This is a genomic window from Streptomyces sp. NPDC014727 (assembly GCF_043083485.1).
Lineage (GTDB): Bacteria > Actinomycetota > Actinomycetes > Streptomycetales > Streptomycetaceae > Streptomyces.
This window is the reverse complement of the sequence record NZ_JBIBYR010000006.1, coordinates 1-115343: the sequence shown is the minus strand read 5'-3', so window position 1 is coordinate 115343 and position 115343 is coordinate 1. Positions and strand designations below refer to the sequence as shown.

At 69.3% G+C, this 115343-nt stretch carries 92 protein-coding genes and 7 pseudogenes; 54 read left to right on the top strand and 45 right to left on the bottom strand.

Annotation, left to right across the window (positions count from 1 at the left end):
• Window positions 1-133: 133 nt before the first annotated feature.
• Window positions 134-889 (bottom strand): SDR family NAD(P)-dependent oxidoreductase, encoded by a 756-nt coding sequence (locus tag ACF1B9_RS12440; protein WP_391744342.1) that lies wholly within the window; start codon window positions 887-889, stop codon window positions 134-136.
• Window positions 890-1509: 620 nt separating this feature from the next.
• On the opposite strand from ACF1B9_RS12440, the gene ACF1B9_RS12435 reads away from it, so the two are divergent.
• Window positions 1510-2490, top strand: coding sequence for a GlxA family transcriptional regulator (locus ACF1B9_RS12435; RefSeq protein WP_391744343.1), 981 nt, complete (start codon window positions 1510-1512; stop codon window positions 2488-2490).
• Between the two features lie 144 nt (window positions 2491-2634).
• Window positions 2635-4014: a DJ-1/PfpI family protein gene (locus ACF1B9_RS12430; RefSeq protein WP_391744345.1), complete on the top strand. Its 1380-nt coding sequence runs from the start codon at window positions 2635-2637 to the stop codon at window positions 4012-4014.
• Between the two features lie 319 nt (window positions 4015-4333).
• On the opposite strand, the gene ACF1B9_RS12425 is transcribed toward ACF1B9_RS12430, so the two are convergent.
• Window positions 4334-5140, bottom strand: coding sequence for a GPP34 family phosphoprotein (locus tag ACF1B9_RS12425; RefSeq protein ID WP_391744464.1), 807 nt, complete (start codon window positions 5138-5140; stop codon window positions 4334-4336).
• 248 nt (window positions 5141-5388) lie between these two features.
• Between ACF1B9_RS12425 and ACF1B9_RS12420 the strand changes: the two genes are divergently transcribed.
• The 3 genes from ACF1B9_RS12420 to ACF1B9_RS12410 are packed head-to-tail and all read left to right on the top strand — an operon-like array spanning window position 5389 to window position 5929.
• Window positions 5389-5517, top strand: a complete 129-nt coding sequence (locus tag ACF1B9_RS12420; protein WP_391795909.1) for a hypothetical protein — start codon at window positions 5389-5391, stop codon at window positions 5515-5517.
• On the top strand, window positions 5510-5641 hold the full coding sequence (locus ACF1B9_RS12415; RefSeq protein WP_391744346.1) for a MerR family DNA-binding transcriptional regulator: 132 nt from the start codon (window positions 5510-5512) through the stop codon (window positions 5639-5641). Before ACF1B9_RS12420 ends, ACF1B9_RS12415 begins: the two co-directional genes overlap by 8 nt.
• A gap of 21 nt (window positions 5642-5662) precedes the next feature.
• Window positions 5663-5929: a MerR family DNA-binding protein gene (locus ACF1B9_RS12410; RefSeq protein WP_391744348.1), complete on the top strand. Its 267-nt coding sequence runs from the start codon at window positions 5663-5665 to the stop codon at window positions 5927-5929.
• Between the two features lie 467 nt (window positions 5930-6396).
• Here the strand turns inward: ACF1B9_RS12410 and ACF1B9_RS12405 are convergent, their stop codons facing one another.
• Window positions 6397-7416: a translation initiation factor 2 gene (locus ACF1B9_RS12405; protein ID WP_391744349.1), complete on the bottom strand. Its 1020-nt coding sequence runs from the start codon at window positions 7414-7416 to the stop codon at window positions 6397-6399.
• Between the two features lie 137 nt (window positions 7417-7553).
• Between ACF1B9_RS12405 and ACF1B9_RS12400 the strand changes: the two genes are divergently transcribed.
• From ACF1B9_RS12400 to ACF1B9_RS12390, 3 genes are all read left to right on the top strand, one after another.
• Window positions 7554-11861 (top strand): WD40 repeat domain-containing protein, encoded by a 4308-nt coding sequence (locus ACF1B9_RS12400; RefSeq protein ID WP_391744350.1) that lies wholly within the window; start codon window positions 7554-7556, stop codon window positions 11859-11861.
• 45 nt (window positions 11862-11906) lie between these two features.
• A complete protein-coding gene (locus ACF1B9_RS12395; RefSeq protein WP_391744351.1) occupies window positions 11907-13322 on the top strand; it encodes an esterase/lipase family protein in 1416 nt (471 codons plus the stop codon).
• A gap of 249 nt (window positions 13323-13571) precedes the next feature.
• Window positions 13572-14501 (top strand): hypothetical protein, encoded by a 930-nt coding sequence (locus tag ACF1B9_RS12390; RefSeq protein ID WP_391744352.1) that lies wholly within the window; start codon window positions 13572-13574, stop codon window positions 14499-14501.
• A gap of 79 nt (window positions 14502-14580) precedes the next feature.
• Here ACF1B9_RS12390 and ACF1B9_RS12385 read toward each other — a convergent pair whose 3' ends face one another.
• A complete protein-coding gene (locus ACF1B9_RS12385) occupies window positions 14581-15216 on the bottom strand; it encodes an isochorismatase family cysteine hydrolase (protein ID WP_391744354.1) in 636 nt (211 codons plus the stop codon).
• Between the two features lie 415 nt (window positions 15217-15631).
• Between ACF1B9_RS12385 and ACF1B9_RS12380 the strand changes: the two are divergent.
• A pseudogene (locus tag ACF1B9_RS12380) lies at window positions 15632-15921 on the top strand (nucleotidyltransferase domain-containing protein); the annotation flags it as partial.
• Between the two features lie 527 nt (window positions 15922-16448).
• Here the strand turns inward: ACF1B9_RS12380 and ACF1B9_RS12375 are convergent.
• From ACF1B9_RS12375 to ACF1B9_RS12355, 5 genes are all read right to left on the bottom strand, one after another.
• Window positions 16449-17021, bottom strand: coding sequence for a hypothetical protein (locus ACF1B9_RS12375; RefSeq protein WP_391744356.1), 573 nt, complete (start codon window positions 17019-17021; stop codon window positions 16449-16451).
• A gap of 932 nt (window positions 17022-17953) precedes the next feature.
• Window positions 17954-19126, bottom strand: a complete 1173-nt coding sequence (locus tag ACF1B9_RS12370; RefSeq protein WP_391744357.1) for a S1 family peptidase — start codon at window positions 19124-19126, stop codon at window positions 17954-17956.
• A gap of 316 nt (window positions 19127-19442) precedes the next feature.
• Window positions 19443-19907: a MarR family winged helix-turn-helix transcriptional regulator gene (locus tag ACF1B9_RS12365; RefSeq protein ID WP_391744359.1), complete on the bottom strand. Its 465-nt coding sequence runs from the start codon at window positions 19905-19907 to the stop codon at window positions 19443-19445.
• A 271-nt stretch (window positions 19908-20178) separates the two neighbouring features.
• Window positions 20179-21192: an alcohol dehydrogenase AdhP gene (gene adhP, locus ACF1B9_RS12360; protein ID WP_391744361.1), complete on the bottom strand. Its 1014-nt coding sequence runs from the start codon at window positions 21190-21192 to the stop codon at window positions 20179-20181.
• A gap of 235 nt (window positions 21193-21427) precedes the next feature.
• A complete protein-coding gene (locus ACF1B9_RS12355) occupies window positions 21428-21979 on the bottom strand; it encodes a glycoside hydrolase family 25 protein (RefSeq protein ID WP_391744363.1) in 552 nt (183 codons plus the stop codon).
• 135 nt (window positions 21980-22114) lie between these two features.
• On the opposite strand from ACF1B9_RS12355, the gene ACF1B9_RS12350 reads away from it, so the two are divergent.
• Window positions 22115-22828 (top strand): NADPH-dependent F420 reductase, encoded by a 714-nt coding sequence (locus ACF1B9_RS12350; protein WP_391744364.1) that lies wholly within the window; start codon window positions 22115-22117, stop codon window positions 22826-22828.
• Window positions 22829-22948: 120 nt separating this feature from the next.
• Here ACF1B9_RS12350 and ACF1B9_RS12345 read toward each other — a convergent pair whose 3' ends face one another.
• Together ACF1B9_RS12345 and ACF1B9_RS12340 are read right to left on the bottom strand one after the other, a co-directional pair.
• Window positions 22949-24313 carry a radical SAM protein gene (locus tag ACF1B9_RS12345; RefSeq protein ID WP_376221532.1) on the bottom strand — a complete coding sequence of 455 codons (1365 nt, stop codon included), beginning with the start codon at window positions 24311-24313 and terminating at the stop codon, window positions 22949-22951.
• A 157-nt stretch (window positions 24314-24470) separates the two neighbouring features.
• Window positions 24471-25316, bottom strand: a complete 846-nt coding sequence (locus tag ACF1B9_RS12340) for a pentapeptide repeat-containing protein (protein ID WP_391744365.1) — start codon at window positions 25314-25316, stop codon at window positions 24471-24473.
• A gap of 618 nt (window positions 25317-25934) precedes the next feature.
• Here ACF1B9_RS12340 and ACF1B9_RS12335 point away from each other — a divergent pair.
• The 7 genes and pseudogenes from ACF1B9_RS12335 to ACF1B9_RS12305 form a co-directional block, all read left to right on the top strand.
• Window positions 25935-26102, top strand: a pseudogene (locus ACF1B9_RS12335) (FAD-linked oxidase C-terminal domain-containing protein); the annotation flags it as partial.
• Between the two features lie 172 nt (window positions 26103-26274).
• The gene (locus tag ACF1B9_RS12330; protein ID WP_391744366.1) at window positions 26275-26766 is read left to right on the top strand and encodes a hypothetical protein; all 492 of its coding nucleotides are present in this window, start codon (window positions 26275-26277) and stop codon (window positions 26764-26766) included.
• A gap of 120 nt (window positions 26767-26886) precedes the next feature.
• Window positions 26887-27114, top strand: a complete 228-nt coding sequence (locus ACF1B9_RS12325) for a hypothetical protein (protein ID WP_391744367.1) — start codon at window positions 26887-26889, stop codon at window positions 27112-27114.
• Window positions 27115-27603: 489 nt separating this feature from the next.
• Entirely contained in the window at window positions 27604-28770 is a 1167-nt protein-coding gene (gene rhaI / locus ACF1B9_RS12320; RefSeq protein WP_391744368.1) for an L-rhamnose isomerase, read from the top strand.
• Window positions 28771-28837: 67 nt separating this feature from the next.
• On the top strand, window positions 28838-30883 hold the full coding sequence (locus ACF1B9_RS12315; protein WP_391744369.1) for a bifunctional aldolase/short-chain dehydrogenase: 2046 nt from the start codon (window positions 28838-28840) through the stop codon (window positions 30881-30883).
• Window positions 30884-30917: 34 nt separating this feature from the next.
• On the top strand, window positions 30918-32480 hold the full coding sequence (locus ACF1B9_RS12310) for a rhamnulokinase family protein (RefSeq protein WP_391744370.1): 1563 nt from the start codon (window positions 30918-30920) through the stop codon (window positions 32478-32480).
• 310 nt (window positions 32481-32790) lie between these two features.
• Entirely contained in the window at window positions 32791-34254 is a 1464-nt protein-coding gene (locus tag ACF1B9_RS12305) for an arabinose isomerase (RefSeq protein WP_391744371.1), read from the top strand.
• An 89-nt stretch (window positions 34255-34343) separates the two neighbouring features.
• Here ACF1B9_RS12305 and ACF1B9_RS12300 read toward each other — a convergent pair whose 3' ends face one another.
• From ACF1B9_RS12300 to ACF1B9_RS12280, 5 genes are all read right to left on the bottom strand, one after another.
• A complete protein-coding gene (locus tag ACF1B9_RS12300) occupies window positions 34344-35417 on the bottom strand; it encodes an enoyl-CoA hydratase/isomerase family protein (protein ID WP_391744372.1) in 1074 nt (357 codons plus the stop codon).
• A gap of 276 nt (window positions 35418-35693) precedes the next feature.
• Window positions 35694-36326: an LAETG motif-containing sortase-dependent surface protein gene (locus ACF1B9_RS12295; protein ID WP_391744374.1), complete on the bottom strand. Its 633-nt coding sequence runs from the start codon at window positions 36324-36326 to the stop codon at window positions 35694-35696.
• A 288-nt stretch (window positions 36327-36614) separates the two neighbouring features.
• On the bottom strand, window positions 36615-37103 hold the full coding sequence (locus ACF1B9_RS12290; protein WP_391744375.1) for a GNAT family N-acetyltransferase: 489 nt from the start codon (window positions 37101-37103) through the stop codon (window positions 36615-36617).
• Window positions 37104-37144: 41 nt separating this feature from the next.
• The gene (locus ACF1B9_RS12285) at window positions 37145-38308 is read right to left on the bottom strand and encodes a DUF6397 family protein (RefSeq protein WP_391744376.1); all 1164 of its coding nucleotides are present in this window, start codon (window positions 38306-38308) and stop codon (window positions 37145-37147) included.
• Window positions 38309-38402: 94 nt separating this feature from the next.
• Window positions 38403-38816 (bottom strand): roadblock/LC7 domain-containing protein, encoded by a 414-nt coding sequence (locus ACF1B9_RS12280; protein ID WP_391744378.1) that lies wholly within the window; start codon window positions 38814-38816, stop codon window positions 38403-38405.
• A 274-nt stretch (window positions 38817-39090) separates the two neighbouring features.
• On the opposite strand from ACF1B9_RS12280, the gene ACF1B9_RS12275 reads away from it, so the two are divergent.
• The 6 genes from ACF1B9_RS12275 (at window position 39091) to ACF1B9_RS12250 (ending at window position 44718) form a co-directional block, all read left to right on the top strand.
• Window positions 39091-39456: an ArsR/SmtB family transcription factor gene (locus ACF1B9_RS12275; RefSeq protein ID WP_391744379.1), complete on the top strand. Its 366-nt coding sequence runs from the start codon at window positions 39091-39093 to the stop codon at window positions 39454-39456.
• The gene (gene mgtA, locus ACF1B9_RS12270; RefSeq protein WP_391744381.1) at window positions 39440-42160 is read left to right on the top strand and encodes a magnesium-translocating P-type ATPase; all 2721 of its coding nucleotides are present in this window, start codon (window positions 39440-39442) and stop codon (window positions 42158-42160) included. The genes ACF1B9_RS12275 and mgtA overlap by 17 nt, the downstream gene beginning before the upstream one ends.
• Window positions 42157-42705, top strand: a complete 549-nt coding sequence (locus tag ACF1B9_RS12265) for a GNAT family N-acetyltransferase (RefSeq protein WP_391744383.1) — start codon at window positions 42157-42159, stop codon at window positions 42703-42705. Before mgtA ends, ACF1B9_RS12265 begins: the two co-directional genes overlap by 4 nt.
• Window positions 42706-42964: 259 nt before the next feature.
• Window positions 42965-43150 (top strand): Sec-independent protein translocase subunit TatA, encoded by a 186-nt coding sequence (gene tatA, locus ACF1B9_RS12260; RefSeq protein ID WP_391744385.1) that lies wholly within the window; start codon window positions 42965-42967, stop codon window positions 43148-43150.
• A 168-nt stretch (window positions 43151-43318) separates the two neighbouring features.
• Window positions 43319-43894 carry a TerD family protein gene (locus ACF1B9_RS12255; RefSeq protein ID WP_391744386.1) on the top strand — a complete coding sequence of 192 codons (576 nt, stop codon included), beginning with the start codon at window positions 43319-43321 and terminating at the stop codon, window positions 43892-43894.
• 224 nt (window positions 43895-44118) lie between these two features.
• On the top strand, window positions 44119-44718 hold the full coding sequence (locus ACF1B9_RS12250) for a class I SAM-dependent methyltransferase (RefSeq protein WP_391744387.1): 600 nt from the start codon (window positions 44119-44121) through the stop codon (window positions 44716-44718).
• Window positions 44719-44742: 24 nt separating this feature from the next.
• On the opposite strand, the gene ACF1B9_RS12245 is transcribed toward ACF1B9_RS12250, so the two are convergent.
• The gene (locus tag ACF1B9_RS12245) at window positions 44743-45645 is read right to left on the bottom strand and encodes an oxygenase MpaB family protein (protein WP_391744389.1); all 903 of its coding nucleotides are present in this window, start codon (window positions 45643-45645) and stop codon (window positions 44743-44745) included.
• 104 nt (window positions 45646-45749) lie between these two features.
• Here ACF1B9_RS12245 and ACF1B9_RS12240 point away from each other — a divergent pair, with 104 nt between their 5' ends.
• Window positions 45750-46058, top strand: coding sequence for a hypothetical protein (locus ACF1B9_RS12240; protein ID WP_391744390.1), 309 nt, complete (start codon window positions 45750-45752; stop codon window positions 46056-46058).
• Window positions 46059-46171: 113 nt separating this feature from the next.
• Window positions 46172-47326, top strand: a complete 1155-nt coding sequence (locus ACF1B9_RS12235) for a hypothetical protein (RefSeq protein WP_391744391.1) — start codon at window positions 46172-46174, stop codon at window positions 47324-47326.
• A 150-nt stretch (window positions 47327-47476) separates the two neighbouring features.
• Here the strand turns inward: ACF1B9_RS12235 and ACF1B9_RS12230 are convergent, their stop codons facing one another.
• From ACF1B9_RS12230 to ACF1B9_RS12220, 3 genes are all read right to left on the bottom strand, one after another.
• Window positions 47477-48019, bottom strand: coding sequence for an MOSC domain-containing protein (locus ACF1B9_RS12230; RefSeq protein WP_391744392.1), 543 nt, complete (start codon window positions 48017-48019; stop codon window positions 47477-47479).
• Window positions 48020-48039: 20 nt separating this feature from the next.
• Entirely contained in the window at window positions 48040-48222 is a 183-nt protein-coding gene (locus tag ACF1B9_RS12225) for a hypothetical protein (protein ID WP_351082883.1), read from the bottom strand.
• A gap of 85 nt (window positions 48223-48307) precedes the next feature.
• Window positions 48308-49387: a fatty acid desaturase family protein gene (locus tag ACF1B9_RS12220; protein WP_391744393.1), complete on the bottom strand. Its 1080-nt coding sequence runs from the start codon at window positions 49385-49387 to the stop codon at window positions 48308-48310.
• A gap of 295 nt (window positions 49388-49682) precedes the next feature.
• Between ACF1B9_RS12220 and ACF1B9_RS12215 the strand changes: the two genes are divergently transcribed.
• From ACF1B9_RS12215 to ACF1B9_RS12180, 8 genes are all read left to right on the top strand, one after another.
• Window positions 49683-52565 carry a DEAD/DEAH box helicase gene (locus tag ACF1B9_RS12215; protein WP_391744394.1) on the top strand — a complete coding sequence of 961 codons (2883 nt, stop codon included), beginning with the start codon at window positions 49683-49685 and terminating at the stop codon, window positions 52563-52565.
• Window positions 52562-53998: an SWF or SNF family helicase gene (locus ACF1B9_RS12210; RefSeq protein ID WP_391744395.1), complete on the top strand. Its 1437-nt coding sequence runs from the start codon at window positions 52562-52564 to the stop codon at window positions 53996-53998. The genes ACF1B9_RS12215 and ACF1B9_RS12210 overlap by 4 nt, the downstream gene beginning before the upstream one ends.
• A gap of 180 nt (window positions 53999-54178) precedes the next feature.
• A complete protein-coding gene (locus tag ACF1B9_RS12205; RefSeq protein ID WP_391744397.1) occupies window positions 54179-55528 on the top strand; it encodes an esterase-like activity of phytase family protein in 1350 nt (449 codons plus the stop codon).
• Window positions 55529-55733: 205 nt separating this feature from the next.
• Window positions 55734-57221: an APC family permease gene (locus tag ACF1B9_RS12200; protein WP_391744399.1), complete on the top strand. Its 1488-nt coding sequence runs from the start codon at window positions 55734-55736 to the stop codon at window positions 57219-57221.
• Entirely contained in the window at window positions 57218-58234 is a 1017-nt protein-coding gene (locus ACF1B9_RS12195) for an acetamidase/formamidase family protein (protein ID WP_391744400.1), read from the top strand. Before ACF1B9_RS12200 ends, ACF1B9_RS12195 begins: the two co-directional genes overlap by 4 nt.
• Before the next feature lie 46 nt (window positions 58235-58280).
• Complete coding sequence (locus ACF1B9_RS12190; protein WP_391744402.1) at window positions 58281-58874, top strand: N-acetylmuramoyl-L-alanine amidase; 594 nt, start codon at window positions 58281-58283, stop codon at window positions 58872-58874.
• 105 nt (window positions 58875-58979) lie between these two features.
• A complete protein-coding gene (locus ACF1B9_RS12185; protein WP_391744404.1) occupies window positions 58980-60230 on the top strand; it encodes a GAF domain-containing protein in 1251 nt (416 codons plus the stop codon).
• Window positions 60231-60327: 97 nt separating this feature from the next.
• Entirely contained in the window at window positions 60328-61851 is a 1524-nt protein-coding gene (locus ACF1B9_RS12180) for an aldehyde dehydrogenase family protein (RefSeq protein WP_391744405.1), read from the top strand.
• Window positions 61852-62010: 159 nt separating this feature from the next.
• Here ACF1B9_RS12180 and ACF1B9_RS12175 read toward each other — a convergent pair whose 3' ends face one another.
• From ACF1B9_RS12175 to ACF1B9_RS12105, 15 genes are all read right to left on the bottom strand, one after another.
• Window positions 62011-62157 (bottom strand): integrase, encoded by a 147-nt coding sequence (locus ACF1B9_RS12175; RefSeq protein WP_391744407.1) that lies wholly within the window; start codon window positions 62155-62157, stop codon window positions 62011-62013.
• A gap of 90 nt (window positions 62158-62247) precedes the next feature.
• Entirely contained in the window at window positions 62248-62829 is a 582-nt protein-coding gene (locus ACF1B9_RS12170; protein WP_391744408.1) for a hypothetical protein, read from the bottom strand.
• 158 nt (window positions 62830-62987) lie between these two features.
• On the bottom strand, window positions 62988-63173 hold the full coding sequence (locus ACF1B9_RS12165; protein ID WP_391744410.1) for a hypothetical protein: 186 nt from the start codon (window positions 63171-63173) through the stop codon (window positions 62988-62990).
• Between the two features lie 115 nt (window positions 63174-63288).
• The gene (locus tag ACF1B9_RS12160; protein ID WP_391744412.1) at window positions 63289-63717 is read right to left on the bottom strand and encodes a TetR family transcriptional regulator C-terminal domain-containing protein; all 429 of its coding nucleotides are present in this window, start codon (window positions 63715-63717) and stop codon (window positions 63289-63291) included.
• A gap of 183 nt (window positions 63718-63900) precedes the next feature.
• Window positions 63901-64056 (bottom strand): hypothetical protein, encoded by a 156-nt coding sequence (locus tag ACF1B9_RS12155; protein ID WP_391744414.1) that lies wholly within the window; start codon window positions 64054-64056, stop codon window positions 63901-63903.
• A gap of 57 nt (window positions 64057-64113) precedes the next feature.
• Entirely contained in the window at window positions 64114-65223 is a 1110-nt protein-coding gene (menC, locus tag ACF1B9_RS12150; protein ID WP_391744415.1) for an o-succinylbenzoate synthase, read from the bottom strand.
• A complete protein-coding gene (locus ACF1B9_RS12145; RefSeq protein ID WP_391744416.1) occupies window positions 65220-66086 on the bottom strand; it encodes a GNAT family N-acetyltransferase in 867 nt (288 codons plus the stop codon). The genes menC and ACF1B9_RS12145 overlap by 4 nt, the downstream gene beginning before the upstream one ends.
• A complete protein-coding gene (locus tag ACF1B9_RS12140; protein ID WP_391744418.1) occupies window positions 66083-67648 on the bottom strand; it encodes a PucR family transcriptional regulator in 1566 nt (521 codons plus the stop codon). Before ACF1B9_RS12140 ends, ACF1B9_RS12145 begins: the two co-directional genes overlap by 4 nt.
• Before the next feature lie 29 nt (window positions 67649-67677).
• Window positions 67678-69228: an amidohydrolase family protein gene (locus ACF1B9_RS12135; protein ID WP_391744419.1), complete on the bottom strand. Its 1551-nt coding sequence runs from the start codon at window positions 69226-69228 to the stop codon at window positions 67678-67680.
• Window positions 69221-70984, bottom strand: coding sequence for a dipeptide ABC transporter ATP-binding protein (locus tag ACF1B9_RS12130; protein WP_391744420.1), 1764 nt, complete (start codon window positions 70982-70984; stop codon window positions 69221-69223). Before ACF1B9_RS12130 ends, ACF1B9_RS12135 begins: the two co-directional genes overlap by 8 nt.
• A complete protein-coding gene (locus tag ACF1B9_RS12125; protein ID WP_391744421.1) occupies window positions 70981-71856 on the bottom strand; it encodes an ABC transporter permease in 876 nt (291 codons plus the stop codon). Before ACF1B9_RS12125 ends, ACF1B9_RS12130 begins: the two co-directional genes overlap by 4 nt.
• Window positions 71853-72791 (bottom strand): ABC transporter permease, encoded by a 939-nt coding sequence (locus ACF1B9_RS12120; protein ID WP_391744423.1) that lies wholly within the window; start codon window positions 72789-72791, stop codon window positions 71853-71855. Before ACF1B9_RS12120 ends, ACF1B9_RS12125 begins: the two co-directional genes overlap by 4 nt.
• Window positions 72792-74384 (bottom strand): ABC transporter substrate-binding protein, encoded by a 1593-nt coding sequence (locus ACF1B9_RS12115; protein WP_391744425.1) that lies wholly within the window; start codon window positions 74382-74384, stop codon window positions 72792-72794. It abuts the gene before it with no gap.
• A gap of 96 nt (window positions 74385-74480) precedes the next feature.
• Complete coding sequence (locus ACF1B9_RS12110) at window positions 74481-76061, bottom strand: serine hydrolase domain-containing protein (RefSeq protein ID WP_391744426.1); 1581 nt, start codon at window positions 76059-76061, stop codon at window positions 74481-74483.
• A gap of 346 nt (window positions 76062-76407) precedes the next feature.
• Window positions 76408-77001, bottom strand: a complete 594-nt coding sequence (locus tag ACF1B9_RS12105) for a cupin domain-containing protein (protein ID WP_391744428.1) — start codon at window positions 76999-77001, stop codon at window positions 76408-76410.
• Window positions 77002-77132: 131 nt separating this feature from the next.
• Here ACF1B9_RS12105 and ACF1B9_RS12100 point away from each other — a divergent pair, with 131 nt between their 5' ends.
• Together ACF1B9_RS12100 and dapE are read left to right on the top strand one after the other, a co-directional pair.
• The gene (locus tag ACF1B9_RS12100) at window positions 77133-78290 is read left to right on the top strand and encodes an alanine racemase (protein ID WP_391744430.1); all 1158 of its coding nucleotides are present in this window, start codon (window positions 77133-77135) and stop codon (window positions 78288-78290) included.
• A 196-nt stretch (window positions 78291-78486) separates the two neighbouring features.
• Window positions 78487-79569: a succinyl-diaminopimelate desuccinylase gene (gene dapE / locus ACF1B9_RS12095; protein WP_391744431.1), complete on the top strand. Its 1083-nt coding sequence runs from the start codon at window positions 78487-78489 to the stop codon at window positions 79567-79569.
• Window positions 79570-79578: 9 nt separating this feature from the next.
• Here the strand turns inward: dapE and ACF1B9_RS12090 are convergent, their stop codons facing one another.
• Window positions 79579-80388 (bottom strand): hypothetical protein, encoded by an 810-nt coding sequence (locus tag ACF1B9_RS12090; RefSeq protein WP_391744432.1) that lies wholly within the window; start codon window positions 80386-80388, stop codon window positions 79579-79581.
• 512 nt (window positions 80389-80900) lie between these two features.
• Here ACF1B9_RS12090 and ACF1B9_RS12085 point away from each other — a divergent pair.
• Both ACF1B9_RS12085 and ACF1B9_RS12080 read left to right on the top strand, forming a co-directional pair.
• Window positions 80901-81914, top strand: a complete 1014-nt coding sequence (locus ACF1B9_RS12085) for a S1 family peptidase (protein ID WP_391744434.1) — start codon at window positions 80901-80903, stop codon at window positions 81912-81914.
• A gap of 161 nt (window positions 81915-82075) precedes the next feature.
• Window positions 82076-83434: pseudogene (locus ACF1B9_RS12080) on the top strand (IS4 family transposase); the annotation flags it as partial.
• Here ACF1B9_RS12080 and ACF1B9_RS12075 read toward each other — a convergent pair.
• Window positions 83326-83988 (bottom strand): annotated as a pseudogene (locus tag ACF1B9_RS12075) (transposase); the annotation flags it as partial. The pseudogenes ACF1B9_RS12080 and ACF1B9_RS12075 overlap by 109 nt on opposite strands.
• Here ACF1B9_RS12075 and ACF1B9_RS12070 point away from each other — a divergent pair.
• Both ACF1B9_RS12070 and ACF1B9_RS12065 read left to right on the top strand, forming a co-directional pair.
• A pseudogene (locus tag ACF1B9_RS12070) lies at window positions 83959-84151 on the top strand (hypothetical protein); the annotation flags it as partial. The pseudogenes ACF1B9_RS12075 and ACF1B9_RS12070 sit on opposite strands and share 30 nt — an antisense overlap.
• Window positions 84134-84477: pseudogene (locus tag ACF1B9_RS12065) on the top strand (hypothetical protein); the annotation flags it as partial. The pseudogenes ACF1B9_RS12070 and ACF1B9_RS12065, both read left to right, overlap by 18 nt.
• A gap of 186 nt (window positions 84478-84663) precedes the next feature.
• Here the strand turns inward: ACF1B9_RS12065 and ACF1B9_RS12060 are convergent.
• From ACF1B9_RS12060 to nthB, 4 genes are all read right to left on the bottom strand, one after another.
• Window positions 84664-85584, bottom strand: coding sequence for an NADP-dependent oxidoreductase (locus ACF1B9_RS12060; protein WP_391744435.1), 921 nt, complete (start codon window positions 85582-85584; stop codon window positions 84664-84666).
• A gap of 261 nt (window positions 85585-85845) precedes the next feature.
• On the bottom strand, window positions 85846-86208 hold the full coding sequence (locus tag ACF1B9_RS12055) for a nitrile hydratase accessory protein (protein ID WP_391744437.1): 363 nt from the start codon (window positions 86206-86208) through the stop codon (window positions 85846-85848).
• Window positions 86205-86804, bottom strand: coding sequence for a nitrile hydratase subunit alpha (gene nthA / locus ACF1B9_RS12050; protein WP_391744439.1), 600 nt, complete (start codon window positions 86802-86804; stop codon window positions 86205-86207). The genes ACF1B9_RS12055 and nthA overlap by 4 nt, the downstream gene beginning before the upstream one ends.
• Window positions 86801-87472: a nitrile hydratase subunit beta gene (nthB, locus tag ACF1B9_RS12045; protein ID WP_391795904.1), complete on the bottom strand. Its 672-nt coding sequence runs from the start codon at window positions 87470-87472 to the stop codon at window positions 86801-86803. Before nthB ends, nthA begins: the two co-directional genes overlap by 4 nt.
• Window positions 87473-88062: 590 nt before the next feature.
• Between nthB and ACF1B9_RS12040 the strand changes: the two genes are divergently transcribed.
• Entirely contained in the window at window positions 88063-88455 is a 393-nt protein-coding gene (locus ACF1B9_RS12040; RefSeq protein ID WP_391744442.1) for an SDR family oxidoreductase, read from the top strand.
• A 112-nt stretch (window positions 88456-88567) separates the two neighbouring features.
• Entirely contained in the window at window positions 88568-88801 is a 234-nt protein-coding gene (locus ACF1B9_RS12035; RefSeq protein ID WP_391744444.1) for a hypothetical protein, read from the top strand.
• Between the two features lie 102 nt (window positions 88802-88903).
• On the opposite strand, the gene ACF1B9_RS12030 is transcribed toward ACF1B9_RS12035, so the two are convergent.
• Window positions 88904-89560 (bottom strand): HAD family hydrolase, encoded by a 657-nt coding sequence (locus ACF1B9_RS12030; RefSeq protein ID WP_391744446.1) that lies wholly within the window; start codon window positions 89558-89560, stop codon window positions 88904-88906.
• A gap of 338 nt (window positions 89561-89898) precedes the next feature.
• On the opposite strand from ACF1B9_RS12030, the gene ACF1B9_RS12025 reads away from it, so the two are divergent.
• From ACF1B9_RS12025 to zwf, 4 genes are all read left to right on the top strand, one after another.
• The gene (locus ACF1B9_RS12025; protein WP_391744447.1) at window positions 89899-90570 is read left to right on the top strand and encodes an FAD-dependent oxidoreductase; all 672 of its coding nucleotides are present in this window, start codon (window positions 89899-89901) and stop codon (window positions 90568-90570) included.
• 142 nt (window positions 90571-90712) lie between these two features.
• Entirely contained in the window at window positions 90713-92968 is a 2256-nt protein-coding gene (locus ACF1B9_RS12020) for an FUSC family protein (protein ID WP_391744448.1), read from the top strand.
• 100 nt (window positions 92969-93068) lie between these two features.
• Complete coding sequence (locus tag ACF1B9_RS12015) at window positions 93069-93323, top strand: hypothetical protein (protein ID WP_391744449.1); 255 nt, start codon at window positions 93069-93071, stop codon at window positions 93321-93323.
• Complete coding sequence (gene zwf / locus ACF1B9_RS12010) at window positions 93320-94801, top strand: glucose-6-phosphate dehydrogenase (RefSeq protein WP_391744450.1); 1482 nt, start codon at window positions 93320-93322, stop codon at window positions 94799-94801. The genes ACF1B9_RS12015 and zwf overlap by 4 nt, the downstream gene beginning before the upstream one ends.
• 413 nt (window positions 94802-95214) lie before the next feature.
• Here the strand turns inward: zwf and ACF1B9_RS12005 are convergent, their stop codons facing one another.
• Both ACF1B9_RS12005 and ACF1B9_RS12000 read right to left on the bottom strand, forming a co-directional pair.
• The gene (locus ACF1B9_RS12005) at window positions 95215-95892 is read right to left on the bottom strand and encodes an HdeD family acid-resistance protein (RefSeq protein WP_391744452.1); all 678 of its coding nucleotides are present in this window, start codon (window positions 95890-95892) and stop codon (window positions 95215-95217) included.
• A 110-nt stretch (window positions 95893-96002) separates the two neighbouring features.
• Window positions 96003-97001 (bottom strand): helix-turn-helix domain-containing protein, encoded by a 999-nt coding sequence (locus ACF1B9_RS12000; RefSeq protein ID WP_391744453.1) that lies wholly within the window; start codon window positions 96999-97001, stop codon window positions 96003-96005.
• Window positions 97002-97230: 229 nt separating this feature from the next.
• Here ACF1B9_RS12000 and ACF1B9_RS11995 point away from each other — a divergent pair, with 229 nt between their 5' ends.
• From ACF1B9_RS11995 to ACF1B9_RS11980, 4 genes are all read left to right on the top strand, one after another.
• Window positions 97231-98568, top strand: coding sequence for an alpha/beta fold hydrolase (locus ACF1B9_RS11995; protein ID WP_391744454.1), 1338 nt, complete (start codon window positions 97231-97233; stop codon window positions 98566-98568).
• A gap of 725 nt (window positions 98569-99293) precedes the next feature.
• Window positions 99294-103346 (top strand): Pls/PosA family non-ribosomal peptide synthetase, encoded by a 4053-nt coding sequence (locus tag ACF1B9_RS11990; protein WP_391744455.1) that lies wholly within the window; start codon window positions 99294-99296, stop codon window positions 103344-103346.
• Between the two features lie 7 nt (window positions 103347-103353).
• Complete coding sequence (locus ACF1B9_RS11985) at window positions 103354-104037, top strand: BPL-N domain-containing protein (protein WP_391744456.1); 684 nt, start codon at window positions 103354-103356, stop codon at window positions 104035-104037.
• Window positions 104034-104657: a 4'-phosphopantetheinyl transferase family protein gene (locus tag ACF1B9_RS11980; protein ID WP_391744457.1), complete on the top strand. Its 624-nt coding sequence runs from the start codon at window positions 104034-104036 to the stop codon at window positions 104655-104657. Before ACF1B9_RS11985 ends, ACF1B9_RS11980 begins: the two co-directional genes overlap by 4 nt.
• 92 nt (window positions 104658-104749) lie before the next feature.
• On the opposite strand, the gene ACF1B9_RS11975 is transcribed toward ACF1B9_RS11980, so the two are convergent.
• Complete coding sequence (locus ACF1B9_RS11975; RefSeq protein WP_391744459.1) at window positions 104750-104944, bottom strand: hypothetical protein; 195 nt, start codon at window positions 104942-104944, stop codon at window positions 104750-104752.
• Between the two features lie 149 nt (window positions 104945-105093).
• Here ACF1B9_RS11975 and ACF1B9_RS11970 point away from each other — a divergent pair, with 149 nt between their 5' ends.
• The 5 genes and pseudogenes from ACF1B9_RS11970 to ACF1B9_RS11950 form a co-directional block, all read left to right on the top strand.
• Window positions 105094-105771, top strand: a complete 678-nt coding sequence (locus ACF1B9_RS11970) for a response regulator transcription factor (RefSeq protein WP_361458729.1) — start codon at window positions 105094-105096, stop codon at window positions 105769-105771.
• Window positions 105772-105774: 3 nt separating this feature from the next.
• Complete coding sequence (locus tag ACF1B9_RS11965; protein ID WP_391744460.1) at window positions 105775-107151, top strand: ATP-binding protein; 1377 nt, start codon at window positions 105775-105777, stop codon at window positions 107149-107151.
• Between the two features lie 470 nt (window positions 107152-107621).
• Window positions 107622-109805, top strand: a complete 2184-nt coding sequence (locus tag ACF1B9_RS11960) for a BTAD domain-containing putative transcriptional regulator (RefSeq protein WP_391744461.1) — start codon at window positions 107622-107624, stop codon at window positions 109803-109805.
• A 502-nt stretch (window positions 109806-110307) separates the two neighbouring features.
• A pseudogene (locus ACF1B9_RS11955) lies at window positions 110308-113598 on the top strand (amino acid adenylation domain-containing protein); the annotation flags it as partial.
• A gap of 53 nt (window positions 113599-113651) precedes the next feature.
• Window positions 113652-115343 (top strand): condensation domain-containing protein (locus ACF1B9_RS11950; RefSeq protein ID WP_391795908.1); only part of this gene is annotated, 1692 nt, incomplete at its 3' end.

The window sequence follows — 115343 nt, the reverse complement described above, 5'->3', positions numbered from 1 at the left end:
CCGCCCTGCGCCCGCGTGTGCCGCAGGCCCGGCTGCTGCGGCCTGTGGTGCAGAGGTGACGGCGTGCCAAATGCGGTCCGGTCACCGGCCTGACCGGGACGGTACGACCCCTTGTGTGGGGCGGCGGCGGGCGTCAGTACATGGACATCCCGCCGTTGACCGCGGCCGTGGTGCCGGTCATGAAGGCGTTGTCCTCGCTGGTGTAGAAGGCGACCGCTTGGGCGACGTCGCCCGGGTGCGCCAGGCGACCCAGGGGGGTGGCGGCCACCTGCCGCTGCTTGAGTTCCTCGTCGACCACATCCGCCATGCGGGTGCCCTCCACCGGGCCGGGCTCGACGACGTTGACCGTGATGCCACGCGGGCCCAGTTCCTGGGCGAGGTACCGGGCGAACTGCGCCAGTGCGGCCTTGGCCGTGCCCAACGCGATCATGCCCTCCCGAGGCCGGCCGCTGAGGCCGGTACCGAGATAGATGATGCGTCCCCAGCCCTGCTCGGTCATGGCGGGCAGAACGGCTTTGGTGACCGTGAACGCCGCACGCATCTCGTCGTCGAGCTTGCCGCCCAGTTCTACCCACGTCATGTCCTGGAACGGCTTGATCACATACGGGGTGAGCGCGTTGTGCACGAGCACGTCGATGCCACCCCATGCCGCCTGGACCTGCTCGGTCAGGCTCTCGACCGCCCCTGCCTCGCGCACGTCGGCCTGCGCTGCCATGGCCTGGCCGCCTGCGGCCTGGATGCCGACCACGACCTCCTCGGCCGCCGTGCCGCTGCGGAGGTAGTTGACCACCACGCGCATCCCTCGCGCGGCCAGAAGGCGCGCGGTGGCCGCACCGATACCGCTGCTGGCCCCTGTCACCAACGCCACCCTGCCGGTTGCCACAGTCACGGGCCCACCTCCTGCTCTCTTCGTGGGCCGTCGGCATGACCGCCCGGAGCTGTTCATCGTCGACGCCGGGGCGTGCCGAGCGGATCGCCCCGCAGAGCACGGCATCGACCGGTCGCCGACAGCAACCCGGCCGGGGACCCTTCGAGTTCGCGCCGCAACTGCGAGACGCGCAGCCGCTCCAACTCGCCGCGATGATCTCTCAGCAGTGCCGGCAGCAGTCCCCGCCGGTGCGCCCCGACGGACCAGCAGGTCCGCCCGGCCGCCGTCCACCGCACCCTCACTCTGCGTTTCCGGTCTGCTCGGTGATGAAGTCCGGCAGCATGTCGTGCATGACCAGCAAGTCGTGGTCCACGTCAGGCATCGAGACCGGATCCATGGCGGCAAGCGTAGGCGTACGACGCAGTCGTGGCTGGTTGCCGGCCTCGGATCGCGAGACGTGTCGGTCAGGCGCGGCCCCCCTCAGCCCCATGTGGTCGACCGCGACCAGCGGCAAGCCGGTGCACCTGGCCGCGCTCGCCGACCGGCGCATCGACCGCATCTACCCGGCAGTGCCTGATCTGTCCGCTCCACTGCGCTGAGAGCCCTCGTGGACGCCATCGGCTCCTGCTTACTGTGTCCGGGTGAATGATGTGACGAGCGGGTGCACCGGACGTGTGATCGTGCTGGTCCTGCCCGAGGTGAACCTGCTGGACCTCGGTGGCCCGGTGCAGGTCTTCGATGCCGCTGCCCATTTGGGGGGCGGCTACTGGCTGGAGTATGCCGCCGAGACCGGCGGGGTGCGCTCGGCGCAAGGCCTGCAGCTGACCGGTCTGTCGCACCTGGCAGCGACGCAGGCCGGGCCGGGCGATCTGGTATTGGTTCCCGGGCCGAGACTGTCCGGATCCGGCCGACTGGCACCGGAGGCCGCAGTTCGCTGGGTACGGGAAGCGTATGACGCCGGGGCCCGGGTGGCGTCGGTGTGCAGCGGTGCCGCCGTCCTCGGAGAGGCGGGACTGCTGGACGGCCGGGCATGCACGACGCACTGGTCGCTCACCACGGCGATGCGCGAGCGTTACCCCTCGGCCCGGGTGCGCGAAGCCGCGCTGTACGTCCACGACGGACGGGTCAGCACCAGTGCGGGCATCTCGGCCGGGATCGACCTCTCGCTGTCTCTCGTCGAACAGCACCACGGCCCGGAGCTGACCGCCGCGGTCGCCCGTGAACTGGTGCTGTATCTGCGACGGGACGGCGACACCACACAGATCAGCCCGTTCCTGCGCCACCGCGACCATGTGCAGCCCGCAGTGCACCGGGTGCAGGACTACCTGGCCCAGAATCTGCACGCCCCTCACACCCTGGACGAGCTCGCGGCCATCGCCCACCTGTCTCCGCGCGGCCTGACCCGGGCCTTCACCAAGGCCACCGGCATCACCCCGCTCACCTACCAGCGGCAGCTGCGCCTGGAGCGGGCCCGCACCCTGCTGGTCGGCACCGGTCTGACGGTGGAGGCCGTCGCGGCCCGTTGCGGCTTCCGCGACGCACGACAGCTGCGACGCCTGATCACCGAAACCTACGGCGCCTCGCCGTCCCGGTTGCGGACACAGTTGCGGTTGGCCGGCTGACCATCCCGTTCTTCGGGCGGTGGCTGTTCCTCGGCCTTGCCCGTACTCCCTCTTCCGTTTCCCCTGCTTTGAGCCACGGGTGCACAGCACTGGCACCACGTGTCCGAACTATGGAGGTATGTCTTGTCCGAGGTAAGTTCCGAGATGAGTAAGGGCCGTAAGGCGGTCCGCCGTACCGGCTGGGTCCTGACAGGCGCGGCGCTGTCGGTGGCGTCGTTCGCCGGGGTCGCCCTCGCCGGGGTGAGTGCGTCCATGGCGGACAGCTTCGCGCCCGCTCCTGCCGCATCCGACACGCGGTCGTGGCCTGCCGCCCGGCCGGTGCCGAAGGACCGCATCACGGTGGCAGTGGTGGTCAGCAACGAGGGCTCCGTGGCAACCGACGTCCTGGCGCCCTATCAGGTGTTCGCCGAGTCGGAGAAGTTCTTCGTCTACACCGTGGCGGCCGAGCGCCGTGTCTCCCCGTTGTCCGGCGGAGCGCACCTGCTTCCCGATCACACGCTGACGGAAGTGAAGCGCGGCACACTGCCGGAACCCGATGTGGTGATCGTGCCCGCGGTGACCGACCCGGCCGACGCCAAGGAAGCCCGAACACGCCAGTGGATCGCCCAACGCCATCACAATGGCGCGCGCGTCCTCGGTGTGTGCGCGGGCTCGGAACTCCTGGCCGCCTCCGGCCTGCTGGACGGCCACGAGGCGACCTCGTTCTGGTCCAGCATCAGCTCCCTGAAGCGCCATTACCCGCAGGTGCACTGGAAGCGCGGTCAGCGGTACGTCGAGGACGGGCGGGTGACCACCACTGCCGGCATCACCTCCGGCACCGTCGGCGCCTTGCGGGTGGTGGAGGAACTGGCGGGCAAGGACGAGGCCGCCCGCATCGGGAAGAGGCTGTCATATCCGGGCTGGACCCTGGACGGGCCAACCGCGATCCCGGCCAACCAACTCGCCATCGGCGACGTGCCGTACGCACTGAACGCCGCATTCCCCTGGCTGCGGCCCACCGTGGGCATCGGTCTGGTCGAGGGTGTCGGCGAGATCGACGCGGCTGCGGCCTTCGAAGCCTACGCCGGGGTGTCCTTCACCGCGCGAACGGTGGTGCTCGGGGCACGCGACAGCATCACCACCCGTCACGGCCTGGTCCTGATCGCCGAGACAGCGCGCGGTGGCTCCCACGGGGTGGACCGCTTCGTGGTGCCCGGCGTCGCAGACACCTCGGCCGTGGACACGCCGCTGCACACGTGGGCGCGCCGCAACGGCCTGGCCGTGGAGTTGCCAAGTGGAGGACGGCGTGAGGGGGAGTTCGGTTTCGACCCGGTCCTGCGCGACCTCGCCGAGCACAGCGACGTCCGTACGGCCCTGGTCACGGCGAAGTTCTCCGAATACCCCTCGTCCCATCTGGAACTGACCGGCGCGCCCTGGCCCAAGCGGCCGACTCTGCTGGCCGCAGGAGCAGTCGTGATCAGCGTTGGAGTGGGGTTCGTCCCCACGGTGATCCAGCGGGCGGTGCGGCGCCGGCGCACGGCGTAGCCGGTACGTGGATCCCCGGACATCCGTGGAACGCGGCCAGTCACCGAGGATGACCACCACTCGGGCGAAGGATCGCTCGGCGGACGCCGCAGACGACAACGGCGGGCTCGGCGGCTGCCCCGGTCGGGCGAACGGCGCCGTTCCACCGTCAACGCCGGTGCAAGGGAGCGCCGTTCCGCGCAGCAATCGCGAGCTGCTCGACAGGAGAGACCGTCATGGGGACCCGGCCCGTCGAGCAGATCTTCGGCAGTTTCCGTGGATTCGAACGCCCGACGAACCACCGGGCTCCGACATGAGTTGTGCGCCTCTCGGTTGTCGGTCACCAACTGCCGTGGCCGCCGTCCCCGTGCCCGCCGCCGTGATGACCGCTGCCGGCTCCTCCCCCGGACCAACCGCCCGGGTCCAGGTCGTGGGCGAGGCCGTGGCCGCCGGTGGTGAAGTCGGCGTAGAGGTCGCTCAGCTCGCCGAGGAGTCGGCGGGTGAGGGCGCCGGCGCCAGTGGTCAGTGCTGCTGCGAGTTCCTCGTCGGCAACTGCGGCCGTTCCCGCGGTGGTGGGCGTGAGGTGGTCGGGCGCGGCAAGGGCTGCCAAACGGCGGCGATCGGTGATGCCCTGCAGGCCTGGGTAGGCGGCAGGGGCGAGGCCCGCAGCCTGGACGAGCACGGCGAGGGATACGTCGCGGGTGGCCTTCGGCATGGTGGAGCCGTGGCGGACCACGCTGTCGAGACGGGCCAGCAACGCCCGGCGGCGCGGCAGGTCGACGGAGAGAATGTCGTGGCGGGTACGGCCGCCGGGCTCGCGCCACCGGCGGACCCGGACCGCCTTCTGGTCCTCAAGCCGGGAGAGGTACTCGGTGGTGAGGGAGCGCGGTGTCCGGCGCAGCCAGTCCTTGAGGGTCGGTGGTGGAGCAGCCGCCCCCAGACTGCGCAGAACATTGTTGAGACGACGGTCCTCAACGCGCCGGGAGTCCGTCACCTCGATCCGCCGGGGGCCGACCATGATCCGTCCGGCCAGGCCCAGATCCGCCAACTCCGATGCCCGCAGAGCGAACCGGAGCCGGTCATCGGCCCGTATCCGTATACGTCGCCTGCCCGGGACTGTCGCGAGCAGGAGCAGTTCGTCCCCCATGGTCACACATGCAGGTTAGGCGCGGCTGGCGGAGGAGGGGAGTCCTCCGCGGACCCTCGCCTCGGCTTCGCAACTCGCCGCACCGGGCGCTGTCGAAAGCGAAGTACGGTAATACCTCGCTGCCGCCGCATCCGTGAGTCGCTGGTCGTTTCTGCGGTATGGGCGCAACACTGCGAACTCGCTCTACGGAGCCACGAAGGTGGCTCTGGACTTCTTGACCCGCCGCGGGAAAGGAGCTTTGGGCCCGGATCCCGCTCGGGCGTATCGCCCAGCCGAAGGAGATCGCCTGGTGGATCGTGAACGCGGTGCGCCCTGAAGCCGGCTACCCCACGGGTACGGTCGTTCGTGTCGACGGCGGGCTGAGCGCGGGTGGGTGAAGGCAGGGCGATACCGATCGGAGAACTGGTGAACGAGGCCGGCACCACCATTCGGGCGTTGCGGTACTACGAACTGCAGGGCCTGCTCCACCCCCGCCGAGCACCGAACGGCTACCGGGAGTAGGACGAGTCGACGATCGCTCTGGTGGGCAACATCAGGCTGCTGCTCTCACTCGGCCTCACCGCCAATGACGTCCGTGGCTTCCTCCCCTGCCTCGATCGAGACATCGCCGACACTCCCGTCTGTCCCGCCAGCGCGCGAGTCATCGCCCGCAAGCTCACCGATGTGGAGGAGAAGATCGCCGCGCTGAATGTCGTCCGCAAACGTCTCATCGACGTACTGGCCCGATCCGGCGGCCAGGACCTTTCGTTCGGATCAGGCCGGATGAGCGAGCGGCGCCCCGTGCCGTAGATCGCAGGGCGGAGGAGGGAGTCGGACGGGTCTCCCCGCTCGAACGGAGCCGAGGCCTCGGGGAAGGAGGGCGAGCGACGACAACGCGGCAAGGCGCGGCACCGGGCCCCGAGCCCGGCAAGATCCAAACGATGCCGCGCCGGTCTGTCACGGCCACGCGTCGCAGCTACGGAGACACTCCTGCCGCAGGGCGCTCCCCCGGACTGTGCGCGGTGCCCGTCCTGGTGGATCTCCCTGGCGGACGCGAGTACTGCCCTTGGCCGCCTTCGAGCGGGCTCAGGCGACCGGATTGCGTGGGTGGGTGCACGTGCGCGCCACGACGTTCCAAGGCGCGTACGTCACCACCGACGTCATCGCCCCCGACGGCCGTAGGGAGCACCCACGCCCCGAACCACCGGGACCGGCGGTGCTTCGAACAACCGCCCGGACACACGCCTGGAAGACAGAACAGGATCACGAACGCGGCGCTATATGCCGCTCGGTCCCTTGGCCGCGGCCCGCGCCACGGCCGGCGCGATCGCGCGCTCGACCGCGGAGCGGCCCGCTCCGGGACTTCCCGTCCGCTCCACCATCGTGCGGACCATCGCGTGGTAGAAGAAACTGGGCGAGGCCGCCGACCACAGATCGATCCGCTCCGGGTCGAGCAGGAAGTCGAGCACGGGCTCCGGCTCGGCCGGCACGAACGCGTACTCGCTGTGCTCCCACTTGTCCTCCACACCATGGCTCCATCGGTCCCGCAGCTCGTCCTCACCCAGATCCGCCAGCACCACCCGGAAACAACCGGCCCACTGGTGCCGCCGGGTGTCCATCCCGAAGGACAGCAGCTCCACACCGGAGATGTCCTCCTCCTGTACGGCCAGTTCCTCACGCAACGCCCGGCGGGCCGCGCCGAACAGGTCCGGGACCCCGTCTTTGAGATCATGCTTTCCGGACAGTCCCTCATTGGCGGAGGAGTTCCACCGGCCGGCATTGCCGCCCACGGTCGCGCTGCGCCGGGAGAACAACATCTTGTTGTCCTTCCCCGTGATCACGATGACGTTCACCCCGAAACTGCTGGACAGGAAGCCGTTCACCGTGACCGGGTCGGCCCCGTCGAGGTAGTGCTCGCGCAGAGTCAGCCCGGCCCCCTCGCCCTCCTCAAGGCTGCGGTCCAACTGCTGCGAGGCGAGGAAAGTGAAGTAGTCCGTGGGAGAGAAGCGCAGCTCGACGATCGGGTCCTCGTACTCGTCGCTACGGGTGACCGCGATGGTCTCCAGTGCGAAACGCGGGTGGTTCCAGCGCCGAACGGCACCGGAGACTGCCTGTGTGCGCTGCTCGTCCTCGATCTCCTGGCGCCAGCGCAGCACCTCCTCCGGCACATGCACGAAGGTGTCCGGATCGAAGTAGACGCGGACGTTGTCCTCCTGGATGGGCCGCGTCCCATCGCCCTCGTAGACGTGGTACGGCGTCCTGAGCGGGCCGATACGGAACAGGTCGCGGTCGGACACGGGAACCCTCACTCCCTGGGTGACAAAGGGGAGTTGACAGTTGCACACCGCCCCTGGCTCGGGCAACATCAGAAATCTTCAGGGGGGAGCCGTCGGTGGGGCGCATACCGGATCGCGGTGCGGCGTACGTCGTGTGCGTGGACGTGTATGACCATCCCGAGCAAATCCAGGGCTCCCCCGCCCTGCCCGAACTCGGCGGCATCGTCGACCGGTTCTGGCAACTGGCCGACACTCTGGGCTTCACACCCGGCGGTCCGGTCATCACCGGCAGCAAGGCCGACATCGAGAAGGGCCTGGCCGCGATCCGCACCGGGACCGCCGACCGCAAACTCATCTACTGGATCGGCCACGGCCACCAGAGCGGCCGCACCCTGCTGCTCTGCCGGGACTGGGGCAACCCGGACGGTACCAGCGGCGCCCTGACCGGCGACGATCTCGGCTGGCACGTCGTCGCGATGAAGGGCGACATCCTCGTGATCGTCGACGCCTGCTTCGCCCAGGACATTGCGCAGCGGGCGGACGACGCCGTGCGGCAAGCCGAACGCACCCTGGGCACCCCGCCGGTGCCCGGTGGCGCCCCCGCGTCGACCCGCAGCATCGGCTGCGTGGGCACGGCGGCCGGCGCCGCGCTGCCCGGTACCTCCGCGCGGGCGAGTCGGGCCCAGGTCGGCGTCTGGCTGGATGGCTGGGCCGAGGTGTGCGGGAATCCGGCCCACGCCTTCCGCCGGGGCCGGCCCCTGTGGAGTCCGTACTCGGACGCCGTGGACGCACCCGCCGTCGTGGAAGCCGTCTCCGAACACCTCACCGCCACCGGCAAGATGCAGACAGCCCGGCTCTACGGGGGAGAACGCCTCGCGAAGTTCTTCACCAACCCCCATTTCGTCGCCGACGCCCCGCCCCGGTCGGCGGCCAGCGCGGCGCCGACGCCCCACAGGCGCCTCGGCGGCCTGAGACTGGAGGCCGACGACGAACGGTTCATCGGCCGCCGCGATCCGCTCGACCGGGTGGCCCGCTGGCTCGGATCCGCCCACCACAACGGAGTCATGGTCGTCAAAGGTGGCCCCGGCAGCGGAAAATCGGCATTCCTCGGCCAAGTAGCGCTCATGACCCTTGAGGACTCCCCCCGCCACAACCACCTGCCCGCCCGGCTGCGGACCGACCTGGTCGGCGCGATCGACGCCGTCATCGGCTGCCGGGGCCGCAGCAGTCTGAGCTGCGCCCGCGAGATCGGCACACAGCTCGGCCTGGACACCACCGGATGGACCGACACCCGCCAGGCCGTCGGAACGCTGGCGACCGAATGTGCGCAACGCCCCCGGACCGGCCTGATCGTCGACGGCCTCGACGAAGCGGACGACACCGATCTGGACTCGATCATCACGGATGTCCTCACTCCGCTCCTCGAACACAGCAGGATCAAAATCCTCATCGGGACCCGCGAGGACACCCGCAGCAGCCAACACCCCCTCATCCACGACGCAGCCGGCCTGCTCCAGCTCGACCAGGACCCGGACCGTGACAGGGACGTGGCCGCCTACGTGAACCGGCGGCTGACCGAGCCCTCCTCCCCCTACGCCGACGGCACCGTCCCGCTGGACCTGCTGCGGTCCGTCACCGAGGCCGTCGTCGACCGCAGCCAGGGTGTGTTCCTCGCCGCCCGCTTCTACTGCAGCGCCCTCACCCGCCTCGATACCCCACATCCACCCGAGCACCCCGCCTTCCGGGCCCTCCTGGTCTCCGGTCTCGGCGAGGTCTTCGCCATGGAACTGCGCTACATGGGCGCGGCCCTCGGCGAATCGGGCGAGAATTCCGACACCCTGCCCGGCCGGCCCGACGGGCTGCTGCTTCCGCTCGCTCTCGCCCAGGGCGCGGGCCTGCCGGACGAGGACGGCATCTGGCTGGACACGGCCAACGCCCTCGCCGAGCGCTGCGGAACCGGCCACCACTACACCCGCGACGACATCCCCCGCATCCTGCGGGTCGCCGGTGCGCACATCGATGTCGACGGCGATGACGGCCAGCAGGTGTACCGGCTCTATCACAAGGCCCTGATCCAGCACCTCATCGACGGCGTCCGCGCCACCGCGACTCCGGCCGACCTGCACTCCACCATGACCGACGTCCTGCTGCGGGTGCATGAGACGCTCTACCACGAGCGGCCCGACACCAACAGCTACATCGCCCGCAACGCTGCCTCTCACGCGGCGGCCGCGGGGCGGCTCGACGAACTCGTCGAGAACGCCGACTTCATGATCCGTGCCGACCCCGCCCGGCTCATCCCTCTGCTCGATCAGACCACGTTCCCGCCCACTCCGTACACCATCCTCTACCGCCGCGTCGCGGAGGAGCTGCTCGGCAGGACCCCGTTCCAGCGGGCCGCGCTGCTGCGTGCCGCCGCCGTGCGCCATGACCCGCGACTGCTGCCCTGGGCCTCACGCTCCATGTCCCTGCCGTGGCAGGACCTGTGGACCACCGCCGACCCCGAGGCCTCGTACAGGGAACTGCGCGCCCCCTACGGCGACGTCCGCGCTCTCGCCTGTACACCGGCGCCCGGGGACACCGTCCTCGGGTCCGGCGACCAGGTATGGCAATGGCCCTTGGCGAGCGGGCGCCCCGAACTGCTCCGCCGGTTCACCCCGGTCGCTGCCGGACACCGTGTCAACCGCTTGCACGCCCTGACCGTTCCGGCCAGGGCGGACAGCGCGATCGCCGCCGTCGCGGCCGACACCGAGCGGGTACTGATCTGGCCCGCGGACCCCGCCGAGGCGGTCCGCCCACTCGGGTGGGGAGCACGGGTCGGCGGAGTCGCGGTGGGAGCGGACCAGGACCGGGAGATCGTCGTGGCCGCCGTCGGCACCCAGGTCGGAATCTGGGAGTGGACGGAGAACAAGCCCCGACACCTCGGCTTCCTGACCTGGCCACAACAGCACACCACCCAGCGCGACACGGCGCTCGCCGTGGCGGTCGCCGAGATCGGCGCCGAGGCCGACCCGGAACTGATGGTGATCGCGGGCGGTGACGGCGGCTGCGTGGTGTGGGGGGTACGGACACACCGGAAGCTGCTGACCTTCGGCGCGGACGGCGGCCGGTGCGAAGCCCTTGCCGTGGCGCCGGACGCGGCGGGCGTTCTGGTCGTCGGGCTGTGCACCGGACCGCCCGACCTGCGGGTGTGGCGGATCACGGCGGCCGATGGGGACTTCACGGCACGTCAGGTGTTCACCGCCGCGCTGCGGCATCGCTCGGGGCTCGCCGTCGCGCTCGGCCGGGGCGGCGGGCGGACGCTGGTAGCGGCCCTGGACGGCGGAGCCGCCCGGGTCTGGAGCCTGGCCGACGGCCGTGAACTCCCACCGCTGACCGGCCATCGGACCCGACCGACCTCGCTCGTGTTCCGCTCCGACGACAGCGGTCAGGTCGCCGTGGCCGACGGCGTCCGGGTCAGGGTCTGGGATCCGCCCGCGCAGACGGCCGTTCCGCACCCGCGAACCGGGCTGCCGGTCCCCGGCCGACGGCACGTAGGCGCTGTGGCGGCGCGGCCCGACGGCTCCGGCGCCGTCGTCCTCGCCTCCGGGACGGCAACCCGCGTCTGGGACCTCGACGGCGGGCACCTGCACGACGAGCCGGCTCTCGGCCGCGTCGCCGGCGTCGCCCTGCACGCGGAGCCCGCAGCCGGCCTCTGGCTCGCCGTCAGCGGCCGGGACGACACCCTGGGGCCCTGCGTCCGGGTCCGGGAGCTGGATCCCGCCCGGACCGCGAGCAATCGGTCGGGCCGTACGTACTCCCTGGCCGTTCCGGATCGCGAACGCGATACGAGTCTCGGCTCCGTCGCCCTGCACCGGGACAGCGCGGCTCTGTCGGTTTTCGCCGCCGACGACCGGCGTATCCGCCGATGGGACGTCCTGGAGCGGCAGTCGCTGCCCGACCACTACGTCACCACGGGCCTGGTGGAACACCTCGTCGTCGTCACGGCCCCGGGCGCCCTCCCCCACCTGGCCGCCACGGCGGGCGACTCGCTCTGGATCTGGCCGGAACTGCGGCCCGGACTGCCCGGTCGGCGTTTCCGGTTCACCGGCGGGGCCGCCCACGCCCTCGCAGGGAGCTACGACGCCGACAAGCGGCCCTGGTTCGCGGTGGCCACCTCAACGGGAGTCTTCCTGTTCACGCCTGACATCCAGAGCGCCCACCCCGCGCTGCCCGACGCACCTTCGAACGTCCACTCCCTCGCCTTCGAGACGACAGCCTCGGGCCGGACCGTCCTGGTGGCCGCCTCCCGCACCCGCGAGATCCATACCTGGTCCACCGACAGCCCCGGCAAGCCCGCGCGCCGCATCACGGACCGCGGCTACGCGGTACACGGAGTCTTTGCCGCGCCCGCGCGCTCCGGGCTCCACGTCGCCGCCGTCGGCCTCGACCGCATGGACCTCCTCCGCCTCACCGACCCCGACTGATCCTCGGTCGGCATCGGCCTGTCTCACTGGAAGGAACGCACGTCTATGGCGCACGACCTGGTGATCTTCGTGCCGGGAATCCTCGGCAGCATCCTGCGGACCCCGGACGGGGACACGGGAGGGAACGGGGGCGAGGACGTCTGGAGGCTCACCTTCGGCGTGGCGGGCAGCGTGCTGCTCGGTACCGAACGGTACTTCGACCGGATCGCCCTGCCGGACGGGCTCGGCAGCGCCGAACCCGACGGCGAGCACGCCCTGCGGCCTGCCGGGCTGCTGGTGGAACCGCGCACCTGGCCCGGACTCATGCCGCACGTCGCCTACAAGCGTCTGGCCCGCTACTTCGCCGCCCAGCACGACCAGCGCATCGTCACCTTCCCCTATGACTGGCGGCTGTCCAACCGGGTCTCCGCACAACGCCTGGCGGAGTTCACCGAGCGCGAGCTGGGCCGATGGCGCGAGGAGCGCAGGGCCGCGGGCGCCGTCGAGGAGCCCAAGGCGGTGTTCGTCTGCCACTCCATGGGCGGCCTGGTGGCCCGGTACTACCTGGAGGTCCTCGGCGGCCGGGAGATCGCCCGCTCGATGGTGACGATCGGCACCCCGTACGCCGGTGCGGTCAAGGCGGTCCAGGCGCTGACCGGCACCCTGCCGCGCCGCAAGGTGCTGAACCTGCCCGGGCGGCTGCGCGAGGGACTCCTGCGCGCCGCCCGCAGCATGCCGTCCGTCCACGAACTCCTGCCCACCTACCAGTGCGTGACCGGCCACCCCGACGGAACCCGCCTGGACACCGTCGACGTCCCCGGCCTGGACACCGAGATGGTCCGCCGTGCCTTCGCCTTCCGGAGCACGCTCGACGAGCACGTCCGCAAGAACGCCGCCGCCGACCGCGCCGCCGGCACCGGGCCGGCCTACCGCGTCTTCGCGGCCGGCGGCCGCGGGATGCCGACCGACGTCTCGCTGAGCCTGTCCGGCGGTGAGACCCGCTATCGCGACCGGTTCGAGGGCGACGACCGCTGGCAGGGGGACGGGACCGTGTGGTGCCTGTCGGCCGCTCCGCCCGAGTGGCCCGACACGGCGCACATGGACTGGTACCCCCGCGGCCACACGGCTCTGGCCAACGACGAACTCCTGCACGGCCAATTGCGCGACCGGTTCGATGCTCTCGACGTGCGCCCGTACCAGTCCTCCGGAGTCTCCTTCGGCATCGAGGTGCCCGAGGTGGTACGGGCCGGTGAACCCTTCACCATCGAGGCAGTATCCGAACACGACGGGCTGCTGCTGGAAGCGGCTCTGATCGCCCCCGACGGAACTCCCACCGACGAAGCCTGGCGTCTGCTGCCCACGGCGGAGGGCGTCTTCCGCGCCACCGCCGTCGTACCCCCCGGCCTGTGGACCCTGGAGATCAGTGCGCCGAGGGTGCCTGCCGCACCCGTACAGGAGGAGACGCTGCTGGCGCTGGAATAGGTCCGGGGCGGGCGTCACCAAGCCCGGTATCGGAGTCTTCCGGGACCTTTGCGCGAGGAAGGGGCCGAGCTCGGCCGTCCAAGACGACGACCGCCGCGCGGGCGGCAGGAACAACTGCTGCACGCGGCGGTGGCGCTGATCTCGCGAACGACACCTGGCTGGTTTCGTGTCCGCCCTGTTCCCCTCAAGCGGAGTGGGGCGTTGACTGGTTCAGGAACACGGGTTCTGACCGGGAAGAAGGGACATGTGATGCCCCCTGCGCAGCCGAAGGACTCGCCACCGCTTGTGGTCGGCGACCCCCCGGACGAGGCCCACTCCACCGCCGGGAGCATGACCCCGTTCGACGACACCTACGACCAGCCGGACCCTCGTGCGTACTTCCGTGCGCTGGGGCCTTGGGAGTACCAGACCCCTCACCATGCGCAGGGCGTGTTCCGGCACATGCTCGACACATGCGGATCCTCGAAGGACGCGGCAGGCCCGGACACGGTGCTGGACATCTGCTGCTCGTACGGCTTCAACGCCGCCCTGCTCAACCATCACCTCACCTGGAACGACCTGTACGCCCACTACACGTCCCCGCAGGCCACCACGATGACCACCGCCGAGTTGATCGAGTGGGACAAGGCGTTCTACGCGGCTCATCGGCGCTCGGACGCGGTTCGCGTCGTCGGGCTCGACGCCGCGCCCCGTGCCGTCTCCTACGCTCGTGCCGTGGGCCTGCTGGACGACGGGTTTGCCGAGAACCTGGAGGTCGCACCGGCCGGCCCTGCCCTGCGTCAGGCCGTACGGCGCACCTGTCTGATCACCATCACGGGCGGAACCAGCTTTCTGTCGCAACGCACCTTCCGACCTCTCCTGGAGAACGTCCAGGGGCCCGTGCGGGTCGCTGCGTTCGTACTACGTACCGGCTCCTACCAGCCCATTGTCGACTGTCTGAAGGCGTACGGCCTCATCACGGAGAAAGCCTGCGGGCGCACCTTCCCGCAGCGCCGCTTCACCAGCCCGCAGGAGCAGCAGTACGCGGTCACCGCGGTCATCGCAGCCGGTGAGGATCCGCGCGGCAAGGAGAGTGACGGTTACTTCCACACCACGCTGTACGTGTCACGCCCCGCGACGGACGCGGCACAATCCCCGTCGGGCGCCCCGCTCGCCCAGGGTCCGAACGAAAGTCGCTAGACCGTGACCCGTGCGACGGGCCGGTCGGCGGCGGACAGGAGACGCCCGACGCTCTCGCCGCTGACCTGCCGGATCCTCCTCACGGGTCGTTTCGCTCCGGCGCCAGGCGCCGGGTGAGGTCGGCTGTGGTGACGATGGCGTGGGCGAAGGTGGGGCCGTTGAGTTCGTGTGCGGCGTGCATCATCTCGGTACTGAAGGCGGCCGTGGCGTCGCGTACGAGGGTGACGTGGTAGCCGAGCTCCATCGCGTATCGGGCCGTGGACTCGATGCAGGTGTTGGCGAGCAGGCCGATGAGTACGACATGGGTGATGCCGTGCTGTCTGAGCTGAAGGTCCAGGTCGGTGTTGGCGAAGCCGCTCTGGGCCCAGTGTTCGTGGACGACGATGTCGTCGTCGGTGGGCTGGAGATCGGGGTGGAACTCACCGCCCCGGGTGCCCAGGGCAAAGGTGTGACGCTGCTGGAGAGCGCGCTGGGTGGGATTGGGGTTGGCCCAGGTGACGTAGTCGTCTTCGCGCCAGCGGCGATGGGGTACGAAGAACACCCTGCCGCCCGCGGCGCGCGCGGTGGCGGTGACGGTTCGCAGGTTGTCCAGCAGGCCGACCTCGATGGCTACCTTCCTCACGGCAGGCCAGACCTTGCCGCCTTCCGACAGGAAGTCGTTGTAGGGGTCGACCAGCAGGATCGCCGTTCGACCGGAGTCGTAGTGGTGGTTCATGCCGACGCTCTCCTGACCTCGCGGTGGCTCGGTGGGGTGTCGTGCGACATCGACGGGTTCGCCGCCCGTTAACGACACCCCGGGCACTGCGGTCACGCCCGCCCGGGAAGACACCCGCACCGGCGCCGCCGCGACGGCGCCGCGTCATCCGGCGGTGAGCGTGCGCCAGTCGCGTGAACCCATGTCAGCGGGTGTGCCGTCGAGGATCCTGGCGGTGCGCGCCGAGGGTTCGAGGGTGACGGTCGCGAGGCTTGCCCAGCGGTGGGACCCGCCGGATACCCCATGAGGTCGAGGGGCACCGAATCCGGTCGTGCGGAGCCCACGCATGGCCGGATCCGACGACCGACGGCGTGATCGGCCGGCCCGACGCATGGCCGGCTGCGAGAATCGCTCCATGCGGATGATTGTCGAGGACATGGCCTACCGCCTGACCGAGGTGCCCGGTGTGATCGGAGTACTGCTCGGTGGAAGCCGGGCGCGCGGAGAGCACAGGCCGGAATCGGACTGGGATCTCGGCGTCTACTACCGGGGCGGGCTCGACCTCGGCGCGTTGCGCGGGCTGGCCGGTCCCGATGTGGGGGTAGCCGGCCCGGAGGCTGGGGCCCTTGGGCGAACGGGGGTGCGTGGCTGCGGGTCGACGGTGTGGCGGTGGACTGGATTCCGCGGGACCTGGACCGGGTCGAACAGGTGTGGGCGGACTGCCGTTTGCTGCCGACCACGCGAGTCCCTCTGTTCCTGACGACCTCACGGTTCGCCGACGCCGGTCCGTGGTCCGGGATACCGACGCTGTGCGTGCGGGGTTTCTGAGCGGCGGTGCCTGATTCCGGGTACTGATCGCCGGGGCGTGGACCGCCGGATGGCAGCTTGGCGTGCCGGGGGTGCGAGTTCGCGCTCCGGCTCGGGAGGGCCCGCGGGGTGACCGGTCGTGAGGTGACCGGATTCCGGGGCGGCAGGGACGTGGACGGCGTCTGCCGCGCCGGTGCCACGTCGTGCCGCCCGGGTCGCCGGGCCCTGCCGAGGGGGCCTGTCCAGTTCCGAGAGCCGGAGGCCGGTGGCCGGTCCGGCTGCTGCGGCCTGGCGGGCGACGCCTCGCCGTCCGGCTTCCGGTTCGGCGTGGCAGGTGTGGTGCGTCATCGGGTGCTGGTCGGTTGTGGGGCCGAACAGAGGTGTCCGGGCGGGAACCCCGGCCCGATTCCGGCGGGCCGGGGTTCCGTGTCAGGCGAGTGACTCGGTTACCACTTGCCCTCGTGGCGGTGGTCGATCACCCGGAAGCTGCCCACGACACCGTCGCGGACCCACACGCCGCCCCGGACGTGGCCCGGGAAGACGCCGTCGCTGGAGCTGTGAGGTCCGACGGTGGCGATGGGGGCACCGTTGTCGCAGGTGGCCCCGCGGAAGACCTCGACGGTCCGGCGGCTGTCGTTGCGGATGTTGAGGCTCTTGGAGCCGAGGCCGCTGACCACGGTGATGCAGCCACCGCGCTCGTCGGAGTAGGTGCGCTCGTTGATGTGGATCCGGCCCTCGAAGCGCTCCTCCTCGTGGCCACGGCGCTCGAAGCCACGGCCCTCCTCGCCCCTGCCTTCATTGCCCCTGCCTTCATTGCCCCTGCCTTCGTTGCCCTTGCCCTCGTTGCCCTTGCCGGCGTCGCCGCCGGTGAGGGCCGAAACGGGGGCGGCGGCCTGCTGGACGACGGGGGCGGCCTGAGCCGGCTCGGAAGTGGCGGCCGACGCGTAGGTGATGCCGGTGGCGGCCAGGGCCGCGGCTGCCGCTACCGCGGCAGTAACAACGGTGGAACGGGTAACCATGTCACTTCTCCTGTCTCAGAGAGGCCGACTGAGCAGTCGACCCGTGATTGAACGTACTGACGGTCCACATACCTGTCATATCGGATGCATTGGTGAAGGGGGGTGGATCCCCCATTGGGGGACAAGGAGTACGCCAAATGCTATTTCCGGATAATATTATTAATGTCCAACCTGACTGAAAAATCAGCGAGTTGATGATTGGTTGGTCTGTCCGGGCGACTTCCTGATTCCGGGTCACCCTGGCGCCAGCGTGTCTGTCTTTGACACCTGCCGAAACCGCGTCACGCCAACACTCCGAACGCCCACCGCTCACGCCCCGACCTGCAACAACCGCCTGGACAACCACTGCGAAACCCCGGGCGCGCAGCGCAGGGACACCACGGACGTTCCACAGGAGGGCAGGAGCGGTCACAGATCCGCACCGCGTCCACCACGGGCTTGCCGGTCACCTTCCAGGACGGCGATTGCGCCGAGAACCGGCTGTGCGGACGTGGTGACTTCCCCACGTCCGACGCACTTCACTTGCCGTCCGACGCCGTCGAACCGGTCACGCACAGCGCAGGGCCCATCCGGAAGGCTATGCACGACAGCGCGTCAGGGGCCCTTTCGTTTGCATCAGGCCGGATCAGCGAGCGGGGCCCGGTGCCGTGGATCGCAACGGGCCGTCTCCGCTCCCGCACCCGGGCCGGTGGCCCCGATTCGCCCAAGTCCCGGCAGGCCGTCGTCGCCCCCATGCCATTGCGGCACCCGTCCCGGCAAGGACACCCCCTCGTTCCGACTGCGGCGTCGTGTGACGCCCCGCGCCGCTCGCTTCACATACCCGGGACCCTCGACCGCGGGCAGGCCTGTCGCCCCGGAACGATGAATCCCCGGTCGCTACAGGTCCTGCACGAAGGGCCGGCCGGCACACCGTCCGGCCGGCCCGCGTGCGGTCAGGCGGTGTGCAGTGTCAGCCCGTACCGGTTCAATATCTCGTTGATCGGCTGGTGCCAGGTCTCTCCACCGCCGCCGCAATTGCCCCAGCCGCCCGAAGTGACTCCTTGTGCCTGGTCTCCGCTGATGAAGGATCCGCCGGAGTCACCCGGCTCGGCGCAGACGCTCGTCTTCGTCATCTGGTAGACCGCACCTTGGCTGTAGTTCACGGTCTCGTTCGTGGCCAGTACGTTTCCGCAGTGCCAATGGGACGTGGAACCGGAGCGGCAGACGGAGGCACCTATGGGTGCCTCCGCGGAGCCCCGGACCAGCTGGTCGGAGACGGTGCCCCAGCCAAGGACCACAGGTACGGTCCACCAGCCGTTGCCGACACTGACCCAGGCGTAGTCGTCACCGGGGAAGGACGATCCCTGGAAGTTGCCGATGGCCGAGCCGTCCCAACCGCTGACCGCGGCGCCCGCTCGGCCGCAGTGTCCTGCGGTGACGAAGCCGCCATGGACGGAGAAGCCGATGGAGCACCGGACGTTGCCCGTGTAGTACGGATCCCCGCCCACGGTCCCCGCGGAGAAGGTCCTGGGCGCCTCAGAGGTCTGCTTCACCAGGACCGGGCCGGCCTCGCGGGCCCGTTCGACAAACTTTCGGACATCGTTGTCATCCTGTGCGGACGAGACGACGTTCACGACGACCCGATTGGCTTTCGGGTCGACGTGCCAGCTGCTGACGCCGTCCGGTGCGGACAGTGCGTCGAGCCGCTCCTTGGTCGCGTCGAGCTGCCGCGCGCTGTGACTCACCAGCCGGACGTCTGCGCCCGCCGCACCCACCGCGTCGGCCCTCCCGGCGTCGGTGACGGCTACAGTGAGCCTCCCCTTGTCCGGGTCGAACCAGGAACCGGCGTACGCCGTTCCGGCGGCCCTTCGCGCTGTGCGCTGTACGGCAGTTGCCGTCTTCTCGGCGGCCAGACGCGCCTTGGCCTGGCCTTCCGTCAGACCGAGGTCCCTGCCCATGGCAGAAATCAACCCGTCGGACGCCGGCGCCTCGGCGGCATCGGAACGGGAAAGAGTGGACGGAGAGTTTGTGGACGGAGAGTTCACAGCGGAGGCGAAGGCGAGACCTGCAGTCGCCCAGGCTCCGACGACCAGAGTGGCGGCAAGACTCGCACGTAAGGCTGTCATGCGTCTCAACGGAATGACCCTTCTGTTGTTCCGACATCGTGGGGAGGAACAGCAGGCGCCCGAGACGTCTCAGCTGAGAGCGCTCTCAGACTGTGCCGCAAGGGACTGTAGCCCAGCAGCATCATCAGGTCCATGCCAATGCACCCTCCGGGCCGGGACGCTCCGCATGGCCGTCAGTGCGACTGCCGCCTGTTCGGCAGGAGGTCGCGGCGACGGCCTGCTGAAGGAGTCGATCCCGCGCCCGAGCGCACGGCCACGAGGCGGCTGAGCCGCGGCTGCGGTCACCTGGCACGTGCCGCACCGGCCCGGGAATCGCTCAACGACCAGACCGCGCCTCTTCGGAGAGTTCATGGGCATGGGCGTGGACTCGCCTCAGCAGCCCCGCCAGCTGGGCCTGTTCCTTGCCGGTCAGGGGAGCGAGCAGGTCCCGCTGGACGGCCATGGCCTCACCCTGCAGCTCCGCGAGCGCCTTCCGACCGGCCGGGGTGGAGGTGACGGTGACACGACGACGGTCGGTGGTGTCACGAGCCCGGTCCACGAGTCCGACGAGTGCGAGATCGTCCACGATCTTCACCATGTCGCTCCGGTCGATCCCCAGCCGTGCCGCCAGTTCCCGCTGGACATGGGGGCCGAAATCGACCAGCGCCGACAGCACCGCCATGTGCCAGAGCTTCAGATCACGCTCGGCCAGCCGCGACGCCAGCCGGCTCCGCGCGGCCTTGCCGGTCTTGGACAACAAATATGTCGTGAGTCCCAGGAGGCTGGGCGGGGTCTCGCTCATCGACGACATCTTAGGCCTCGACCAATGATAGGTACTCACCCACTGATCCGAGTACGTCATGGGCGCCTCGCGTTCGCGCCTGCCGGTCGACGAGTCCACCAGGCGCTTCCGCTTCCACGATGCGGTGCCGCCCGCTCCCGCGTGGGGGCGGCACCGGACGGTTGCAGCCGTACCGAGCGATGCGAACCCGGGTGGCAGCTGTCCACACCCTGCCGGAACACCGCAGCCGGGACGCAGGTGCGCCGCCGCGCTCCGCCCGCGTGCGGCCGGGTCAGCGCATGTCGAAGACGAGACGCCCCGGAACCTTGCCTGCCAGCACGTCGTCGATCGACGTGTTGATGTCCTCGAGCGCTCGGCTCTCGCGGACCACACGTGTACGACCGAGCCGGTGCAGCTGGAACACCTCGGCAAGATCCTCACGGGTTCCGACGATCGAACCGATGACCTTCTTACCGTTCAGCACCGTGTCGAAGACGGGCAGTTCCAGCTTGCCTTCGGCGGGCAGTGCCACCAGTACGAGCGTGCCTCCCCTGCGCAGAGCACCGTACGCGGCAACGAACGACTCATTGCTCACCGCCAGCGAGATGGCCGCGTCCGCCCCACCCAGCCACTGCGTCTCCTCCGTAACGTCCTGAACCCGGGCATCGATGACGTGGTCGGCGCCCAGTTCACGGGCAAGCGCCAGCTTCTCATCGGTGACGTCGACAGCGATCGTCTCGGCGCCGAAGATGCGCGCGTACTGCAGGGCAAGATGCCCCAGGCCGCCGATGCCCGAGATGAGCGCGCGTGTCCCCGGGCGCGCGCCGGACAGTTTCACGGCCTTGTACGTGGTGACGCCCGCACAGGTCAGCGCCGCCGCGTCCAACGGGTCGACGCCGTCGGGGACCGGCACCACATATGTTCCGTGCGCCAGCGCGTACTCGGCATGGCTGCCGTCCACGGAGTAGCCGCTGTTCCGCTGCTTCAGACAGAGCGTCTCCCAGCCGGTGACACAGTGGTCACAGCGTCCGCACGCCTCTCCGAGCCAAGGGATGGCCACCCTGTCCCCCACCACGAGATGGGAGACCTGCGCACCGATCGCCTCGACGACACCGATACCCTCGTGCCCCGGTACGAACGGCGGATCAGGCTTGACCGGCCAGTCGCCCCGCGCCGCGTGGATGTCGGTGTGACACAACCCGGAGGCCTCCATCCGCACCAGCACCTGATGGGCGGCGGGCGACGGCACGGGCCTCTCCTCGACCACCAGCGGCTCTGCGAAACTGCGGACAACGGCGGCTTTCATGGACACTCCTCCGCTTCGTTCGGGCAGATCGGGCACGTCCGGCGGATCAGCCACCGCCCGAGGCCGCGGAGGTGACAGAAGCCTCGGAACAGGCTATTCGGGATGGCTGGTTTTCGCTTCTCCGATCCGCTCTCGCCCCACTCCCCCGCCCCCGCCCTTCTTCGGGGCCTGGTGCCCAGCGCCGTGCGTCCGATCGCCGATGCCCGAGCGCGGGCCTCGCAGCCCGCGCGTGCCGCTACCCGCGAGCCCAGTCACGCATGGCGGCCCGTGAGGAGAAGGCGGCAACATCCTTGTCGAGCGGCTGGTCGGTGTACTGGTGAATGCGCCAGGACGCCTTGATCCTGGGCTTGCCCGCAGCCGCGTAATCGGCTATCCACAGGCCGTCCCCGGCATACGAAGTCGTATCGTGATTCAGCCAGAAGTAGCGATTGCAGTACAGCAGAACCTTGTGGTGAGGACGCAGTCGCTTGACCTCTCGGATGAAGCGGTCCTTTTCGGCATTGCTCGCCCGTGTGCCCTCGCCGTTCTCCTCCCAGTCGACGGCGAGCAGGTCCCCTTCCTTCTCCGGGGCCTTGCTCAGGAAGTACTCCGCCTGAGCCGTGATGTTGCCCGGCCAGAGAAAGTGGTAGAAGCCGACCACGCACTCCGCGTCCCTGGCACGTTTGACCTGTGAGTTCAGTTGCGGATTGATGTACGAACGGCCCTCGGTGGCTTTGATGAGGACGAAGTCCAGTCCGTCCGTGTCGAAGGACGACTGATACGAGCTGACATCGATGCCATGCAGCATGGGCACCCCTCCACATGGGCACGGTGATTCCGGTTGTCTTCCTGTAGGTGCCCGCAGCCACCCCGTCCCATCCTTCCGGTGAACGAGCGAATCGTTTTGCCAATACCCGGAATAGGGACATGCGGAGGATGGTTGGTGAAGCGGCGAGAGCTCACCACGTACCGCACGCACCATCGGAAGGTCGGATCCATGAAGATCGGCATCATCGGAGCGGGCAACATCGGCGGCAACCTCACCCGGCGCCTGACCGCGCTCGGCCATGACGTCTCCGTCGCCAACTCGCGCGGTCCGCAGACGCTGGCCGCGCTCGCCGAAGAAACCGGAGCCACACCGGTCACCGCCGCGGAGGCTGCTCGGGGAGCGCAGGTCGTCGTCGTCACCGTCCCCCTCAAGGCCGTCCCCCTTCTGCCCTCAGGGTTCCTGGCCGAGGCTGCGGAGGGGGCCGTGGTCATCGACACCGGCAACTACTACCCGCAGCAACGTGACGGCCGCATCGGCGCGATCGAGGACGGTCTGCCGGAAAGCCGTTGGACCGAGCAGCAGATCGGCCACCCGGTGATCAAGGCATTCAACGGGACGTACGCACAGGACATCCTGGACAACGGCCGCCCGAAGGGCAGCCCGGGTCGTCAGGCGCTGCCGGTGGCCGGCGACGACGCGGCGGCCAAGCAGGTCGTGCGCGACCTCATCGACGAACTGGGCTTCGACACCGTGGACGCGGGCAGCCTCGACGAGTCCTGGCACCAGCAGCCCGGCACGCCCGTCTACGGGCACCAGGGCGACGCCGAGGCCGTGACCAAGGCACTCGCCGCAGCTTCCGCGGAGCGCACGGCGGAATGGCGCGCCTGATGTGACGGGGCGTCGCCGGTCGACGGGGTCGCCCCGTGCCCACCCGGCACCCTTGGGGGACGCGATGCGACAGCCCGGCCCGTCTCCGAAGCCGAGACGGCTCCGGAGACGGGCCCGTTGCTACTGGTCGTCGCCCGGACGGGGCGGAAGACTGTCCATGAAGGAGCTCACGGAGAAGACCGCGCGCCCGGCCCCCGGCGGCCCGTAGCCAGGAGGCGAACTGAGCCCGTACTCCTCCATGGTCGCGCGGTAGGCGTCGAGCAGGCGGATGTGGTACTCCAGCGGCGCCCCGTCCGGATTGGTCCTGCCGAGCGGGGTGGTGGGTTCCGGGCACCAGGTAGTGAAGCGCGGGGTGATGCCGTGCGACATGAAGAACCGCAGGCCTTCAGTGGTCGATTCGATGGCTTCCTTCACCGTCGTGAAGCCGAAGGGTTCTGCCATCTCCACACCCGCGACGAAGTTGGGGATGACATTGCGGGGACCGAAGACCTCTGCGGAGTCCAGGATTCGGCGGTGCCACTCGTCGCGCCCCACGTAACGCTCCTTGCCGGGGCAGTAGAGCTCGAAGAGCCGACGGTCCCACACCTCGTAGTTGGGGTGGTAGATCTGGACGCCGTAGTCGTGGAAGCGCTGCACGTCGGCCTTGGGCAGAGCCTGGGCGACGACCTTGCCGATCCAGCGGCCGGGGAAACGCTCCTCGATGGCCTTGGCGTACTGCCCGTAGAAATCAGCCTCGTCACGGCCCCCGATGTGGGAGGTGATCGCACCGCCGGTGAGGGTGTAGGCGGTGGACGTCTTCGCGGTGTCGTACTTGTCGATGATGGCCAGTGCCTCCAGGACCTCCTCCACCGGCTTCACACCGGTGTAGGGGCGTCCCGCCGCCTTGTGCTGGCGCCAGTTGTGGTTGATGTCGCAGTACTGGCACTCCTCCTTCGCGCCGAAGTACTGGCAGACCCGGAATACCGTCAGGTAGACGAGGTAGCCCCACTGGATGGTGGGCGCGACCTCCATCACGGACTTGCCGTTCTCCAGGGTGTGCCGGTAGTAGTCCGGCATCGGCGGCAGGCCGACGTCGGAGATCCGCCGGCCGTCGAGGTAGAGCCCGAGCACGCCGTCGTCATCGGCAGCGACGCGGTACGGGGACGCCGGATTGACCCGTACCGACACCACGGTCCTGCGCAGTTCGTACGGGCCGCCGGTGAGCACGATCTCCTCCGGCGGGCGCCGGAGCGCGGCAGCGCCCAGCTCGGGGAGGGTTCCGTGGTCGAACGAGAAGATGAAGTACGACTTCGGCTTGACCTCGCCACTCTCGTTGTCGCTGAGCGCGGACTCGTCGAACGCGACGCCGCCGCGCAGCAGGTCCTCCTTGATGACGGCTTCCCGGGGCACGTGCGGGAACTGCTCCATCAGCCGCTCGATCAGGTGGGTGCGGCTCCCGTCGGCGCGATTCCGCTCCGTGCGGCTGAGGTCGGTGCTGCTGGACATGTGCGGGACTCCTCGGTCCGGTCGTCGAAGGCGTTCCGGGTACGCCGCAGTGTGCAACGAACCACAAGCTCCGGTGGTGCCCCACGGTCGAGGCCGGTGCACCCGGGTGCGGCGCGGATGGTGTCCGGGTGCCCGATGGCGGCGTCCGGCTGCGGAATCACCGCTTCCAGTGCGTGGGGCGACTCAGCGAGGGCGGGAGCTTCGTCGCCGCGTCACCCCTGGCCGCGTTGAGCTGCGCCTGCGTGAGAAAGAGGCTTCCGGTGAGGTCGGCGCCGGACAGGTCGGCATCCCTGAAGTCGGCCCCGATCAGATCGGCCAGACGCAGATCGGCACCCGTGAGGTCCGCCGCGATGAGATACGCACCACGCAGATCGGCGCCCCGGAGATCGGCACCCTTGAGCCTGGCGCCGATGAGGTCCGCGCCGCGGTAGTCGCGCTTTTTCCTGCGGGGCGCCGTGGCTCGGACGAGTGTGCTGGTACGGAGCAGGAGGGCGGCGACGTCGTCACGGTGGGCTGCCACGTCCACCTCCGTGAACGCGTCCGCCGGGAGGTGGGTGAGGCGCTCCGTCTCGTCGAGGCTGCGACGGATCTCCCCATGGAGGGAGCGTGCTGATTCCAGGGACAGCGCTTCCGTCAGGTACCAGAGGAGCTCGTGGAGCTGTCGCATGACGGGGAACACCTGGAACATCTGCTGAGCGGTCCCGGGGGCCCGGCGCCAGTCCTGCCCGCCGAAGGTCTCTACGGAGACCCTCTGACCGGCTCCGAAGCAGTCGTAGACGGTGCAGCCCTGGAAGCCCTGGGCCCTCAGTTCGGTGTGAATGCCGCAGCGGAAGTCCTCCCGCAGGTTGTGGCAGGGCTTTCCGGCATCCTTGTTGATCGCGAAGTCCGCGGACCGGGTCAGGGTCAGTGCGACGCAGCACAGACCGAAGCAATTCGCACAGTCGGCGCGAAGCGCGTCACGGTCGGCGCGACCGGCGCCGGGGCCTTGGACATGGTCGGGCACGGTGTGTGGATCCTCCGGGCTGGGGAAGGGGTGCGGAACTGCCGGACGGTCAACCCTAGCGGGATTCGTCACCCGTACGCGCCGATTTCATGATCGCTCCCGGGGGCTCCGGCACCCGTAGCGTCCTTCTCGCCCTGTCACTTCGGCGAAGAGAGCGCCTCTTCATGCCCCGGGAGCTCGGCCTGGAGCCGCGTCACTGATGTCCACGACAGTGCTGCAGGACTACGACCGTCATGGCCTCGTGTGGGCGCTGGACCCGGCCTCGGACTGCTCGTCCCGGCCTCCGGCCGCTGTCATGGCTTCGTCCATGTCCTGCCGCACGGCACCGGCACCTTCGCCGCCCTGTACGCCGACGATGCTGCTCTGTGGCTCCAGTTCGGTGAACGCCGGTGGGACGGTGAAGAGACCACATCGCCGGGCCGTTCTGCGCGATCACTATCGGCGGGGCTTCGCCCCCGTGTAGCGCTGTGACCGGAAGGGCATGCCGGGCTCAGAGGGCCCGATCCGGTCCGGAATCCGTGCGCGCGACAATGGTGGGTGTTGCATCTTTCTAGGAGGTGTCCACGGACGTGGCGGACTCACCAGTCGGCGACATCCCTGCCCGGCGGGTACTCACGGCTCCGGCATGCCTGGCCGCTCGGTGGAACCGTGACGGGCGAGCACGGCGTGGGGCTGCTGCAGATGCGCGGCATGAACAAGGAACCGGGCTCCGCGGCGCTGGGCATGCACCACGTGGTGAAAGCTGCGCTCGACCCGCACGGCATCCTCGACCCGGGCAAGGTCCTCGGCGGCGTCGGGTCGTCGCCGTCCGGTGAAGGCGACGCTCCGCGGGTGTCACCGGGGGCCGTCGGGTGCGGTGGTGTCGGCATGATTCGGGTCGACAGACCGGCCGCGTCGGAGCCGGTGTCAGTGGGTCGACGCACACTGGCAGCAGTACGGCACGGGCGGAGGGGCGCTGATGGACAGCGAGAACGGGACCGGTTTCGAACCGGCCACCGGGGACGGGCCGACGGCCCCGGTACCGGACGCGAGGCGGGCCGCTTCGGTTCGTACGGCGTTCGAGGGAATGCTGCAGATCCGGCGGCTGACGAACACCGGGCTCGACAGCCCGGAGAGCGTACCCGCGCGATGGGAGACCCTCCGGCCGATACGTGCCATCGCCCTGACCCTGGAGGCATCGGGTCTGGCCTCCTCGGCCGTTGACGAGTCAGGCCTGCGGATCGCGACGGGCTATCGTCTGGAGCACGGCGAGTCGGCGGGCAGCGTAAGGGTCGAGTGGCTCGGCCCGCCCGGCAGCGGGGCCGCCCACGCGGAGGAGAGCGAGTTGGCCCGGTGCGCCGCTGTGCTGCGGGAGTTGGGCTGGACAGTGTTGCTGTACCGCGGGCCACGCCGAAGAAAGTTTCTGGAGGTCGAGCCACCGGCCGGTGTCGGACCACCGAACGGCGACTAAAGACCTCTCGTTCGGACCATGCCGGGCTCGCGTGCCCCGGCACCGCGCCGCATGGACCGGCATTGTCAGACCCATGGGGGATGCTGGTGGGTCCGACACCTCTGACCGGGAGATGCTGAGATGCGCAATGACGAACTCGCCGCGGCCCAGGCGTATGTCCGACTGCTGCAGGCCACTCGGGCGGCGCTCGCGGAGCCTGACGAAGGTCCCATGTACATGCCTATGCTCGCCTCGCCGATCGCGGAGGCCGACGGCGCGCTGGAGCGTGCGGGGCTCTGCGGCAACGAATCCCGGTTCTTCGATCTGGTGCGCTCACTTCAACCGAGCATGTCCGGCCGCGGTCGCTGAACGCACCCGTCGAACAAGGCCGCTGGACGGCATCGCCGTCGCGGTGCCCTCCGGCGCCGGACGGACGGGCAGGGCCGGCCCCGTCCGGCGGTGCGCGGACGGGGAGAGGGCGGCCCGAGAACGGCCGACGGTCCAACATTCCAGGGGCTGCCGGTCCTGAGTCGTCGCGCCGTCGCTCTTCACCTCGCCCCACCGATGCGCCACCATGCTCTGAATCGAGTCGGCGAACCCTGCACCCTCTGAGCCGTCCCGAGCGCGATCGACAGTGATCGGCCCGGGCCGAACCCGCCGCGCGATCGGCTCCACGCCGGACCTGCTGACCGCGCGCTGAATTGATTCAAGCCGGCGAGAAGCAACCGGGGGCACCCGACTGCTAGCTTGAGGCTTGACCGAAGGCCAACCGCAAACCTAGCGTACGTTCCAGGTGAAACGATTCATGCGCCGTTCGAACGACCACGGTCGCTGGATGACTCCGCTTGCGAGGTGTTCATGTCTGATGTGTCGGCCGTCAAGGCAGCCCTGAAGTCCCAGGTGATCGAGACGCCGTCGTGGGGATACGGAAACTCCGGGACGCGGTTCAAGGTGTTCGCGCAGCCGGGAGTGCCTCGCGACCCGTTCGAGAAGCTGGAGGACGCGGCACAGGTGAACGCGTTCACGGGTGTGGCGCCGAAGGTGTCATTGCACATCCCGTGGGACAAGGTCGAGGACTACTCCGCACTCACCCGACGCGCCGCCGATCTCGGGCTGCGGATCGGCGCGATCAATTCCAACGTCTTCCAGGACGACGACTACAAGCTGGGGTCGGTCACGCATCCCGACCCGAAGGTACGCCGCAAGGCCACGGACCATCTGCTCGAATGCGTCGACATCATGGACGAGACCGGTTCCCCCGATCTCAAACTCTGGTTCTCCGACGGCACGAACTATCCCGGGCAGGATGACATCGTGGCCCGTCAGGACCGGCTCTCCGAGGCATTGGCCGAGGTGTACGGGCGACTGTCCGACGACCAGCGGATGCTCCTGGAGTACAAGCTGTTCGAGCCCGCGTTCTACACGACGGACGTGCCGGACTGGGGCACGGCGTACGCGCACTGCCTCGACCTCGGTCCCAAGGCTCAGGTCGTGGTGGACACCGGACACCACGCGCCGGGCACCAACATCGAGTTCATCGTGGCCTTCCTGCTGCGTGCGGGGAGACTCGGCGCCTTCGACTTCAACTCACGGTTCTACGCCGACGACGATCTGATGGTCGGCGCCGCCGATCCGTTCCAGTTGTTCCGGATCATGCACGAGGTGGTGAAGAACGGCGGCATGAAGTCCGAGACGAACGTCAACTTCATGCTCGACCAGTGCCACAACATCGAGGCGAAGATTCCTGCCGTGATCCGGTCGGTCGCCAATGTACAGGAAGCGACCGCCAAGGCCTTGCTCATCGACATGGACACACTGAGCACCGCTCAGCGATCCGGAGACGTCCTGGCCGCGAACGGCGTCCTGATGGACGCGTACAACACCGACGTCCGTCCGCTGCTCGCCGAGGTACGTGAGGAGCTCGGCCTGGCCAGGGATCCGTTCGCCGCGTATCTCGCCTCGGGCAATCAGGAGCGCATCGCCGCCGCGCGGGTCGGTGGCGTGCAAGCCGGCTGGGGTGCCTGAGCCCCAGCCGACTCCCCCGTACACCCGTCCGCACGGTTCCGCCCGACTGCGACCACGAAGGAATCCCATGACGCCCGCGACGCACCCCGAAGTCGCCGCCCTCTTGGAGCGAGCCCATCGGCTCGGATCCGACGCCCGCAACACCAACTACGCGGGGGGCAACACGTCCGTCAAGGCCACCGGCACCGACCCCGTCACCGGCGGCGAGACCGAGCTGCTGTGGGTCAAGGGATCCGGAGGCGATCTCGGCACGCTCACCGAGGCAGGTCTCGCCGTGCTGCGCCTGGACCGGGTCCGCGCCCTCAAGACCGTGTATGCGGGGGTGGAGCGCGAGGACGAGATGGTGTCCGCGTTCGACTACTGCCTGCACGGCAAGGGCGGTGCCGCGCCCTCCATCGACACGGCGATGCACGCGCTGGTCGATGCCGCGCACGTCGATCATCTGCACCCGGACTCCGGGATCGCGCTGGCGTGTTCGGCCGACGGCGAGAAGCTCACGGCGGAGTGTTTCGGTGACAAGGTGGCCTGGGTGGGCTGGCGCAGGCCCGGGTTCCAGCTCGGCCTGGACATCGCGGCGGTCAGAGCGGCCAACCCGCGGGCCGTCGGTGTGATCCTCGGTGGCCATGGCATCACGGCCTGGGGCGAGACCTCGGACGAGTGTGAGCGCAATGCTCTCTGGATGATCCGCACAGCCGAGACATTCCTTCAGGAGCGGGGCCGGGCAGAGCCGTTCGGGCCCGTGTGGGCGGGCCGGGAGCCCCTCGCCGCGGATCAGCGCCGCGAACGTGCCGCCGCGCTCGCACCGCTGATCCGCTCTCTGGCTTCCACCGACCATCCGCAGGTGGGCCACTTCACCGACGCCGCGCCCGTCCTGGAGTTCCTGTCCCGTACGGAGCACCCACGACTCGCCTCGCTGGGCACGTCGTGCCCGGATCACTTCCTTCGGACGAAGGTGAGCCCGCTCGTCCTCGACCTGCCCGCGGACGCCCCACCGGCCGAGACGGCGACGCGCCTGAAGGAGTTGCACGGCCGGTACCGGGAGGCATATCGCGCGTACTACGAGCGTCATGTCGCTCCCGCCTCCCCCGCGATGCGCGGCGCGGACCCGGCGATCGTGCTGGTGCCCGGGGTCGGCATGTTCTCCTTCGGCAAGGACAAACAGACCGCTCGGGTCGCCGGGGAGTTCTACCTCAATGCCATCAACGTGATGCGTGGCGCCGAGGCCGTGTCGACGTACGCGCCGATCGAGGAGTCCGAGAAGTTCCGGATCGAGTACTGGGAGCTGGAGGAGGCCAAGCTGCGCCGGATGCCCGAGGCCAAGCCGCTGGCCACACGGGTGGCGCTGGTCACGGGGGCGGGGTCCGGTATCGGCAAGGCCATCGCGCACCGGCTGGTCGCGGAAGGGGCGTGTGTCGTCGTCGCCGATGTCGACGCACGGAGCGCCGCCTCGGTGGCGCAGCAGCTCGGCGGGCCGGACAGGGCCGTCGCGGTGACCGTCGACGTGACGCGCGAGGAGCAGATCGCCGAGGCGTTCAAGAGCGCGGTGCTGGCCTTCGGCGGTGTGGATCTGGTCGTGAACAACGCCGGCATCTCGATCTCGAAGCCGCTGCTCGAAACCACGGCCCGGGACTGGGACCTCCAGCACACCATCATGGCGCGCGGATCGTTCCTCGTCTCGCGTGAGGCCGCGCGGGTGATGCGGGAGCAGAACCTCGGCGGCGACATCGTCTACATCACGTCGAAGAATGCGGTGTTCGCCGGCCCGAACAACATCGCCTACTCGGCGACGAAGGCCGATCAGGCTCACCAGGTACGGCTTTTGGCGGCCGAGTTGGGCGAGCACGGGATCCGGGTGAACGGCGTCAACCCCGACGGGGTGGTGCGTGGATCGGGAATCTTCGCGGGTGGCTGGGGTGCCCAGCGTGCTGCCACGTACGGCATCGAGGAGGAGAAACTCGGCGAGTTCTATGCCCGACGGACCATCCTCAAGCGTGAGGTGCTCCCGGAGCACGTCGCGAACGCCGTCTTCGCGCTGACCGGCGGGCACCTCACGCACACGACCGGCCTCCACATCCCCGTGGACGCCGGTGTGGCCGCGGCGTTCCTTCGATGACCTCTCCCGCTCCGACGACCCGGATGAGAGTTCCATGCCTGTGACGTCACGAAGCGGCACGGTCTTCGCGGCCGTGGACCTCGGTGCCACCAGCGGCCGGGTGATCACCGGCCGGGCCGGGCCCGACGAGCTGGTACTGACCGAGGCGCACCGCTTCCGCAATGTCCCCGTCCGGCTGCCGGACGGGCTGCGATGGGACGTGCTCGCCCTGTACCAGGGGATGCTGGACGGTCTGCGGGCGGCGGCGCGTGGCGGACCGCTCACCTCGATCGGCATCGACACCTGGGCGGTCGACTACGGCCTTCTCGATGCCGACGGAGCGCTGCTCGGGTTGCCGTTCCACTACCGCGACAGCCGTAACGGCAAGGCCGTCGAGCAGGTGCTGGCCGAATGCGGGGCGCAGGAGTTGTATGCCGTCAACGGGTTGCAGCATCTGCCGTTCAACACGGTGTTCCAGCTCGCGGCACATCGTGCGACTGCCCAGTGGGGTGCGGCACGGACGATACTGTTGATCCCCGACCTCATGGTGCACTGGCTGACCGGCACGCTGGGCGCGGAACTCACCAACGCCTCGACGACCGGCCTGTTGGACGCGTCCACCGGGACCTGGTCCGATGCGTTGATCGGCCGGCTGGGTCTGGAGCGTTCCTGGTTTCCCGCGTTGCGTGAGCCGGGTGAACCGGCGGGGACACTGTTGCCGCATGTTGCCGAGTACACCGGTCTTCCCGCCGGTACGCCGGTGACGACCGTCGCCTCGCACGACACGGCGTCGGCGGTCGCCTCGGTGCCCGCGACCGAGCCCGGATCCGCCTATGTGTCCTGCGGTACATGGTCGTTGGCCGGCCTGGAGCTGTCGGCTCCGGTTCTGACGGAGGAGTCCCGCGCGGCGAACTTCACCAATGAGCGTGGGGTGGACGGCACCATCCGTCACCTCCGCAACATCATGGGCCTATGGCTGCTCGAGGAGTGCCGCCGCGCCTGGGGCAGGCGGGGGACGGTTCCGGGCCTGGCGGAACTGCTCGCGGAAGCGGCCCGTACCAGGCCGTTCGCCGCGGTGATCGACCCCGACGACGAGATGTTCCTTGCCCCGGGTGACATGCCGTCGCGGATCGACGCCCACCTCGTGCGGAGCGGGCAGGTGCCGCCCGACAGTCCTGGTGGGTATGTGCGATGTGTACTGGAGAGCCTGGCCCTGGCTCATCGCAGGACGCTGCGGCAGGCCGCCGGCCTGGCGGGGCGGGAACTGACCCGGATCCATCTCGTCGGCGGGGGTTCGCGCAATGCGCTGTTGTGTCAGTGGACCGCCGACGCCACCGGGCTGCCCGTTACGGCCGGTCCCGCCGAGGCGACGGCGCTCGGCAACATCCTGCTGCAGGCGCGCGCCCATGGCCTGGTGGGCGACCTCATGGACATGCGACGACTCGTCGCGCGGACCCAGGAATTGCGCCATTACACCCCTCAGGGAGATCAGCGGGCCTGGGACCGGGCTGCCGCAAGGCTGGCACCCGTCCGAGCTCTGGACACCCGGGCAGCGCGCCCGGCCCCCTCCGGAGGTACCTGGGCCCTCGATGGACGACGAAGGAAGAATTCCCAATGATGTTGTCAACCCCGGTCGGTGACGCCTTGTGACTGGGCTTACCCGCGTCCGTCCCCGCCCACAGTTCGGGCACCGGAGCCTCCTTCGTCGTTCTCCTGTGCTGTCCCAGCAGACGACCTCGCCGTCACGTCCATACGAGCGACTCGGTTTCGCGCATCCCGATCAGCAGTCGAATCGTCGCGGGATGCCAGGCGGCCAATCCTTTCAAGCCACGAACGCGGCACCCGCATGACAGCCACACCCGGCATCCCTGGGAGTCCCGATCTTACGAATGATCGCGATCAACCCACGAAGAAAGGTATGGAAGCTCATGACTGATGTCTCTTCCGCCGTGCCCGGCGGCGCGCTCGCCCGCACGGCGCGACGTCGCACCCGAGTCGGTCTGGTTTCCGGTGGACTCGGCGCGTACTGGCCGCAGTTCCCCGGTCTCCTCGACCGGTTGCGGAAATCCGCGCGCTTCGTGACAGGACGCTTCGAGGAGCTGGGTTGCGAGGTCGTCGACGCAGGCTTCATCTCCGACCCTCCGGAGGCCGCCACGGCGGCTGAACGGCTGCGCAGGGCCGACTGTGACATCGTCGTGACGTTCCTGACGACGTACCTCACGGCCTCGATGGTCCTTCCCATCGCCCAGCGCACCCACACTCCGGTACTGGTCATCGACCTCCAGCCGACCGAAGCGATGGACCACGCCGACACCGACACGGGCAAATGGCTGGCCTACTGCGGACAGTGCCCGTTGCCGGAGATCGCCAATGTGTTCCGGCGCAGCGGCATTCCCTTCCGTTCCGTATCCGGCCATCTGCACGACGAGAACGCCTGGAGCCGCATCCGCCGCTGGATCTCCGCCGCGCAGGTGCGGGGCGCGATGCGGCACGGCCGGCACGGGCTGATGGGCCACCTCTATCCCGGGATGCTCGATGTCTCCACTGATATGACGCTGGTCTCGGCCCAGTTCGGCGGGCATGTCGAAGTCCTCGAATTCGACGACCTGCGGGTCCGCGTCACCGACGTGACGGACGAGGAGGCGGTCGAGCGCGTCGCGGTGGCGCGTACGGTCTTCACCCTCGACGACTCCGTCGACGAGGACGATCTCGCGTGGGCCGCCCGGGTGTCGGTCGGACTGGACCGGCTCGTCGAGGACTTCGGACTCGACAGCCTCGCGTACTACCACCGTGGGCTGGAGGGCGAGATCCACGAACGGCTCGGCGCAGGCATGATCCTCGGCGCGTCGCTACTGACGGCCCGGGGCGTCCCGATGGCCGGGGAGTACGAGCTGCGCACCAGCCTCGCCATGCTGATCGCCGACACCATCGGCGCCGGCGGCTCCTTCACCGAGCTCCAAGCCCTCAACTTCCGCGACCGCGTCGTCGAGATGGGCCACGACGGCCCCGCCCACCTCGCGATCAGCGCCAAGGATCCGCTGCTGCGGGGGCTGGGTGTCTACCACGGCAAGCGCGGGTGGGGAGTCAGCGTCGAGTTCGACGTCAAGCACGGCCCCGTCACCACGTTCGGCATCGGTCAGGAAGCCGACGGCACCTTCGCGTTCGTCGCCTCCGAGGGCGAAGTCGTCCCAGGGCCTCTGCTGGAGATCGGCAACACCACCTCCCGCGTCGACTTCGGCTTCGACCCCGGTGAGTGGACCGATGCCTGGTCCGCGACCGGCATCGGTCATCACTGGACGCTCTGCACCGGTCACCGTGCCAAGGAGCTCAGGGCCGCGGCCGATCTGCTCGGCCTGCCGTTCCGTACCGTCACCGGCCCGAACGATCTCTGAGCCGGTCCGCGGTCCCCGCCGCTCCCCATCCGTTCCGGTCCTCGCCAACCGTTCCGGTGCGACACGCCCCGTCGCGGACCGTCTCGGTCTCAGTCCGTCACACGGGGGCCGTTGTCCAGGCCGAGTTCACGGTCACCCAACGACGCGAAGAATTGCGCGACGTCGGCCTCGGTGACCTCGGCCAGGCCGGCCGGGCTCCACCGAGGACTGCGGTCCTTGTCGATGATCTGTGCACGTACGCCCTCCACCAGGTCGGGCCGAGTGAAGGCGGTGCAGGATGTCCGGTACTCCTGGTCGAGCACCGCTTCCAGGCTGTCGAGCCGTCGGGCCCTGCGCAGGGCCGCGAGGGTCACCTTGAGCGCGGTGGGTGACTTGGCCAGGATCGTTTCGGCGGACTCCTTGGCGGCGGGAACACCGCTGTTGTCGAGCCGGGCGAGGATCTCCTCGACCGAATCTGCCGCATAACAGGAATCGATCCACTCCCGGTGCGTGGCCAGTTCACCTTCCGGCGCGGGTGCGGCATGGCACCGGACGGTCTCCTCGACCTCGGCTGCCGTTCCGCAGGCGGCGAGCTCCGTGGTGAGCCCGGCAAGGGTCTGCGACGGTACGAAGTGGTCGGCGAGCCCGCAGAGCAGCGCGTCACTCGCGCCGACCGCGTCCGAGGTGAGCGCGAGATGGGTACCGAGCTCGCCGGGCGCGGCGCTGAGCAGGTGCGTCCCGCCTACATCGGGGACGAAGCCGATGCCGGTCTCGGGCATGGCGATGCGCGAGCGTTCGGTGACGACACGGACGTCGCCGTGGGCCGAAACACCGACGCCACCACCCATCACGATGCCGTCCATGATCGCGACGTACGGCTTGGGGAACCGCGCGATGCGGGCGTTGAGCCGGTACTCGTCGCGCCAGAAGTCCAATGAGGCGCCGCCGCCCGCGCGGGCGTCCTCGTGGATCGACCGGATGTCGCCCCCCGCACAGAGACCGCGGTCCCCGGCTCCGGTGATCAGGACGGCGGCAACGGTGTCGTCGGCCTCGGCTTCGGCGAGTGCTTCGTCGATGCGCAGCACCATGGCGTGGTTCAGCGCGTTGAGGGCGCGCGGGCGGTTGAGGGTGATGTGGCGGATGCGTCCCTCGGTGTGCAGCAGAACAGGATCTTCGTGGTTCATGAATGTGCTCCGGTCAGCCCCTGTACGGTATCGCCCGCCGCTCGCGAACGATCTTCCGCTGTCATTCTGCGGGGCACGTCGTGGGACCGGGCAACGGGGGTGCGAAGGCCGTCCGTGCCGGGCGTCGCCCCGTTCCCACCGGGGTCCACCTGGCAGCCCGCCGGAACCGGCTCGACACTTGAGGCACCCGTGAGGAGTGTGCCGCCTCGTGAACGGGGCGGCACACCCCCGGCCGACGGTCCCGATACGGTCCCGCAGCAGGACCGTTGGCCTACGTCAGTGCTGTGCGGTACGACGCTTGCGCACGGACCACATGATGCCGCCACCGGCCAGCAGGACGGCCACAGCCGCTCCGGCGATGATCGGGGTGGCGGACGAGGAACCCGTCTCTGCCAGGTCCGACGACCCGGGGCTCGAAGAGGCTGCCGCGGGTGCGGATTCCGAAGCCGCCTCGCTGGGCGTGGCACTGCCGACGGGTGCCTGCGACGGGGTCCCCTCGGACGGTGCGGGCGTCGGGGTGTCCTCGGAGGGCGCGGGCGACGGGGTCGTGCCCTCGCACACCGGTGCCTGCTTGGTCTCGTCGCGCGAGAAGTTCTCTCCGTCGCCCGCCTTGACGACGAGGTGAACCGTCAGTTCCTTGTCGTGCTCGGGCAGCTCGAGCTTCTTGTGGAACTCCCTGCCGAAGGCCTCGGTGGGCAGGAGGTCCTTGCCGTCGACCGTGACGGTCACCTGGTTGGTGACGTTGCTGTTGTAGGCGGTCAGGTCGAGGCTCACCTCGGAACAGGTCACGGCCCAGGTGGGTGTGTGAGCTGCGGCCGGGCCGGCGGAGAGGACCGCGCCGGTCAAGCCGACCACCGCAGCGGCCGCGAGTGTCCCCGCGGCACGCAGCGATCTCCTGGGTATGGTCATGAAATTCTTCCTCCGCATATGTTTCATCGCCCGAATGGCGGTGGGGCGCACAGTACTGCCCCTGCCGACGGTGCGCGTACCCGCCCCATGGCGCATCCGAAGTCACAACCGAGCCCCCGTCGCAAGGGGTTGGGATATGACGGACACGGCGTGCGAAGGGGGGCACTCGAGTTGCGGTGCGAACGAGTAGCAGCTACCTGCGCGGAGCGGACCGAGGGGCGGTCAAGAGGGTTCGGTCGGTGGCCGGTCGGTGGTCACAAGGGTTGCCGAGCGGACCGCCGTACGGTGTCACAGAGTGCGGTGCATGATGTGCAGTCCGACGAATCCCTGCGCCGGATGGTTGAACCCCTCGGGCAGGGTTCCCAGGATTTCGAAGCCGAGCGACCGGTAGAGCCCTACGGCGTGGGTGTTCGTCTCGACCACGGCGTTGAACTGCATGGCTCGAAATCCCGACGAGCGGGCCCAGTCGAGCGTGTAGACGCACAAGGCCCGGCCCACACCCTGCCCGGAACGCCGGGGATCGACCATGTAGCTCGCGCTGGCGATGTGCCCGCCATTGCCCATATGGTTGTTGTTCATCTTTGCCGTGCCGAGGATCGTCCCGGCGTCGTCGACCGCGACCACCGCTCGGTTCGGTGACCTGAGGAGCCACCAGGAGCGGGCCTCGTCCTCACCGAGATCGAGCGGATAGGTGAACGTCTCGCCCGCGGCCACGATTTCATGGAAGAACGGCCAGATCGCAGGCCAGTCCTCGGCGGTGGCTTCTCTGATCAGCATAGGGACCAGGATGTCGACGCCGGACTCCTGGCGCGAGTCGTTTACCGGCGAGGCCGTCGAGGCGTGCGCCTGCGCAACCCCAACCGGGCGAGCAGCCCAAGTGCGTGTTCCGGCAATGCTGCAGGCACTGGAACAGGTCCGGAATCGGGCCCATCCACCGGATCGGAATCGCGCACGGGACCGAGAACGGATTCGCGCTCGGCCACCCGTGCGGTGCCGAATGCCGACGCGGGCTCGGTGACCGGGGTGGGTTCACACGCGGGAGCGTGGTCACGCCCCGAGGCAGGTTCGGCGTCGCAGCCGGCCACGGAACGGCAGTCGGCCCCGACGTCGACTCCCGGTTCAGGTCCGTCATCGCTCTCGAACCCGCGCACACCATCAGGCCCTCGCCCATGCACACGGCCGAAGCGGGGGCGCCGTTCGTCACCCGGCCGCGGAGCCTGTCGAGCTTCCCGGGCGTGGTCCAGCTCCATGATCAGACCGACCCGCCGCCACAGCATCTCGTCCGGTTCGTCGGCCTGCATCAGGCGTGCCTGGGTCTCCCGCGCCATGGGCGATCCCGTTGGCCCGAAGGCCGGTTCGGGCCGGATCCTCGCGAGGTAGGCACGCTCGTACGGATCATCGACCACCTCGGCCAACTGCACCGGATCCAGGGTGCCGGCGAGCACCGCCGCGCGGGCCCAGGGATCCTCCAGGGAGCTCAGCAGCCGTTCGACCCTGCGCGAGCGCCAGTCGCGCGCACGACAGTCGGCACCTCCCTCCAGCCGGCCACGCACCCACTCCGGGCTCTTCCCCACCAGAAGCCGGGGTTCGCGGACGGCGAACTCCACGAGCTCCTGGGCGAGATAGAGCCAGACCACCGTCCGGTACCGGTTGAGATAGAAGGTGATCGGCGTGAAGCATCCCGCGCGGGCCAGTCTGGTGAAGCGGCCCGGACTGATCCCCAGCAGTTGAGCCCCCTCCGCCGTCCCGACGGTACGCACCCGCTCCCGCAGGACCTCCGGGAACCCCTCCTGCGACCGCAGCCGGTCGACCTCCTCCCGACGGACCCTGGGCCTTCCGCCGCCCTGCTGCACCAGCACACGGACCAGACCCATGTGGACCGCGACGGCGAACTCGCCGCGCTTCAGCTGAAGCTCCTGAGCCGCCGTGCCCACAGCCATCGTGCGCGCGGTCTCCCGACACACCGTTTCGGTATCGCTCATGGTGCACTCCCCGTGAGATTTGGTTACTCTCTGTGAGTACCGTAACTCGGGGAGATACCGCCCGCACGACCTGTGGACAACTCCCGTCCGCCGGTCAGGCAGGGTCGCTTCCTGCGCTTCCCGCCTGCCTCGCGGCGACACCGAGATGTTCGCCGACCCGGTTGACGAGCAGCGTCATCTCGTACGCGACCTGGCCCACATCGGCCTCGGCCGCGCTCAGCACACACAGGCAACTGCCCTCGCCCGCGGCCGTCACGAAGAGCAGCGCCTCGTCGAATTCCACCATGGTCTGCCGAGCCTTCCCGGCCCGGAAGTGGCGCCCCGATCCGCGCGCGAGGCTGTGCAGGCCGGACGACACCGCGGCGAGATGCTCGGCGTCCTCGCGTGCCAGGCCCGTGCTCGCACCGGTCACCAGTCCGTCGTTCGACAGCACCAAGGCGTGCCGTATGTGCTCGACCCTGCTCGTGAGATCGTCAAGAAGCCAGTCAAGTCCCCTGTCCAGCGCCATTTCCTCGCTCCTCCCCGCTCATGCGTTCCCCGTGCCCCACGTTTCACGTAAGCCTTGCGCACTGGTCATGTACGGGCAAGCACTCTTTCGTCATGTGGCCGGGTCCGGGCCCCTGTCGGGCGACGGTCGGCCGGGGACGGAGCGCTCGGGCCACCCCGTTGAGGTCCGCTCCCGTTCCCTCTCCGGCGAACGGCCCGCGGACGGCAGACGTCCGGCGCCTACACTGGAGACTTCGGGCGCGAGCAGTCGGCCCACGCTGACAGGGAGAGCAAGAGTGTCGACAGCTGCCGACGGCGGTTTCACGGATCCGCCCGCGGAGGTACTGGTGGAGGCGGCCGCCGCCTTCGGCCTGCTGGCGACACCTGCGCGGCTGCACATCGTGTGGGCCCTCTCCCAGGGCGAGAGTGATGTGACCGGCCTCGCGGACCGGGTGGGCGGCACCCTGCCGTCGGTGAGCCAGCATCTGACGAAGCTGAAACTGGCCGGTCTCGTACGGTCACGGCGCGAAGGCCGTCGGCAGGTGTATCTGGTCGACGACCCCGATGTGGTGACCGTCGTCCGGTTGATGGTCGGCCAGCTCGCCGCACGCGCCGGACACACGCCCGAGCAGCCCGTACGCCTCCGTGAGCTCGGTGCCTGAGAGCAGTGCCGCCGCAGGTCCCGGCAGCACCGACCCCGATGACCCGTCCGCCGTCGTCGTGCCGATAGCGAGCGCGGCGGCCGGCCGGAGCGCCGCCGCCGATGTCGCGCCGCCCACGCCGTCCGTCGCCGGGCCGACCTCCCTGCAGGTTCTCCGTTCACTCGACAGCGGCCCTCGGGGGCTGCAGGAGACGCAGGCGGAGGAACGGCTGGCCCGGTTCGGCGAGAACACCTTGCCGGCCTGGCGTCCGGTCTCCTGGCCCCGCCGTTTCATTCGCAGCCTGCGGGATCCGTTCACCTCGGTGCTCCTCTGCCTGGGCCTGGTCTCCGCGGCGGTGGCCTCATGGGGCACGGCCTCGGTGACGCTGGTGCTCGTGGTCGTCAGCTGTGTGTTGCGCTCCGCGGAGGAACATCGGGCCGACCGCTCCACGGCCGCGCTGCGGGAGCTGGTGGCGACCACCGCGACCGTGCTGCGCCGCACCGGACCGGATGCCGTGCCGTGGGCGCGTGAGCTGCCGGTCGGGGAGCTGGTGCCGGGCGACGTGATCCGCCTCGGTCCCGGAGATCTCGTACCGGCCGATGTACGGCTGCTGCGCGCGAGCGGCCTGACCGTGCATCAGTCGGCCCTCACCGGCGAGTCGGCACCGGTCGCCAAAGAGCCCGTCGACGCTCCGGACCGGGACCGGTCGCCCGGCGCCGGGCCCGGTGGCGAGGCCGGACTGTTCGCGCGGCCAGAGCTGTGTTTCCAGGGCAGCAGCGTGGCATCCGGCAGCGGTACGGCGGTGGTGACGGCCACGGGCGCGGACACCCGGTTCGCCGCCGCGTACGACCGTTCGGCGCGCCACCGCGGCACGAGTGCGTTCGACCGTTCGGTCCAGGGCATCTCCTGGACGCTGATCCGGTTCATGCTGCTCACTCCGCCCCTGGTGCTGATGGCCAACGCGGCTCTGCGCGGCCGCGGTCTGGAGACGTTGCCGTTCGCCGTCGCGGTGGCGGTGGGTCTGACTCCGGAGATGCTGCCGGTGATCGTCACGACGGCGCTGGCCCGGGGCGCTTCGCTGCTTGCCCGCAACCGCGGAGTGATCGTCAAACGGCTGCCGGCCCTGCATGATCTCGGCGCGATCGATGTGCTGTGTCTGGACAAGACCGGAACGCTCACCCAGGACAGGCCCGTCGTCGAACGGTCGCTGAACGGAGCGAACCAGTCCGATCCAGAGGTACTGCACTGGGCCGCGGTCAATGCGCTGTGGACGCTGCAGCTCGCTGATCTGCCCGCAGCCGACGCACTCGACGAGGCGGTGCTGGATGCGGCCGAGGAGCAGGAGGAGGCACTGTCCGCGTACGACGGTGTGGCCGCACTGCCGTTCGATCCGGTGCGGCGGCTGGGCACCGCCGTCGTACGCAGTCCTGGGAGGCTCGGTGTCCACACCCTCGTCACGAAGGGGGCGGTGGAGGCGGTGCTCGACCGCTGTTCCCTGGACGACGACGAACGGGACCGGCTGAGGGCCCTGGCCGCCCGTGAGTCCGCGAACGGCCTGCGGCTGCTCGCGGTGGCCCGGACCGAGCGGCCCGCCCGACTCGGTGCGTACACGGCGGCCGACGAGCGGGGGCTGACCTTCCTCGGTTTCGTCGCTCTGCGGGACGCGCTCACGCCGAGCGCCGCGGAGGCCCTGGGCGTGCTGGAACACCGGGGCGTCTGTGTGAAGGTCCTCACCGGCGACGATCCCGGGACGGTCGCCCGCGCCTGCCGGGACCTGGGCCTCGACCCGGGCGAAGTCGTCTCCGCGGCTCGGATCGACGCGCTGTCGGACGAGGAGTTGGCGGATGCCGCCGACCGGGCCACGGTCTTCGCCCGCTGCACGCCGGAGCACAAGGCCCGGATCGTCTTTGCGCTGCGTGCCTCCGGGCACACCACCGGTTTTCTCGGCGACGGCGTCAACGATCTGCCCGCGATGCACGCGGCCGATGTCGGCATTTGCCCGCGCAACGCGGTCGACGTGGCGCGGGAGACCGCCGATGTGGTGCTCGCCGAGAAGGATCTGGCGGCCATCGATCACGCGATCACGGCGGGCCGGCACTGCAGCGGCAACATCGCCACGTATCTGCGCATCACGCTCTCGTCGAACCTCGGCAATGTCATCGCGATGCTCGCCGCGGGGCTGATGCTGCCGTTCCTGCCGATGCTTCCCGCGCAGGTCCTGGTGCAGAACCTGTGTTTCGACGTGGCGCAGCTCGCGTTCGCGTTCGACCGGCCGGCACCCGCGGTGCTGCGGCGGCCGACGGTGCTGCGGCCGCGCGACTTCCTCCGTTTCATCACCGGGTTCGGTCTGCTGAACGCCACTGCCGACCTGGCGACATTCGCCGTGCTGGCCTACGCCTTGCACGGTTCGGCGACGACGGGCGGGCAGGAGGCCTTCCACTCGGGGTGGTTCACCGAGAACCTGCTCACCCAGGCCCTGGTGATGCTGCTGCTCCGTACGGGCCGCCGCTCCGCCGAGGGGCGCAGCGGGGGGCCGCTCCGCGTCGCCGTGTGCGGACTCGCCGTGGTCGGCCTGGTGCTGCCGCTCACCCCACTCGGGCCGCTCCTGGGCATGAGTGCGCTGCCACCGCTCTATTACCTGTTGCTGGCAACGGTCCTGGCTCTGTACGCGTACGGATTGTGGGCGGCCCGGGCCCGCTACGAACGGAAGTGGAGGTACTCATGACCTCGCCAGGCATCGGCCACTCCGGGTCCGGCACCCGCCCCGGCGCCGGTGGCGGACAGGTGGTGTGTGCTCGCCGCGCCACGATCGACGATGTGCCCGCGCTGGTGCGGCTGCGGGGGCTGATGCTGGCCGACATGGGAATCGAGACCGGGGACGCCGACGCCCCATGGCGGGCGGCCTCCGCGCGGTGGTTCACCGAGCAGATGCGCCGCCCTGATATGTTCGCCGCGTTCCTCGTCGACGACCCCGAGCTCGGCACCGTCTCCAGCGCGGTCGGGGCGTGCGATGCGCATGCCCCCAGCCCGGCCAATCCGAGCGGCCTGCGCGGGCATGTGTCCAATGTCAGCACCGACCCTCGTCGGCGCCGCCGCGGGCACGCCCGTGTCTGCCTCGAAGCCCTGCTCACCTGGTTCCGTGAGGAGACCCGGGCCATGGTCGTCGATCTGAACGCCACGGGGGACGGTGCCGCGCTGTACGAGTCGTACGGCTTCACGGCCCCCCGGCACCCGGCGTTGCAGCTTCGGACGGGACGAGCACCGCGCTGAGCGCCGTGGTCCCGCTCCTGCCCTGGGGGATGCCGGGCGACCCTCCGCCCCGCCCTTCCCCGTCATCGCCCACCCCGTCCATCCGGCTTCCATGGGGGAAGACGCGCCCCATCCACCCCATGGTTGTACAGTTGCGCAATGTGACAAGTATTGCTGCTCGACTGGATCGCCGGACCTGCCCACAGCCAGCCTGAGGCACCGTCCGCCGATGCCGAGCGAAAACAGCGGTCAAAACACCGAAAGGAAGGGCGGGACGTAGATGTTGCGCAATGGTCTCGAACCCTGGCACCTGCTGATCGTGGCGATTGTGGTGATCGTGCTGTTCGGCTCGAAGAAGCTGCCGGACACGGCCCGCGCCCTGGGCAAGTCCATGCGGATCCTGAAGAGTGAGGCGAAGGCCATGAAGGAGACCGACACCAGCCCCGGAACCGAGCCCCGCGCTTGAAACACCGGCCCGCCGACGTACGGCGACACCCTCGCCGCCTTCACTTCAGGAATTGCGCAATCAAGGGAACCGGGAGCGCGGCACCGTCGTTGACCCGGGTGACGGCCGAAGAAGCGCCGATCATCGCAGCACCGAAGCTCTGGACCACTGGATCAATGGAGGAAGTTCATGGGTGTGAGCCTGGCCAAGGGCGGCAACGTCTCCTTGTCGAAGGAGGCGCCCGGCCTGACCGCGGTGACGGTCGGCCTGGGCTGGGACGTGAGGACGACGACGGGCGCGGATCACGACCTGGATGCGAGTGCTCTGCTGTGCTCGGACACCGGCAAGGTACTCTCCGACCTGCACTTCGTCTTCTACAACAACCTCGCGAGCCCGGACGGTTCGGTGCAGCACACCGGGGACAATCTGACCGGTGAGGGCGAGGGCGACGACGAGTCCATCAATGTGGATCTCGCGGCTGTCCCGGCGAACGTCGCGAAGATCGTCTTCCCGGTCTCCATTCACGACGCACAGAGCCGCGGGCAGAGCTTCGGCCAGGTCCGCAACGCGTTCATCCGCGTGGTGAACCGGGCGAACGGCGTCGAGCTGGCGCGTTACGACCTCAGCGAGGACGCCTCGACCGAGACTGCCATGGTCTTCGGCGAGCTGTACCGGCATGGCGCGGAGTGGAAGTTCCGCGCGGTCGGCCAGGGGTACGCCTCGGGCCTGGCCGGTATCGCGTCCGACTACGGGGTCAATGTCTGACCCCGTGGACCTGCACGGGCACTGAGCGCCGGCCTCTCCCCTTGTCCCCGTCGGCGGGGCAGGGGGAGAGGCCTGCGTGTTCCGCGTACGTGCCCTCGTGTCGCCGCACCGCATCGCGCCGCGGTGTACTTCTCGTACTCGGCCTCCGCGCCGCTCCGGTCGACGGTCACTGCCCGACGTCACGGCCCGTTTCGCCCCGACGGCAACTGCGCGATCATGTCCGCATGACCGATGAGCACACACGCGTCCAGGACTTCTTCACGGCCCGCGCGGCGGACTGGGACACCCGGTTCCCGGACGACGGGCCTGCCTACGCCGCCGGGGTCGACGCCCTCGGGCTGAGGGTGGGTGACGCCGTGCTCGACGCCGGCTGCGGTACGGGGAGGGCGCTGCCCGCGCTGCGCGCCGCCGTGGGAGCGCAGGGCACGGTGCTGGGCATGGACCTCACCGCCGCAATGCTGGACTCGGCGGTACGGGCCGGACGTGACCGGAGCGCGGCACTGATCCTCGCCGATGTCGCCCGATTGCCCCTGCGGTCGCGGTCGCTCGACGCGGTGTTCGCGGCCGGGCTCATCTCCCATCTGTCGCACCCAGGACCGGACCTGGCGGAATTGGCGCGGGTGGTTCGGCCGGGCGGGCGGCTGGCTCTCTTCCACCCCATCGGGCGGGCCGCCCTGGCAGCGCGCCACGGCCGTCCGATCACCGATGACGACCTGCGCGCCGAGCGCAACCTCCGCCCGTTGCTGGCACGTTCGGGCTGGCGGCTCGGCACGTACACCGATGAGGATCATCGCTTCCTCGCCCTGGCCGTCCGAACGCGCTGACCTGCGGGTTCGATTCTCCCACGCCTACTCGGCCGCGTCAGCGGGGCCGCGCTTGTGCGCGACCGGACAGCCTCGGATGCCCGGGGCGGGGAACGTACCGAGCCCGGAGATCCTGTAGCCGCCGGGATAGCCCTTGATCTCCGGGTTCTGCCGGGCGTAGTGCGGGGTTCCACGCGGCGGCAGTAGTCGCACGGCTCGTGCTCTCAGTCGCAGGGCGCCGTGAGTGAGGCCCCGTGCCGCGGAGCTCGGACGTTCGTAGCGGAATGCCCGCAGCAGCGAGTCGTCGAGAAGTGCGAGGGCCGCCTTCCGCGCGACGGAAGCCAGGGGGCGCGGATACCAGGAGCTCATCAGGTCCAGCGTGGCGTCGGAGACGCGGCGTCCGCCTTCGTCCCAGCCGAAGTGCTCCGCCTCGTAGGAGTCGAGGGTGCACTCGAATTCCTCGTATGTCCGAGGCAGGTCCTTGATGCCCATATGAGCGCCCAGGGTGCGGTAGTAGGCGGCGCACGCCCGCAGTTCATGGTCGGACAGCCGACGCCATCCGTAGTCGTCGAGCCATCTCTTCGGAGTGACGACGAAGGTGCACAGCACATAGCGCATATCGTCGTCGCTGATGTCGTAGCTGCGGTGCATCTGATTGATCCGGCGGATGGCCGCGCGTCCCGGGTCACTGTCGAAACCGTGCTCCACGACCGCGTCGAGGAGCAGTGCGGTGTCGTCGTAGCGCTTTTGGGAACGGTCCGTCAGTTCTGCTGTCTCCGCGAGGAGTCGTCCGATGCTGGGGACGGCGTAGGTTCGGTACAGGGCCAGTTCGAGAGCGCGGGTGATGTCCCAGGGAAACTCGTAGGTTGCCGTGATCCGGTAGATGCGGAGGAAGTCCCTTTCCGGATCGAGGCGCTGGATCTCCTTCAGCCGGTCGTACCGCTTCACCGCACCGCCCCCTCTTCTCGGTCGAAGGTCCAACCCTACGTCGAAGGGGAACACCGTGGGTGGCAGGCGCAATGCGCTCAGAGGTTTTCGGAAAGGCGGTCTCCGTGATCGACATCATCGGCAGCTTGCGGAAGGTGGTCTCCCCGGACCGGAAGGACACGCGGCAGGCTCGCTCTCTCGATGAAGGGCGACGCAAGCAGCGCAATCTGTTCGAGGCTGCCGCCACCTATGTCTCGGCGTCCGTGGACGACGATCAGGCCCTGGCCGACGAAGCGAGCGGCTGGGTGTCGCCCGAGGCGCTCTCCTTCGGTGTCAGCGAGCTGGCCTGCCGTGCCGTGATCGCCCTGGCCCGTGAACGCGACGAGTCGCCGCGGGCAGTGGCCCGTACGCTGCTCGGCCTGCCCGCCGACTGAAAAGCGCTCCCTCCGCCGGGCCCCGCGGCGCGTGTCATCCGCTGTCGTGTCATCCCTTGTCAGGGCCTCGACGAGTGGGTTACCGACTCGTTAAGGTGCGCCGACGGACAACCATGACGGACGAGGAGGGTGCCGTGACCGGGACGAGCGACACGGTCGCCGACGACGACGCACTGTATGTGCTGACCGCGGTACTGCTGACACCCGCACAGTTCCCGAGCGTGCTCGGTGACGACTACCCGGCCGCCTGTGCGGCGCTCGCCCTCGAACCGTACGCCGAGGGATACGGCCTGGTCCTCGGACAGGACGGCGTTGGTGCGCGGTGGACCGTCGTCGTCGAGGACGTGTCGTTGGTCGCCGTGGCCATCGCGTCGTGGGACTGCGGAATGGAGTACGACCTCTCTCCCGACGACCGTTCGGTGGTCTGTGCGCTGCCCGGCTGGCCCCTCGCTGTGGGGGTCGCGGCCCCGGGAGTGGCCGCGCCGCACGATCCGTTGCCGGATCCGGCGGCCGAGGGTATTGATCCCACGCCGCTGGCTCCACCCGACACGGATGCGTGGGGCCCGGCCCAGAGGCGCTTGGGCGCGGACGAGATAGCGCATCAGTGGACGGCCTGGCGCGAGCAGATCGACGACGACACGGCCTTCACCACGCCGGCAGTCACGGACGGCGCAGGCGGCTCGGCCGACGATTCGCGGGTGCGCGCCACTGCGGGGAAGGACGAGGCGGAGGGCGCCGGCGGTGAGGCCGACGGTCGAACCGGAACCGTCAGCGGGACCGAGGACGAGGGTCCGGGCGGGCACGGGGGCGCGGTCGCGATCGAGGTCGGGACCGACGGCGGAGCCGAGGTCGAGCCTCATGCCGGACTCCCGGGCGGATCAGGTGCAAGGGCCCAGGGCGAGGCGGGGACCGGAGCCGGGGCCACGGCCGAGGGCGAGGCCCGGAGCTGCCACCCCGACGCCACGGCCGAGAGCCCCGCGCCGGGCTCCTTTTCGGGGGCGCATCCCGGTGTACGGCGAGCGCTCGCGGAGGCACACGCCTATGTGGACACCCCCCCGCCTCCGGGCCGTGTCCGGTCCTCCTTCGCCACCGGTGAGACCCGCATGCTGCGCGCCGACGGCCCCGGCTGGTCGCTGGTCGCCAGAACCGATGACATCGCGTTCGTCCTGCTGGACGAGGAACCGGGCGAGGTGCTGCCGGTCGGTCGAGGCACGGAACTGCCCGGCCTGTTGAAGGCCCTGGACGAGATCGCGGTACGACCGACCTGAGCGCGAGGCCGCCCCGCTCGGCAGGAGGCAGACCGCTGTCGGCGGACAGCGGAGCGCCGAGTCGACCTGCCTCGCCTCACCCGTGCTCCGGCCGGGGTTCTACGTTCGGATCAGGCCGGGGCGAGCCCGGCCTGATCCGAACGAAAGGCCCTAAACGCGTTCGAGCGCCCGATGCGGGCCCTCGGGCAGTTCGACCTCGATCGGGTCTCCCGGACGGACCACCCCTCCGACCGTGACGATGCCCATGATCCCGGCCTTGCGCACGACCCGGCCCGATTCGTCACGGCCGACGACCTGCTTGAGGAGCCCGTCCTGGAAGTTGTCGATTTGCAGACAGGGGTTGCGCAGGCCGGTGACCTCGACAACCGCCTCGTCGCCGAGGTGCAGCAGGGTGCCGACGGGGAGCGCGAGGAGATCGACACCGTTGGTGGTGACGTTCTCCCCGAGGTCGCCAGGAGCCACCTCGAAACCGGCTGCCCGCAAGTCGCCGAACAGCTCCTCGTGTATGAGATGGACCTGGCGCAGATTCGGCTGGGTGGGATCCTGTGCGACCCGGGACCGGTGCTTGACCGTGACCCCTGCGTGCACGTCTCCCTCCACACCGAGCCCGGCCAGCAGCGTGACGCTCTGCCTGTTCGGCTTGGTGAACGAATAGGCCTCGTTCCTGCTCACCACCGTCACTGTGCCGCTCATCCCGGTGCCCCCCATCGTCGTCAGCGGCCTATTTCCTTGCGGGTGATCCTGCGGAGCCTGCGCCGCTGGCCGGGATCCAGCATCAGATAGGCGACCGCCGGAACTCCGACCAGGACCAGCAGCGACAGCCAGAATCCGATGAACGGGATCAGGATGACTGCCGCGACGACTCCCCCGATGGCAATCTTCGCGCTGTTCGACATCGTCCACGCCTCCTTCGCGGCCCGAGGCCGCTCCTGACATGAGAACGCCTGTACGCGCCCATCGGTTCCAGCCGGACGGCAGTCCTCACCTCAGAGGTGCGCCGACCTCGTGCATGTGCTGAAGTGCCTGCCGGTAGGACTCGATCAGTCCGGTCTCCGCGTACGGCATGCCGAGTGCCTCGCAGTGCGCGCGCACCATGGGCTGCGCCAGACGCAGATGCGGGCGGGGCATGCTCGGGAAGAGGTGGTGCTCGATCTGGTAGTTGAGCCCGCCGAGGAACCAGTCGGTGAGAACGCCGCCGCGTACGTTGCGCGAGGTGAGGACCTGGCGCTGGAGGTGGCCCCAACGATCGCCGTCGGGGTCGGGCATCTCCATACCCTTGTGGTTCGGGGCGAACGCCATGCCCAGGTGGAGCCCGAACAGCGCGTGGTGCACCAGCGCGAAGACGACGGCCTTGCCCGGGGACATGACGGTGAGCAGCAGGGTCGTGTAGAGACCGAGGTGGGCGACCAGGAGCAGTGCCGAGAGGGCGCGCTCCCCGGCGGGCTGCCGCCGCAGGTACTGGAAGCCGGAGATCTTGAGCGCGATGCCTTCGAGGAGCAGCATCGGGAAGAAGAGCCGGGCCTGGTTGCGGGTCAGCCAGCGGGCGAATCCTTCGCGCTGGGCCGCCTGCTTCTGGGTCCAGACGAGGGCGCCGACGCCGACGTCCGGGTCTTTGTCGATGTGGTTGGGATTGGCGTGGTGGCGTACGTGCTTGTCGTTCCACCAGGCTTCGTTCATGCCGAGCAGCAGGTTCGCGTGGATCAGGCCGATGACCCGGCTCGCCCTGCGATCGCCGGATATCTGGGCGTGTCCGGCGTCGTGTCCGACGAACGCGGTGCGGGACCAGAAGATCGCCAGTGGCAGCGCGAGCAGTAGGGTCCACCAGGTGTTGCCGAGGAGGAACATGCCGGCGAGTACGGCGCCCAGGGCGACCAGATTGGTGACGATGCCCGCCGTGTACCAGCCGGTGCGCCGTTCCAGAAGTCCCTGCCCCTTGACCGCCCGCAGGAGGGGCGCGAAGTCGCTCCCCTGGCTCGCTGTGGCTCCAGTACCGCGGGCACTGACAACAGTTCCCGCACGGTCACGGGTGCCTTCCACAACGGTGGCTATGGCCTGTGGCATGAGGTCTCCGGTCTCTGAAAAGCTGCGCTGACCTGTTGAAACGTACGGCGACCGGGGGCACGGCGACCATGGCGCCACCACCCGGACCATGCGGGGGCAAGCCCCCCTCCCTCCAAGGGGGTGCTGGCTCCACCTCCGGGTGTGACACACCGTCGCGCCCGGCAGTCTCGCGGGGCGACCGACACACTCGAAAGTGAGCTGGATCACACAGATTGCGCCCACGGTCGCACGTGTCGATGGAGCACCCTCGGCGACTCGACCCCGACTAGTCAAATTTGAGGAATTCGGCATCGCTGTGCACAGGCTCCCTGCGGCAACGCTCTTCGAGATCTCCGCACTCTCCGCCTGCTCCGTGGTCTTCCTGCCCGCGGACCCTTCCCGTACCGGCCGCATCGCCTTCTGGCATCCGGACGGCAGTAGTCCACCCGACGCTCCCGGCTCCGTGGAGGAGTTGACCGTCGTGGGCGCCGACGCGCAGGTCCACGCCGTGCCGGCACTGTTGCTTCCCGTCCGCGACGCGCTGCCCGTACTGACGCGCGCCCGGACTTCGGCGCAGGCCTCCGGCGCCGCGGCGTTCTGGGGCGCCGCCGCGCTCCTCGCTCTCCAGCTCGCCGCCCGCGGCCTGCTGCTTCCCGGACTGACCGCCACCGATCACGATGCCTGGCGGGCCGGGCCGCTGACCGCCGACGATCAGTCCCGGATCCGTACGCTGGCGGCCTCGATGCCGCCCCTGGCCCACGCGGTGCCGCTCGCCGGGACCGCACGGCCCATTCTGCTGCCCGAACCCGAGCGGCTGCTGCGCGCGTTCCTGGACGCGGTTGCGGACGGGCTCCCCCGCACCCCCGCCGCGGCCTTCGCCACCGGCGGCTCGGCGTTCGCCGTCGACGCGCCACAGCATCTGCCCGACCAGCGGGCCTGGGCCGCCGACATCGCAGCCGGGCACGACGCCGGTGTCCGGCTCTCGCTGCGGGTGGAGGTGTCGGGGCTGACAGCGCCGGACGAGGACGCCCGGCCGTCCTTTCGCGCTGTTCTGCAGATCCACAGCGTCAGCGATCCGACGCTGGTCGCCGATGCCTCCGAGGTTTGGGCGGGGACCGCGCCGACCACTGCGGGCTTCGGCCCCCGCGCCCGGATGGATGCCCTGCTGGCGCTGCGCCGGGCCGCGCGTGCCTGGCCACCGCTGTCTCCGCTGCTGTCGGCCGCGGTGCCCGACTTCGTCGAACCGGCCGACGAGGAGATCGCCGACCTCCTCGGTCACGCCGGGCGGGCGCTCGCCGCGACCGGGGTCCAGGTGCACTGGCCGCGGGAACTGGCCCGCAAGCTCACCGCGCGGGCGGTGGTCGGTCCGGCCGAGGGCGGGGAGGCCCCGGAGCAGGAGGCGTTCACGCGCAATGGATCGGATACGCCGCCGCTCCTGTCGGCCGATGCGCTGCTGACGTTCGACTGGTGGTTCGCCCTCGGTGACCAGCAGCTCAGCCGCGCCGAGCTGGACCGCCTGGCCGAAGCCAACAGGCCGGTGGTGCGCCTGCGCGACCAGTGGGTGCTGATCGACCCCGAGGAAGCTCGGGGCGCCCGCGAGACCGAGGACCGCAAGGTCAGTCCGATCGATGCGCTCGGTGCCGTACTGACCGGATCCACCGAGGTCGACGGCCGCAGGATCGATGTGCGCGCCACCGGCTGGCTGGAGCAGTTGCGCCGCCGGCTGGCCGATCCCGAGTCCGACGGACCAGGGAGCGCGGGACAGACGGTCGGTCAGCCGTCGGCGCTCGCGGCCACTCTGCGCGACTATCAGCTGCGCGGTCTGAACTGGCTGCACACCATGACGTCGCTCGGCCTCGGCGGCTGTCTGGCCGACGACATGGGGCTGGGCAAGACCATCACGCTGATCGCTCTGCATCTGCATCGCCAGAGCATCGAATCCGCCGCCGGGCCGACGCTCGTGGTCTGTCCGACATCACTCATGGGGAACTGGCAGCGGGAGATCGAGATGTTCGCGCCCGGTACGCCGGTGCGCCGCTTCCACGGCGGTTCGCGCAGCCTCACGGGCCTGGCGGACGGCGAGTTCGTCCTCACCACGTACGGCACGATGCGGCTCGACTCGGCGAAACTCGCCGACATCCGGTGGGGCATGGTCGTCGCCGACGAGGCACAGCACGTCAAGAACCCGTACTCGGCGACGGCCAGGCAGTTGCGCACGATCGGCGCGCGGGCACGGGTGGCCCTCACCGGCACCCCCGTGGAGAACAATCTCTCCGAGCTGTGGGCGATCCTCGACTGGACGACGCCCGGTCTGCTGGGCCGGCTCGGCACGTTCCGTACCCGATACGCGCGGACCGCGGAGGGCGGTGATCCGGCGGCGGCCGAGCGACTCGCCTCTCTGGTGCGGCCCTTCCTGCTGCGACGGCGCAAGTCGGATCCGGGCATCGCTCCCGAACTGCCGCCGAAGACCGAGACGGACCGCACGGTGTCGCTGACGGCGGAACAGACCGGCCTGTACGAAGCGGTGGTACGGGAGACCCTGACCGCCATCTCCGAAGCCGACGGCTTCGCGCGGCGGGGCCTCGTCGTGAAGCTGCTGACGGCCCTCAAGCAGATCTGCAACCACCCGGCGCAGTACCTCAAGGAGCAGGAGCCGCGCATCGAGAACCGTTCGGGAAAGGTGGAACTCCTGGACGAACTGCTCGACACGATCCTGGCGGAGGACGCGAGTGTGCTGGTGTTCACCCAGTACGTCCAGATGGCCCGGCTGCTCGAACAGCACCTCGCGGCGCGCGGGATTCGCACGCAGTTCCTGCACGGCGGTACGCCGGTCGCCGAGCGGGAGGCCATGGTGAACCGCTTCCAGTCGGGCGAGGCCCCGGTCTTCCTGCTGTCGCTGAAAGCCGCCGGCACCGGACTCAACCTCACCCGGGCAGGCCATGTCGTGCACTTCGACCGCTGGTGGAACCCGGCGGTGGAGGCACAGGCCACCGACCGCGCGTACCGGATCGGGCAGACCCAGCCGGTGCAGGTGCACCGCCTCGTCGCCGAGGGCACCATCGAGGACCGTATCGCCGACATGCTGGCCCGGAAACAGGGGCTTGCGGACGCGGTGCTCAACTCCGGCGAGACGGCACTGACCGAACTGACGGATGCGGAACTGGCCGATCTGGTGACGCTGCGAGGTGGCACACGATGAGTGACGGATACGAGGACGGAGGATGCGAGCGCGTCGCGTACGACGATGCCGATGACGACGGTGACCGGTACGACGATGTCGGATTCGACGGTCGAAGGGCCGCTTCCGCCGCCGAGGACCAGCGCGACGCTCCGGCGCCTGTGCAGGAGCGCACGTTCGCCGCGCTGCCGCCCGCGCGCGGTCGCGGCTTCGCGGAGTCGTGGTGGGGCCGGGCGTGGCTGAAGGCCCTGGAGGACACCGCGCTGGACGGCGAACAGCTCAAGAAGGGACGGAGGTTCGCCCGCGAGGGACGGGTCGGCGCGGTGACCGTGCGGCCCGGCCGGATCACCGCTGTCGTCCGGGACCGGGACGCATCCACGTACCGCGGTGACGTGCTCCTGCAGGAGCTGAGCGAGGCGGACTGGGAACGGTTCCTGGACATGGCCGCCTCCCGGGCCGGGCACATCGCGGCGCTCCTCGACCGGGAGATGCCGACCCACCTGGTGGAGGACGCGGCGGCGGCCGGGGTGGATCTGCTGCCGGGGATCGGCGATCTGGACCCGGAGTGCACCTGTGAGGCGTGGGACCACTGCCCGCACACCGCCGCCCTGTGCTACCAGGTCGCGCGGCTGCTGGACCAGGATCCGTTCGTCCTGCTGCTCATGCGCGGGCGCGGTGAGCGGCGGCTCCTGGACGAACTCCAGGTGCGCATCACGGACCGCGCCGAGGGGCGGGCGCCGTCGGGTCCGGCCGCCTCCGACGGATCCGGCGTGCCGGAAGCAGGGGCGCAGGACCGGGGCGTACGGGCGGACGAGGCGTTCGACGCGCGGGACATTCTGCCCCCGCTGCCCGCACCTCCACCGCTGCCGGTGGAACCGGGCCCCGCTCCGTCGCTGGACACGGAGTCCGGACCGGAGCCCGGCGTCGAACCGGCGGTCCTGGAGATGCTGGTCGCGGACAGCGCGGCGCGCGCCTGCCGGATGCTGGCGGACGCGCTCTCCCCCGGCCATGAACATCAGCCGTTGCCGATGGAATTGACGCCGCGACAGGACGTCGTACGTCTGCTCGCGGACGCCGGGCCGGAGCCGTGGATCGCCACCAGGCTGGCCGCCGGATCGGGGCGCTCGCGCCCCGATCTCGATGCGGCGGTGCGTGCGTGGCGCTATGGCGGGGCGGCCGCGCTCGCCGTGCTCGACGAGGAGTGGATCCCGGATGCGGAGACCCTGGCCGGGGCCCGGACCCGGCTCGCCGAGGCGTGGGAGGAGGGTGAGCGGCCACGGTTCTCCTCAGCGGGCAACCGATGGACGGCCGTGGAGGAGGGTGTGCAGCTCCGGTTCGGGCGGGACCGACGCTGGTGGCCCTACCGCGCGGAGAGCGGGCGCTGGGTTCCGGCAGGCCCGGCGGACGACGATCCTGCGGCGGCGCTGGGCGGTTCGGGCGTGACGGACGACTGAGGTCATCGCTCGCGAGGACCACTCGGCGCTCGATACCGGGTCGGGCGGCGGCCGGGCAGGGGCGCCCGTCCCCCGCCCGTCGCCGTGTTCCGCCCTGGCGTTCAGCTCGAAGTCACCGACCGTTGAGGGGGAGGGCGGAACCTGACGGCCGTCCGAGCTGTTCCTGCCTCAGGAGGCCCCATGTCCAAGCGTGTTGTCCGTCGTCCGCTCGCCGTCGGGCTGCCGCTCGCCCTGCTCGCAACGGTGTGTGCCGCGGGGACGGCGACGGGCGCGCCGGACCGGCACGATCGTCCGGAACCCACCGCTCGTGTCACCGGGAGCGCCGTACTCCCTGACATTCCGCTCGCCGGATTCAGCAACGGGCTGCTCCCCGGGACGATCGCCGACGACCGCGGTGTGATGCTCGGCGGAATCGGCAGTGACCTCTACCCGGCCGGCCGCAAGGGCGAGTTCTGGACGGTGACGGACCGCGGCCCCAACGGCCAGATCAAGATCGACGGAAAGAAGCGGCGCACCTTCCCGGTCCCGGGCTTCGACCCGGCGATCGTCAGGATCCGAGTCGAAGGCAAGCACATCCAGGTGCTGCGGTCCATTGCGCTGACCACCCGCTCCGGCGCCTCCGTCACCGGTCTGCCGAACCAGCGGGGCCGTGACGAGGCTCCGTACACGTACGACGCGAAGACGCCGCTCGCGTACGACCCGAACGGTCTGGACACCGAAGGCATCGTCCGGGCCGCCGACGGCACGTTCTGGCTCGTGGACGAGTACGGCCCCTCCCTGGTGCATGTCTCGGCCCGCGGCAGGGTGCTGACACGCTACGTCCCTCGGGGGCTCGGGCTGACGGGCGCCGACTACCCGGTGGTGGAGGCGCTGCCCGGCGTGCTCCTGAACCGCAGGATCAACCGCGGCTTCGAGGGGCTGGCCCTGCTGCCGGACGGTGACCTGGTGATGGCGGTGCAGAGCCCGCTCTCGCTGCCCGACCAGGACGCGGGCGAGTCGTCGCGCAATGTGCGGCTGCTGCGCTTCTCGACGAAGAAGCGCGCGGTCACGGCGGAGTACGCCTACCGGTTCGACCCGGTCGATGTCGTGGACCCCGGCGAGGACGACACCTCCGAGCTGAAGATCTCCTCGGTCGTCGCGGTCGGCCGCAACGGACTCCTGGTCGAGGAGCGCACGGACAGGGTGGCACGCTTGCACCGGGTGACGCTTCCCCCCGGCTCCGGAATCCTTGGCTCCGCCTGGGACGACCCGGCGACGTCACCCTCTTACGAGGAGCTCTCCGACCCCTCCGCGTCGGGCGTGCCGACGCTCCGCAAGAGCCTGGTCGTCGACCTGGGCAGGATCACGGGGGTGCCGGGGAAGATCGAGGGCGTGGCTGTGACGGGCCCGGACACGCTCGCCCTGATCAACGACAACGACTTCGGGATGACCGACGGCGCCGAGGCCTTCGACGCGAACGGCCGGCTGGTCGACAGCGGCATCGACACGTCGGTGACGCTGCTGAAGCTGCCGCGCCCGCTGCACGGCTGACCACGCTCCGGCCCGCGGTACGGGGGCACGCGCTCCGCCGTGCCCCCGTCGCCGTGCATTCCGCCGGCTTCCCGTTCCGTGTACCCGGTTCCGGGCTCCTGCCGTCTTCCGCCGCCCGCGTGACGCCCGTACGGTAGGGCGCGCGAGAAGCTGAGCCGTACATCGGACAACGCCTTCCGGTCATCGGACAAAGGGAGTCACAAGGGTGTCGGGGGATTCGAGCAGCGGACTGTTACGTGATGCCGTCGGGTTGCGCGAGGTCCTCTTCCAGAGCATCACGGCGATGGCGCCCGCCGCAGCCATCGCCGCTTCCATTCCTTCCGGGGCCGCGTTCGCGGGCGGGAGCCTGCCGCTTTCCGTGGTCGTGGCGCTGATCGCCTGTCTGTTCACCGCGTCGTGCGTCGCGGAACTGGCCCGTCATCTGCCCGCCGCCGGTTCGGTCGCCACCTACTCCGCGCAAGGCTTGCACCCCGCCATCGGCTTCCTCGTCGGCTGGGGCTACGTCTTCGTGGAGGCTCTGGTCCCCGCACTGCTCCTGCTCCAGCTCGGCTTCACTACAGCGGGCACTCTGCACCAGGAATGGTCGTCCTACCCGGCGGACCTGTGGTGGCCCTGGTCGCTGTTCGGCGCGGCGGTCATCGCGCTCGCCGGGTACTTCGGCGTACGGGCCTCCGCCCGGTTCGGAACCGTGCTCGGGCTCTTCGAGGTGCTCGTCTTCGTCGCCTTCGCGCTCCTGCTCATCGGACAGGCCGGCTCGGACAACACGCTCTCGGTGTTCGGCACTTCGTACACCGCGGACGGCTTCGACGGCATCAGCGGGATCTTCGCGGGATCGGTCTACACCGTGCTGGCCTTCGCCGGATTCGAGGCCGCGGCACCGCTCGCCGAGGAGACGAAGAACCCGCGGCGCACCATGCGGCGCGCGGTGCTCGGTGCGGCATTCTCCATCGGCCTGGTGTACGTCCTCACCACCTATGCGATGTCCGTGTACTTCGGGCCCGACAGGTTCGCCGGATTCGGGGCTTCGGGAGCGGCGTCCTGGGAAGGCGTGGCACGCGCCTCGTTCGGGTTGTTCTGGGTGCTGCTCTTCCTCGCCGTGGTCAACTCGACGGTGGCCAACGCAAATGCTTGTGCCACCGTCTCGACCCGGACGGCGTTCGCCCTGGGCCGCATCGGGGTCTTCCCGCGGGCGTTCGCACAGCTGCACCCCCGCCGCCGCTCCCCCGTCACCGGCGTGGGCGTGCAGTTCGTGATCGCGGTGGGCGCGACGCTCGGACTGGGGTTCGTCTACGACCCGGTGACGGCCTTTGTGCTGCTGGCCACTGTGATCGTCACGGTGATCATCGGTGTGTACATCGTCGTGAACCTGTCCTGCGCCGGGTACTTCCTGCGACGGCGGCGGGACAGGTTCAATCCCGTACTCCATCTGCTCTTTCCCGTGCTGGGCACAGCGGCGTTCGTGCCCGCGCTGCTGACAGCCGCCGGAATCCCCGCCTTCGACTTCATCTCCGAGCTGAGTGCGCCGGTCTCGTACGCCGGTCCCGTCGTCGGTGTCTGGATGCTGATCGGAATCGTTGTGCTGGTGGTGCTGCTGCGCAGACATCCGGAGCGGGTGGCACAGACCGGACGGATCCATCTTGACGACGCCCCGGAGTCGGCCGGGGAAACCGAGACAGGAGCGGTACAGCGATGAACGACCCCCGAATCCTGACCGTCCGCCCCAAGCAGGGCGAGTACGCCTGGACCTTCGGTGGAGTGGCCCCGGTCGCCCGCATCGAGCCGGGGACGTTCCTCGACGTGTACACCGAGGACTGCTTCGCGGGACGGGTGCGTTCCGAGAAGGACCTGGTCTCCGAAGTCTGCGAGTTCCCCTTTCTCAACCCGCAGACGGGTCCTTTCCATGTGGTGGGTGCGGAGCCCGGTGACACCGTCGCGGTGCATTTCGTGTCCGTCGAACCGGCCAGGGACTGGGCCGCCTCGACGACCGTTCCGCTGTTCGGGGCGCTCACCTCCACGCACACCACCGCGTCGCTGCAGGATCCGCTGCCCGAGGTGGTGTGGATGTGGCAGCTCGACCGGGCACGCCGCACCTGTCTGTTCAGTGCCCGGGACAGTGCCGTCCAGGTGGAGCTGCCGATGGATCCGATGCACGGCACGGTCGGGGTGGCGCCGGCGAATCTGGAGGTACGGTCCGCCTTGGTGCCCGACGCGCACGGCGGCAACATGGACACCCCGGAGATGAGGGCGGGCGTCACCTGCTACCTGGGCGTCAATGTGGAAGGGGCGCTGCTGAGCCTCGGCGACGGACACGCCCGTCAGGGTGAGGGCGAGACCTGCGGGGTCGCCGTAGAGTGTGCGATGAACACGGTGGTGCTCGTCGAACTGCTCAAGGGCGTCACGACTCCGTGGCCGCGCATCGAGTCCGACACCCATCTGATGTCGACCGGTTCCGCCCGCCCTCTCGAAGACGCCTTCCGGATCTCGCAGTTGGACCTCGTGCAGTGGCTGGCGCGCGACTACGGCCTCTCCGAACTCGACGCGTATCAGCTGGTCAGCCAGGCCGGCGAGGCACCGTTGGCCAATGTGTGCGACACCAACTACACATGTGTGGCCAAGATCCGCAAGGAGTGGCTGCCCGCGGGTGACCCCCATCGCGGACTCCACCGCCATCTGCGGGAGACGGCGACACTGCTGTCCAGCCCGTGACCACACCACCCGGCCCTTGTCCCTCCCCCCACGCACAGGAGTGTTCATGCATCGCAGAAGGATTCTTCAGGGCGCCGCGGTGACGGCGGCCGCCGCGCTGATCCCGGCCTCCGCCCGCGCCGCGGCCGCCACGGCCGCGGGCGACACGGACTATCCGCTCGCGCACTGGACCCCCGCATCGACGTCCAACTACACGGCGTCGAGCCGCCCTTCGGCCTATCCGGTCCAGTATGTGATCATCCATGTCACCCAGGAAACCTTTTCGAACACGATCGGGATCTTCCAGAATCCGGCGAAACAGGTGTCCGCGCACTATGTGGTGCGCTCGGCGGACGGCTATGTCGCCCAGTGCGTCCGGGAGCAGAACATCGCCTGGCATGCGGGCAACTGGGACTACAACACGCGCAGCATCGGGATCGAGCACGAGGGCTGGGTGGACCAGCCCTCCTACTTCACCAACGCCATGTACGAGAAGTCGGCGCTGCTGACCGCCTCGGTCTGCAACCGCTACAACATCCCCAAGGACCGCGCGCACATTCTCGGTCATGTCCAGGTCCCGGGCACCGACCACACGGATCCCGGCCCGAACTGGGACTGGGTGCGCTACATCCGGCTCGTCAATCTGTACTCCGCCGGCTGACGCGTCTTCGCCGCCACGTCCGCTCACTCTCCGCACCCCGGTTGTCGCAGGCGTCGAATGCGGCCACGATGGGATGGGCACGACACCCCTGGACGGGAGAGTGAGTTGACGGACCCCTGGGTGGCCCTGGCAGCTGACACGGACCCCGGTGAACGGCTCGGTCAACTGCGGTACGCACACGAGGTGTTCACCACTGCCGGACGACTGGAGCGGCCGGTGCGACCGGTGGTCGGCGAGTCGTGGCGGCGCTCGGCACGGGCACGGGTCAGCCCGGACGGCGTCGCCCTGGTCGAGCTGGGCACGGACGATCTCGGGCCGTACCGGGACGGGCATCCCCTGGCCCCCGCAATGCCGGTGATCCGTGAGCTGATGAGCGCGTACGCGATGGACGGGGAACACCTCCTCGCGGTGTGCGACGCGCACGGCAGACTGCTGTGGGTCGAAGGGCATGCGTCGACCCGTCAGGCCGCGGACCGGATGAACTTCGTGGAGGGCGCCTGCTGGGCCGAGTCCGTGGCCGGGACGAACGCACCGGGTACGGCCATTGCCGTGGACCGGCCGGTACAGGTCTTCGCCGCCGAGCACTTCCTGCGACCGGTCCAGCAGTGGACCTGCGCGGCAGCACCGCTCCACGACCCGCACACGGGGCGGGTCCTGGGCGCCGTGGACATCACCGGTGGGAACCGGCTGGCACATCCGCACAGCCTGGCGTTCGTGCAGGCGGTGGCACGCGCCGCCGAATCGCAACTCGCACTGCGGACGCGCCCGCCCGACGGCGGGACCGTCCAGCTCAGTGCGCTCGGGCGGGAGGAGGCACTGCTCGTCGCGGGAGGCCGCAGGTTCCGGCTCAGCAGACGGCACAGTGAGATTCTGGTGACGCTGGCCCGCCATCCCGAGGGCCTGGGTGGCGACGAACTCCTCGTCGAGTTGTACGAGGACTCGTCGGTGACTCCGGTGACCCTGCGGGCCGAGCTCTCCCGGCTGCGGCGGCTGCTCGGCCCCGAGCTGCTGCCCTCCCGCCCCTACCGTCTCGCCGCCCCGGTCGACGCCGATTTCGACATGGTGGCGCGCAGGCTGGCGTCCGGCGCGGTCGCGGCGGCGCTCAGCGCCTACACGGGCCCGCTGCTGCCGGGCTCGCAGGCGCCCTCGGTCGTCCGTCTGCGGGGCCGGCTCGACGGACAACTGCGGGCGGCACTGATCGCGCGCGCCGACCCGGGCCTGCTGGCCGACTGGGCGTACAGTCCTTGGGGCGAGGACGACCTCCAGGCCTGGCGGGCGCTCGCGGCGGCCGTACCTGCAGGACAGCGTCCCGCGCTCCTCGCCAGGGCGCGAGCACTGGACGCCGAGCAGCGATAGCCGCGTTTCTCCGCAACGGGGTTGCAACGTTGCGCCGTCTATCGTCACGCCGAGGGCCGTCCAAGGGCGGACGGCACGGATCCGGAAGGCCACAGAGATGACCCGATACGCTGCGCCGGGCACCGAGGGCGCCATCGTCACGTACGAGTCCCGCTACGACCACTGGATCGGCGGCGCCTACGTCCCGCCCGCCCGTGGCCAGTACTTCGAGAACCCCAGCCCCGTCAACGGCCGGCCCTTCACCGAGATCGCCCGTGGCAGTGCCGAGGATGTCGAACGGGCCCTGGACGCGGCCCATGCGGCGGCCCCCGCCTGGGGAGCCACCGCGGCAGGAGACCGTGCCTCGGTCCTGAACAGGATCGCCGACCGGATGGAGGCGCACCTGGAGGAGCTGGCGGTCGCGGAGAGCTGGGACAACGGCAAGCCGGTGCGGGAGACCCTGGCCGCCGACATCCCCCTGGCCATCGACCACTTCCGCTACTTCGCCGGTGCGCTCCGCGCCCAGGAGGGGTCGCTCAGCGAACTCGACGACGACACGGTCGCCTATCACTTCCACGAGCCGCTGGGCGTCGTCGCACAGATCATCCCGTGGAACTTCCCCATCCTCATGGCGACCTGGAAGCTGGCGCCGGCGCTCGCCGCCGGCAACGCGGTGGTCCTCAAGCCGGCCGAACAGACTCCGGCCTCCATCCACGTATGGCTGAAGCTGGTGGCCGACCTCCTGCCGCCCGGTGTCGTCAACATCGTCAACGGCTTCGGCGCTGAGGCAGGCAAACCACTCGCCTCCAGCCCGCGCGTCGCGAAGATCGCCTTCACAGGTGAGACCACGACCGGGCGGCTGATCATGCAGTACGCCTCCGAGAACATCAAGCCTGTGACGCTCGAACTGGGCGGCAAGTCGCCGAACATCTTCTTCGACGACGTGTGGAACGCGGACGACGACTTCCGCGACAAGGCCCTCGAAGGCTTCACCATGTTCGCCCTCAACCAGGGCGAAGTCTGCACCTGCCCGTCACGCGCACTGGTCCAGCGCGGCCACTACAGCGAATTCCTGGAGGCGGGCATCGCACGCACCGAGAAGATCGCGCCGGGGCACCCGCTGGACACGGACACGATGATCGGCGCACAGGCCTCCAACGACCAGTTGCAGAAGATCCTCTCGTACCTGGACATCGGCCAGCAGGAGGGGGCGAAGGTCCTCACGGGCGGTCAGCGGATCGAGTACGACGGGGATCTGGCGGGCGGCTACTACGTCCAGCCGACCATCTTCGAGGGCGACAACCGGATGCGGGTCTTCCAGGAGGAGATCTTCGGGCCGGTCGTGGCGGTCACATCCTTCTCGGACTTCGACGACGCGATCAGAACGGCGAACGACACGCTCTACGGGCTCGGCGCGGGCGTGTGGACTCGCGACATCAACACCGCGTACCGGGCCGGCCGTGCTATCCAGGCAGGCAGGGTCTGGACGAACTGCTACCACGCGTACCCGGCCCACGCCGCCTTCGGTGGCTACAAGCAGTCGGGAATCGGCCGGGAGAACCACAAGATGATGCTGGAGCACTATCAGCAGACGAAGAACCTCCTGGTGTCGTACTCGCCGAAGAAGCTGGGCTTCTTCTAGACACAGAAAAAGGGCGCCTGACCAGGCAAGATAACCGTCAGGCGCCCTCCACAGCGCACGGCCAAATGGTAAGGCGATACGCGCCCTTACTCCCGATACCTCCCACCGGTATCCCAGCTCTGACCAGCTGTTCCGGGGCATTTCCGGGCCAAGGTCCGCTCAGCCACCCTCCGCGTCACCGGTCGGCGTCTCCCACCGCTGCATGGACTCCTCGATCAGCCGGTTCGCAGGGTTCCGCGCCTCGGCCAGGAACTTGGCGTAGTAGCGGAAGAGGACCTGAATGCTTGTCCGGCTCGGCGCGCGCACTCGGCGGGGTCGACTCCGGAGGCCAACCAGAACGAGATGCCGGCGTGGCGCAGGTCATAGGGGCGCTTCGCCAACTCAAGGGCGTGCTCGTCATATGTGCTCGCGCAACATGCGGACGAGCACTGGTGGGATAGGAACCGGCCGCGTGGCCTTGTCTGCTCGCCGTTTCAGGGAGTGGATCTCATGGACAGCGCCGTGATCCGTCCACTCCTTACCTGCAGTCACCACTCCACCCTTCAGGTTCAGAAGTCCCCAGCCGCTCGGTGGCCGGCGGCACTGAGATTTCTGCAGGTGGATGACCTCCGCCGGACGCATGGCGGCGCAGTACATGCAGCCGAAGAAGGCGTACAGGTGAGGGCCCCGACCCGGTAGGGCCTTGACTGCGGCAAGCAGTCGGGCGACCTGAGCCGGGTTCGGCACGCAGTCGGGATCGACTTCGTCAGCGACTTCCGGTGCCGTCCGGCGAAGGCCGTTCAGCGGGTTCCGAGCGAAGTATCCGCGCTCGACGGCTACTCCGAACACCTCGTTGACCGCAGCCTTCTTTCGGTTCACGGTCTTCGCGGCAGCAGCCGCCCTGTCGGCCTTCCGGCACAAGGCGTCGAGCCCCCGCCGCAGTACGTCCGGCTCCTCCAACTCGCTGACAGGCAGCGAGTGGCGCTGCAGCCAGTCCAATGCGGCCTGCCACTCCTTTCGGGCATCCGCGTTCCAGGCATTCTTGTTGAAGGCCCACGAGTACAGCGCGCGTCTCAGTACGCGAGGCGCACGGTACACGGACCCTGGCTCAACGAAGGCCGGTCGGACCGTCGGGCGCCGGCTACTGGTGCCGGCCATCAGCAGGCACGCTGCGACGGTCGCGTGGCCACGACCCAGGCGCCCTCGCGCAGGATGTGGGCGAGGTAGCCGGTTGTGTCAGTGGTGCGGAGCCGGACCATGCCGATCAGGTCGCCGTCCAGGCCGATGCCGAGCACGTGCAGGGGGCAGGGGTTCGCGCAGCTGCTGGCCCTGCCCTCGCACACACCTACGGCCCTACACCTCCAACAACGAGCGAACCACGGCCCGGGCAGCTTCCTCCACGCCAGCAACCACCACCGCTGTCACACCGCACTCGACAAAGACCCGCCCGCCAGCGCGTCAACAACCCTGCGGGTCAGTGCAACTGTCCGCTCGACGCGGCCACCACAGCATCATCTGGTCGGCGACCGTGTGCAGCTCCTCGCGCGGCGCGCCCGAAGCTGCCTGGACGGCGAGTCCTTGGACGACGGTGACCAGGAGCCGTGCGAGGGCCGAGGGATCGGAGTCGGAAGGCAGACTGCCGGCGTCGGAGAAGGACTGGAGCCGGTCGGTCAGGGACTTCACTCCGCTCTCCCGGAGCCCGGTGAGGTACTTCTGCACCGAGACCGAGCGAGGGTTAACAGCAAGCGCACTCTGTGTGACCAGGCAGCCGTGCGGGGTGTGGTCGCCTGCGACGGCCTCCACGGCGGAATGCAGGAACGTGCGCGCCAGCGCCTCGGCCGTCCGCTGATCGAGGGCGGCCCGCATATAGGCCCCGGGACCGGCCATATAGCGTTCGACGACCTTCTGGAAGAGGGTCTCCTTACCCTCAAGGCCGGCGCACGGGAGACCAACGGGACGCTGACGTTCGCGTCCCGCTTGAACTCCTCGGTGTGCCGCTTTGTGTACTTGCTTCCCACCTGGTGCTACTTCCTCTGGAACCTCAAGATCCCAGTCTTCAGGTGTCCACGATCACGGGGAAGCTTCAAAGACGCCGGCAACGGTCCGGACCGCAGTGTGCTCGGCGATGTCGGACGAATAGCGCACCGGCATCGACCAGCCCGCGAAATCTGCGAACGAGGCCCCGAGTCCTTGTTGGACGGCGTACAGCGGTGTTCGCTTGGACACGAGAGGATGCTGCCCGGCTCAGGCACCGCGCCGCGGTGCCTGAGGTCCTACGGCTGGTCAGGCACTGAGGAGTTCTGTGGAGGTGGTGGCGGCTTGTAGGGCGTCGGGGTCGGGGACGATGCCGATTCCTGGGCCGGTGGGGACGGTCAGGTGGCCGTCGCGAAGGACGAAGGGGGCAGTGATGTCGCGGGTGTAGTAGCGGGCCGTGGCCGAGATGTCGCCGGGCAGGGTGAAGCCCGGGAGTGCGGCCAGCGCCAGGTTGGCTGCCCGGCCCAGCCCGGTCTCCAGCATGCCGCCGCACCACACCGGTACGCCGTTGGCCAGGCACAGGTCGTGGATCCGGCGGGCCTCCAGGTACCCGCCGACCCGGCCGGGCTTGATGTTCACGATCGAGCACGCCTCCTGCCGGATGGCGGTGGCCGCGTCCCGTGCCGAGGTGATCGACTCGTCCAGGCAGATCGGGGTGTCCATCCGGGCTGCCAGCCGGGTGTGCGAGAGCAGGTCGTCCGGGGCGAACGGCTGCTCGATCAGCGTCAGCCCGTAGTCGTCGAGCCGCCGCAGGTGGGGCAGATCCGCCGGGCTGTAGGCGGTATTGGCGTCCACCTGCAAGGGGATCTCCGGGCCGAACGTCTCCCGCACCGCTCGCAGCGGCTCGATGTCCCAGCCTGGTTCGATCTTCAGCTTGACCCGGGCGTAGCCCGCGCTGAGATAGCCGTCGACGGCACTGATCAGCTCGTCGACGGTGTCCATGATGCCGACTGACACTCCGACTGCGAGCTCGGTCCGCGTCGCCCCGAAGTACTGGGCGAGGCTGATGCCGGCGGTCTGCAGTTCGGCGTCCAGCACTGCCGACTCGACCGCCGACTTGGCCATCGGATTCCCCCTGATCGGCCGGAGCAACTCGGGCACCAGCGCGGCGGTCAGCTCGGGTGCCGAGAACAACCGGGGCAGCAGGAACCCACGCAACACCTCCCGGGCCCCGGACAGGTACTCCGCGCTGTACGTCGGATCGTCGTCGGCCACACACTCGCCCCAGCCGACGGCTCCGTCGACCGTGGTCACCTTGACCAGCAACGAGTTCCGGTGTTCCTGGGTGCCCAGTGAGGTCCGGAACGGCGCGACCAAGGGCAGGGCCACCTCACGCAACTCCACCTGCTGCAGCTTCATTTCGACACTTCCTTTCGTTGCAGGATGTACCAGCCCGACCGGTCGAACCCGTCGATCCGATAACCGTTCTCCAAGGCGCCACCGAGCGCCTCGCGCATCGCGGACCGCCAGCGCCGGGCGCAGGCTGGATCCCTTTGCCGCAAGGACTCCGCATCCACCGGGGTGGCACAACGCAGCACGCCGCCGGTCGCGGCGCGCAGTACTGGCTCTTCGTTGCCGTCCGGCTCGAGTACGGGCACCGCGGCGGCCAGGCTCGGCAACGGTTCCGGTGCATGCGACATCGCCTGCACCGGCCAACTGACGAACAGCCGGTCGGAGTCGCCGCCGTCGTTGATGCCGTCGTCCAACGGCCCGTAGAAGTCGGGCAGGTACGCCTCCGCGACCGCCCCGAGCCTGTGCAGGTTGAAGTAGGCGTTGCGGCGGATCATCGGATCGTACGTCCACGAGATCGACGACAGGCCCGCCTCGGCAGCCCACTCCCGCTGGTGCGACTTCATCGCCGCGCCGATCCCACGCCCATGCATTCCCGGTACCACGCCGGCCACGTGCGAGTGCAGGCTGTCTCCGACGGTTCGGAACCCGGCGGTCACGCCAACCATCGCCGTCCCGAGGTACGCCGCCGCGACGTAGCCGCCGGTGTGCGCGAGCGCGCACATCACGTCCAGGGCCAGTGGTGGCTCGGCGGTGTCCGGGGTGTTCCACACGGCACGTAGCAACGCCTCGGCCTGCTGAAGTTCGGGTACGGTCCGAAGCAACTGGATCCGGACGCCTACCCGCTCCGCGTCGGCGGATGGAAATTCGACCATGCGACGAGTCTGCTTGGCGGACCGCCCCGAACCATTGGCGTCCAGGCCCAAGTTCACTCTGCCTCCTTTGTGCTGATGTCCGGCAGCCGTAGCCGCAGCTGCAGCGCCAGCGCCAGCCGCAGGTCCGGATCGTCGATGTCGATCAGCTCGGCCAGCCGGCGCAACCGGTGCCGCAATGTGTTGGGGTGCAACGTCAAGGCGTCCGCGGCCCGTGGCACGTCGTAGTGCTCGGCGATCCAGCAGCGCAGCGTTTTCTCGTAGTCCGTTCCGTGCCGGGCGTCGTGGTCGAGCACCGTCGACAGCGGCTCCGCGTCCAGGGCCGGGCGGTACCGGAGCGCCTCGTAGACGTCGCGCAGGAACATCGAGGCGGCCAGCTCGTCGTGCCGTCCGATCTCCGCCTCGCCGAACGGTCCGCACACCACCTTGAGCGCCTGCCTGGCCTGACTCATCCCTGTCGGTATGTCGGCAAGGCCGGTAAGGGTGCGGCTGATCCCGGCCCGCCAGCCGCCGCCCAGGGTGTCCCTCGCCCGAGCCAGCACCGTCGCAACGATCAGCTGGATCACGGGCGCGTCGGACGCGGTATCGACCACTGCCACAGCCTGACCGTCCAGCGCTCCCGCAGCGGCTCCCAGCCGGTACGCCGAGAGTCCCATCCGCAGCAGGTCGCCGACGTGCTCCGCGGCCGAATCCAGCGACACGCCTCGCGCGTGATCGGCCGGGTTACTGGAGCGGCCGATCACCAGCACGGTCGCCGGGGCATCGAAGCGCATCCCGAACGAGTCGGCGAGCTCCCGGGTCGCTCCCAAGCCGCGGAACAACCAGCCCAGGCGCTCCACCCGTTGCCGACGCTCGGCATCCGCCGCGAGGCTCACCCGGGCCAGGTGGGGCGCGGCCAGCCGTGCACCCTCGGCAAGGACGTCTGGCGCCCCCTCAGCCAATGGTTCATCACCCTGTAGCACCCAGATGGTGCCCAACGCCTCACCACCGTCCCGTATCGCGATGGCGAGTCGCGGCCGGTACTCCTTCGGCTCGTAGCTCCATACCGCGGTATCGGACCGCAGGACAGAGGCGTACTCCTCGGCGTGGGTCGGATGGTCCGGCACCCGGCGGCCGAGGATGCCGTCGCGACGCGGGTCGTCGACCAACTGACCTGGGACCGTGGAGTAGGCCAGCACGCGCATGGACAGATCCTCGATCGCCACCGCGCCACCGGCGCGCACGGCTATGTCGTTGGCCAGGGCGAACAAGTCGACGGATCGATGGCCGTTCGGCTCGAACACCGGGCTCGTGATCGCACGCAGCGCGTCGATCAAGGTGTAGAGCTGTCCCCAGGAGATCTCGGTACTGCGTTCCAGGAGCGCCACCCCGGTCCGCTCGGCAGCCTGTGTCAGTGCTGCCGTGTCCGTGGTGCCGGCTCGCATGACCACCGCCGTGGCGTGTTGCTTGGCAGCCCATTCCAGTACGTCGGCGGTCAGCCGGCCGGGTACCAGTACGATCGCATCGGTCAGCCCTGTCGCGGGGGCGTCGATGTCATGGATCGTGGGCGCACCGACGGCGACCGCCCGGCCTTGTGGCAGCGCGAGCGGCCGTACGACGTCGGTTCCCAGGCTGTCGAGCACGACCCCGAGCGTGATCCCTCCCGGGGCGGTCATCGCCTCGCCGATCGCAGCATCCGGCCCCGCCGCTCACCGGTGAACTCACCGTCGACGATCACCTGTTCACCCGCCAGGAACACATGCACCACGCCGGTCGGCCGCAGCTCGGGATTCTCATAGGTCCCTGCGTGGCCAATCTGCGCAGGATCGAAAACCACCAGGTCCGCGACGGAGCCGCGGCCGATCCAGCCGCGGTCCGACAACCCGAACTGGCTCGCGGTGGCGGAGGTGACCTTCCGGATCGCCTCGGGCAGGTCCACCACACCGCCGTCGCGCACATAGCTGCCGAGGAAGGTGGGGAAGGTGCCAAAGGTCCGGGGATGGTTCGGACCGATCGGGATGTCGCTGTCCGAGCCGATGGCGACCAACGGATCGGCCATGATCGCCAGTACATCACCTTCGTCCATGGTGTGGCAGACGACATACGCGTGCGGATCGGCGATCAGCAGCTCGCACAGCACCTCCCATGGATCCCGCCCGGCCAGCACTTCGGCGAGCCGGCGCCCCTTCACCGTCGGATCGGTGTGCCGCAGGATCTGCATGTCCTCCGGGTGGAGTTCGCGCCACAACCCGACGCCGATCCCCGGCCCCGGCCCCTCGGCCGTCGCTCTGATCGCCGCCCGGGTCACCGGATCGGAGAGCCTGGCGCGCAGCGCGTCCACGTTGCCCTCGCAGGCCTCTGGAGGCAGCATCGCTGACATACTCGTGCAGAAGGCCCGGTACGGGTACTGGTCTCCACGTACGTCAACGCCACTGCGGCGGGCCTCGGCCAACTTGTCGAGGATCAGCCGGCCCGCGCCGTGGACGGCCCGGCCGGAAGCCTTGCAGTGCGACACCTGCAGCCTGATCCCGGCTGCTCTGGCGACCGCGACCGCTTCGTCGAGTGCATCGGCCAGCCCCTCGCTCTCGCTGCGGCTGTGGGTGGCGTATGCGCCGTCGTACCGGCGGGCGATCCGGGCCAGGACGGTGAGTTCGGCCAGGTCCGCGTACGCGCCGGGCACGTACTCGAGACCGCTGGACAGTCCGCGAGCCCCGGCTGCGAAGGCCTCGTCGGTGAGCGCGCACAGCCGGTCCAGGCCCCCCGGCGGCAACTGCTTCTCCAAGCCGGCTACCGCCAGCCGTAGCGTGTTGTGGCCGACCAGTGGGGCGAAGTGGTTGCTCAGCCCGGCGGCCTCCGCGGCATCGAGGTAGTCGGCGAAGGTCGTGAACGTCTGCTCGCCCAGCTGGATCGGGCTCAGCCCGGCGGTCTCGGGATCTGTCGGTCCCATCGAGAAGCCGCAGTTGCCGACGACCTCCGTGGTGACGCCCTGCAGCAGCTTGAAGGGCTGCGCGTCGGGCAGGAACGGAACGCTGTCGGAGTGGCTGTGCGGATCGACGAACCCGGGGGCTGTCACCAGGCCGGCCGCATCGATGGTCCGTCTGGCTGCCCCGAGATCCTTGCCCACGGCGATGATGCGGTCGGCGGTGATGGCGACGTCGGCGGTGACCGGCGTGGAGGCGAATCCGTCGTGGACCTCACCGCCGGAGATGATCAGGTCATGCATGGGCTGCCTTTCCGGTCGGCGCCGGTGGCACTGAGGCCACCAGGCGGCGGGTGTATTCGTGGGTGGGGGCATCGAGCACCTTTTCGGTGTCACCCGACTCGACCACCTGGCCGTGCAGGAGCACTGTGATGCGGTCAGTGATCTGCCTGACCACAGCCAGGTCGTGCGTGATGAACAGCAGGGCGGTGCCCAGCTCGGTATTGATGCGGCGCAACAGTTCCAGGATGTGGGCCTGGACCGACACGTCCAGCGAGGCGGTCGGCTCGTCACAGATCAAGAGCGCGGGACGCACGGCGAGCGCCCGCGCGATCGCGACCCGCTGCTTCTGGCCGCCCGACAGCCGGTGCGGCCGCAACCCGGAGTACGCCGGTGGCATGCCGACCAGCTCGAGCAGCTCGCCGACGGGGAGACGGTCATCCGGCCGTGCCTGACCGGCCGCCTCTGCCAGGGTGGCGCCGACCGTCATCGCCGGGTTGAGCGAGGTGGACGGATCCTGGAACACACACTGCACCAGGGTCCGTGCAGTTCGCCGTTGGCTGGTGGACAGTCGTCGCAGCCGGGTCGTGTCCGTGCCGTCCAGCAGGATCCGCCCATTGCTCGCTTCGACCAGGCCGAGCAGGCATCGGGCCAGGGTCGTCTTGCCGGAGCCGGACTCGCCGACCAACCCCAGCCGCTCGCCCGGGGCGATCCGGAGGTCGACACCGTCCAGTGACTTCACGTTGCCGTAGCTCTTGTGCAAGCCCTCGACCAGTAGGAGGGGGCCGCCTGACGACTTCGGAGGCTTGACCGCGATCGGCTCGTCGATCGTCAGGGTCGCGGACGGCTGCACGTCGTACCGGCAAGCCGTGTGGTGGGCGACAGCAACCTCTCGTAGCGGTGGACGACCGGTGAGGCAATCGTCTTGTTGCTGTCGGCACCGGTCGGCGAACGCACACCGGTCCGTGACGTCGGCCGCGCGCGGCACCGAGCCGGGAATGGCTACCAGCTGCGCGGAGGTGCGTTCCACCGCTGGAAGCGCGCCGATCAACCCGGCGGTGTACGGGTGGCTCGGGGCAGCGGCGACGGTGTGGCTGCGGCCCGCCTCCAGCACCCGACCGGCGTACATCACCTGGACCCGGTCGCACAGGGCGAACGCGACTCGCAGGTCATGCGTGATCAGCAGCACGGCCATCCCCCGGGCCGCCTGAATCCTGGCGAGCAGCTGCATGATCTCGTGCTGAATGGTGGCGTCGAGGGCTGTGGTGGGCTCGTCGGCGATCAGCAGCTCGGGATCCCCGGCCAGCGCTGCCGCTATCGCTACCCGTTGACGCATCCCGCCGGACAGCTGGAATGGGTACAGCTGGGCCACGTGCGGGTTGTTGATGCCGACCTCCGCGAGTCGGCGGGTGATCTCGGCGCGATCGCGGCCGGCACCACGAGGAAGCGACTCGGCGATGTGTGCACCTGCGGTCAGCAGCGGGTTCAGCTGGGCGAACGGGTCCTGCATGAGCAGGCCGACGCGTCGGCCCCGCACCTTGCGCAGCACCTTCTCCCGCGCCCCGATGAGTTCGGTCCCGGACAGCTGCACCGAGCCGTGGGCCAGCAGTGGTGGGGGCAGCAGTCCGGCTATCGCCCGGGCGGTCAGGGACTTACCACTGCCCGATTCGCCGACCAACCCGACGGTTTCGCCGGGTGCGACGGTCAGGTCGATGTCGTCGACGATCCGCCGGTCCCCGAGGGTGATCGTGAGCCCGTGTACCTGTAGCAGCTCGCTCATTCCGGAACGCCTTTCCCGGCGCTGAGCCGTTCGAAGATGCTGTCGCCGAGCAGGGTGGCCGCGATGGCGGTGATCATGATGAGCAATGCCGGTGCCACGGCCGCCCACGGATTGAGGTCCAGCAGGGTGCGGTTCTCCTGGATCATCAGGCCCCAGTCGGGCGTGCCCGCCGGCAGTCCGATTCCCAGGAACGACAGCCCGGTCAGCGCCACCAACGCGCTGACGAAGCTGAGCAGCAGGTTGGCTGTCACAGTCGGCGCCAGATTGGGCAGCAGGTGCCGGAAGATGATCCGCCGGTCCGGCAGGCCCAGAGTGCGGGCGGCATCGACGTACGCCAGCTCCCGCTGGCCCAGTGCCAGGCTGCGGATGATCCGCATGTCGACCGGAGCGCCCAGGACGATGAGGGCGAGCACGGCGATCGTGGTTCCGCCGCCGGCAATGCCCACCAGGACGATCAGGATGAGCAGCCCGGGCAGCGCGTACAGCAGGTCACTGATTCGCATCAGGACCGCGTCCAGCCAGCCCCGGTGGTAGCCGGCGAGCAGGCCGAGGGTGGTACCCAGCAGGGTGGTCCCGAGGGCGATCAACACGGGGGCGACCAACGCGGTGTGGGCGCCTGCCAACAGCCGGGACACCACATCACGGCCCAGATCGTCGGTACCGAGCAGGTGGGTCGCGCTCGGGCCACTGGGGCCCAGCTCGACGTGCTGCAGCGCCGGGTCGTGCGGAGCCAGCCAGTTTCCAAGGACCGCGGCCAGCACGATGATCGCGAGCGCCAGCAGCGCTGTCACCGTCAGGATGCGGCCGCCGGCGAGCCTGGGCCGCCGGCCACCTTCTCGGACGCCCGACAGGGTCGTCGTCGCCGCGCTCATGCGGGGGCTCCGTGCCGGACCCGGGGGTCGACCACCAGGTATATCAAGTCCACCAATAGGTTGACGCCGATGACCACTGCGCCACCGAGCAGTACCAATGCCTGGATCAAGGGGATGTCCTTCTGGTTTACCGCCTGCACCAGGAGCGATCCCAGCCCGGACAAGCTGAAGGTCTGTTCCACGAACACCGCTCCGGTCAGGTTCGCTGCGGCCAGCAGTCCCGCGACGGTGAGCACGGGCAGAGCGGCGTTGCGCAGGGAGTAGCTTCCCCAGGTCCGCATCCGGCTCAGGCCCCGGGCCCGGGCGAACGTGATGTAGTCCTGAGCACCGACATCAAGGGTGGCGGCGCGGGTCTGCCGGACCAGTACAGCCGCTTGACCGAGCGACAACGCGATCGCCGGCAAGATGTAGTGGCTCAGATCCCCGCCCCCGTACGTCGGGAACCAGCCCAGCGCGACGGCGAAGCCGTACAGCAGCAGCAGGCCCAGCGCGAACGGCGGGAAGGACAGCGCGACCAGCGCGACCAGCGTGACGCCCTGGTCGAGCAGCTTGCCGCGGCGCAGCCCGGCCGCCATGCCGGCCGGAATTCCGAGCAGCAGGGTCAGCACCATCGCGTAGCCGGCCAGCGTGGCGGTCACCGGGAGGCGCTCGGCGATCACCGACAGCACCGGCTGCCTGGCGAACACCGAGGATCCGAAGTCACCCGACAGCACACCACTCAGCCAGTGCCAATACTGCACCGGGAACGGCTCGTCCAGCAGGTACTGCGCGCGGATCGCGGCTATGGTCTGCGGGGTCGACGGGCGATCACCCAGCAGCGCTTGCACGGGTCCGTCCGGGGTGAGGGACAGCAACCCGTAGGTGAGCACCGACATCACCCCGAGCAGGACCACGGCGGACGCCAACCGCCGGGCAACCAACTTGGCAGTGTTCATCTAGGCCCCCACGGGCTTGATCTTGCTGAAGATGTTCAGCGTCCACACCCCGACGTTCTCGGTGAACCGCTTGTTCAGCGCGATCCCGGAGTCCACGCTGTACAGCGGGATGTACGGCGCCTGCTCGGCGGTCTCGGTGAGGATCTCGGTGACTGCCTGTTTGCGCTCCTCGCCGTTCTTGAGGCCGAGCACCTTGTTCACCTTGGCGTCCAGCTGGGGGGTCCAGAACTGGGCGAAGTTGAAGTCGTAGGGCTTCGCCCCGACGCTGGACACCAGGTCCGGTAGCAGCTCGCCCGGATCCGGGGTGGCGTAGGCCAGGTCGCTCAGTCCCAGGGTGAGTCCATCGTGTCGAATCCGTTTGGCGCGGTAGGCATCGTCGGGCAACGGGTTGAGCTTGAGCTTGATGCCGATCTTGGCCACGTCTGCCGCCAGCGCCTGCATCGCGTCGGCCGTGTTGCTACCGCTGTTGTAGTTGGCGGGCAGCTCGAAGCCGTTGGGGTACTTGGATTTCGCCAGCTCCGCCCTGGCCGCGGCCAGGTCGTACGGATACTGGGGCAACTGGTCGATCGTGCTCTGGAAGCCGTCCCCGTAGAGCGCTTTGAGCATCGGGTGGGTCAGGATCGTGGTCGCGGGTGTTGCCTTGTCGCCGACCACCAGCCGCTGCATCGCCTCCCGGTTCACCGCGTGCGCGATGGCCCTGCGGACGTGTACGTCCGACAGCTGCGCATACTTGACGTTGAGGGCGAGGTAGGCGATCGAATTGCCGGCATAGAACCGGGTCTTGACGTTCTCCAGAGGGTCCCACTTGCGGGTATCACGCGGCGGAACTTGGATGGTCCCGTCCACCTCCCCGGAGGAGATGGCCAGCCGCAGCGTCTCCGGGTCGGTGATGGTGGTCAGCTTCACCGTGCCGATGGCCGGCTTGGGCCCCCAGTACTTTTCGTTGCGTTTCAGGGTGACGCCCTCGGTGCTGGAGAACTTGGTGACCTTGTACGGCCCGGTGCCCAGGGTCCCGACGGCCGGCGTCCCCAGGTCCTGCGGGTGCCTCTCAGCGAGCTTCTTGGGCACCACTTGCCACATCACAGCTACGTTCGGCAGGAACGTCTGGGTCGGGGACTTCAGCACGACGGTGACCTCGTCCGGGCCGGTGGCCCGCACCGACTTGACGGCGGGCACCATGCTCGCCGCCTCGGAGGCCACCTTCGGGTCGGTGTGCCGCAACAGTGAGAACGCGACATCCTCGGCGGTCATCGGAGAGCCGTCGGAGAACACCACGCCCTTGCGCAGCTTGAACACGTACGTGACCGGGTTCGGCTCGGTCCACGACTCCGCCAACTGCGGGACCACCTTGCCGTTGTCGTCCCTCGTCACCGGCGACTCCAGGATCGCGAACTGCACCAGGGTGCCGGGGCCGGTGAAGCCATGGGCGACGTCCAGCACGTTCGGCGGGCTCGTGGTTGCCATTGTGAGCGTGTCCGGGTCGCCTGCCCTGCTGCCGGCCGTCGTGGCGCATCCGGTCAGCAGCAGGCTTCCGGTCAGGGCACCGCCGAGCAGCCCGCAGGCCGTCCGGCGGCTTGGCAGCGTTGGAGTCATGGGGAGTCCTCGTTCTGGGATGGTTCGGGTGAAGTGGACGCCGGGTGAGGGACACGTTGGGGCGGTCGGCGCAGAGTGAGCAGTTGGTGGGGACTGTCAGGTGGCGACGTTGAGGCCGGGTGGAAGACCCATGGGGGCGGTGTCGTCAGGCTGTCTGACGAAGCGCATCCGGTGGACGCCGTGGGTGCTGATCAGGAGGTCGTCACCGCTGGGACGCAGGCTGATCAGGCCGCCTGCGCTGAACGCACCGTCCGGTGCCGGTTCGATCGTCTCGACGAGCTCCAGGCCGAGCTCGAGCTTGCCGTCCGTGGTGACTGTCGCCAGGATGCCCAGCTCGGGACTGCGGTAGACGGCCGGTGGCAGCACAGGGCCGACGGCCGGCGGTGGACAACGCCAGTACTCCGTGGCGCGGCCCGGGCGATACACCGACCCGATCCGGAGGGTGCCGGCCGACACCTGCACCCAGAAGCCGGCGCTGTCCTCCAGGCCCTGCCAGCTGCCGTCGACGGCCGGCGCGAACTCGCCGGTAGGCGACCCACCACGGATCTCGATCCGACCATTGCCCACGGCGTGGATCCGGATGGTGAGGTCGGATTGCGGATCCAGCCAGTCCCCCGCCAGCTGGGCAGCGGGCTCGCCGGCCACCGGGGCCGCCACCAGCTCGATGGGATCGTCCTCGGGCAGCCCGGCGGCCAGCCGGAGCACCTGGGTGGCCAGCTTCGAGGAGTTGATCGACGAGTTGTTGCTCAGCAACGCCACACCGAGGTCGAAGCCCGGCATGAACAACAGCTGAGACCGGTACCCGGGGACGCCGCCCGCGTGGCCGAACGCCGGGTGGCCCGCGATCGTCGTGTGGTAGAGGCCCAGCGCATACGGCCACTCCTCCCCGTCTCCGGAGTCGACCTGCTGCAACAGCCCGTCGCGGATGTCGACGCCCAGAACCCGGCCGTCCTGCAGGAATCCGAACCACGGCCCCAGGTCGGCGACGCTGGTGGCCAGGCCGCCATCGCCGACCGCGGACTCCTCGGTGTCGGCGCGCCGGACGGCACCGCTGGTGACGTCGTACCCGTAAGCGAATCGCGGCAACGGCTCCTGGCTGTTCTCGCGGAACATGGTCTTGGTCATGCCCAGCGGCGTGAACATCCGGTCCGTGGTGAACTCCCCCAGCGTTTGGCCGGTGAGCCGGTGCACGAGCGAGGCGACCAGGACGTAACCCGTGTTGGAGTAGGAGAACTGGGTCCCAGGTTCGAAGTTGACCTCAGTCAGCCCTGCCACGAAGGCCAGCGTCTGATCCTGGGTGATCCTGGTCAGCGGGCGGCCGGCGATGGTTGTCAGGGCCAACCACTCCCGCAGACCGCCTGTGTGCCGCAGGCACTGTCCGACGGTCACCGGTACCGCCAACTTCAGTTCGGGCAGGTGGGTCCGGATGTCGTCGTCCAGCGACAGTCGCCCGTCCCGGCACAGCAGCAACGCCGCCGTGGCAGTGAACTGCTTGCTCATGGAAGCGATGTCGAACCGTGTCCGGGTGTCGATCGGCGCCTCGAACTCCACGCTCGCCAGCCCCGCCGATGCCTGGTGGATCAGCTTCCCGTCGGTGTAGATCCCGACGGCCAGTCCTGGGTCTCCCGGGCGCACCGTCAAGCCCACGAGCTCGGACAGTTTTGTTGAGATGTCCATGCGGCACAGACTCGCAGCCCGACTGCTCAGAAGGATTGTCCTAACCGGCAAAGTCCGCTAGCCCAACGTTGGCCGAAAGGACATGTCCATGCGCCTCCTGCCGTCAGGAGTATTCCTTTGTTGAGCACGTTCCTGGACCTGGAACTCGTCGACGTGCGTCCGCCGCCGGGCGATCCTGAGTTCCCCGTCCCGCGGCTGGAGTCGAAGAAGGCGCTTGTCCGGGCTTTGTGGGCAGCTCTACCGACGCTGCCAGGACGCATGGGGAACCGGGCCGGCGTGCTCGGTCGGGTCCCCCATGCGTCCTGGTGTGTGCGGGTCCGCGCATCCTTTGTCTCTGCCGCGCTGCTCAGAAGCCCGGCAGTGTCTCCGACCAGACGCAGACTGCTGGTACGTTGCCCGGGTTGCTGTAGCGGTGCGGCAGGGAGGAATCGAAGCTGACGCAGTCGCCGGGCTGGAGGCGGTGGTGGACTCCGTCGACCCAGTAGTCCAGTTCCCCGCTCAGCAGCAGGCCGACTTCTTCTCCCCCGTGGGTGTGCGGATTGGTGCCGGAGGAGGCTCCCGGGGCAACCTCCAGCATCATCATTTCGAGCTTGCCGCCGTGTTTGGGATTGAGGAGGGTGTACGTCACCCCTTCCACTCCCGCCCGGGTGAGTTCGACGCGCTCTTCGGGGCGGGTGAGTACACGGCGCTCCCGGTCGATCGTGTGGAACAGTCGGCTGAGTGTCGTACCGAGGGCGTCGACGATCGTACGCAACGTGTTGATCGTCGGGCTGTTCACGTCCCGCTCCACATTGCTGAGGTAGCTGCGGGAGAGACCCGTCTTCTCCGCCAGTTTCTCCAGGGTGAAGCCTTGCTCCAGCCGCTCACGCCGCAGGAACCTACCAATCCCCTCGCCGGCTGAGGACTCGGATGCGTCGGGCGCGCGCTCATCGTTCGGCACAGGCCCCTCCTCCACTGAACACAACGCACCATCCAACATAGTATTTGCAACTCGTCATAAATAATCTACGCTCCGTCGCATATACACGTCTCCCATCGCCCTGCGGCAACGCGCCGCGCTCGGAGGAGCCAATGGACCACGAGATGCCACGAGGCGGACACCCAACCGGGCAGCTGCCGGAGCTCCGCCTCGACCAGCAGGTGCTGGAGCACAACGTCCGGCTCATGGCGGCCTGGTGCCGCGATCACCACGTCGAGCTGGCCCCGCACATCAAGACCACCATGACGCGTTCCATCGTCGAACGGCAGCTGGCCGCGGGGGCATGGGGTGTCACGGTCGCCACCGTGACGCAGGCCCGGATCGCCCTTGGGTGGGGAGCGCGGCGTGTGATCATTGCGAACCAGGTGGTCCACCCCCACGACCTCTCCCTGCTGCGCCGGTGGCTCGACGAGGTATCAGAACTGGAGCTGTACTGCTTCGTCGACTCCTCGGCCGGTATCGCCCTCGCCCAGCCGCTCATGGGCGGCGCACGCGCCCCCCTGCGCGTCCTGATCGACGTCGGAACGGACGCAGGCCGCACAGGCGTGAAGGGACCGGCCGAGGCGGCTGACCTGGCCAGGGCCGTCCGGGCAGCGCCCGGACTCCTCCTTGCCGGCGTCGCCGGCTACGAAGGCGTCCGGCCCAACCGGAGGGATACCACCACCCTTGCGGCCGTCGACGAGCACTGCCATCGGACGATCACGGTGTTCCGCAGCCTCACCGCGCTCTTCGAGACCACGCAGCCCGTCTTCAGCATGGGCGGCTCGGCTTTCCCCGACCGGGTCGTCCATGCCCTGGCCAAAGCCGCACGCCACCCCGGGGACCTGCCGATGGTGCCCGTTCTGCGGTCAGGCTGCTACGTCACCCATGACCACGGCACATACGAACATGTCTCCCGACTGCCTGGCCTGAAAGCGGCGCTGACCGTGCGCGCGGTCGTGCTCTCCACCCCGGAACCAGGGCGAGCCGTCGTCGGCGCCGGGAAACGCGAGCTGCCCTACGACGCCGGCCTGCCCGTACTCATCGCCGCCCGCGATCCACACGGCGCACGGCGACCCGCCGCCGCAGCGACCGCGGACCAGATCTACGACCACCACCTTGTCCTCACCGATGTACACAATCTGCACGTCGGCGACGAGGTCGACCTCGGGATCTCCCACCCCTGCTCCGCCTTCGACCGCTGGCCCGACATCACCGTGGTCGACAGCCAAGGTCACACGCGTGACGTGTGGCATCCCCAATTCCGCTGATCACAGCCGCCAACCGGCTGTCACCTGACGATCACCGGTTGCTGGGTGCCATCGCTCTGCCTCTGCTTCGGCCGCGGCTGAACGGTGGGGCAAGCCATCGGATGACGTAAGCGCGGTACCGCACACCGCCCCGACCCGCTCCTATGCCGTGCGCCGGAGCAGCAACACCTTGTCCCCTATCTGATGGAGCACTGCCATGTCTGTCCCCAGCGGCATCCAGACTGAACTCGATCTCGGCTCGGATCTCGTCGAGTTGACACGCGCGTTGGTCGACATACCGTCCGAGAGCGGTGAGGAGGCGACACTCGCCAACGGGGTGGAGCGTGCTTTGCGGACTCTGTCCCATCTGACGGTCGATCGGATCGGCAACTCCGTGGTCGCCCGCACCGAGCTGGGACGAGCCGAGCGCGTAGTGATCGCCGGGCACCTGGACACTGTCCCGCCATGCGACAATCTGCCTTCTCGTCTCGCGGACGGGTTGCTGCACGGGCTCGGTGCATGCGACATGAAGGGCGGGGTCGCTGTGGCCCTGCACACCGCGGCGACCATCGCAACACCGGTCCGGGACGTCACCTACGTCTTCTACGAGTGTGAGGAGACATCTGACGACCGCAACGGCCTGGGCAGGATCGCCGCCGAGCGCCCAGACCTCCTCGACGCCGATCTGGCAATCCTTATGGAGCCCTCCAATGGCACGGTGGAGGGCGGCTGTCAGGGCTTCCTCACGGCGGACATAGTCGTACGGGGAAGGCGGGCGCACACGGCCCGGCCGTGGATGGGCGTCAACGCGGCGCACCTCGCGGGTGATGTGCTGCGCAGACTGGCGGAGCACATCGCTGAGGAGGTGGTCATCGATGGGCTGGTGTACCGGGAGGGGCTGAGCGCCGTGGCGGTGCGGTCAGGGGTCGCCGGCAACGTGGTCCCTGACGTGTGCGTGGTCACGGTCAATCTGCGCTACGCGCCCAGCCGTACCACTGCGGAGGCAGAGGCGTACGTGCGTGAGCTCTTTTCCGAGTACGAGGTCGAGGTGACCGAGGTGTTGCCGGGCGCCCTGCCGGGGCTCGACCGGCCCGCCGCCGCGTCGCTGCTCGCGCGGCTCGGCACCGAGCCGCAGGCGAAACTTGGCTGGACCGATGTCGCCCGCTTCGCTGCGGCAGGCGTGCCTGCCCTGAACTTCGGTCCAGGCGACCCGTCTTTGGCCCACACACCTGGTGAGTACGTTGAGGTCTCCCAACTGCGTGAAGTCCACCACTCCCTTCGGGACTGGCTCATCGGTTGATCCTCACAGTCAACATCTGTCCGGGACGCTCAGCCGCCTACCCGCAGTCGGGCCAGCGTTCATAGGTGCAGCCGGGGGACGAGCATCTCGTCGGGATCGGTACGGTCGATGGAGAGGTGAAGCTGGGCCTGCTTGAGCCGATACCGGCATGTGTGGGGATGCACAGCGCGCAGTCTCGGGTCTCGCTGCGCCAGCCATGTCGCAGCCCGTGTCGAAGCAGCAGACGAGGGACTTGGCGTAGTCGGTACCGTGCTGCTCGTCGTAGGCGAGAAGATCCTGCCATCGCCCGGTCGCCAGATCGGCTCGGCGGGACAGGATCTCGGCGAGCCGTAGCAGGGTCACCCGAGGTCGTACGTCCTCGATGGTGGCCACGCTACGGTTCTCGTCCAAGACCATCAGGACATGATCGGCATCGTCGCGTGAGCGGGGAACGTACGCCAGGCCCGTGACCGCGCTGCCCAGTCCGGCCCTTACGGACATGCGCAAGGCATGGGTGGCCTGGCGGGTGATGTCTTCGACGAGCTGGCGCTGCCGTCCGCCATCGGCGCCGGCATCGGGGAGCAGCGCGTACACCACGTTGTCGACAACAACGCAGGCGTGCCGCCCGTAGCGGGCCTCGCACTGGAGCCGCACGTGGTCGAGCGGACGAAGCGTCGCCTGTGCTCCGTCGGCGGAGGCCACGGTGGGGTCGTCGACCGCAAACGCCACGACGCGGACCGGGCTGTCCTCACCAACCGGCAGGCGCGAGCCGCAGCACACGGGGCGTCCGGGCGAGTACTGCGGCACCAAGTGCCGACAGGCAGCCACGCTGAACGCCACAAAGCCCCACCCCCAGCATCTCCGACTTCGACCACGCCCTCCTGCGCGAACCGGACGCCGCATGCGCGAATCGACCAGCTGACCCCGGCCGTGGTGGGCCGCACAAAACGCCTGGGCGCGTAGTGGGAAGTGCTGGGCCAGCTGCTCGGCATGAAACATTCCGCAGGCGACGTCGTTCTTGCCGATCGCTGGGGTGGGTCTGTCCCAGCCGTCGGCGGGGCGTTCGCCGCTTCGACCGTTCCGCGTCGTAGCCGGTCTCGAGTACGGCGTGCACGTGCGCGAGTAGGGCCTACGTCTGTGTCTTGGCTCCCGGCCGGTGACTCCCTCCAGGGGGTTTCTCCGGCGCTCTGCGGAGTCCTTCGCCGGGCAGCCACACGTCGGGCCCCGAGGTTTCCGCAGGACAGAGGGGGGGCTGGCCATACCATCGACCGACCCGTTGCCCGGATGGTGCGGCAGCTTTCGGACAGCGAGGCTGAATGCATACGGATCCACCAAGCAAAAAGGAACCCTCTGTGTTCAGCTTCAAGTCGTCGCACCGCCGTACCGCCCGCACCGCTGCCGTCGGCGCTCTCGCGGCTGCGGCCTGCGTCACTGTCATGGCCGGCAGCGCCGAAGCCATCGTCAACGGGTCGGACTCCACCGAGAGCTACCCGTTCATGGCGACCATCCCGGAGTCGGCCCCGGACCAGGGTCTGGTCGACGGGAACTGTGGGGGGTCGCTGATCGATCAGCAGTGGGTGCTGACCGCGGCTCACTGCCTGGCGGTCGAGGGGCTCAAGGTGGACGGCATCGTGCGGGTCGGCAGCGACCACCGCAAGTCCGGCGGCACCGTCCGGAAGATCGACCGGACCTTCGTCCACCCCGGCTACGTGAACGGCGACAACAAGGCTGCCAACAAGGACGACATCGCGCTGATACGCCTGGACCGCCCGGTCGCGCAGCAACCCATCAAGATCGCCGGGCAGGCCGGGCGGCCCGGTACGCCGACCCGGCTCCTGGGCTTCGGCACCACCATCGACACCGCGTTCAAGTTCCCGGACCGGCTGCAGGAGCTGAACACCCGCAGGGGCGCCGAGTCCGAGTGCGCGCCCGGCTACGCGGACCGGACCCGGCTGTGCACGATCACCACCGTGCCCAAGGCCATGGCGTGCTTCGGGGACTCCGGCGGACCGCAGGTCCAAAAGGGCCGGAACGGCCGCTGGGAGCTGATCGGTGTCACCTCGGGACCCGGCGCCCCGGGCGTGCCGTGCTCGCAGGGCCCCGGCCTCTACACCAGCGCGCCCGCCTACGCGGGCTGGATCAACAAGACCATGAAGACCAACCGCGCTCCGTCGACCGCGGCCAAGGACGCCAACCTCGCCGAGACCAACAGCGCTTCGTCGGCTGCGGCCAAGGACGCCAACCTCGCCGAGACCGGCACGAACGACAACACCGCGGCGATTGCCGGCGTGGCCGCCGCACTGATCGTCGCCGGTGGCGGCACCGCCGTCGCGGTACGCCGCCGCAAGACCCGCCACGCTTCCTAATGCTGTTGTCAAGCGGCCGTGGTCACTGGGCAAGGCCACGAAGTTAAGGGTGCACGGGAACCTTCAACTCGTCTGACGGCTTGGCTCCTTGAGGATGCGAGAACGGGACCTCTGGTAGAAGCGGGAGACCGACCAAAGTCTTCCTGCCACGAGAGGTCCCGTTGTCAGACCAGTCTGCCACCACGACGCTCACCCGTACCATCACGGTTGCGGATGGTGTCTTCGCTCCTGGCCACCTGGGCGAGCTGACCCAGTACCTATCCTTCGAGCTCGTCGACGACGTGCTGGAACAGACGCGAGCCGTGCAGCAGCGGCTGCGACAGCTGCCGTCCCGGGTGGGTGTGTACTTCGTACTGGCCCTGGGATTGTTTCCCGGTCTCGGGTACGCGCGAGTGTGGGACAAGCTGGTTGCCGGCCTGCACGGACTGCCACTGCCGGCCCCGTCGGAGAAGGCATTGCGCGATCTACGCCGACGGCTGGGGCCCGCTCCGTTGAGGGCACTGTTCGAGGTCATGACCGGGCCTCTGGCTCAGCCCGCGACCCCAGGGGTGCGCTATCGGAGATGGCGGACGGTTGCCTTCGACGGCTGCAGCTCCATTGAAGCCCCCGACCATCCCCGTATCCGCGCTCTTCTGGGCAAGATCCGGCGTACCCGTGGCGGCCTGGAGTGCTATCCGCACCTGCGGCTGATGGCCCTGTGCGAGACGGGCACCCGCGGACTGCTCGGTGCGGTGTTCGGCCCGACCAACACCGGAGAGACGATCTACGCCCGTCGGTTGCTGCCGCTGTTGAACCCGAGCATGCTACTGCTCGCCGACCGGGCCTTCGACGGCAGCGGCTTCCTCACCGCGGTGGGCGACACCGGAGCCCAGATGCTGATCCGCCTGAAATCCACACGCTGCCCCGTCATCTGGGCCGCGCTGCCCGACGGCTCTTTCCTCACCCGCATCGACGGCCGGACCTTCCGCATCATCGACGCAGACGTGACCGTCATGTGCGGCGACGGGCACCGCATCCGCGACCGATACCGGCTCGCCACCACCTTGCTGGACCACCGGGCCGACCCGGCCGCGCGCCTCGTGCACCTGTACCACGAACGCTGGGAGGTCGAGTCATCCTTCCTGGCCCTGCGCCACACACTGTTCGCCGGCCGAGTCCTGCGATCGGCCGACCCCTTCGGCCTGGAGCAAGAACTCTGGGCCCAGCTCGCCCTCTACCAGACGTTGCGCCGCGCCATGGTCGATGCCGTGGAGTCCGCACCGGGGACCGACCCCGACCGCGCTGGCTTCACCGTGGCCCTCCAGGCCACCCGCGACCAGGTCATCACCGCGAGCGGCATCATCCCGGCCACCGCCACCCCTCGGGCCGAAGCCATCGGTAAAGCCGTCTTGAACAACCTCCTCCCGCCTCGTCGGTGCAGGTTGCCGCTGACCTTGCCGGAGTCGCGGGGTGCCGGTGCGACGCCGGCGAAGGCCGCCAGGGCGTCCGGGGAGTCGAACTCGTCCAGGCTGCCGCCGACTGCGGCGAGGAACTCCGCACCGAGCACGGTGCCGATGCCGGGGATGCTCAGGACGATGTCGGCGAGTTCGTGCTCGCGAAACCGGCCCTCGATGAGCTTGTCCATCTCGGAAACCTGCTCGTTGAGGGCCATCACCTCCTCGGCCAGGGTGTGGACCAGCTTCGCGATGGTCTTTTCCCCGGGGACGGCGGTGTGCCGGCGTTCGGCCGCCTCGACCGCGGCCTCGGCCAGGGATCTGCCGTTGCGGACCTTGCGGTTGGCCAGCCACTTCGTCAGCCGCGCGACGCCGGCCCGGCGGATCGCGGCCGGCGCCTGGTAGCCCGTCAGGAGTCTGAGCGGGCCGGTGTTGGTGACCTCCAGAGCCCGCTCCAGGGCGGGGAACATGCTCAGCAGGGTGCCCCGCAGGCGGTTCACCGCGCGGGTGCGGTCCTCGACCAGGTCGGCCCGGCGTCCGGTCAGCAGCTTGAGCTCGATGGCGGCTTCGTCGCCGGGGCGGATGGGTCGCAGGTCGCGGCGCATTCTGGCCTGGTCGGCGATGACGTAGGCGTCGCGGGCAACGTCATCAACAGCATCAGCATGTTCGGGATCACCACCGTCGTCGGTGACCTCCCCATCTCCCTCGGTGTGTGGGCCTGGTGGCCACCACACCCGCGGCCACCAGGCCGAAGCCAACGGCAACAAGAGCGCCGTCGTCGCCGCGGGCGCTGCCCTCGGCCTCTCCTGTCCCCAACTCGTCCTCATGTCCGGCAGGTTGGCACTGCTACTGATGACGGTGGTCTCCACCGGGCTGCTCGGCGGGGCGCGGTCACCCTGACCCCGCCACGGGCTGCGTCGGGTGCCCTCGTCGCGATCCGTCGGCACGGCCTCCACCTGATCGACTGGGCGCCGATCGTCGCCCGCTACGCACAGCGCTGACGCATCGGCCAGACACTCTGGCTCGCCCGGCCCGTCACCCGGCCCCGCCAGGACGGCCTCCTCCACCCGCCCGGCACCGCCGCCTCCCTCGAGGTGGTCACGCCCGGCGACTCCGCCAACGGCGCCGCAGAATTTTTCCGCGAGATGCAACGACCCTCTGAAGATGGCATGAGATGAGAAGCGACGTCCGGGCCACCCCGAGGCGCCGGCATGTCACGGTTCACAGAGATCACCAGATCCCGCATACGTCGGTCAGCGTGGCGACGGCCGGCAAGCCACCGGCGAACCGCATTCCGATCACGATCGGTCTCCTGTTCAGTCTTGCGTGACGCGGATGATCGTCTTGCCTGGGATGCGGTTGCCGGGGGCGAACGCGGCGGGTGTTTCTGCGAGCGGCCGCACAGCACCGACGACCGGCCTGAGCCGGCCGTCCCTCAGCCGCGCGGCGAGATCGGTGAGCCGGGCGCGGTCGGGTTCGACGACGAAGAAGACCGCCCGCCCGTCCTTGGGCTGGACATTGGGCGGCATGGCGATGGTGACGAGCGTGCCGCCGGCCCGGACCAGGGCGGCCGAGCGGTCGAGGATGTCGCCGCCGATCACATCGAACACGACGTCGACCGCGCCGGCGTCCTCCAGCTTCTCGGTTTCCAGGTCGAGGAAAGTGTCGACGCCCAGGGCGAGCGCCCTGTCCCGGTCGGCGGACCGGCCGGTGCCGATGACGCGGGCGCCGACCTCGCGGGCGAGCTGTACCGCGATCGAGCCGACGCCGCCCGCCGCACCGTGGATCAGGACGGTCTGGCCGGTGGTGAGGCGGCCGTGGTCGAACAGGCCCTGCCAGGCAGTGAGCCCGGAGATCGGCAGTGCGGCGGCCAGGGTGTGGTCGATGTCCGCCGGCAACGGCGCGAGGTTGCGGGCCTCCACCGCGGCATATTCGGCGAGCGAGCCGTTGCGGGTCCAGTCAGCCATGCCGAACACCCGCTGGCCGACACTCAAGCCGGTGGTGCCGTACCCCAGCTCCACAACGACGCCGGACAGCTCGTGCCCGGGCACGCTCGGCGTCCGGTCACGGCCGGCGCGATCGGTCCACGTGCCCGGCCAGCCCAGCTCGCCAGTAGTAAAGCCTGCGGCGTGCACCCGCACGATGACGTCGTTCTCGGCGGCGTGGGGGTGGGGCATGTCCGTCAGGGACATCCCGGCAGGACCGGCGTCACGGTCTCGAACAGTGATGGCTTTCATACAGCTCCTTATTGGGGAGGGGCGAATCGAGCGCGTCGTCCACACGCAAGGCTCACAGCGGCTCGTCATCGAGGAGATACCGCAGTTGTATGTATGCCGTCCCGCACGATCGATCTCACCTGCTCGCGTGCATTCTTTCGTCGCCCGTTCTGCGTTCTGATCAGGGAGACGAGGTGGCCCCATCGAGTGTGACAGCTCAGACGTGCGCGAGAACGTGTGGTGGCGGGTCGCAGTGCGCTGTCGGGACAAGGACGCCGCGGATCAGAGTGAGTGCGGATGGTCGCCATCGTGACGGTGGTCGTGGCCCTCGGGACGTTGCGCCAGGGCCTTCGTGCGTGCAGCGACCTCGTCCGCCGACACGGCGCGCAGGTCGATGAGCACGTCCTCCAGGGCACCCAGCCAGAGCAGATAGTAGTTGTACGGCTCCTCCCGCGCCGACGCGCTCTCCCAGGCAGCAATCCGGTCGATCAACGCGCCCTGGAATTGCGGCCAGGTGAACGCGCCGGCCTCGTACAAGCTGACGACCATACCGAAGGCACGGCTCTCCCACGGCTCGGCGAACACCAACTCACCGTTGGAGCGGGGCGGTGCGGCCGGGCCTTCGATGTCCAACGGTGCGTTCATGGGGCCTCGGCCTTCGCCACGCCCACCATCGCGTCCCTCGTCACCAGCGGCACAAGCTCTTCCTCGGACAGGTGAGCGGTGCCGGCCGGACGTTCGGGCAGCACCAGCCAGCGCACCTCGCTGGTGGAGTCGCGGACGGTGATCCGCACGTCGTCGGAGAGTTCGAGTCCCATCTCGGCCAGCACCGCATGCGGCTCCCTGACGATGCGCGCGCGGTAGGCGGGGTCCTTGTACCAGCTCGGCGGCAGGCCGAGCACCGGCCACGGGTAGCACGAGCACAGCGTGCAGACCACCACGTTGTGGTTGCTCGCGGTGTTCTCCACGACGACGATGTGCTCGCCCTGCTGTCCCGAGAAGCCCAGCTCCTTGATGGCGGCGGTGCCGTCTTCCAGCAGCCGGCGCCGGTACTCCGGGTCGACCCACGCCTTGGCGACGACCTTGGCTCCGTTGAGCGGTCCCACGACGGTCTCGTAGGTGGTGATGATCCCGTTCATCACCTTCGGATCGATCAGACCGCGCTCGGTGAGCAGTTGCTCGAGCGCCTCGGTGCGCAGGGCTGCGGGAAGCCTCTCGCCCGGCCCTCCGTTGGTGGTCATGCGGTTGTCTCCAGGTAGCTCTCGTACAGTTCTGCGGTGAGCGCGAAGGGTTCGGCGTCGGCGCCCCACAGCTCGTGCGAGTCGAACCGTACCGAGTAGACGTGCTGCGGATTCTCGCCCAGGAAGTGCGCGTTGGTGTCCGGCAGCACCGCGGCGGGCTGGATGAGCTCGACGATGCCGGTATGGCCCCGCACGTAGCCCGGCAGCCGGGTGTGCCCCGGCGGAGACATGTCCTTGGCGCGCACACGCTCGCCGACGGCGAAGACCGGAGCGGCGTCCACGGTGCGCAGCGCGCCCTCGGCGGTCGACGTGCAGTGGGGCCGGGCGGGCTCCGGGATCGGCGGCTCCTCGACGTGTTCACCGCGCAGGTTGCGGGCACGGGCGTCGATCGCGCCCGGCGCCAGGACGGCGCTGTCCGTGAGCATCAGCTCCCCGGCGTTGAGCCAGCGCCCGTAGTAGCCGTCGTCCAGGTAGGCGGCTCGGTCCAGGCGCTCCAGCGCATGCCGGAAGGCGTCCGTGTTGATGCCGCCGCACGCAACGCGGCTGGAGAGGATCGCAAGCGCGAACGCCTTGCGCTGCCAGGGCTCCTCGAAAACAGGTTCATCGCGTCTCGGCGGATGAACGGGGCCCCATCCCAGGGTTCCCCCCATATCGGCAATACCATCCATCACACGATCCCTCATATGCCTGCAAGAATGGACATATTCCTTCGAATAGTAGGCGGGTGGCGTTCTCGGCGTCGCGGCATCGGCCGCATGTGAACCCGCTTTCCGCTCTGTTTTCACCCGGCCGCCGCGGGGGTGCCACCTCCATGGACAGATGCATGCGAATCACCGCACTACCCTCGTCTCGATCGCCGAGGCCGAAGGTCAGGACCGGCTCGACGAACGACGCATCCCGGGACAGTCGGCCGTCGGCGCAAGTTCCGTCCACGCAACCGCCCCCGCCGCCACCGCGCGCAGCCAAGCGGACACCTGGCGGGCTCATCGATCAGCAGGCACTGATCAGTGAACGACCCACTGCCGAGATGCGCACCGGTGATACAGGAGGCGTCAGCGGAGAGCAGGAACGCGACCGCGACGGTTGGCTGAGGCGGACCGCCAGGTGGCGTGAACGGGCATTCCGATTCTATTCATCTTCGACTTCGTCCCGTTTGGCACTTAAATTTCCGATATACGACCGCTCGCCTAGTGACTTGAGTTGGAGATTCGTCGTCTAGAACTCGAAGAACCTCATCCTCATTTCGGAGAAGGTAATCATGGGCTCTCAAGGCCAGAAGGTCGCAGTCATCACCGGCGCGTCGCAGGGCATCGGCGCCGGTCTGGTCGATGCCTACCGACAGCTCGGATACACCGTCGTCGCGACCTCGCGCTCGATCGCCCCACTGACCAAGGGCGGCCTGCAATCCGCCACCAAGTCCCTCGCCATCGAGTACGCCACCCGTGGGATCCGCACCAACGCCGTCTCCCCGGGGACCATCAAGACGCCCATGCACCCTGCGGAAACCCACCAGGCTCTCGCCGCACTGCACCCGGTCGGCCGGATGGGCGAGGTGAGCGACATCGTCGACGCGGTGATCTATCTGGAGAACGCCCCGTTCGTCACCGGCGAGATCCTCCACGTCGACGGCGGTATGAGCGCCGGCCACTGACGCCATAGGCAGCAGACGGGGACCACCACCGAGGGCCGCTACGCCGAAGTCGTCCACGCGTGGCCCGACAGGCTCGTAAGACGCGATTTTCCAGGGACTGTGCCCTTACAGCGTGGGGAGGCAGCGCATCGCCGACCTTGTGCTCGGCTACCTGAGCGCCGACTTCTCGTTCACCGACCGGCCCATACTGGGCGTCATGCTCGGTGTACTCGTAGAGCGCGCGAAGGACGGCTGGTACACCAGCCACTACCAGGTCTCCCGCGTCAATCAGTCACATCCGATGTCTCCGGGTGTGAGACCTCTACAGCGGCATACGGGCTCCAGGCGCCGCAGGGCGCGGAGTTGAGCGGGCCGTGGTGTCCCGGTGACAGCCGGGATACCCGGCGACGGCAGGTGCGGGCGCGGTGGCGCGGCGTCGGCGTCGGCTGGAGTCCGCCGCTGCCGGCTGTCAGATGCCCGGAAAGGGTTCGGCCAAAGACGTGAGCACATGGTCGGCCTCGGCGGCGCGCAGTTCCTCGACGGTGTAATGGCCGCTGGCAACGCCGACCGCGGTCGCCTGTGCCACGTGCGCCGCCTGGATGTCACGAGGGGTGTCGCCGACCACGTAGACCTCGTCGCGGGCCAGTTCGCGGCCGTGCAGGCGAGCGGCCTTGGCCATCGCCAGGCGGGTGATCTCTGCCCTGTCCGGGGAGTCCGAGCCATAAGCACCGAATACGAAGTAGCGGCCGAGCTTGCCCGGTTCCAATTTGCTCCTGGCCGCGCCCTCCATCGCGCCGGACAGCAGCCCGAGGATGACCCCGGCGTCCGCGATCTGTCGCAGGGTCTCCTCGACGCCGTCCAGAACGCGATACGCCTGTGACACCCAGATGTCCTCCGACAGGTGCCACAAGTATGCGGCGTACAGGCGGGCCATCTCGTCGCAACTGGGTTCGCGGCCAAGCACGGCGCTGAACGTTTCCCGGCCGACCTGTGGATCCGTCTCCCCGGCCGACGTGTGCTTTCCGATGTCGGCGGCTACGCCGTGCAACCGGTCGAATGCCCACGACCAACTACGTCTTCCCGAGTCTCCGGTGTGGACCAGGGTTTCATCGATATCGAACAGCACTGCTATAGGCCGAGCCATGACTCGTTCTCCTCCCGGTCGACCCCGGTCACTCCAGCACCCTGGGACGGGACAGCGATGGTGCCTGCGATCGCACATTCTCACTTCCAGATTGCGCGATGGGCCGCGCTTCGTCTCTCTCAAGGCGCTGCACCGGGCGGACGCAGTGGTGCACTGCTTCATGCTCATGGCCAGTTGCGGCCGCCCGGTGTTGATGGTGCTGTGGAGAGTACGGGGGTGCACACTCGCACGGTTGAACTTTGTTCGCTGGGATCCCCTGCCTGAAATCCATTCATCCAGTTCTTCCTCGACTACCCCGACGTGGGGAAGTGGGAGCGAATATGGGCACCGCGGACCGAAGCCTTGATGCCGATGTGCTCGTGATCGGATTCGACAAGGGCGGGAAGACAGTGGCCGCGACGTGGGGCCCGGCCACCGCCGGACTGGCGCTTGAAGCCGCCGGTGTGCGCACCACCGAACGCGGGGCGGTCGAGGTCGATGAGCACCTGCGCACCAGCCAGCCGCACATCTATGCTCTCGATGTCGACGGTGGACCGGATTTCACCTACATCTCCCTCGACGACAGCCGAATCGTCCTCGACCAACTCATCGGCGGAGGCAAGCGCTTCATCACCGACCGGGTCGCCGTCCCGTACACCGTCTTGATCACCCCACCGCTGGCAACCATCGGACTCACCGAGGCACAAGCCCGCGAAGCCGGACACCGGGTGAAGATCGCGAGCCAGCCTGTCGCCGAGATCATCGCCATGCCGCGCGCCTACGTCGTCGAGGACACCCGCGGGGTGATGAAGTTCGTGATCGACGCCGAGACCGACGAGATCCTGTGCGCGGCCCTGCTCAGCGTCGACGCGCAGGAACTGATCAACACCGTCGCGCTCCCCGTGCGGCACGGCATCAAGGCGGCCGAACTCCGTGACGCCGTTTACACCCACCCCACCTCCACCGAAGCCTTCAACGGCGTCCTCGCCACCATCGTGCGAGCCGACAGGTAACGGGGCTGCCAAGGTGCAGGGCTCCCGCAAGCGTGCGGCTCGGGAAGCGTCGAGCCCCGCGCAGGTGCGCGTCTTCCCGCGGCTTCGCGACCACAACGACGGGCGCTCGGCACTGCGGCGAGCGGGCCGAGCAGGCATCGTCGTGCCCGCAGCGGTCGCCTTCGCCCTGGAGGTCATCGGGAGCCCGGACCTCGCGCTCTTCACGGCGTTCGGCGGGTTCGTGACACTGCTGTTCGTCGAATTCGCCGGTACCCTGCGCGCGCGGTTGTCGGCGCAGGTCGGCCTGGTGCTGGCGGGAGTTGTCCTGATCTGCCTGGGCACCCTTGTGTCTCAGGTCGTCTGGGCCGCTACGGTCGTCACCTTCGTCATCGCCTTCTTCGTGCTGTTCATCGGCGTCGTCAGCTCCGTACTGGCCAATGCGACCACTGGGCTGCTGGTCAGCTTCATCCTGCCGGTCACGCTGCCCGGCTCGGTGAGTTCCCTCCCCGACCGGCTCGGGGGCTGGCTACTGGCCGGGGCGATATCGCTGCCGGCGATCACCGTTCTGTGGCCTGCGCCGGTCCGCGAGCCACTGCGACTGTCGGCAGCTCGGGCCTGCGCTCTGCAGGCCCGGCTGCTGCGTACGGAGGTCGACTGCGTTCGCACCGGCTTTGCGTCGGTGAGCGCAACAGCCCATCGTACGTCGGCCGCAGACGCCTCCACGGCAGTGACGGCGTTGCGTACGTCCTTCTTCGGCACGTCCTACCGGCCGACCGGGCTGACCACGGCCGCTCGCGCCCTCATCTGCCTGATCGACCGGGTGGTGTGGCTGGACGCGATCCTGGGGCGAACTCCCGTGAAGTTGCAGCCAGGGTCGATCGCCTCCTCGGTCTGTGCCGTCAAGACCGAAGCCGCGACGCTGCTCGAACACGGCGCGGTGCTGCTGGAGTCGGCCGACGGCGATCTCCGCCTGCTGGACACCTGTCTGAGACGTCTGCTGCGAGCACGGGACCGTATGGAAAGCACAGTCACCTCGGCGCTCCCCGCGCACCTCACCCGCGTACCGCCGCGCGGGATGTCCGACAACGAGGTGACGGAGTTCGTGAGCTCGCTCGATCCGGGCTTTCGCGCACAGGAGATGACTTGCGCGGTCTCGGCCATCGCCGACCACATCTGTCTCGTCGTCTCCGCCCGACGGCGCAGTTGGTGGCAGCAACTTCTGGGGCGCCGCCCCACTGGAACAAGATCCCTGCTCCCCTCTGCGCGGGAAGACCTCGGGGCCCATGCCGAGCGGCATTCGGTGTGGCTCCACAACAGTGTGCGCGGGGCCACTGCCTTGGCTCTCGCCGTGCTCGTCGCGGGACTGACCGGCCTGCAGCATTCCTTCTGGATTGTCTTCGGTGCCCTGGCGGTACTGCGCTCCACCGCGTTGAACACCGGCGAGAACGCCGTACGCGGCTTGTTGGGAACTGTCATCGGCTTCCTGATCGGTGGCGGGCTCATCTTCGTTCTCGGCACCGACACGACCGTCTACTGGCTGCTGCTCCCGGTGGCCGTGGCCTGCGCCGGCCTCACGCCCGGCAGCGTTTCGTTCACCATCGGCCAGGCCGGTTTCACAACGGCGCTGCTGATCTTGTACAACCTCATCAGTCCGGGAGGTTGGGAAATCGGGCTCGTCCGCATCGAGGACGTGGCCATCGGTTGTGTGGTGAGCTTGCTGGTCGGTGCTCTGTTCTGGCCGCGTGGGGCGAGCCCGGCACTGCACCAGGCCCTTGCCGAGGCCTTCTACCGCAGCGCCCGCTACCTGAACAGCGCGGTCGCCTTCGGTGTCGCCCGCCGGGACCAGCTCGTCCCGGCGGCGCCCGCTCCGCACAACGACGCCCAGCGTGCGGCCTCGGCGGCCGACCGACTCGACGAGGCCTTCCGCGGCTTCCTCGCCGAACGCGGGACGAAGCAACTCCCCCTGCCGGGCGTGACCGCGCTGATCAACACGGTCGTGGTTCTCCGGTTCACCGCTGACGCCGTTCTCCGGCTCTGGAATGGCGCCGATCCTGCGCCCTCGGAGGACCACACCGTGACGAGCAAGGAAATCCTCCGAGCCGGTGGGCCGGTGCTGGACTGGTACGAGAAGACGGCGCAGGCTCTGGTGGGAAGAGGCGCGGTCCCCGAACCACTCGCCAACCCACTCAGATCCGAACGCCTCATCGAGGCAGTGCGCCACGACCTCACCGCGGCAGACGGACACGGAACCGCGACGGCAGTCAGAACGATCTGGACAGCGGACCACATCGACGTCGTCCAACGCCTCCAAGCAGCGATTCTGAAGCCTGCGCAAGCAGCCTCCGAGCAGCGCCGGTCCGGGTCGTGGCACAGACACTTCACGAAACGGGTCGGAGCCCGTGCGAGGCCACCGAGTTGAGAGGGACTACGGACGAACCTAACCTGATGAGTAAGGGTGACACGCTGTCGGTGAACACCCTGCGCGGGCTCGCTGGATTCTTGGACCAGTAGGAGCTCACGTGGCCCATCGGCCTCACTGCCGACGCACTGCCCGGTCACCGAAGCTGGAGATATTCACCGGACGCGTCCCGAACTCCGGCGAAGGGCGGTGGACGGTACTGGCGGCGATCGACGAGGGCGTACCCGCCGCCGTGATCACCACGGCGCTCACCGACCGATTCCAGTCCCGGCGCCCGGGCGAGTTCGCCGACCGGATCCTGCCCGCCATGCGCAGCGAGTTCAACAGGCACGACGAGAAGAGGAGCCGACCATGACTCGCCCGGACGACCATGTGATCGTGCTCTTCGGCGCCACCGGCGACCTCGCCAAACGCAAACTGCTCCCCGGACTGTTCCACCTCGCCCAAGCGGGGCTCCTCCCGGACGGTTACCGCATCGTGGGCTCGGCTCCAGCTCGGCATACGCTGGACGACGATGCGTTCCGCACACACACGCACGACGCGGTCGCCGCCTACGGACCGTCCGAACCGTCCGGACCGGAGTGGCAAGCCTTCGAGCACTCGCTGTCCTTCGCCGCGGCCGACCCCCAGGACCCCGGCCCGCTGCTCGCGGCCGTACAAGCAGCCGAAGACTCCCTCGGAGGGCGGCCACGCAGACTGTTCCACCTTGCCGTTCCGCCCTCCGCCTTCCGGTCCGTCATCGGAATGCTCGGCGACAGCGGGCTGGCGGAGAACGCGAAAGTGATCGTGGAAAAGCCCTTCGGTACCGATCTCGCGTCCGCGCGCACGCTCAACGAGACGATCCACGCCGCCTTCGACGAATCCCAGGTCTTCCGCATTGACCACTTCCTCGGCAAGGAGTCGGTGGACAACATCCTCGCCCTCCGCTTCGCCAACGGCCTGCTCGAACCCATCTGGAACCGCGACCGCATCAGCCACGTGGAGATCGACGTGCCCGAGACACTCGGCCTCGAGGGCCGAGCCCGCTTCTACGAAGGCACCGGAGCCTTCCGGGACATGATCGTCACCCATCTGATCCAGGTCCTCGGCATCGTGGCGATGGAACCACCCGTCTCGCTCGCCGCCCAACCGTTGCGCGACGAGAAGGCCAAGGTCTTCGAGGCGCTGCGCCCCATCAGAACCGAGCACGTCGTACGCGGCCAGTACGACGGCTACCGAGAGGAGCCAGGTGTCGCGCCCGATTCCGCGACCGAGACGTTCACCGCGCTGCGCCTGGAGGTGGACAACTGGCGGTGGGCCGGAATCCCGTTCTATCTGCGGTCCGGCAAGAACCTCGCGCAGCACCGCGAGGTGATCACCCTCGGTCTACGTGAGCCGCCCCTGAGGATGTTCCCTACGGATCTCCCCCGACGGGAACGGGACCGGGGCAACAAGATTGTGATCGACTTCGGCGACCCCGGGTGGATCGCGGCCCGCTTTCTCGCGAAGGAGCCAGGCCCCACCATGCGCCTCGCACCGGCGACGATGGCCTTCCGCTACGCCGACTCCTTCTGCCAGGAAAACGGACTCGAAGGCTATGAACGGCTGATTCTGGACGCCATGCTCGGCGACCAGTCGCTGTTCACCGGGGCCGACGGAATCGAGCACATCTGGGAGGCATCGACCCCCCTCCTCGAGAATCCGCCGCCGCTCCAGCCGTATGCCCCTGGCTCATGGGGTCCCGAACCTGCCGTCAGCGACCTGATCGCACCACACCACTGGTATCTGCCGGACGCCGGCGAGGAGGCCGTCGAGGTCCCGGCCGCTTCCGGCTCGCCCCGGTCACCGAGATGACCGGGGCGAGCGCCCTCGCACACCAATTCCTCACCGTCTATGACCGTCGGGGTCAGCGGGAAACGGCCGGGTCGCGTCTCTCCCAGGGAGTCCGCGCGGCCGCACATGGACGGTCCCGCCGTTCACTGGAATTGCCCCGGCAGCGATCGCCCGTCGGGCATGGGGAATCTCCTGTCGCGTGGGGAGGTTGGAGGGATGGATGGCCCCTACCATTCCGGCCGCGAGCAGCAGCGCGACGAGAGCCAGAATCACCCGCAGCCAGGCATACCGACGAGCGGTGCGTGGGTGCCGCGGGGTTGGGCTCACAAGGGGGCGGCATCTGCCGGCGACGCGCGCGCCATTCAGCGTGTCGACCCCCAACACCGCCCTCTCAGGCTACCTGTGCGGCACGAAGTTGACGCGCTGCACGGGGTTCATGCCGTGCGCGGGATCCGCTGTGCACGACCGTGGAGCCGGAGCGCCGTTACGCACTCGACGATGCCGACCGCGACCAGCCACCAGCCGGCGACCAGGGTGAGCACGGCGATCGAGGTGAACGGCGAGGTGATCAGCACGATCCCCGCGATGAAGGTGACGACGCCGAGGATGGCCTGCCAGCCGCGCGCGGGCATGGTGGGGTCGTGAACGGCGGCCAGAGTATGGGTGATCCCGCGGATCAGCCAGCCGATGCCGATCCACAATGCGAGCAGCAGGATCGACTCCAACCTGCCCCGGAAGCAGAACAGGCCCAGAAGGATCGACAGGGCGCCGCTGATGAAGGCCAGGACACGCAGCGAGGTCGCCCTGTGCGTGCCGAAGGCGGCCGCCAGTTGGAGCGCGCCGCTGAGAATGAGGTAGATGCCGAAGAGGATCCCGGCGACGAGCAGGGACGGGCCCGGCCAGGCCAGGATCACGATCCCCAGGACGAGGGAGGCGATGCCGGTGATCAGGACGACCTGCCAGGCGGTGCGGGAGAGGCGGTGCAGGAACCCCTCGAAGGGTGGCTCCGTGTAGCCGGGGTGCGGTTTCGGCGCGTGCACGTCACCCGCTCCATGGGCGTGGCGGTCGTCGTATTCCGGTCCGCGGGGGGAGCCGCTCGGTGCGTCGGTCATGATCCATGCTTGTACCGGGCACGGGCGCCCCGCGACCTTTGCCGGTCCACCCGGCTGACGGTCGAGGCACGAACCGCGCCGCACGGGGCGCGGTGAACCGCAGGCCGTGTCTAACCGGTTCCCGTCAGCCGGGAACCCGCAGGCGTGCGGCGATAGAGCACTGCCCGTCCGGACCGGGCGCGGGCGACGAGACCCGCTTGGTGCAGCACGCCCAGGTGGTACGACACCGTGGCGGGACTGAGGAAGTGGCCTGCCGCGAGCTGAGCGGTGGAAGCCGGTCGCGCCAGCGCCGCGAGCAGCCCGGCGCGGGTGGTGCCGAGCAGCCTGGCCAACTCGGCGGAAGGGGCGGTCGGCGCCGGGGTCCTGTCACGTGCGGGGTAGGTCAGCGATGGCGGCCTTCGCCCGCCCCGCACCGGGTCCACGGCCACGCCCGGCCCCGGCGCCACCAGCGACGGCACCACGACCACCAGGGGCACGGCCAACGCCACCGTGAACCCGCTCTCCACGCGCAGCGTGCCGTCGGCCCACCGGATGCCGGGGTGCAGCGAGTCGAAGAGTTCGGCAGCGCCGCGCCGCGCCAGCACACCGGCACACCGGTCGACCTCCGATTCGAGGGCGCTCCTCGCGGCCTCCCAGTGCGGGGCGAAGGCCAGGTCCCAGTAGCGCCGCAGTTCCTCTGCGGCCTGCCGGGCGACATGCCCGCCGCCCCGGGCCATCGCCCGCCGTACTTCCGGGAGCAGCTCCGATCCGGGCAGGCCGCTGCCCGGGCGGCCGTCACGCAAGGCCTTCAGCTCGCCCAGGACACGTTCGGGCGGGGTGGAACGGACCCGTTCCAGTTCCTCCTCGACGGTGGGAGCGGGCCCGGACGGGTGCGGACTGAGGAAATCCGGCACATAGCCGCCGCCGTCCAGGGACAGCTCCGACAGCAGCGGCAGCCGTGCCCGGCGCAGTACGCGTCGGGCACGCGCGACCCACGGATCGGCGTTCGGACCCGGGTGCAGGGCCGCGCGCAGGCCCCACGGAAGCAGCGTCGCCGCGACCTCGTGCAACGGCGAGATCGCGAAGCGGGAGCAGGCCAGCCCCGTGGCATCCATGGTGAGTTCGATCATGGCCCCCGCTGTCTCCCGCTCGCCGACCCTTCGAAGCTGCTCGAATCGTGGCACGGAAGCTCGCCTCGGCGGGCCTGCTCGGCCAGTCTGGTGGCCCACGGAGACAAGGGTGCGCACAGGCGCGAATGACACGGGGGGTACGGGGATGCGTGGGACACGGAGCAGCCGGAAGGCACGGGGGACACGGAGGCCCAGACCACTGGCGGCGCTCGCACTGGCCTCCGCCGGTGTGCTGACGCTGTCGGGCACGTGCGCGTCGACGGCGCAGGATCGGGCAGCCGCGGCGCCGACCGGGGGGCTCTCCGGTGCCGCGGCCTGCCCCGACCTGGAAGGCTTCGGCTGCGCCACGCTCACGGTCCCGCTCGACCACGGCGGCGCCGTGCCGGGCAGGCTGCGCCTGAAGGTCGCGATGGCCGACAACACGAGGGCCCCGAAGGGCGTACTGCTGTTCCTGACGGGCGGTCCGGGGCAGCCGGGCGTGCCCTTCGTGAACCGGTTGAGCAAGCGGTTGGCTCCGGCACTGAAGGACTACCGCCTCATCATGATCGACCAGCGCGGCACCGGCGCGGGTGCGTTGCAGTGCCCGCAGCTGCAGCAGGAGATGGGGTCGTCCGATCTCACGCCGCCCTCTGCGCGGGCCGTGACGGGCTGCGCTGCGGCCATCGGTCCGGACCGCCGCTTCTACGGCACTGGTGACACGGTCGCCGACCTGGAGCTGCTGCGCCGGGCGCTGGGCGTGCGGACGATGACGCTCGACGGCGTCTCGTACGGCACGTACACCGCCGAACGGTACGCCCTGGCGTACCCGCAGCACGTGGCGCGGCTGGTACTGGACTCGGTGGTGCCGCAGACCGGATACGACCCGATGGACCGCGCCGCCTTGCGCGCGGCGCCGCGCGTGCTGACGGCGGCCTGCGAGGCGACCGGCTGCACCACGGACCCAGCAGCGGATCTGGCCGAGGTGATACGCAGGTACGACAACGGGGTCGACGTGATCGATGCCCTGACCACCTGGGAGTTCGTGGACCCGAACTACGCGGCGGTGATCGACGCCCTGCACACGGCGGCGGGCGGCGACCCCGGGCCGCTGCGGGGCCTGATCGCGGGTGTACGGCAGGGAAGCGCGGCGAGCGCGGAGGAGCTGAGCCAGGGGTTGCACGCCTCGACGCTGTGCCTGGACGGGCGCTGTCCGTGGGGCAGATCGGACGCCCCGGTGGCGGGGCGCCAGGAGGCGCTGGAAAAGGCGGGCGCGCAGCTGACACCGGCCGACTACGGCCCTTTCGACGCCGCCACGGCGACGGGCCTCGGCTCGATGCTCAGCTGTCTGAACTGGCCGCCCACGCCGGTGCCGCCGCTGCCGCCGGAGCACCGCCGACTTCCAGGTGTACCGGTACTGCTGCTCGGTGGGGACCGGGACCTGTCGACACCGCTGGAGTGGCTGTACGAGCAGAGGAAGTTGACGCCGCGGGCCCGGGTCGTAGTGGTGCCGGGTGCCGCGCACTCGGTGCAGGGGGCGGCGAGCGACGAGGGCCGCCAGGCGGCGATCGACTTCCTCCTGGGCCGCTGACCGGCGGGGGCGCCCGGAAGTTCGGGTGACTGGCTTTGGGCTCAGGCCCCGGACCAGGTGGGGGAGCCGGTCTCGTGCGGCGACGGTGCCAAGGGGCCGCGGCTTGCCCCGCCCAGCCCATGGTCGCCCAGACCCGCCACGCACTCGATCACTACGCCGCCACCTGCGGCCCCGTCCGCGAAACCGCCGCCCCTCTTCGACACCCTCACCGCGGGCTGGTGAAACGGACCGTTCGCTCGCCCCGCGCGGACCTGTATCGGCGTCGAGATCGACCACGCGATTCCGAAACCAGGTCCTGCCAACTGGACCGATATGCGCCCCAAGAGCCTCATCGATGCCATGAGCCGCACCGAGAATGGCGAACACCGAGGAAGCGATCGGCAGATTCAGGCTTTTCACAGACGGTAACGTTCGCTGAAATGAGTGAATTATGAGTGCAAACGCAGCGAAAGAATTAGGACATGCCGGACCATTGCTTGACGGTATCGGTGTGGCGGCCTTGAGCGCTCCCGATCCGGGATCACCATCACGGAAAGTTACTGGGTGACAGTCGTGGGCGACGCCCGACCGTTGTAGACCGACCGGCTCTCTCTGTTCGCGGGCGTCCGCGAATGCTGTGCCATCACGCGTGAATCCGCTTCTCAGCGTCCTCTCAGCGGGCGTCGCCCAGGCTGAAAGAGTCACCGGGAATGACCGCGCACCTTTCGCACCGAAAGGGAGAACCCATGGCCTCCCACACCGCCGCCCCGCCCGTCGTTCCTACGGGAGACCGCACCACCTCGGGGACGGCGGGCACCGTCGGCAGCCTGAACCGTTTCTTCGAGGATGCCTGCGACCGCACGCCGTCAGCCGTCGCCCTCGAATGCGGCCCGCACTGTCTGACCTACGCAGACCTCGACGCCCGAGCCAATCGAGTCGCCCACCACTTGCGCCGTATCGGCATGGGCCCGGGCAGACGCGCGGCTCTGCTGCTGCCTCGGTCCGTGGACATGTACGTGTGCCTGCTGGGCGTCTGCAAGACGGGCGCGGCATTCGTTCCCATCGACCCCGCTGCGCCGCCCGACCGGGTCGCCTTCATCCTGAGTGACGCGGCCGCCACCGCAGTACTGACCACGTCCGCTCTCGCTGCCGGCGCCGCCTGGGCGGGGCTGCGCCAGGTGTGCCCTGTGATCGAGATCGATGCGTGCGCCGGAGATCTCCGCCCGCTGCCGTCCTCACGCCCGGTCGCCGAGGACTGGGGCGCGGACGATCCACTTGCATACATCATGTACACCTCGGGATCCAGTGGCAGGCCCAAGGGAGTGGAGATCACTCAGTCGAGCATCTGCAACTTCCTGCGCGTCGTGTCCCCGATCTACGGCGTCCGGCCGCAGGACCGGGTGTATCAGGGCATGACCATCTCGTTCGACTTCTCCATCGAGGAGATCTGGCCGACCTGGGCGGCCGGTGCCACGCTCGTCGCCGGACCGGACGGTTCAGGACGGCTGGGCGCCGAACTCGCCGACTTCCTGCAGAACCAGGACGTGACTGTCCTGTACTGCGTGCCGACGCTACTGGCGACGATCCCGTACGACCTTCCGCGGATCCGCAGCGTCGTCGTGGGCGGCGAGGCGTGCCCTGCCTCGCTCGTCGAACGATGGAGCAGGCCAGGACGGCGCATCCTCAACACCTACGGGCCGACCGAGGCCACGGTTACGGCAACCTGGCAGGAACTCCGGCCGGGCCGCCCGGTGACCATAGGTCGCCCCCTGCCGACGTACTCGGTCGTTCTCCTCGACGAGCGGCGCCGGCCTGTGCCGCACGGAGCCGTCGGTGAGATCTGCCTGGGCGGTCCGGGCCTTGCCCGGGGCTACGTGGGCCGGCCGGACCTGACCGCCGACCGCTTCGTCGATCACCACCTGGCGCCCGGCGGCCGCCTGTACCGCACCGGAGACCTCGGGAGGATGACCGACGACGGGGAGATCGACTACCTGGGCCGGGCAGACGCCGAGGTGAAGATCCGCGGCTACCGTGTGTCGCTGGACGAGATCGACAACGTACTGCTGGAGGACGCCGGAGTGGCCCAGGCGGCCACCGCGCTCGTGGCCCGGCACAACGGGTACGACGGTGACCGCGCTCTGGCCGCCTACGTGGTGCGCGCCGAGGACGGCGCGATCCCTGACGACATCCTCGCCGGACGGCTGCACGAGCGCCTGCGCCGCTCGCTGCCCGCCTACATGGTGCCCTCGACACTGGACTTCCTCGACCGGCTGCCGGTCATGCCGAGCGGCAAGGCCGATCGCACGCGGCTGCCCGCACCAACCGGCCGCCGGTTCATCGACACCGGCCCCGTGACGCCGGCCCGCGGCGAGTTGGAGACGACGGTGCGCGGCGCCTGGGCGCAGACGCTCGGTATCGCCCCCGAGGAGCTGTCGGCCGAGGCCGACTTCTTCACCGACCTCGGCGGTCACTCCCTGCTCGCTGCCCGCGCCGTATCGCTGCTGCGGGGCCGGGACGGCGGGACCGGCCCGACCCTGCGCGACCTGTACGAGAACCCGACCGTGCGAACGTTCGCGGCACGCCTGCGTTCCTCGGCGAACACGCCTCGCCCGATGGGTCAGGCTCGGCCCGCGCCCCTCCGGCACGGCTGCGCACGGATCGCGCGTGCCGGACTGGCCCAGGCGGCGGCGTTCTACGGGCTGCTGTTCCTGCTCACGGGACCGGTGGCCATCTCCTACGCGCTCAACCACGGCCGGATTTCGGGCTGGGGGGCCGTCGTGTCGACGCTCGCCGTACTCGCCGGTTACACCACCATTCGCTGGCTCGTTCCCCTCGCCCTGGCACGACCGCTGGCGGCGGGCATCAGGCCCGGCCGGTACCCGCTGTGGGGAGCGACGTATCTGCGTCTGTGGGCCCTGGACGTGCTGCTGATCAGCGTCGGCCCCTTGCGAGTACTGAGCGGATCCCCTCTGATGGGCCACTACCTGCGGCTTCTCGGCGCACGCATCGGCCCCGGCGCCACCATCGCCACCAGTTTCATCGGCCTCCCCACGCTGCTGCGCATCGACCGTGACGCCGCGATCGGCTACGGCGCCACGCTGCGCCCTTGGCAGGTCACCGACGGATGGGTCACGGTCGCCCCGATCACCGTCGGAGAGCGGGCGTTCGTCGGCGCCAACGCGGTCCTCGAACCCGGCGCGTGCCTGGGCCCCCGGTCCGGGCTCGGCGAGCAATCCGTGGCAGGCCCCGACGAGGCGGTCCCCGCCGGGGCGCGCCGTGCCGGATCGCCGGCACGCCCGGTGGAGGCGCTCTCCCCGCTCGTCGAGAAGATGCTGAGCACCGGGGCCGGGACGGACCGCTGGCACCCACGGCAGTTGGCCGCCGTCGTGCTCGGCCTGGCCATGCTCGAAGCAGCGGCGGTCGCCATGACCCTGCCGGGCGTCGCCCTGTGCTGGTGGGCCTGGCTGTACCGCGGGCCGGCCGCCGGTCTGGTCGCCACCGCGTTGTCCGGCCCGCTCTTCGTGACCACGGCGTGCCTGATCGTTGCCGTCGGGAAGCGGGCGGTCCTGCGGAGGACACCCCCCGGGATCCACCCGGCCCGATCGGCACTCGGCGTGCGCAAGTGGTTCACCGACAAGTTGCTCGAGCACAGCCTCGTCCTCACCAATTCGCTCTACGCCACGCTCTACACGGCCCCATGGCTGCGGCTGCTCGGCGCCCGCGTGGGCCGCAGCGCCGAGGTCTCCACCGCGGCACACATCGACCCGGACCTGCTCGACCTCGGCGACGGCAGCTTCGTCGCCGACATGGCCGGCATCGGCGTCGCCACCTTCGCGGTCGACCGCGTGGCGTTCGTGCCCACCGAAGTCGGCCGGCGCGCATTCGTCGGGAACGCGGCGCTCGTTCCCGCCGGAACTCGGCTGGGACCGGGCTGTCTGATCGGTGTGGGAACGGTACCGTCCCTGGACCATGTGCCCGCCGGCAGCACCTGGCTGGGCTCGCCCGCACTGCGGCTGCCGGTGCGCCAGAGCAGTGGGAATTTCCCCGAGGAACTGACCTTCCAGCCCACGCGCAGGGCGGTGCTCGTCCGCCTGGCCATCGAGTTCTTCCGCGCCACCATGCCCGCCTCCGTGCTCGCCACCAGTGCCTGCCTCTACCTCCTGGTCCTGGCCGACATCGCCGGCCGGACGGGGCCGCTGGTTCCGCTGCTCGTGTCGCCGATCCTCGCCATGGGCGCGGTGTTGGCCGTCATCGGGTACTGCGCGCTGGCCAAGTGGGTGGTCGCCGGACGGTACCGGCCGCGCGTCGAGCCCCTGTGGAGCCTGTTCGTGCGTCGTACGGAGTTCGTCACCGGCCTGTTCGAGGCGGCCGCGGTCCCGGCCGGTGTAGGTGCCCTGGTGGGGACACCGTTCCTGCCCCCGGTACTGCGCCGGTTCGGCGCCCGCATCGGACGGCGCGCCTGGATCGGCACCACGTACCTCACCGAGTTCGACCTGGTGGAGGTCGGCGACGACGCCGCGATCGGCCTGCACGTCTCACTGCAGACCCACCTGTTCGAGGACCGCGTGATGAAGATGTCGACGGTGACCGTCGGCCCCGGCACAAGCATCGGCCCGCGGACAATCGTGCTCTACGACGCGGTGGTGGGTGCCGGTGTCCGGCTTGGGGCACTGTCCCTGGTCATGAAGGGCGAGCGGCTGACGCCGGGAACGAATTGGCACGGGCTCCCTGCCGAAGGACTCGGCGTGCCGCCCACCGTGCGGCCTGTGCCTGCCGGGCCGACGAAGCAGGTGCGGTGAGGCTGCCATGGCAGCCACCGAGCCCCCGGCCGGGCACCGTCGCCTCGCTCTCGTCTATCGCGGGCCGGCTTCGCTGCCCGGCTGTCCCGAGGCGGTCGCCGGACTCCTCGCCTCCGGTCCGTGGGGCCTGGACGTCCGCTTCACCGGCCCGGACGAGACTTGCCCGCTGTCAGCCGAGTCCTTGTCCCACGCCGTGCTGTACGCCCAGCCCGGCGGGGGCACACTCGCCGCCGCCTGGCGGACTCTGCGTCGGCAGCGCCGACCGATCCGGGACTTCGTCCACGGCGGTGGGCGCTATCTGGGCTTCTGCCTCGGCGGCTACCTCGCCGGGGTCACCCCGGGGTTTGGTCTCCTTCCGGGCGACACCGACCAGTACATCCACTCTCCGGGGGCCACAGTCCACGACGAGGGCAACACGCTGGTCCAGGTGACGTGGCGTGGGCGCCCGCGCACCGTGTTCTTCCAGGACGGCCCCCTCTTCATCCTCGAAGAGAACGCCGACGCAAGGATCCTTGCCACCTACGACAACGGCACCCCGGCCGCCCTCGTGACCCGGTTCGGCAGCGGTCCAGTGGCAGTCACCGGACCACACCCGGAGGCCACGGATGACTGGTACACCGACCACGGCCTGCAGGTTCAGCACACCCTGGACCTGGCCCTGGACCTAGTGGAAGCGGTGATGCAGGGGTGACACCACCGCCCGCCCTGTGGCTCGTGCGCGCGGACACGCCGGTTGCGCCGACGACTTTGGACGCCGGGGAACGGCGGCGGGCCCGCGCCTTCGCCCAGGATGCGGTCCGCGACCGGTACGTTGCCGGGCACGCTGCACTGCGCAGCCTCCTTGCCGCCCGGCTCGGCGTCCCGCCCCGGCAGGTAGCGCTCACTCGCGAGCCGTGCCCGGTGTGCGGCGGTCCGCACGGCCGGCCGACAGTGGTGGGAGGCGCACCGTACTTCTCCCTGGCCTACAGCGGCGGCCTCTGCCTGATCGCGCTCGCCGGCACACCCGTCGGCGTCGACATGGAGCGAATCCCGCCGTCCGACGTCGTGAGCGGACTCGCGGCTGACCTGCACCCGGTGGAGCGGGCCGAGCTCGCAGCCCTGCCCGAGGACGAACGGCCCCTGGCCTTCGCCAGGGCCTGGGTGCGCAAGGAGGCTTACCTCAAGGGCCTCGGCACAGGCCTGGCCCGGGGGTTGTCCATCGACTACGTAGGCACGGGCATGGCACCGGCCGAGTGCCTTGAGGGGTGGACGATCGCGGATGTCGCCGTGGACTCGGGCTGTGTCGCGGCGATCGCCGTCCGTCGCTGTTGACGGCGCACGCGGCCGGTCCGTGCTCCGTACGGCACGAACCGGCCGCGACCGTTGTCAAACAGCCCTCAATTCTCCAGTTGTCCCCACCCCCATCAGCCGAACGGCCGATCGGCTACGCGCGACGTGCGCACCAGGTACTCCCGCTCGCCGAGGTCCGTCTCCCGCCGTCCCTCGGGCCGCCCGCCGACCCGCCGGACGTCGGTTGTTGCCCGCCGGTCGCGGTCGTCGGCGCGCCGCATGCGCTCCCTGGTGTCCCGGTCCCGGCGCTCGTCTCGAAGGATCTTCATCGTTCCTCACCTTGCCTGTCCGAGCCTGTTTGACAATTCCAGCCTGTGACCGCGGCGCTAAGAGGAAGCTGAGAGCCGAACCGATCCTCAGGGTCCTCTCAGTCAAACAGCCGCTGGTCCGGAGCTACGGTGGATGGAGAGGGGCTGCCATGCGGATGCTGATCATCGAGGACGAGCATGCACTCGCCGAGGCCATCGCCGACGGACTTGCCGCAGAGGGCTTCGTCGCCGACCTCGCACACGATGGGGCGGACGGACTGTGGCGTGCTCTCCACGAGCCCTACGACGTGATCGTCCTGGACATCATGCTGCCCGTCCTGTCCGGGTACGAGGTCCTGAAACGGCTGAGGGCCGCCAAGATCTGGACGCCGGTGCTGACGCTCACGGCAAAGGACGGGGAGCACGACGAAGCGGACGCCCTCGACCTCGGCGCCGACGACTACCTGAGCAAGCCGTTCTCCTACGTGGTGCTCGTCGCCCACCTGAGGGCCCTGCTGCGGCGCGGGGCACCCGCCCGGCCCGCCGTGCTCGCCGCCGACGACCTCACCGTGGATCCCGCACGCCGCCGCTGCCGCCGCGGGGACCGTGACATCGATCTGACGGCACGGGAGTTCACACTCCTGGAGTATCTGCTCAGGCACCCCGACGAGGTGATCAGCAAGACGGACATCCTCACCCACGTGTGGGACGAGCACTTTGACGGCGACACCAACATCGTCGAGGTGTACGTCAGCTACCTCCGGCGCAAGATCGACGCCCCGTTCGGCCGCTGCACCATCGAGACCGTCCGCGGTGCCGGCTACCTGCTGCGCAGCGGTGCGAGGTGACGCATGGCCGCCGGCGTTCGGTCCTGGTGGGCCCGTCGGTCGCTGCGGCTGCGACTGACCGCCGCCGCAGCCCTGGTCATGGCCGTCGCGCTGACCGGGGCTGCCGTGCTGCTCGCCGTCTGGCTGCACACCAGCCTGATCAGCGGTCTCGACCAGACCGCCCTGCAGCGCGCCCAGGTCGTGGCAGCGAGCACGGACAGCGACCGGATCCCCGTGGAAATACCCGTCACCAGCCACGGAGAAGTCGCGGTGCAGATCGTCGGCAGCAAGGGAAACGTGCTCTCCAGCTCGGCGAATCTGCGTGACCGGCCGCGGGCGTTCGCCTTTCCGGCAAGCGAGTCCGGCAACCCGCGGGCCCACACCGTCCACGACATTCCTGTGGGGTACAGCGGGACATGGCGCGCCGTCGGTGTCCCCGCCGGCACGGCCCGCAACCCCATGTCCGTCTACGTGGCCGTCTCCACCGAAAGCGTGGACCACGGTCTGGCCCAGCTCGCCACCGGTCTGGCCACCGGCGTGCCGGCAGTCATCGCCCTGCTCACCGCAGTCGTGTGGCAGCTCACCGGACGCGCGCTGCGCCCCGTGGATGCCATGCGCGCCCAGGCCGCCGAGATCACCGCGTCGGACCTCAGTCACCGCCTCGGCGAACCGCCCGCCGACGACGCGCTCGGGCGGCTGGCCAGGACCTTCAACGACCTGCTGGCCCGTCTGGACACGGCGACCCAGCGGCAGCGAAGATTCATCGCAGACGCCGCCCACGAGCTTCGCAGCCCCCTCAGTACCCTGCACACTCGTCTGGAAGTCGCCGCCCACCATCCCGGTTCCGCCGACTGGCGGACCCTCGCCCCCGGCCTGCTCCACGAGACCGAACGTCTCACCCGGCTCGTCGACAACCTGCTCCAACTCGCCCGACTGGACGCCCGGCCCCAGCCGCAGGCGCGCCCCGTCGACCTGGACGACATCGTCTTCACCGAGGTGCGCGAGGCTCGCCGCCGCACCTTGCTCGTCATCGACCAGCGCACCGTCGGCGCGGCACGCGTGGCGGGCGATGAGGACGCCCTCGTCCGTGTCGTACGCAACCTGCTGGACAACGCCCTGTGCTACGCCGCCACGCGCGTCGACGTCAGCCTCCATAGCCGCGACGGCACCGCGCAGCTGGTCGTCGCCGACGATGGCCCTGGCATCCCCGAGGCCGACCGGGGGCGCGTCTTCGGACGCTTCACCCGCCTGGACGACGCCCGCGCCCGTGACACCGGCGGCACCGGCCTCGGCCTCGCCATCGTCCGTGACATCGTCAGGGCCCACCACGGCAGCACTCGCATCGAGGACAACCGGCCCGGCGCCCGGTTGGTCGTGCTGCTGCCGACGGAGAACCGGTGATCGCTGTCGAGGCCGCCGCCGACCCGCCCAGGGTTGTCCCGTATGTCAAGGGGCCCAGACAGGTTTCCGAACGACACAGGGGGACGGCGTCCCGGAGTCACAATTCGACACGTATACCAGACATACCGCCTGCCGGGGTACGAGCATCCCGGGGAAATCACGCCCAGAGAAAACCCGGGTGCTCGCACTTCAAACATGGAATTTCGGACGTTCTTTTTCCGAAACTCGCAGAGAGAGGCGGCCCCATAACGCGTCCGAGCAGAAAAGAAGTTGACAGACGCAGTCAGGGAAGTGAGTCGTTGACTGACCCCTTTCGATCATGCAATCATTCGAATGCACATCCCGTATCCGCTTTTCGTACACCTTGCACCAGTATTCGAACACGCCAGGCGCGTTGGAGGTCGGCGGGCCTGTACGTCAGGCCGGGCGCCATCGCCCTCTACGAGCCGTCACTACCTCGAAGGGGGCCCATGCAGTTCAGGATTCTGGGGCCGCTCGAAGTCGTGGACGACGGCAGGCGCATAGATGTCAGCGGGCAGCGTCAGCGCACGGTTCTGGCGATGCTGCTTCTCGAATCGGGACGTGTCGTCTCCAATGACCTTCTGGTGGAGGCCATATGGGAGCGGAAGCCCCCGGCGACGAGCCGCACGCAGGTACAGATCGGCATCTGCGCGCTGCGGCGCATGCTCCCCGCGGGGCCCCACTCCGGCCCCATCGTGACCCGCTCGCCCGGCTATCTCTTACGGATGGCCGACGGGCAACTCGACCTCCATGCCTTCGAGGAACGGGTCGCCGCAGGCAGAAGGGCCGCTGCCGCCCAGCAACCCCAACAGGCGGTAAAAGAGTTACGGGCCGCGTTGGAGCTGTGGCAGGGACACGCCCTGACCGATATCAGCAGCAAGCCGGTACGGGCGAAGGCCGTCCAACTCGACGAGCGCCGCCTCGCCGTACAGGAACAATGTCTTGAACTCGAACTGCGGCTCGGCAATCACCACCGCGCCGTGAGTGAACTCGGCGCTCTGGTCGTCGCCCACCCCCTCCGGGAACGCCTGCGGGTGCTCCTGATGACCGCGCTCCACCGCGCGGGACGGCAGGCCGAGGCCCTGGACGCCTACCGCCAGGCGCGGGCGGCCCTCGTCGAGAGGCTCGGCATCGAGCCCGGCGCGGAACTGCAGCGACTGCACCGCATGATCCTGGCAGGGGAAGAGGAGTGGGGCACGCCACCCCGGATCCAGCCCTTCATCATGGTGACGGAGGACGCCGCCCAGCCGAACGGGCCCGGCAGCGGCCCGGCGGTCCTGGAAGTTCCGGCGGTTCCGGCACTTCCGGCGCACAAGATTCCGCGTCTGCTGCCCGCCGATATCGCAGACTTCACCGGCCGCGCGCGAGCGATCCAGCGCATTCTGGCCGCCTCCACCGGCACCGACGCACCCCGAACCGTCGTCCCCGTCACCGTGATCACGGGCCGGGGTGGCTCCGGCAAGACAACCCTGGCCGTACATGTCGCTCATCGGCTCGCTCCGGACTACCCCGACGGGCAGCTCTTCGCGAAACTGTCCGGCGCCCCGGGCCACCCGACGAGCGCCGCCGAGGTGCTCCGGCGTTTCCTGCGCGCGCTCGGGGTGACCGACGAAGCCGTTCCTGGCAGCGTTGAGGAGCGCGCCGAGATGTACCGTGACCTGCTGGCGAAGGGCCGAGTCCTCGTCGTCCTGGACGGCGCGGCATCCGAGTGCCAGGTCGCCCCGCTGCTCCCCGGGTCGTCCGGATCACGGGTACTGATCACCTCGTGGCGGCGTTTCACGGGGCTGCCCGCAGACACCCGCATCGAGCTCTCCCGGTTCCGGCGGGAGAGCTCCGTGGAAATGCTGATGAAGATCATCGGCCGGCGGCGGGTCGCCGCCGAACCGCTGGCCGTCGAGGAGCTCTGCCGTGCCTGCGACGATCTGCCGCTCGTGCTGCGCGCGGTCGCCGCACGTCTGGCCGCCCGGCCGCACCGGACCGTGGCGGACGCCGTCGCCCGGGCCGAGGCGGTGGACCGATGCGCCGATGTGGACCGCCGCCCGGACGAGCTGCGCCACGTGGAGCAGGCGGTCCGCACGTGCATGACCCCGGCTTACGGGGCGCTCAGTCCGGAGGCCCAGCGGGCCCTGCGCCGACTCGCCCAGTTGGAGATACCCGACTTCGCCCCCTGGATCGGCGCCCCTCTGCTCGAATGTGAACCGCATCGCGCCCAGGACCTGCTGGACGAGCTCACCGAGTCCTACCTGCTCGAAGCTGTGGTGGACCAGGCGTCCAGAGCCGTCCGGTACCGTTTCCCCGCCTTCGTACGGGCCTTCGCCCTGGAACGCCTGGCGGCGGAGGAGTCGCCGGACGAGCAGCGGGCGGCGCTGCGGCGCGTTCTCGACACCTTGGCGTATCTCACCGGAGAAGCGCAGCGCCGCGGCGGGTACGGGGACCCGCCCGTACCGGATGAGCCCATCCGCTGCCATGCGATGCCGCGGAGCCTGGTCGACCGTCTGCTGGCGGACCCGTTCGCCTGGTACCAACAGGAGCGCGCCCAGGTGGAGGCAGCGGGCCGACAGGCGGCCGAAATCGGCCTGTGGAGCATTTCCTGTCGCCTGGCGAGCAGTTCGACGGCGCTGGCCCGGAAGTGATCCCTCCTCGGGTGGCAGCACGACGGTTCGGCCGTAGGCACCGATTCCCTTTCGCCGGCTCGATATCGGCACGCAGCCCGTCACGGCTGTCCTGCTGACAACCCCTCCGGCGGTCCCGCACAACTCCCGGGGAACCTCGACGGGCTCCAAGGGAACGACGCGCCCGGACGCGATTCAATCTTCCGTTCATATACAAGGCGGGCGTGCGCTTATTTAGCTCTATTGCTTCCCTAAATTTACGCTAAGGAAGTGATCCAAAACCTTCCCGATCGTTAAAAGGTGCAGGTCAGGCGCTAATCACGAGGGTTGACCGGTCCTGATGCGCCTCTCTAATGTGACAGCGCTCCTCCATGTCCCATGCAAATAATCCCGCAGTTCTTTGCAGCGTTCACAGGTTCTCTTCGGCGATGCGCATACGCACTGCTCGGTGTGCTCTTCAAGAAACCGCGACCGCGTTTCGTTTTTATTGGACCTTTAGTGGACCGGTGAGAAGGGCGTCATCATGGACGGCATCCCCACGACCGACGAGAACGCCGCAGACGACGCGCGTACTGGAGCCGGAACGAGACCGTCCTCGGCCGGCCGGCTCCGCGCCAGGCCGGATGAGCGCGGTCCGCTTTCTTTCGGCCAGCAGCGGCTCTGGTTCCTCGACCGCTGGCTCGGGGACAACGCCGTCTACAACATTCCGGTCGTTCTTCGCTTCACGGGCCCCTTGGACGCCGCCCGCCTGACGGCCGCCGTCACTACGGCCGCAGCTGGTCATGACGCCCTGTACACCGTCTTCGAGGCGGACGGGAACGGGGAGCCGCGCCAGCGGTTGCTGGACACCCGTGAGACGGACTGCCCGCTCGTCGACCTCACCGGCCTCGCACCCGCCGACCGCGTCCGCAGCGCTCGGGAGGCCGTCGAGGCGGATGCCCGCAGGCCATTCGACCTGGCCCGGGATCCGATGCTGCGTGCGTCGCTGTACCGGCTGTCCGAGGACGAGCACTGGTTGCAGCTGACCTTCCACCACATCGCCTGCGACGGCTGGTCGCTCGACGTGTTCCAGCGTCGGCTGAACGAGGCGTACCGTTCCGGCGGCGGGTCGGTCGGGCCACTGCCGGTCCAGTACGCCGACTACGCGTTGTGGCAGCGCGAGACGCTGCGCGGTCCTCGTACGGAGAAGGCGCTGGCGGCCTGGACGGACGCGCTGGCCGATGCTCCGGCCGTGCTGGACCTCGGCACGGACCGCCCCCGTCCGGCTGAGATGAGCTATCGGGGCGAGACGACGGACTTCCCACTCACCGAAGTGTCCTCGGCGGCGCTGGAGGCGTTCGCCGCCGAGGAGAACGTCAGTCTGTACACGGTGATGCTCGCCGCCTTCCAGGTGCTCGCCGCGCGTCACTCGGGGAGCAGTGATGTCGTCGTCGGTTCGCCGGTGGCGGGCCGGGACAACGCCAAGCTCAACGATCTGGTCGGCTTCTTCGTCGACACGCTCGTCCTCCGGGTGGACCTGGGGGACGACCCCGGCTTCCGGGAGCTCGTGGCGCGCTCCCGCGCGTCGCTGCTGAGCGCGCTCTCCCGCAGCAGGGCCCCGTTCGATCTCGCCGTGAAGCAGTTGCACCCCGAACGGTCACTGAGTCACCACCCGATTGTGCAGACGCTTTTCGCCTTCCACGAGGAGGAGCCGCTGGAGCCCTTCGGTGAGGGGCTGAGCGTCGAGCGTTCCATGGTGGCCACGGGGACCGCGAAGTTCGACATCACCTGGTCGGTGTACCGGCGTCCGGGCGGGCTCCATCTCCAGGTCGAGTACGCGACCGACCTGTTCGACGCCGACACCATCCGTACCCTGGTGGACCACTGGCAGATCCTGCTCGGTCAGATCCTCGCCACGCCCGATCTCCCGGTGAGCCGACTTCCGCTCATGGGGCCCGCCGAGCGGCAGTTGGTGGAGTCGTGGGCGGGTGACGGCGGAGAACTCCCGGTCGGCGCGATCCACGAACTGGTCATGCGCCGGGCACGGGAAACCCCCGACGCCGTAGCCGTCGTCCACGAGGACACCACCCTCACCTACACAGAACTCGTCACCCGCGCCGCCCGGATCGCCACACTCCTGACCGAACACGGCGTGGGACCCGAGGTCTGCGTCGGGATCTGCGTCGAACGATCCCCCGACACCGTGATCACCACCCTCGCCGTCCTCATGGCCCACGGCGTCTACGTCCCCCTCGACACCGCCTTCCCCACCGACCGCATGCACCACATGCTCACCGAAGTCAACGCCACCCTCGTCCTCACCCACCAACCCACCCACACCACCGTCCCCCACGGCCCCTGGCACACCCTCAACATCGACACCCTCCAGACCACCACCCGCCCAACCCCGACCACACCCTCGCCCACCTCCCCCCACACCTCGACCCCGACCACGCCTGCTACATCATCTTCACCTCAGGATCCACCGGACGCCCCAAAGGCACCACCGTCACCCACGCCAACGTCACCCGCCTCTTCAACGCCGTCCAACAACGCCTCCCCTTCGGCCCCGACGACACCTGGACCCTCTTCCACAGCTACGCCTTCGATGTGTCGGTCATGGAGATGTGGGGTGCCCTCACCACCGGCGGACGCCTCGTCGTCGTCCCCTACCTGACCAGCCGGGACTCGGAGGCGTTCTACGCACTCGTACGCGACCGTTCGGTCACCATGCTCAGCCAAACCCCTTCTGCCTTCCGCCAGTTCGAGACGGTCGATGCAGTGGAGGGCGGGGAACTGGGGCTGCGGGCAGTGCTGTTCGCGGGCGAGGCGCTGAACCGGGCCTCGGTGCGCCGCTGGGGTGCCCGTCACGGTTACGCCTCGCCGCTTCTCATCAACCTGTACGGCATCACCGAGACCACCGTGCACGTGACGTACACCGAGGTGGACGAGGACCAGCTCGACGGTACGTTCAGCCGGATCGGCAGGGCGTTGCCCGACCTCCGTCTTTACGTCCTGGATCCGTCGGGTGATCCGAGTCCGATCGGTGTCATCGGGGAGCTCCACGTCGGCGGGCCCGGCGTGACACGTTGCTACACGGGCCAACCGGCGCTCACCGCACAGCGTTTCGTGCCGGATCATCTCGGCCGTGCGCCGGGAGCCCGGCTGTACCGCAGTGGGGACCTCGCCCGCTGGACATCCTCCGGCGACCTGGAATACCTGGGCCGGGCCGACGCCCAGGTGAAGGTGCGCGGCTATCGCATCGAACTGCCCGAGATCGAGGCACGACTGGGCCGGCGACCCGAGATCCGGCAGGCCGTCGTGGTCGTCCGGGACGATCTCGGCGGCCACACGGACCTCGTCGCCTATCTCGTACCGGAGCCGGACGCCGACCGGCCCACCACCAGCGAACTCCGCGACGCCCTCGCCGGCGACCTCCCCGACTACATGATCCCGAGGAACTTCGTCTTCCTCGACTCCCTCCCGCTCACCCCGCAGGGCAAGCTCAATCACCGGGCTTTGCCCGCTCCGACGAGCGAACGCCCTGACCTGACAGCCGAGTTCATCGCTCCGCTGCCCGGGACGGAGGAACTGCTCGCGGGGATCTGGAGCAGCGTTCTGGGCGTCGACCAGGTCGGCCGCCACGACAACTTCTTCGACCTCGGCGGCGACTCCATCCGCAGCATCCAGGTGCTGGGACTGGCTCGTGCCCAGGGGGTGGGCTTCGAGCTGCAGGACCTCTTCCGCACACCCACCCTGGCGGGGCTGGCCGAGGCCGCCTCGACCCAAGCGGTATCCGAAACCCCGCAGCGCGACCGTGAGCCGTTCTCCATGGTGAGCGCCGAGGACAGGGCGCGTCTGCCCCAGGGCCTCGTGGACGCCTATCCGATGGCGGAACTCCAGGTCGGCATGATCTACGAGATGGAGCTGGACCGTGACCGGCTGCCGTACCACAACGTGGACAGCATGCGTATCAACGGCCGGTTCGACGAGCGCAGCTTCAAGGAGGCGCTCCGCCTCGTCGTGGAACGCCACCCGATACTCCGTACGTCCCTGGAGCTGAGCGGCTACAGCGAGCCGCTCCAGCTGGTGCATGCCACGGCGGGGATGCCGTGTGTGGTGTCCGATCTGCGCGCACTCGACGACGAGGCGCAACAGAGGGCGATCGCCGCATACGTGACCTTCGAACGCTCCCACGTGTTCGACCACTCCCGGCCGCCGTTGCTGCGGTTCGGCGTCCACTGGCTCTCCGACGATGCGTTCCAGTGGACGGTGACCGAGCACCACGCCATTTTCGACGGCTGGAGCCTTCACTCCACGCTCGCCGAGATCACTGGCCTCTACCACCGACTCGCGACCGGTGCGGGCACGGTCGCCGCCCTCGACCCGCCGGAGTCCGCGTACCGCGATTTCATCGCGGCGGAACGGGAGGTGCTGCGCTCGAAGGAGAGCGAGGCGTTCTGGCTGGAGCGGCTCACGGACCGGCCCACGGGCCGGCTCCCACGCTGGCCGGACCGGCACGACGCCGGGCTGACCACGCCCGAGCGCGAGAACGAGTGGCGGGTGCTGCACACGGCGGAGAAGCACGGCTCGATCGAGACACTGCTACCGGCGGAGCTGTGCGACGAACTGCTGGCGCTGGCCAAGCGTTGTGGGGTGCCGCTGAAGTCCGTGATGCTGGCAGCGCATCTGCGGGTCATGAGTCTGGTCACCGGAAGCGCGGACGTACTGGCCGGGCTGTCGTCCAACGGACGGCTGGAGGAGGCCGGGGCGACCGAGGTGCGGGGGCTCTTCCTGAACACCGCCCCGTTCCGGCTGGAACTGCCGGAGGGCAGTTGGCTGGACCTCGTACGCGCGGTGTTCGAGGCCGAGCAGGACATGCTGCCCCATCGCAGATACCCGCTGGGGGCGCTGCAGCGTCGTATGGGCGGCGAGGCCCTGTTCGAGACCAGCTTCGTGTACAACCACTTCCACGTGCTCACCGACGAGTTCGGTGAGGGTCGTCTGACGATCGTGGACGGGAAGATCGACAGCTTCAGCACGCTGCGTGCCGAGCCGACCAACTTCCCGCTGAGTGTCGGCGTGATCCGCAATCCGTATTCCACACGGCTGCTCCTGAGTCTCGACTACCACCTCGGTGTTCTGGTCGAGGACCAGGTGGCGTTGATGCGGGACTACTACGTGCGGGTGCTGGAGTCGATGGTCTCCGAACCGGACACCGCGTTCGGGGACGTCATCCTGCTCGGCGACACCGAGCGGGAGCTGGTGGAGTCATGGGCGGGTGACGGCGGAGAACTTTCGGTCGGCGCGATCCACGAACTGGTCATACGCCGGGCACGGGAAACCCCCGACGCCGTAGCCGTCGTCCACGACGACACCACCCTCACCTACACACAACTCGTCACCCGCGCCGCCCGGCTCGCCACACTCCTGACCGAACACGGCGTGGGACCCGAGGTCTGCGTCGGGATCTGCGTCGAACGATCCCCCGACACCGTGATCACCACCCTCGCCGTCCTCATGGCCCACGGCGTCTACGTCCCCCTCGACACCGCCTTCCCCACCGACCGCATGCACCAC

Bases quoted from the DNA above. Each gene is read 5' to 3' on its own strand.
- ACF1B9_RS12430 (WP_391744345.1), top strand. From the start codon at position 2,635: ATGAGTAAGGGCCGTAAGGCGGTCCGCCGTACCGGCTGGGTCCTGACA.
- ACF1B9_RS12425 (WP_391744464.1), bottom strand. From the start codon at position 5,140: ATGGGGGACGAACTGCTCCTGCTCGCGACAGTCCCGGGCAGGCGACGT.
- ACF1B9_RS12395 (WP_391744351.1), top strand. From the start codon at position 11,907: ATGGCGCACGACCTGGTGATCTTCGTGCCGGGAATCCTCGGCAGCATC.
- ACF1B9_RS12390 (WP_391744352.1), top strand. From the start codon at position 13,572: ATGCCCCCTGCGCAGCCGAAGGACTCGCCACCGCTTGTGGTCGGCGAC.
- ACF1B9_RS12385 (WP_391744354.1), bottom strand. From the start codon at position 15,216: ATGAACCACCACTACGACTCCGGTCGAACGGCGATCCTGCTGGTCGAC.
- ACF1B9_RS12375 (WP_391744356.1), bottom strand. From the start codon at position 17,021: ATGGTTACCCGTTCCACCGTTGTTACTGCCGCGGTAGCGGCAGCCGCG.
- ACF1B9_RS12370 (WP_391744357.1), bottom strand. From the start codon at position 19,126: ATGACAGCCTTACGTGCGAGTCTTGCCGCCACTCTGGTCGTCGGAGCC.
- ACF1B9_RS12365 (WP_391744359.1), bottom strand. From the start codon at position 19,907: ATGAGCGAGACCCCGCCCAGCCTCCTGGGACTCACGACATATTTGTTG.
- adhP (WP_391744361.1), bottom strand. From the start codon at position 21,192: ATGAAAGCCGCCGTTGTCCGCAGTTTCGCAGAGCCGCTGGTGGTCGAG.
- ACF1B9_RS12355 (WP_391744363.1), bottom strand. From the start codon at position 21,979: ATGCTGCATGGCATCGATGTCAGCTCGTATCAGTCGTCCTTCGACACG.
- ACF1B9_RS12345 (WP_376221532.1), bottom strand. From the start codon at position 24,313: ATGTCCAGCAGCACCGACCTCAGCCGCACGGAGCGGAATCGCGCCGAC.
- ACF1B9_RS12330 (WP_391744366.1), top strand. From the start codon at position 26,275: ATGGACAGCGAGAACGGGACCGGTTTCGAACCGGCCACCGGGGACGGG.
- ACF1B9_RS12325 (WP_391744367.1), top strand. From the start codon at position 26,887: ATGCGCAATGACGAACTCGCCGCGGCCCAGGCGTATGTCCGACTGCTG.
- rhaI (WP_391744368.1), top strand. From the start codon at position 27,604: ATGTCTGATGTGTCGGCCGTCAAGGCAGCCCTGAAGTCCCAGGTGATC.
- ACF1B9_RS12315 (WP_391744369.1), top strand. From the start codon at position 28,838: ATGACGCCCGCGACGCACCCCGAAGTCGCCGCCCTCTTGGAGCGAGCC.
- ACF1B9_RS12310 (WP_391744370.1), top strand. From the start codon at position 30,918: ATGCCTGTGACGTCACGAAGCGGCACGGTCTTCGCGGCCGTGGACCTC.
- ACF1B9_RS12305 (WP_391744371.1), top strand. From the start codon at position 32,791: ATGACTGATGTCTCTTCCGCCGTGCCCGGCGGCGCGCTCGCCCGCACG.
- ACF1B9_RS12300 (WP_391744372.1), bottom strand. From the start codon at position 35,417: ATGAACCACGAAGATCCTGTTCTGCTGCACACCGAGGGACGCATCCGC.
- ACF1B9_RS12295 (WP_391744374.1), bottom strand. From the start codon at position 36,326: ATGACCATACCCAGGAGATCGCTGCGTGCCGCGGGGACACTCGCGGCC.
- ACF1B9_RS12290 (WP_391744375.1), bottom strand. From the start codon at position 37,103: ATGCTGATCAGAGAAGCCACCGCCGAGGACTGGCCTGCGATCTGGCCG.
- ACF1B9_RS12285 (WP_391744376.1), bottom strand. From the start codon at position 38,308: ATGAGCGATACCGAAACGGTGTGTCGGGAGACCGCGCGCACGATGGCT.
- ACF1B9_RS12280 (WP_391744378.1), bottom strand. From the start codon at position 38,816: ATGGCGCTGGACAGGGGACTTGACTGGCTTCTTGACGATCTCACGAGC.
- ACF1B9_RS12265 (WP_391744383.1), top strand. From the start codon at position 42,157: ATGACCTCGCCAGGCATCGGCCACTCCGGGTCCGGCACCCGCCCCGGC.
- tatA (WP_391744385.1), top strand. From the start codon at position 42,965: ATGTTGCGCAATGGTCTCGAACCCTGGCACCTGCTGATCGTGGCGATT.
- ACF1B9_RS12255 (WP_391744386.1), top strand. From the start codon at position 43,319: ATGGGTGTGAGCCTGGCCAAGGGCGGCAACGTCTCCTTGTCGAAGGAG.
- ACF1B9_RS12250 (WP_391744387.1), top strand. From the start codon at position 44,119: ATGACCGATGAGCACACACGCGTCCAGGACTTCTTCACGGCCCGCGCG.
- ACF1B9_RS12235 (WP_391744391.1), top strand. From the start codon at position 46,172: ATGACGGACGAGGAGGGTGCCGTGACCGGGACGAGCGACACGGTCGCC.
- ACF1B9_RS12230 (WP_391744392.1), bottom strand. From the start codon at position 48,019: ATGAGCGGCACAGTGACGGTGGTGAGCAGGAACGAGGCCTATTCGTTC.
- ACF1B9_RS12225 (WP_351082883.1), bottom strand. From the start codon at position 48,222: ATGTCGAACAGCGCGAAGATTGCCATCGGGGGAGTCGTCGCGGCAGTC.
- ACF1B9_RS12220 (WP_391744393.1), bottom strand. From the start codon at position 49,387: ATGCCACAGGCCATAGCCACCGTTGTGGAAGGCACCCGTGACCGTGCG.
- ACF1B9_RS12210 (WP_391744395.1), top strand. From the start codon at position 52,562: ATGAGTGACGGATACGAGGACGGAGGATGCGAGCGCGTCGCGTACGAC.
- ACF1B9_RS12205 (WP_391744397.1), top strand. From the start codon at position 54,179: ATGTCCAAGCGTGTTGTCCGTCGTCCGCTCGCCGTCGGGCTGCCGCTC.
- ACF1B9_RS12195 (WP_391744400.1), top strand. From the start codon at position 57,218: ATGAACGACCCCCGAATCCTGACCGTCCGCCCCAAGCAGGGCGAGTAC.
- ACF1B9_RS12190 (WP_391744402.1), top strand. From the start codon at position 58,281: ATGCATCGCAGAAGGATTCTTCAGGGCGCCGCGGTGACGGCGGCCGCC.
- ACF1B9_RS12180 (WP_391744405.1), top strand. From the start codon at position 60,328: ATGACCCGATACGCTGCGCCGGGCACCGAGGGCGCCATCGTCACGTAC.
- ACF1B9_RS12160 (WP_391744412.1), bottom strand. From the start codon at position 63,717: ATGGCCGGTCCCGGGGCCTATATGCGGGCCGCCCTCGATCAGCGGACG.
- menC (WP_391744415.1), bottom strand. From the start codon at position 65,223: ATGAAGCTGCAGCAGGTGGAGTTGCGTGAGGTGGCCCTGCCCTTGGTC.
- ACF1B9_RS12135 (WP_391744419.1), bottom strand. From the start codon at position 69,228: ATGCATGACCTGATCATCTCCGGCGGTGAGGTCCACGACGGATTCGCC.
- ACF1B9_RS12130 (WP_391744420.1), bottom strand. From the start codon at position 70,984: ATGAGCGAGCTGCTACAGGTACACGGGCTCACGATCACCCTCGGGGAC.
- ACF1B9_RS12125 (WP_391744421.1), bottom strand. From the start codon at position 71,856: ATGAGCGCGGCGACGACGACCCTGTCGGGCGTCCGAGAAGGTGGCCGG.
- ACF1B9_RS12120 (WP_391744423.1), bottom strand. From the start codon at position 72,791: ATGAACACTGCCAAGTTGGTTGCCCGGCGGTTGGCGTCCGCCGTGGTC.
- ACF1B9_RS12115 (WP_391744425.1), bottom strand. From the start codon at position 74,384: ATGACTCCAACGCTGCCAAGCCGCCGGACGGCCTGCGGGCTGCTCGGC.
- ACF1B9_RS12110 (WP_391744426.1), bottom strand. From the start codon at position 76,061: ATGGACATCTCAACAAAACTGTCCGAGCTCGTGGGCTTGACGGTGCGC.
- ACF1B9_RS12100 (WP_391744430.1), top strand. From the start codon at position 77,133: ATGGACCACGAGATGCCACGAGGCGGACACCCAACCGGGCAGCTGCCG.
- dapE (WP_391744431.1), top strand. From the start codon at position 78,487: ATGTCTGTCCCCAGCGGCATCCAGACTGAACTCGATCTCGGCTCGGAT.
- ACF1B9_RS12060 (WP_391744435.1), bottom strand. From the start codon at position 85,584: ATGAAAGCCATCACTGTTCGAGACCGTGACGCCGGTCCTGCCGGGATG.
- ACF1B9_RS12055 (WP_391744437.1), bottom strand. From the start codon at position 86,208: ATGAACGCACCGTTGGACATCGAAGGCCCGGCCGCACCGCCCCGCTCC.
- nthA (WP_391744439.1), bottom strand. From the start codon at position 86,804: ATGACCACCAACGGAGGGCCGGGCGAGAGGCTTCCCGCAGCCCTGCGC.
- nthB (WP_391795904.1), bottom strand. From the start codon at position 87,472: ATGGATGGTATTGCCGATATGGGGGGAACCCTGGGATGGGGCCCCGTT.
- ACF1B9_RS12040 (WP_391744442.1), top strand. From the start codon at position 88,063: ATGGGCTCTCAAGGCCAGAAGGTCGCAGTCATCACCGGCGCGTCGCAG.
- ACF1B9_RS12025 (WP_391744447.1), top strand. From the start codon at position 89,899: ATGGGCACCGCGGACCGAAGCCTTGATGCCGATGTGCTCGTGATCGGA.
- zwf (WP_391744450.1), top strand. From the start codon at position 93,320: ATGACTCGCCCGGACGACCATGTGATCGTGCTCTTCGGCGCCACCGGC.
- ACF1B9_RS12005 (WP_391744452.1), bottom strand. From the start codon at position 95,892: ATGACCGACGCACCGAGCGGCTCCCCCCGCGGACCGGAATACGACGAC.
- ACF1B9_RS12000 (WP_391744453.1), bottom strand. From the start codon at position 97,001: ATGATCGAACTCACCATGGATGCCACGGGGCTGGCCTGCTCCCGCTTC.
- ACF1B9_RS11990 (WP_391744455.1), top strand. From the start codon at position 99,294: ATGGCCTCCCACACCGCCGCCCCGCCCGTCGTTCCTACGGGAGACCGC.
- ACF1B9_RS11985 (WP_391744456.1), top strand. From the start codon at position 103,354: ATGGCAGCCACCGAGCCCCCGGCCGGGCACCGTCGCCTCGCTCTCGTC.
- ACF1B9_RS11975 (WP_391744459.1), bottom strand. From the start codon at position 104,944: ATGAAGATCCTTCGAGACGAGCGCCGGGACCGGGACACCAGGGAGCGC.
- ACF1B9_RS11970 (WP_361458729.1), top strand. From the start codon at position 105,094: ATGCGGATGCTGATCATCGAGGACGAGCATGCACTCGCCGAGGCCATC.
- ACF1B9_RS11965 (WP_391744460.1), top strand. From the start codon at position 105,775: ATGGCCGCCGGCGTTCGGTCCTGGTGGGCCCGTCGGTCGCTGCGGCTG.
- ACF1B9_RS11960 (WP_391744461.1), top strand. From the start codon at position 107,622: ATGCAGTTCAGGATTCTGGGGCCGCTCGAAGTCGTGGACGACGGCAGG.